We start from the raw sequence: 109,332 nt of genomic DNA on the forward strand, positions 1-109,332 counted from the left end.
TCCAGCGCGTCGACGCCTGCCGCGCGCCCGGCGGGGAGCTGCTGCTGGTCGAGCTGGAGGACCTCAACCCCTACCTGTCCCTGGACGCCCTCGACGAACCGGCCCGCGACGCGTTCGTCACCGCCCTGCGCACGGCCCTGCGCCGCCTGCTCGCCGGCTGAGCCGCCCCACGGCCCGGGCCGGCGGCACCTAGCATGGCGGACATGGACGTGTTCCTGGACCGGCTCGACCCGGACATGTGCGTCGTCACGGCCGCCGCGGACGGAGAACGGGCCGGCTGCCTGGTCGGCTTCTCCTCGCAGTGCTCCATCCGGCCCGTGCGGTACGTCGTGTGGATCTCCGACGTCAACCGGACCTTCCGCGTCGCGCGGTCCGCCGACGTCCTGGCGGTCCACCTGCTGTCCCGTGACCAGCGCGGGACGGCCGAGCTGTTCGGCAGCCTCACCGGTGACGACGTCGACAAGTTCGGCCGGGTCCGCTGGCGGGAGGCGTACGGCGGGGCCGCCGTGCTGGAGGACGCCGAGGCGTGGTTCGTCGGGCGGGTCCTGGAGCGAACGCCGGGGGGCGACCACGTCGGTTTCGTCCTCGAACCGGTCGAGTGGGGTGGGCGCGAGCGGGCCGCCGGACCGCTGCTGCGGCTCGCCGACACGCGCACCGTCCGGCCCGGGCATCCGGTGGACTGACGCGCCCTCACCGTCAGTACCGGCCGTACGGGTGGGGGCCCGTCCGGCGTCCGTTTCAGCGTCCGGCGGCGGCCCGCTCGGCCAGCGCCTCGGTGACGGCCCGCACGCTGCGCGCGATGTGCTGCAGCTGGAGGACCTCCGCCGCGTACAGCTTGATGGTGTGCTCGATGGCCGCCTCGTGCAGGCCGAGTCTGGGCAGGTCCGCCCGGGCGGTCTGCAGCGCGGTGCGGGCCACCCGGATCTCGTGCTGGACCTGGATCTGCGCGTGGCGGGCGAGCAGCACCGGGTGCCGGATCAGGGCCGGATAGCCGGCGTAGCGCGCCGGGACCAGCTCGCGCAGCCACCTGGTGGCCGAGCGTTCCCAGTCGTAGCTGCCGGGGGCCTTGACCTGGCAGGGCCAGTCCGGGCTGATGCGCGTGGTCGTCAGGGGCATGATCATCGCTTCCGGGTGTGCGGCGTCGACGGGGTGGGCGACGGGTGGGGGCGGTCCCGGTCCAGGGGACGACCGGGACCGCCGCGGGCGCTCGCGCAGGCGATGCCCGACCGGAACACCCGGTGCGCCGGAGCGGGTAGGAGTCGGCGGCCCGAGGTGTTCGCGGCAGGTGCGGACGCGCTCCGGGGCGGCCGGGTCGCGATCCGTGAGCAGTATTTATATATGCCAACCGGTTTGCAAGACGTATGAAAACATTCATGCCTGCTTTGACGGGGATGGCCCCGTCTGCGCCGACCAATCGCCGAGGCGGGACCGTCCCGGCTCAGTCCCGCAGGAAGAACTGGTGCTGGTCCGCGACCTGCTCGTACTCCTCCAGCCGAGCCTGCGTCCGCTCCGGATCGGCGTCGGTCATGGCCTGCAGCAGCGCCGCGCACATCACGCCCGGCGCGGCGTAGGAGTCGAAGACCAGGCGGGACCCGGTGCCGGTGGCGAAGGTGACGTCGGCCTCGTCCACGAGGGGGCCGAGCGCCAGGTCGGTGATCAGCGCCACCTTCAGCCCGGCGCCGCGTGCCACGCGGACGGCGCCCAGGGTCTCGTGGGCGTGCCGGGGCATGGAGAAGGCCAGCACCCAGGTGCCGCCCGCCTCCCGGGACTGGAGCAGGGCGTCGTAGGCGACGGTGCCGCCCCGGGTCACCAGGCGCACGTCGGGATGGACCCGGCGGGCGGCGTAGGCGAAGTACTCGGCGAGCGAGACGGAGATGCGCAGCCCGAGGACGGTCAGCGGCGCCGAGGCGGCCAGCTTGCGGCCGACGTCGATCACCCGGTCCGCGTCGGCGAAGTCCCGCCGCAGGTTCTCCAGGTTCTCGATCTCGGCGTCCACGGCCGCCTGCAGTTCGTTGCCCCGGTACTCCTCGGCCGCGGGCCCGCCCCGGCCGCCCAGCGCGATCGCCTGGAGTTGCTCCCGCAACGCCGGGTAACCGCTGAAACCGACCGCCGAGGCGAACCGCGTCACGGACGGCTGGCTCACGCCCACCCGGTCGGCGAGGTCGGTGATGGAGAGGAACGCCGCCTCGGTGAGGTGCTCGATGAGGTACTGCGCGATGCGGCGCTGCCCCGGGGAGAGGCGGGGCCGGTCGAAGAGTGTCCTGAGCCGGGAGGTGGGGGAGACCTCCGACTCGGGGGCCGCGCGTCCCGAGGTGATCGCCGACGCCTGTGCGCGTGCCTGCTGCGGCGATGGCACGGGTGCGCCTCCTTCGTCTCCCATGTCTCCCACGGAGGTCAACATAGCCCACCCCCGCCGCCCGCCGACCGGACCGCCCGGCCCGGTGACGGGACCACGCCGTCGGGGATAGCACCGCGTCGCACGGGAACCCGCCGTCACGGAAGGACCCGCAGACACGGACGAGGAGCCGACGTCATGACCGTCCCGGAAGAGAACCGGCCGAAGACCGACACCACCGACGACGTTCTCGGCCGGCGCCGGCGCGAGCGCGAGGAGGACGGTCCCCGCCCGCCGGGCGGCACCGGCCGTACCCTGCGCGAGGCCCTGGAGGAGGCGCACGTCCGTCCCGACGACTTCGACGAGGAATGACCGGGCTACGGAGGAGTGAGCGGGTTACGCAGAGGCTGAGGGCGCGGGCCCCCGTGCGCCGGGGGGCGGGCCCGGGACCACGCCCTCCGGTACCACCAGGTCGGCCCGGTGCCGGGTGGCCGCGACCAGGTCGGCGTTGCGCTGATCGGGGCCGAGCGCCCACGCGGCCGCCTGTGCGGGGGACTTGCCGAAGCGCTCGTGCCGCGCCACGAGCCGCCTGACCCGCTCCGGCTCCGCCGGCCCGCAGAACCACACCTCGTCGAGCCGGGCCCGCACCCGCGCCCAGGCCCCGGTCTCCAGCAGCAGGTAGTTGCCCTCCGTCACGACCAGCCGGGCGGAGGGCGGCACCGGTACGGCCCCGGCGATCGGCTGCTCCAGCTCCCGCTCGAAGCCCGGCGCGTACACGGTCTCGCCGTCCGGCTCCGCGCGCAGCCGGTCCAGCAGCGCCGCGTACCCGGCCGCGTCGAAGGTGTCCGGCGCCCCCTTGCGGTCCCGGCGGCCCAGCCGGTCCAGTTCGGCGTCGGCGAGGTGGAACCCGTCCATCGGCACCTGCGCCGCCCACGGCTCGCCGCCGCCGTTCAGCTCCCGCACCAGATGCCCGGCGAGCGTCGACTTCCCGGCGCCGGGGCTGCCCGCGACACCCAGGATCGCCCGCCGCCCGTCCCGGGGCAGCCGGCGGGCACGGGCGAGCAGGTCGTCGAAAGTCAGCGGCACACCGCACAGTGTGTCACCTGATCGGACCCGTCCCGGCGGGGAACTGTGGGGGTATGACGACGCAGCTCGGACTTCCCGACGACATCCAGGCCTGCCTCTTCGACCTCGACGGGGTCGTCACCAGGACGGCGGTGGTGCACGCCGCCGCCTGGAAGGCGACCTTCGACGCCTTCCTGCGCGAGCGGGACGGCGCGGACTTCCGGCCGTTCACCGACTCCGACTACGACAGGTACGTCGACGGCCGCCCCCGCGCCGACGGCGTCCGCTCCTTCCTCGCCTCCCGCGGCGTCGAACTGCCCGAGGGCACCCCCGACGACCCCCCGGACGCGGGGACCGTCAACGGCGTCGGCAACCGCAAGAACGAACTCCTCCTGGAGAAGATCCGCACCGACGGCGTGGAACCCTACGAGGGCACGCTGCGCTACATCGACGCCGTCCGCGCCGCGGGCCTCGCCACCGCGATCGTCTCCTCCAGCGCCAACACCCGGGACGTACTGCGCTCCATCGACGCCGAGCGGCTGTTCGACGTGCGGATCGACGGCGTGGTGGCCAGGGAACGGAAACTGCCCGGCAAACCACACCCCGACACCTTCCTCGCCGCCGCCCGCGACCTCGGCGTCCAGGCCTCCCGCGCCGCCGTCTTCGAGGACGCGCTGGCCGGCATGGACGCGGGCCGCTCCGGACACTTCGGCTACGTCGTCGGCGTCGACCGCGTCGGCCAGACGGACGCCCTGTACGCCCACGGCGCCGACCGCGTCGTCAAGGACCTCGCCGAGCTGGGAGGCCACGCGTGATCACCAACCGGACGTACACCGTGGAGCCCTGGCGGGTGCGCGAGACCGCCCTCAACCTCGACCTCCTCGCGCAGAGCGAGTCCGTCTTCGCCCTGTCCAACGGGCACGTCGGCTGGCGCGGCAACCTCGACGAGGGCGAACCCCACGGCCTGCCCGGCAGCTACCTCAACGGCGTCTACGAACTCCACCCGCTGCCCTACGCCGAAGCCGGCTACGGCTACCCCGAGTCGGGCCAGACCGTCATCAACGTCACCAACGGCAAGCTGCTGCGGCTGCTGGTCGACGACGAGCCCTTCGACCTGCGCTACGGACGGCTCGGCAGGCACGAACGCACCCTGGACCTCAGGCGCGGCGTGCTTGAGCGCACCTGCGAGTGGACCTCCCCGGCCGGTACCACCGTCCGGGTCCGCTCCACCCGCCTGGTCTCCCTCACCCAGCGCGCCATCGCCGCCGTGGAGTACGAGGTCGAGCCCGTCGACAGCCGTACCCGGATCGTCATCCAGTCCGAACTGGTCGCCAACGAGAGCCTGCCCTCCTCCGACGGCGACCCGAGGGCGGCCCAGGCGCTGCAGTCCCCGCTGGAACCGGAGGAGGACCTGGCCGTCGGCTCCCGGCTGCGGCTGGTCCACCGCACCCGGCGCAGCGGCCTCAGGGTCGCCGTGGCCGCCGACCACGTCGTCGACGCCCCCGGGGAGATCACCACCAGCAGCGAGAGCAACACGGACGTGTCCCGTCTCACCATCACCTCCGTGCTGGACCCGGGACAGCGGCTGCGGGTGCAGAAGACCGTCGCCCACGGCTGGTCGGGCGCCCGTTCCCGGCCCGCGATGAGCGACCAGGTCGAGGCGGCGCTGGCCGCCGCCGCACACGGCGGCTGGGACGGCCTGGTGGCCGAACAGCGGGACTACCTCGACGACTTCTGGGCCCGCGCGGACGTCGAGGTGCACGGCGACGAGGAGATCCAGCAGGCCGTCCGGTTCGCCCTGTTCCACGTGCTGCAGGCCGGCGCCCGCGCCGAGCAGCGAGCGATTCCGGCCAAGGGACTGACCGGTTCCGGATACGACGGCCACGCCTTCTGGGACACCGAGATGTTCGTGCTGCCCCTCCTCACCTACACCGCGCCCAAGGCCGTCGCCGAGGCACTGCGCTGGCGGCAGGCCACCCTCCCCGCCGCCCGCGACCGCGCCACCCAGCTCGGGCTGCACGGCGCCGCCTTCCCCTGGCGGACCATCGACGGCTCGGAGGGCTCCGCGTACTGGCCGGCCGGCACCGCCGCCTTCCACGTGGCCGCCGACATCGCGCACGCCGCGGTGCGCTACACGGCGGCGACCGGCGACACCGACTTCGAACGCGAGACCGCCCTGGAACTCCTGGTGGAGACGGCCCGGCTGTGGCGCTCGCTGGGCCACCACGACCCGCACGGCGTCTTCCACATCGACGGCATCACGGGACCGGACGAGTACAGCGCCGTCGTCGACGACAACACGTACACCAACCTCATGGCCCGCTCCAACCTGCTCGCCGCGGCCGACGCGGCCGAACGCCACCCGGAGGAGGCGACCCGGCTCGGCGTCGACGAGGAGGAGAGCGCCGCCTGGCGGGACGCCGCCGAGGCCGTGCACATCCCCTACAACGAGGAGATCGGCGTCCACGAGCAGCACGCCGGCTTCACCCGCCACCAGCGCTGGGACTTCGCGAACACCGGCGCCGACCAGTACCCGCTGATGCTGCACTTCCCGTACTTCGACATCTACCGCAAGCAGGTCGTCAAGCAGTCCGACCTGGTGCTCGCCATGTACACCTGCGGCAGCTGGTTCGACGCCCACTGCGACGAGGACCAGATGGCCGCGAACTTCGCCTACTACGAGCCGCTGACCGTGCGGGACTCCTCCCTGTCCGCCTGCTGCCAGGCCGTCGTCGCCGCCCAGACCGGCCACCTGCGCCTCGCCTACGACTACGCCACCGAGGCCGCCCTGATGGACCTCGCGGACCTGGAGCACAACACCCGCGACGGACTGCACATCGCCTCGCTGGCCGGTACGTGGATGGCGCTGGTCGCCGGATTCGGCGGCACCCGCCGGGACGGCGACAGCCTGCGCTTCACACCCCGGCTGCCCGAGAAGTTCAGCCGCCTCGCCTTCCGGCTCCAGTTCCGCGGCCGGTGCCTCCAGGTGGAGATCGAACCCGACCGGGCGTCGTACTCGCTGATGGCCGGACCGCCCCTGACGATCCACCACCACGGGTCCGAGGTGCACGTGGACGGGGCCGAGCCCGTCACCCTCGGCATCTCCGCGCCGAAGTGGCGGCCCACGCCCGAACAGCCCCCGCACCGCCGCCCGGGCGTCACCGAGCGGCCGGTCCCGGGCGACGGATGAGCCCGCGCGACTGGCCGAGTTCTGTCCTGCGTATCGGTGGTCCGCGGGTTAGTTTGACCATGTTTTCCGGGCTTCCGCGCTCCCGCGGGTTCCGGGCTCCAGCCACTGACGGCAGGAGGTGAGCGACGAGCGACCCCGCGACGAGCGGGGGTGAGGGGTGCACCATGGCCGACGGCGCGAACGCAACCCTCACCGGCAGACGCGTACGCGGGGGCCAGGGGGCGGGGACCTCCGGCGCCCCCGGACGGCTGCGCGGCACCGCCCCGGCCGCGGCGGTGGCCGCCGTCTTCACCCTCGCCCAACTGGTCTTCGTCCACCCGACGATGGGCCTCGGCTGGGACGAGATCGTCTACGTCAGCCAGGTCACCACCCACCACCCCGCAGCCTTCTTCAGCGCGCCCCGCTCCCGCGGCGTCTCCCTGCTGGTGGCACCCGTCGCCTCCTGGTCGGCGTCCACCGAACTCCTGCGCGTCTACCTCGCCCTCCTCTCGGGACTGGGTCTGTACCTCGGCCTGCGCGCCTGGAAGGGCCTCTTCCCGGCCCGGGTCCTCGCCACGGCCGGCGCGTTCTTCGCCACCCTGTGGGTGACCCTCTTCTACGGCCCGCAGGCCATGCCCAACTACTGGGTCGCGATCGGCGCCCTGATCACAGTGGGCTGCGCCCTGCGCGCCCTGCGAGCCGGGCGGGGGCGCTCCGGCCGGGGCGCGCTGTGGGGGGTGGCGGCCGGGGCCGTGCTGATGGCGCTGATGCGCCCCACCGACGCGGTCTGGGTGACCCTGCCGCTGCTCGCCCTCGTCCTCGTGCGCCGCCACTGGCCGCTGCTGCTCGCCCTGGCGGGCGGCCTGGCGGCCGGGGGAGTGGAGTGGGTGATCGAGGCCCACGCCTGGTACGGCGGCCTCGGGGAGCGGCTGTCCCGGGCCTCCGAGATCCAGGGCGGCCTCGGCTGGAACATCGCCGTCGACGACCAGATGCGCAGCCTGGGCGGCCGGGGCCTGTGCCGGCCGTGCACCGGGGCGATGCCGCACCCGGTCGTCACCCTGTGGTGGCTGCTGCTCCCGGCCGTGGCCGTCCTCGGCGTGGCCGTCGCGGTCCGGGCCCGCCGCGCCACCGCGACCCTGGTCCCCTTCGCCTGCGCCGTGACGGCCGCGGTGCCGTACCTGTTCATGATCGGCTACGCGGCACCCCGCTTCCTGCAGCCCGCCTACGCCCTGCTCGCCGTACCGGTCGCCGACGCGCTGTGGCACCTGGCCGGGGCCGGGCGCGACCGGTGGCGGCCGGTGGCCGCGACGCTGGTCGCGCTCGTGGTCGCCGGGCACCTGGCGGTCCAGTTCTCGGTGCTCGTGGGCACCGTGGGCCGCAATGTCGAGAGCCGCGAGGACTGGGCCCGCGTCGCCGGCGAACTGCACCGGCTCGGGGTCCGGCCGCCCTGCCTGCTCACCGGGCACGAGTCCATCCCGGTCGGCTACTACACGGGCTGCTCCTCCGGCTCCACCAGCGGCAACAACGAGAACACCACCGCCGCCGAGATCACGGACACCGCCCGGCGGATCCCGGTCGCCGCGATCACCGGACCCGGCGGCACCCCGCCCGGATACGCCCGCGACTGGACCCCGCACCGCATCACCGACCTGGAGATCCGCGTCGCACCCCCGGGTTAGGGAGCGCGTATCGGGAAACGCGAACCGGACAGCGAGAGCACGAGCCGACGCGAGCGCGAGAGGAAGGCAGCGATGGGCACGGACCCCATGGCCGACGACGCCTACCAGCCCACGGGCGGCAACGAGGAGCAGGAGGACGCCGCGCCCCTCGACCTCCAGGACGCCCTCGACGAGCGGACCTACGACGACACGCTCGACGAGGGCTACTCCCCGCCGGAGAAGCCCCTCGGTGTGACCAAGCACGGCACCACGGCCGCCGAGCAGCACGACGGCGAGACCCTCGACGAACGGCTGGCCGAAGAGGTGCCCGACGTGTCCGCGCCCGACGGTGACGGTGTGGGCGACGAGCCCGGCGGGGAGGGCGAACCGGTCGATCCGGAGGCGGGCACCGACCGCGCTGGCCGGCTCGTCGCCCCCGACGAGGGCGTACGCACCGACACCACCAAGGAGACCGTCGCCCAGGACGTCGGCATCGACGGCGGAGCCGCGGGCGCCGAGGAGGCCGCCGTGCACGTGGTGGAGGACGAGACGGAGCTGCCGGAGACCTAGGACGACTAGGGGAGCCCCGGCCGGGACGCACGCGTCCGGCCGGGGCTCCCGGCGGTCACGGCAGCAGTTTGTCGAGGGCCGCGGGGCCCTCGTCGGCCAGCTTGCGCCTGGCCCACTCCAGGTTCTGCGGGGTGACGTCCCGGCCGGCCGCCAGGACCAGGTCCTCCGGGGACACGTCGGTGCCGGTGCGGGCGTGGAGCAGGTCGTCCGGAGTGGCGCGGTCGTCGCCCGCGCGGGCTTCGGAGGGCCGGGAGGCGTCGGGCTGTGACGTCGACATGATCAGTGCTCCTCGAGTCCGGATCGCTGCTTCGGTGCCGTGCTGTTGTCGGTCCCGAATATCCCGATATCACCATTCAATGCGGAACCGGGCGCCGCGCATCCGGAGGGCGGCAGGGCGGACCGGGCCCCGAGGTGCCGTCCGGGGCGTCCCGGCGTGTAATGAGCCCGATCGAGCGTTTCGCCCGGGTAGAAGGATCACGGCCATGGCACGCAGGCGGACCGGCGCCGGGAAACCGGGGAAGACGAGAGCGGGGGGCCTGCGCCGCTGGGGTGCGTGGTGTGCCCGGCACGGCGTGATCGTGATCGTCGGGTGGCTGGTCGCGCTGGTGGCGCTGACCTTGGCCAACCGCTCTTTCGGCGGGGACTACTCGGACGACTTCGCCCTGCCCTCCGCCCAGTCCCAGGAGGGCCTGGACGTCCTGGAACGGCACGATCCGGCGGCCGGCGGCTACACCGGCCAGATCGTCGTGCACGACGCCGACAAGGCGCTGACCTCACTGGACTCGCAGATGGCCACGACGGTGGGCGATCTGCAGAAACTGCCGCACGTCCGGTCCGTCCAGAATCCGCTCACCGCCACCCCGGCGCCGGGTTCGCCGGACCAGCAGAACGAGGGCCCGCTGTCCACGGACGGCCGCACCGCCTACATCACCGTCCGCTTCGACATCCAGCCCGCCCAGCTGGGCGACGGCTACCTGCACGGAGTCGACGACGCCGTCCAGCCGCTGCGCGCGGCGGGTGCCGAGGTCGAGTACGGCGGGCCGCTCGGCGAGCTGGCCCGGCCCGACGCCGACGACCGGGTGAGCGAACTCATCGGCTTCGGCGTCGCCGTCGTGGTCCTGCTGATCGGCTTCGGCAGCGTCCTGGCCGCCGTGGCCCCGCTGGTGACCGCGCTGATCGGGGTGGTCGGCGGCCTGGCCGTCCTGGGCCTGCTCGCCGCGGCGTTCACCTTCGCCACCGTCTCCCCGACGCTGGCCACGATGATCGGCCTGGGCGTCGGCATCGACTACGCCCTGTTCCTGATCACCCGGCACCGGCAGAACCTGATGAACGGCGCCGATCCGGTCCGGGCCGCCGCTCACGCCACCGGGACCAGCGGCCACGCGGTCCTGGTCTCCGGCTGCACGGTGATCGTCGCGCTGCTCGGGCTGTACGCCTCCGGGGTGTCCTTCATCGGCAAGCTCGGCATCGCCGCGGCCGTGACGGTCGTCTCGGCGGTCCTGGGCGCCCTCACCCTGGTGCCCGCCCTGCTGGGTCTCGTGGGCCGGCACATCGACCGCCCGCGGGTCCGCCGGCCCGTCGCCGAGACCGACGCGGAGCCCGGCGCCGAGCCGCACGGCACCTGGCACCGCCACGCCCGGCGCGTGGAACGGCGGCCCTGGTACTTCCTGGCCGGCGGCGTGGCGGCCCTCGCCGTCCTGGCCGTGCCCGTGTTCTCGATCCAGCTCGGCCACATCGGCGACGGCGCCGATCCCACGTCGTTCACCGACCGGCGGGCGTACGACCTCATGTCCGACGCCTTCGGACCGGGGTCCAACGGCCCGCTGACCGTGGTCGTCGACCAGAGCGGCGTCCCCCAGTCGCAGCGCTCGGACCTCGCCTCCCAGGTCACCAAGAGCCTCGACGACGCCCCCGGCACCGCCGCGGTGACACCGCTGACCACGACCCAGGACGGCGACGTCCTGTCCGCCACGGTCTACCCGGCGCACTCCCCGCAGAGCGCCGCCACCACCGACCTCACCAACCGCCTCGTCGACAGCACCCTGCCGCACGCCCTCGCCGGTACCGGCGCCAAGGGCTACGTCACCGGCGCCACCGCCTCCCAGGTCGACTTCCGCGACCTCGTCGCCGACCGGCTGCCGCTGATCATCGCGGTCGTCGTCGCCCTGGCCTTCCTGATCATCCTCGCCGTCTTCCGCGGCCTGCTGGTCGCCGTCAAGGCCGCCGTCCTCAACGTGCTGTCGATCGCCGCCTCCTACGGCGTCGTCGTGGCCGTCTTCCAGTGGGGCTGGGGCGGGCCCGCGCTCGGGGTGTCGGGCACCGTGCCCATCGAGAGCTACGTCCCGATGATGATGTTCGCGATCATCTTCGGACTGAGCATGGACTACGAGATCTTCCTGCTCTCCCGGGTGCACGAGGCCTGGCTGCGCACGGGGGACGCCAAGGGGTCGGTGGCCCACGCCCTGGAGATCACCGCACGGGTCATCACCTGCGCGGCCCTGATCATGGTGAGCGTCTTCGCCGCCTTCGTCGTCAGCGACAACATCGTGGTCAAGATGCTCGGGCTCGGCCTCGCCGTGAGCGTGCTCGTCGACGCCACCGTCGTACGCCTGCTCCTGGTGCCGGCCGTGATGACGCTGCTGGGGCGGCACGCCTGGTGGACGCCGCGGTGGCTCGACCGGATCCTGCCGCACATCGACGCGGAGGGGGCGGGGGAGCGGCGGGTCACTCGCCGGCCGGGGGCGAAGGAGTGAGCACCAGCATCGTCACGTCGTCCTGCACGTCCGGGCAGAAGCGCGCGAGGTCCGCCCAGACCAGGTCGGGGAGGGCGGCGGAATCCTCTCCCGCGAGGCCGCCCAGCCGCTGTGCCAACGGGTAGAAGGCGCCGCTGCCGTCCCTCGCCTCGACCACCCCGTCGGAGGCGAGGAAGAGCCGGTCGCCGGGGCGCAGCGACACCGTGCACGCCTCGATCGCCCCGGCGTCCGCGAGCCCCAGCCCGAGCGGCGTCCACGGCGAGACCTCCAGCTCCGCGGCGTCCGCACCCCGCAGCAGCAGGGGCGGAGGGTTGCCGCACACGACGACCCGCACCTCGAGCGCGTCGGCGGAGAACTCCAGCAGCGCGGCCGTCGCGAACAGCTCGGCGTGCCGTGCGTCCGCCGAGTCCACCAGCAGCCTGCGGTCCAGCCGCCCGGCCACCGACGCCAGGTCCGCCTGGTCGAGCACCGCCTCCCGGAACGCCCCCAGCAGCGAGGCGACCGTCGACACCGCCGACAGGCCGTGCCCCTGCACGTCGCCCATCACCGCCCGTACGCCGAAGGGACCGTCCCGCACGTCGAAGAAGTCGCCCCCGACCAGCGTCCCGCGCTGTGCCGCCCGGTACAGCCCCGCACAGCGCACCGCCCCCACCCGCTCGGGCAGCGGCGGCACGACGGCGTGCTGAGCGGCCTCGGCGACCGTGCGCTCCAGGCCCAGCTGGGCGTCGCGGCGACTGCGCACGAAGGACACGAAGACGCTGAGCACGGCGACGAAGACGATGGTCAGCAGGTCGGCGTCGCCCGGCCGGTCGAGCTGGAGGGCCGGGATGTGCAGCAACGCGATCACCACACCGCCCAGTACGGCGGTCGCCAGCGGGCCGTAGGACAGTACGGCGAGCGGCGGGATGGCGCCCAGCAGGAAACCGATCTCCAGCGGCTCGTCGCTGAGCAGCGTCGCCGCGCAGATCGCCGCGACGAGGGCCGGCGGCAGCACCCGTACCCAGCGGGGCGGCGGCGCCCCGCTCAGCCAGCTCCGCCGGTCCTCGCCCCGGCGCGGCGGGGCGGACACCTTTCGCACACCCCCACGCTCCTACGCCGCCGCGCCGCCCGCACGTGGAGAGGCGTCGGGCGGGCGTGGCCGGAACGTGGTCGGACGGGTCCTAGAAGGCGCCGAGCGTCAGCCGGAGGCCGGTGGGCGCGGTGTCCTGGATGTAGGAGGCGAAGTCGGCCACGTCGTCGAAGGCGAAGCCGTACGCCCGGCCGTCCTCGGTGGCCGCGTGCACCGCCTTCGCGTAGTGGTTGGTCAGCGCGGTCCCGTAGAACGTCGCGGGGTCGGTCGTGGGCTGTTCGGCGGAGGAGACCAGCGTGGAGCGGTTGAAACCGGCGCCGAGGACCGCGGCGACGGGACCGGTCGTACCGTCGTTGGGGGCGGCGAGGTTGCCGTCGCAGAAGAGCACGTCCCGGGTGGACGGCTTGGCGAAGGACACCTGGGCGGGCCCGTCGAAGGTCAGCCGGTCCCCGCGCACCCGGCCGGTGAAGGTCCCGGCGTTGGTGGTGATCCTCAGGTCCTTGCCGGTGTAGGTGCTCCACACCTCGTCGATGTACGGGGCGAGGTAGTCCTTGGGGAACAGACCGGCGTCAAGACCGTGGCCGGGGGCGATCACCCGGGTGTCGTCCACGACCAGCGGCGCGAACTCCTCCACCTTCCGCACCGCCTCGAACACGGCCGCCCGGCCACCCGGACGTACGGTGCCGGTGGTCCGGTCGTCGGCACCGGTCAGCCGGATGGCGAGCGGCACGCTGAACATGTCGACCATGGTGGTGTTGCAGAACATCCCGGCGGCGTTGTGCGTGAACTCCGCGCAGTCGTGCAGCACCGCGTAGTTGGGGTCGGACTCGACCCAGCCCGCCGGGTACTGCAGCGCGGCGTTCCCCGCGCCGTCCGCGACGACCTTGAACTTCAGCTTCTCGCCCAGGGACACGTAGATCCGGCCGGAGAGGCGGGGCAGGTCGAGCCTGGTCTCGCCGCTGCCGGCGAGGCCGATCGCGTAGTCGGTGTAGCCGTCGGCGCCGTTGTCGGAGAGGGACACGGGGGCGACGGTGCCGTCGGGGGTGACCCGCACCTGCCGGCCGTCCACGTTGCCGACGATGTAGACGTGCACGTCGGCGTTGCCGAAGGAGCCGGTGTCGTTGACGATCGTCAGCGGCAGGGTGCCGGCGGCCGCGGGGGCCGAGCCGTCCGAGCCGATGCCCGCGAGGGCGTGCGGGGCGACGGCGGCGGCGACCGGTGCGGCCACGACCGCCCCGCCGAGGGCGACGAGCAGCTTGCGGCGGGCGAGCGGACGCTGGTGACGAGGAGTCATGTGGGGGTCTCCAGTGATCGGGGCCTGGCAGTGCCTGAGAGCGCTCTCACGCGGTGCGGCGATGGTACGCAGCACGGCCGGCCCGGCCAACCGTCCGTACTCTGCTCCAAACCCGTTGTCCCAGCTGGGACTTGGGGTGCGTGACGTGGAGCGGGGAACGCTTAACCGGTGTTTAAGGCGCGCTTAATCGGCCAACCCGCGGCGCGCGGCGCAGGCGGCCGGTCGCCGGTGCCGGATGACATGCTGGCCCCCACGGCCACGGGCGACGCGGGTACGGCGGAGGCGGCATGGGATTCGAGGGCGAGGTCTGGCACGTGCGCCGGACGCCGGACGCGGGCCGGACGGCCGACGCGGAGTCCGGCGACATCGGGGAGATCCGGATCGACGAGGCCGACTTCCCCTGGCTGTCGGGCCGGTTCAGCGCGGGTCCGGCCTACGGCGCCGTCCGCGATCTGTTCGCCCGCGAACTCGCCCTCGCACAAGCGGACGACGCGGAGCACTGGAAGCGGTGGGCGGCGGTCCACGACGAGATCGAACGGCGGGTGCGGCTGGTGTCGCCCGACGGGCCGGTCGCCGAGTTCCTGCTGCACATCAAGGGCGACCGGGCCTGGTTCCGGTGGAGCGACGAACCCCTCGGGCCGGCGCGGACCGAGGGCTGACGGCGCTCATCCCCGGCCGGTCAGCAGGTCCTCGGCCTCGGCGAGGATCTCGGTGACCCGCAGTCCGAACGCGGCGTCGCACGGATGCGGGCGCCCGCCACCGGCGGCGGCGAGCAGCGCGTCCGCGGCCCGCCGCAGGGCCGGCACCGGACCCTCCGTGGTCTCCGGGAGCAGCGTCACCCCGGCCCGGCCGCGCAGCTCCACCGCGGCGCCCGCCGCGGCGGGCGGCGCCGTGAGGCTGAGCGTGAGCGTGCTGGACGCGCCGCCCGTGTGGTCGAGGACCAGATGGACGGTGTCGCCGGGTCCCGGCGCGGCCGCCGCCACCCGCCGGGCGTCACCGAGCACCGGCAGCAGCACGGACAGGGCGTGCGGCCCCACGTCCCACAGGGCACCCTTCTCCCGCCGCCACGGCGAGTCGGCGAACGGACTGTCCCCGCCGCCGAACACGGCGCCCAGCCACTGCGCCCGGGCGGTGAACCAGCCGTCCCCGGCCGCCTGTTCGGTGATCCACGCCTCGGTCTCGGGCTGGAACCGGGTGGTGAAGAAGACCACCGAGGCGACGTCCGCCGCTCGCACCGCCTCCACCACCGCCCGCCCCCGCGCCACCGTCGCCGCGAGCGGCTTGTCGAGCAGCAGATGGCACCCGGCCCGCGCCGCGCGGACCGCGAGGTCGGCCTGTACGGCCGGGGGCAGCGCGACGGCCACGGCCTCCACGTCGGCCAGCAGGGCGTCGACGTCGGCGTAGGCCCGGGTGCCGTGCCGCTCTGCCAGCTCCTCGGCGGCGTCCGGGCGGCGGCCCCACACCCCCGCGAAGTCCAGGGCGTCGTGCCCGGCCAGGGCGGGGGCGTGCGCCATGTCCGCCCAGGGGCCGGTGCCGAGCAGTCCGATGCGCATCCCGTCGCCTCTCCACGGTGCCGCCCCGACGACGGGCCGGCCGACGATCCTCCAGGACGACCGGCGTGCGACAGCCCGGCCGACGCCGAGCGTGTCACACCTTCGGGGCGTGCGGACAGTGCGGAGGGCACCGCGGGCTCGGCCGAGCCGTACCGGGCCCCGTGCCCCGCCGTCCCGGGCCCGGCGTCCGCCCCCTGGGAGGCCGTACCGCCGGCGTCGTACGAGACCGGTGAAATTGCCGATCCCCCGGCCCGTTCCGCCCCTCGACAGTGGCAACGCCAACCCATCGGCGAGGTCCGCCCGGCGGACGGCCCGGACGCGACCCCACGCGTTGCGGGCCGTGTGCGTCGCCGGGCCGGACCGGTCGCCACGACCGAGAGGACACCCCCTCGTGCAGCAGAACCCCCACACCCACGCCGCCCCCGGGGCCGCGCGCCCCGTCCTGCGGGGCATCCGGCGGCGGCTGGCCGGCGTGACGGCGGCCGTGGCCGCGGCCCTCGTGCTCGGCACCCTCACCGGCCCGGGCGCCCAGGCCGCCGACAACCCGTACGAGCGCGGCCCGGCGCCCACCGAGTCCAGCATCGAAGCCCTGCGCGGCCCCTACTCCGTGGCCGACACCAGCGTCTCCTCGCTCGCGGTCACCGGATTCGGCGGCGGCACCATCTACTACCCGACCAGCACCAGCGACGGCACGTTCGGTGCCGTCGCGATCGCACCCGGCTTCACCGCGTACCAGTCCTCCATGGCCTGGCTCGGGCCGCGGCTGGCCTCCCAGGGCTTCGTGGTCTTCACCATCGACACCAACACCACGCTGGACCAGCCCGCCTCCCGCGGGCGGCAACTGCTGGCCGCCCTGGACTACCTGACCGGGCGCAGCTCCGTCCGCGGCCGGATCGACAGCGGCCGACTCGGCGTCATGGGCCACTCCATGGGCGGCGGCGGCACCCTGGAGGCCGCCAAGTCCCGGCCCTCGCTCCAGGCGGCGATCCCCCTCACCCCCTGGAACCTGGACAAGAGCTGGCCGGAGGTGAGCACGCCGACGCTGGTCGTCGGGGCCGACGGCGACACGATCGCCCCCGTGGCCTCGCACGCCGAACCGTTCTACTCCGGCCTGCCCTCGTCGACCGACCGGGCCTATCTGGAGCTGAACAACGCGACCCACTTCTCGCCCAACACGTCCAACACGACGATCGCGAAGTACAGCGTCTCCTGGCTCAAGCGGTTCATCGACGACGACACCCGCTACGAGCAGTTCCTGTGCCCGCTGCCGCGGCCGAGCCTGACGATAGAGGAGTACCGGGGCAACTGCCCGCACGGTTCCTGACCCCCTCCGCTGTGCCGGCGCACGACCGGGACCGGTGCCCGTTGGGCGCCGGCACAGTGCCCGTGCCGCCCACCCGGGCGCACAACCGCAGGTGACAGCGGCGATGCCCGGACGGGCGAGGGCGGATCGACGCCTTCCGCGCCGGGTTACGCGCGCGTAACCTCCCGGGAATGACCGGACAGACGACCGTACCCACGGCCGTGCGGGTCCACGGCCGGAGCGTGCAACGCAGGGCGCTGCGCGCGATGCTGGACGCGCTGCCCACCCACGGCGGCCGGCTCCTCCTGGCCGGCGAACCGGGACTCGGGCGGACCACTCTGCTCCAGTGGGCCGCCCGCTCCTTCCGGGCCGGTCCCGTACTCCACCTCGGTCCCGGCCCCGACGTGCACGCGCACCTCACCGCCGGGCAACTGCTCGACACCCTGCGGGCGGCGGCCGTCGCGGCGCCGGTACTCGTGTGTGTGGACGACGCCCACCGGTGGGATACGCCGGCCCGGACCGCGCTCGCCCGTGCGGCGCGGCGCCTGTCCACCGCCGGCCGGGTCGGCCTGCTGCTCTCCGTCGCCTCGGACCGTGCCGTCGACCCGGAGTTCGCCCGGCTGCCCGTCGTGCACCTGGACCCGCTGGCACCGGCGCGGGCCGCCGCCCTGCTCGACGACCTGACCGACGGCCTCGCCGCACCGGCGGTCCGCGAGCAGCTCCTGGCCGAGGCGGAGGGGAACCCGGCCCTGCTCGTCGCCCTCGTGCGCCGCCTGTCACCCGCCGAGCTGCGCGGGCACCGGCCGCTGCCCAGTCCGCTGGCCGACGCGGCGGCCCTCGCCGAGGCCGCGGGCGGTGTGCCGACCGGACCGTCCGCCCATGCGCGGGACCTGCTGCTGACGGTGGCGGCGGCCGGAGAGGCCTCGGACGGGGCGGACGCCGACGCCGGTCTGGTCCGCGACGCGCTGCGGCGCCTGCGACCGGCCCCGGAGCCCGGTCCCGACGCCGGTGCGGAACCGCTGCCCGAGCAGCTCGTCCCGGCCGGCGACGGGCTCCGCTTCCGCAGCCCGCTGGTCCGCCGAACGGTGCACGCCACCGCCGACGCGGACCGGCGTCGCGCCGTGCACCGCGCGCTGGCCGACGCGCTGGACGGCGGCGGCCACCGGCTCACGGCGCTGTTGCACCGCTCCTGGTCCCTGTGCGGGCCCGCGCCCGCACCCGCGTCGGCGGACCTGCTGGCGGCGACGGCTGCCGACGGCGCGGTGCCCGCCTCGCACCGGCTGCGCGCGACCGCGTACGCCCGTGCCGCCGAGCTGACGGCCGACGGGGCGCGGCGGGCGGAGCGCTACACCGCCGCGGCCGAGCAGGCCCTGCTCGCCGGACGACCCGAACGGGCGCGCCCCCTGCTCGCCGCGGCCCGTGACCGCGCCGCCCCCGCCGCCGTACGGGGACGGGCCGAGCTGTTGCGCGGCGTGACGGAACTGCGGGACGGTCCGGTCGGTGACGCCCACCAGTCTCTGCTGCTGGCCGCGTCCCTGCTCGCCGCGGACGATCCGGCCGAGGCCGCGACGGCCGCACTGGCCGCCGCCGACGCGGCCTGGGCGGCGGGCGACCTGCCGGCGTGCCTGGCCACCCTCGCCCCCCGGTACCAGTCCCAGTCCCAGTCCCCTCTCCGCGCCGAGCACCCGTCCCACGGGTCCCACGGGTCCCACGGGCCCGACGGCCCCGCGGCGGCCCGTGGCCTCGCGGCCCGCACGGCCGCCGTCGTTCGCGACCACCGGGTCGGGATGCGGGCGCTGCTCGAGGGACGGCTCGACCGGGCCGGAGCACCGCTCGGGCAGGTGGTCCGGCGGGGCAGGACCGGGGACCGGCCGGAGACGCTGCTGCGGTCGGCCGCGGCGGCGCTGCTGCTCGGGGACGTGGACGCCGCCCGCAGCGACGGAGCCCGGGCGCTGGCCGCGGCCCGGCAGCTCGGGTCGGACGCGCTGGTCCCGCAGGCACTGGAGTACCTCGCCTACGCCGAACTGCGCGCCGGCCGGCACCCGCAGGCCCGTACCCACGCGGAGGAGGGGCTGCGCACCGCGCTGCGGGCCGGGCAGCGCAACACGGCGGCCCACCACCGGGCGGTGCTGGCGCTCGCCGCGTCGATCGAGGAGGAGCCGGACGCCGTCGCCCGGCACGTCACGGCCGCGCTGGAGACGGCCCGGCGGCACGGCCTCGCCCAGGCGGCCACCCTCGCCCAGTGGGCGGCGGCCCGCGCCGACCTCGGCCGGGGGCGCCCCTTCGACGCGGCCGACCGGCTCGGACTCCTGGTCCTGCCCGGACCGGGGCGGGGCCACTTCGCGGTGTGGCGGCTGGCCGTGCCCTGCTTCGTGGAGGCCGCCGTGCTCGCCGGACGCGACGAGGACGCCCGCGGGGTCCTCCCGGACTTCGCCGACTGGGCGGCGTTCGGCGCCGATCCGCAGGCCGCCGCCCAACTCGCCCGCTGCCACGCCCTCCTCGCCCCCGCGGAGCAGGCCGACGCCCTCTACCGCCGGGCCCTCGACCGGCACGACGAGGCGGGCGGCGACTTCGAGCGGGCCCGCACCGCGCTGCTGTACGGCAAGTGGCTGCGCCGGCGCCGCAGACCCCGTGAGGCCCGCGGCCGCCTCGGCACCGCGCTGGCCGGCTTCGAGCGCTGCGGCGCCGGCGTCTGGGCCGCGCAGGCACGCGACGAACTCCGCGCCCTCGGGGCGGCCCCGCGGGGCCCGGACGCCGGCGCCGGAACACCGGCCCGCCTCGGCCGCCTGACCCCGCAGCAACTGCGCATCGCCCGGCAGGTCGCCGAGGGCGCCACCAATCGCGAGGTCGCGCTGACCCTCGGGGTGAGCACCCGCACCGTCGACTACCACCTCCGCAAGGTCTTCGCCGCCCTCGGCGTACGGTCCCGCCTGGAGCTGGCCCGCATGGTCGGGCAGGCCGAACGGGCGCAGGCGGCGAAGGCGGCCCAGGACGCGCGTCGAGCCGGACACCAGGAAAAGACCGGTGCACAACCCTAGGGACCGACCGGACGGTATGCCATCCTTCGGGGCAGGACGAGTCAGGGGGCAGGCCCGGCGCGGCGGGACGGCCCGTCGCGGGAAGGCGCCTCCGCAAGCCCTGCCCCGGGGAGGACCGCGATGCAGCACGCCGTACGGTCACGAGCAGCGATCCGCACCGGGCTGACGCCCGTTCCACGCCCGCGGACACCCGGAGTCACGTCGTTGATCGACGCCGACGCCCTGCGTGTCCTGCACCGGGCCGCCCGCGCCCTGCTCGACGACCTGCCCGACCTGACCGACCGGCTGACGGCGCTGCTGCGGGAGCAGGAGCCCGCCTACCGGGCCGCCCTCACCAAGGACCCCACCGCCACCTGGCAGGAGGCCCACCGCTCCCTGCGGCACAGCGTCGCCTCGCTGCTCGACCCGCGCGGCGCCCGGGACGCGGCCCGCCGCTGCTCCTGGCGGATCGGCGCCGCCCGCGCGGAGCAGGGACTCCCGCTGGACGCCCTGCTGCACGCCTTCCGCCTGGGCGGCTCGCTGGTGTGGCAGCGGCTGGTCGAGGAGACCTCCAGGGCCGCTCCGGAGGACGTGCGGCTCCTCGTGCACGTGGCCGCGGACGTGTGGAACTTCGTCGACGAGCACTGCACCCTCGTCGCGGACGCCTACCGGCAGACCGAGTGGCAGATCGGCCGGCGCCGCGAGAACCGGGTCCGGCAGCTGGCCGCCGGCCTGCTCGACGGCACCGGCCGCATCGCCGACCTGCCCGAGGCCGCCCGGGCCCTCGGCCTTTCGGAGCACGGCCGGTACGTCGTCGTCGCCGTCTCCGGCGGGCCACCGGCCCGGCCCGACGCCGCCCGCGCCGCCGTACCGCCCGGGAGCCGGGTCCACTGGCACGCCGGGGCGGAGGCCGACTACGGCATCGTCTCGCTCGGCGACCACGACGGGCTCCCGGAACCGCACCAGCCGGAGGCCGCGCAGGGCGTCCCCGTCCCGGGTCTCCGGGTCGGTGTCGGCAGCCCGGTCGACGGACTCGCCGCCGTCGGTGACGCCCGTCGCCTCGCGGACACGGCCCTGGCCATCTGCCCACCGGCCGGGGGCACCGTACGACTGGCCGACCAGCTCCCCGCCGCCCTGGTCGTCTCCAGCGCCGAGCTGGGCCGGGCCCTCGCCGAGAAGGTGCTCGGTCCCCTGCTCCGCCTGGAGTCCGCCGACCGCGAGGTGCTCCTCGACACCCTCACCACCTGGCTCGACTGCGACGGTTCGGCCCAGCGCGCCGGCGAACGCCTCTACTGCCACCGCAACACGGTCCTCAACCGCCTTCGCCGCTGCGAACAGCTCACCGGCCGCTCCCTGGCCCGCCCGGCCGACCTCGTCGAGTTCAGCCTGGCCCTGACGGCGCGACGCGTCCTGCACGACTGAGGCACCGCCGTCCGGACCCGCCCTGCCCCCGTCCGGTGCGCGGCGCTCGGCTTTCCCGGGCCGTTGCTGCGGCAGGTGGTCTCGCGGCGTGCGGGTGGGCGCCGCAGGGGGTCGCCGTTGGGCCCCGTTCGTCACCCCGTCGGTGCGGCGGCCTGGGGGCGGGCTCTCGCACCGCCCTCTCGCACCGCCCCCAGGATCCAGCGCCGCAGCCGGGCGGCGGTGCGTCCGGCCGTTCGGGGCTGCCCTGCCCGTCGGCCGTCCCGGCCGGTGCGCCGCGCAGGACGACCGCGGTGTCCCGTGCGGCGCCGTCGGTGAGGGTGCCGGGGGGCGGGCCCGCGGGCCGTGCTGCTGGGCATCCGCACAGACTCGGCGCCCGTGGACTGGGACCCCGCAGCGACCCTGCCCGACCACCCTGTACGGCCCCCTGGGTCCGTGCTGTCGTGAGCTCCCCCTTCACCCGTCACCGTGCCGTTCCGGCCCGGTCCCAAGGAGCCGCGATGCCCGCAGCACCACCGGACGGCGCGCCCGCGCTGCACGTCGAGAGCCTCGACGTCACGTACGGGCGCGCACTGTCCGCCCTCCGCTCCGTGTCCCTGACCGTCCCGCACGGCGCCGTCGTCGCGCTGCTCGGAGCCAACGGCGCCGGCAAGACGACGCTGCTGCGGGCCGTCTCGGGCACCCTGCGCCTGCACCGCGGCGCGATCACGGCCGGAAGCGTCCGCTACGGCGGCACGGTCCTGGACGGCCGGGACCCGGTCGCCGCCGTACGCGCCGGAGTCGTCCAGGTGCCCGAGGGCAGGCGGGTCTTCGCCGGACTCACCGTCGACGAGAACCTGCGGGCCGGCGGGCTCGGCCTGAACCGTCGCGCCCCCGCCCAGGTCCGCGAGGCCAGGGAGCGCGTCTTCACCCTGTTCCCGAGGCTCGCCGAGCGCACCCGCCAGGCCGCGGGTCTGCTGTCCGGCGGGGAGCAGCAGATGCTCGCCATCGGCCGGGCCCTGATGGCCGCGCCCCGCCTGCTCCTGCTCGACGAGCCCTCGCTCGGGCTCGCCCCGATGATGGTCGACCGCATCGCCGAGGTCGTCCGCGAGATCAACGCCCAGGGCACCGCCGTCCTCCTCGTCGAACAGAACGCCGGCATGGCCCTGTCGCTCGCCGAGCACGCCCACGTCCTGGAGGTCGGCGAGATCCGGCTGTCCGGCGCCGCCGCCGACCTCGCGCGGACGGATGCCGTACGCCGCCTCTACCTGGGCGAGAGCACCGACGGCGCCGACGGGAAGGGGGCCGCGTGACCGCCCCCGCCGCCGCACCGCCCGCCCTCGACGTACGCGGCGTGACCGTGCGCTTCGCCGGTCTCCTCGCCCTCGACGACGTCTCCTTCACCGTCGCCCCCGGCACCGTGCACGCCGTCATCGGCCCCAACGGCGCCGGCAAGTCCACCTGCTTCAACGTCCTGTCGGGCCTGTACCGGCCCACCGCGGGCACCGTACGGCTCGGCGCCGCCGAACTGACCCGGCTCGCCCCGCACCGGATCGCCGCCCTGGGCGTCGCCCGCACCTTCCAGAACATCGTCACCACCCAGGGCACCGTCGCCGACAACCTGATGCTCGGCCGGCACGCCCTGTCCCGCGCCGGTTTCACCGCCAGCGCCCTGCGCCTGCCGCGCGCCCGGCGCGAACAGCGCGCCCACCTCGCCAAGGCCCGCGAGATCGCCCGACTCACCGGCCTCGGCGCCCACTTCGACTCACCCGTCGCGCTGCTGTCGTACGGCGACCGCAAACGCGTGGAACTCGCCCGCGCCCTGTGTCTGGAGCCCCGTGTCCTGCTGCTCGACGAACCCGTGGCCGGCATGAACGCCGCCGAACGCACCCGCATGACCGAGGTCGTCCGGGAGGTCCGCGCCGAACTCGGCCTGTCCGTCGTGCTGGTCGAGCACGACATGGGCCTGGTCATGCGGCTCGCCGACGAGGTCACCGTCCTCGACTTCGGCCGGGCCGTCGCCCATGGCACCCCCGATCAGGTCCGCCGCGATCCCGAGGTGCTCCGCGCCTACCTCGGCACCGCCACCACGGGGGAGGACGCGGCATGACCGGCTTCCTGGACAGTCTGCTGGGCGGTCTCGCCCTGGGCTCCGTCTACGCCCTGATCGCCCTCGGCTTCGTGACCATCTTCAAGGCCTCCGGCGTCCTGAGCTTCACCCACGGCTCCCTGCTGCTGCTCGGCGGGTACCTCGTCGCCGTCCTCCACGACGACCTCGGCTTCGCCGGAGCACTCGCCGTCGCGGTGCTCGTGACGGCGGCCGTGGCCGGGGCCCTGGACCGGCTGGTGCTGCAACGCGTCGGCGGGAGGGACCCGCACGCCGCCCACGTCCAGACCATCGTCACCATCGGCGTCGACATCGTCCTGGTCACCGACCTCGCCCGGCGCATCGGCGGCGACCTGCTGCCGCTCGGCGACCCCTGGGGCTCCGCCGTGACCGACCTCGGTCCGGTGACCGTCGCCGACAGCCGCATCGCCGCGATCCTGGTGTCCGCCGTCGCCATCGCTGGCGCCTTCGCCCTCTTCCGGTACACCCCCTGGGGCCTGTCGCTGCGCGCGGCGGCCGAGGACCGGGAGGCCGCCGCCCTCATGGGCGTACGGCTCACCCGCGTACGCACCGCCGCCTGGTGCCTGGCCGGGGCCCTCGCCGCCCTCGCCGCCGTCTTCCTGGTCGCCTTCCCGGCACCCGGTCTCGAACGCACCACCGGGCAGATCGCGCTGAAGGCCTTCCCGGCCGCCATCCTCGGCGGCATGACCTCGCCGGTCGGCGCCCTGGTCGGCAGCATGCTGATCGGCCTCACCGAGGCGTTCGTCGCCGGTTACCAGTCCGACCTGCACGTCCTCGGCGAGGGCTTCGGCGACGTCGCCCCGTACGCCGTGATGGTGCTGGTCCTGCTGGTGCGTCCCGCCGGACTCTTCGCGGCGAAGGGAGCGGCCCGTGTCTGACCCGCGACCCCTCCTCCTCAGGCGCGGCCCGCTGCTGCTGACCGCACTGCTCCTGTGCGCCCCGCCCTTCTACCTCGACGCCTTCTGGCTGCGCATCGGCCTGTTCTCCATGGCCGCGGCCATCGGCGCCGTCGGACTCGGCCTGCTCAGCGGCACCGCCGGGCAACTCTCCCTCGGACACGCCTTCTTCCTGGCCGTCGGCGCCTACGGCTACGTCTGGCTGGCGGGCGAGCCCGGTCCCGGGCTGCCGCCCGCAGTCGCCGCCGTCCTCGCCGTCCTGCTCGCCGGGGCCGCGGGCGGGCTGTTCAGCCCCGTCGCCGGACGCGTGAAGGGCATCTACCTCGGCGTCGCCACCCTCGCCCTGGTCTTCCTCGGCCACCACGTCCTGCTCACCGCGGACTCCGTCACCGGCGGCTTCAACGGCCGCTCCGTGCCGCCGCTGGAACTGGGCGGCTTCGCCTTCGCCGAGTCCGGCCCCGAACTCACCGTCCTGGGCGTGCCGTTCGGCGCCGAGGAACGGCTCTGGTACCTGGGTCTCGCCCTGTTCGCCGTCACCTGGTTCACCGCGCGCGGACTGCTGCGCGGACGGCCCGGACGCGCCCTGGCGGCAGTGCGCGACAGCGAGACCGCGGCGGCCGTGATGGGCGTGCACGTGGCCCGGTACCGCTCGGCCGCCTTCGTCGTCTCCTCGATGTACGCGGGTCTCGCCGGCGTCCTGCTCGCGCTCTCCTTCCGCCGCGTGGTGCCCGACTACTTCTCCCTCGCCCTCTCCGTCGACTACCTCGCCATGATCGTCATCGGCGGCCTCGGCTCGGTGGCCGGAGCCACCGCGGGAGCCGTCTTCGTCACCGCGCTGCCCCTGCTGATGACCCGCTACGCCGACCAGCTGCCCCTGGTCGCGGCGCCCGGTTCCGGCGGCGGCTCGATCGGCCCGACCGAGGCGTCCCGCTACCTCTACGGCGCGGCCATCGTCGTGATCCTCCTCTACGCCCCCGACGGCCTGCACGGACTGGCCCGCCGCATCCGCGCCCGCCTGCGCCGCCGCCCACCGGTCACCGGCCCACCCGGCACCGGACCCTCGTCCGGACCCGACCGGACCGACCCCGACCCCGACGCCCCTTCCGGCACCACCGGCACTACAGGCACCACCGGCACCGACGACACCTCCGCACGAGCCAAGGAGCACACCCCGTGAACGTCAAGCACCCCAGGCCCCGCACCACCCGGACCGCCGCCCTGGCCGCGGCCCTGGCCGCCGTGCTGCTCGCGGGCACCGCCTGCAGCTCCAAGGCGGACGGCGGGAGCACCGACGACGCCGCCGACGGCGTCAAGTCCGGCCCCGGAGTCAGCGACAAGACCATCAGACTCGGCGCGCTGACCGACCTCACCGGCCCCTACGCCACCCTCGGCAAGAGCATCGTGCAGGCCCAGCAGATGTGGGCCGACGAGACCAACGCCGCGGGCGGCATCTGCGGACGCGAGGTCGAGATCGTCGTCAAGGACCACGGCTACGACGTGCAGAAGGCGGTCACCGCCTACGCCGACATCGCCCCCGACGTCGTCGCCCTGCCCCAGGTCATCGGCTCCCCGGTGGTCGCCGCCCTGCTCGACGACATCGAGCGCGACCACATGCTGACCTTCCCGCAGGCCTGGGCGGCCAGCCTGCTCGGCCGGGACTCCGTCCAGGTCCTCGGCACCACCTACGACCTCGACATGATCGCCGCCGTCGACTTCCTCACCCGTACCAAGAAGCTCACCGAGGGCGACACGATCGGCCACGTCTATTTCGAGGGCGACTACGGCGCCAACGCGCTGGAAGGCTCCGAGTGGGCCGCCGAACAGGCGGGGATGAAGGTCGCGGGGCAGAAGATCAAAGCCACGGACACCGACCTGACCGCGCAGGTGTCCGCGCTGAGCAAGGCCGGGGTGAAGGCGATCCTGATCAGCGCGGGCCCCGCCCAGACCGCCTCCCTGGCCGGCGTGGCCGCCGCCCGCGGTCTGAAGGTGCCGATCGTCAGCAGCGCGCCCGGCTACGCGCCGCAGCTGCTGAAGACGCCCGCGGCGGCGGCGCTGGAAGCCATGGTGCACGTGGTGAGTGCCGCCCCGGCGGTCAGCTCCGACCTGCCGGGCGTCAAGAAGATGGTCGCCTCCTACCAGAAGGCGTACCCGGGCGAGCCGGTCGACTCCGGGGTGCTCTCCGGCTACAACGCCGCCCAGCTGATCGGCGCCGACCTGAAGAAGGCCTGCGAGGGCGGCAGCCTCACCCGGCAGGACGTGGTCAAGGCGCACCGCTCGCAGAAGAACGCCGACACCGGCCTCGGCACCCCGCAGAACTTCACCTACGTCACCGCGCCGGCCAGCCGGTCGACGTACGTGCTGAAGCCCGACGCCAAGGCGCTCGGCGGTCTGGTCGGCGTGGAGGAGGCCCACAAGGCGCCCGGAGTCGACGCCTACCTGGCCGGACGCGGCTGAACCGATCGAGTGGCCGTCAACTGGACTGATTGACAAGCTATTTGACGGCCACTCGATCCGGCCTCTGGTTTGGCTGACCACTAGGTCTTTAAGATGTACTGTCTGTCATGCCAGTCCAGTTGGCGCCCGTACGGAGCTGGGGGAACGATGCAAGCCGACAAGCAGCTGTCCACGGAGATCGACGCCAACGTGCCAACAGCGGCACGTATGTACGACTTCTACCTGGGCGGCAAGGACAACTACGCGGCCGACCGGGCCGCCGTCGGCGAACTCGACAAGGTCGTCCCCAGTACGCGCCGACTGGCGCTGAACAACCGGCGCTTCCTCCAGCGGGTCGTCCGCATCCTCGTCGAGGACTACGGCATCCGCCAGTTCCTCGACCACGGCTCCGGCCTGCCCACGCAGGACAACGTGCACCAGGTCGCCCAGCGCGTCGCCCCCGACTCCCGCGTCGTCTACGTCGACAACGACCCGATGGTGCTGGTCCACGGCCGGGCGCTGCTCGACCAGAACGACCAGACCGCCGTCATCCACGCCGACATGCGGGCGACGGAGGAGATCTTCTCCCACCCGGACACCCAGCGCCTGATCGACTTCTCGCAGCCGGTCGCCGTGCTGTTCAACTCGGTGTTCCACTGCATCCCGGACAGCGACACGGACGGCCCCCGGGCGGTCGTCCGCCGGGTGACCGAGCACCTCGCGCCCGGCAGCTTCGCGGTGATGTGCCAGCTGGTCAGCGAGGACGCCGAGGTACGGAAGTTCGTCACGGACTTCATGGACCAGGCGACGCAGGGCCACTGGGGCCGGGTGCGCGAGCCCAAGGACGTCGAGGCACTCTTCGACGGCATGGACATCCTGGATCCGGGGCTCGTGGAGGTCTCCACCTGGCGCCCGGACACCGAGGTGGCGCCGCGCCAGCTCACCGACGAGTGGATCGAGTTCGGCGGACTGGGCCGTCTGCGCTGACCGCGGACGGACCGGTCACCCCCCCCGCCTTCGTCGTCCGTGCCGTGCTGCCGCTACTTGTCGGAGTAGCGCGCTACCATCGTCTCGCGCAGCCGCTCCAGTGACTCGCGCGGAGTGAGCGCCTCGTCGGCCAGCCGGTCCAGCGCGACCCGGTACTCCTCGGTCTCGTCCTGGTCCTCCAGGAAGTTGGCGCTCCTGATGTGCTCCAGGTAGACCACGTCCGGCAGGCTGCTGCCACCGAAACGCAGATAGGTGACGGGGATCGCGGGCGCCGACGCGTTCGTCACGTCCAGCGGCACGATCTGCAGCGTCACATGGGGCAGCTTCGCCATCGCGGCGAGGTGGGCGAGCTGCTCGCGCATGATCTCGCGGCTGCCCAGCACACGCAGCAGCACGGACTCGTCGATGATCGCCCACAGCTGCGGCGCGTCCCTGCGGTCCAGCAACTGGGTCCGGCGCTTGCGCAGTTCGACCCGGCGTCCGACCTCGTTCCCGGGTGCGTTCGGCAGGCCGCGCCTGACCACGGCATCGGTGTAGGCCTCGGTCTGCAGCAGACCGGGGACGTACTGGATCTCGAAGGTACGGATGGTCGCCGCGGCCTCCTGGAGGCCGACCAGGCGGTCGAACCACTCGGGCATCAGGCGCTTGTCGTACCGCTGCCACCAGCCCGGTTCGCCCGCCCGTTGCAACAGCTTGAGCAGTACCGAGGCCTCGTACGGATCGGTGCCGTACCGCTCCAGCAGCGCCCGGACGTCGGTCTCCGTGGGAGGCCTGCGGCCCTTGCCCGACTCGATGCGCGAGAGCTTCGCGGCGCTGAAGCCGAGCGCGCGTGCGGCCTGGTCCTGGGAGAGGTCGGCATCCTCGCGGAAACCCGCCAGCTGCACGCCGACGAGCATCTTCAGCAGGGTCGGAGCAGGCTCGGCCCGATCCAGATAGGGTTCGAGACGGGAGATGCGATGCGGCGCGGCGGACATCCTGACTCCCAGCAGACCGGCAGACTTGAAGGAAAGACTATCTCATCCCTCCGGGGCCCGCCGCATCCGCCTGCGGAAATCGGGTAGTTGGGCTCCGCTTCCGGGGCCGCCGCGCCGCCCGCGCCCTAGACCAGGTGGTCGAACTCGCCGTCCTTCGCCCCCGCCAGGAACGCCGCCACCTCGGCCGGTGTGTAGACGAGCGCGGGGCCGTCGGGATCCCGGGAGTTGCGCATCGCGATGCCTCCGTCCACGAGGGCGACCTCGACGCAGTTGCCCTCGGCGTTGCTGTGCCGACTCTTCTTCCAGCAGGCGTCCAACAAGCTGGCCTGCACTCCGTTGCGCACTGGTGGCACCGCGGTCTCCTTGCTGTTCGGGGGAGCGGACCGAGTCGTACCGGTCCCCGAGCGCCCCCATCCGACTTTTTTCGCGCAATTTCTCGTGCAATTGCACGCGAGCGCTCTAACCGTGGATAATAGCCGTGGCGTCAACCCCTCGGTCGACGCCTTGTTCTGACGTCGCATCAGGGAGATGCTGTGCCGTCACCTGCGCATCCAACGCTCCGGTCGCCCGGCGAACCCGTGTCGGAGGCAGGCGCGACGACCCGCTCCGGAGGGCTCCCGTACCCGGTGCGAGCCACCGTCGGCCGGGCCGACCCGCCGTCGTCCGCCCCGTACACGAGCCGTCCCGCCCTCGGCGGCCGCCCGACCGCCGCCGTACTGCGCGTCGCGTGCAGCGGGGAGGGGTTCGCCCGGGCCCGGGTCTTCACGCGGGACACCCTGCGCGGGTGGTCGCTCGACCACCTCGGTGACGACGCGGTCCTCGTGATCACCGAACTCGTCTCCAACGCACTGACGCATGCGGTGCCGCCGTCGGCGGCCGACGGGCCGGAGATCAGGCTCGGACTCGCCCTGGGCTCCGGCCGGCTGACGCTGACCGTCTCCGATCCGGGGGACGACGCGCCCCGCTTCGACCCGTCCGACGGCTCCGCACTCCGGGAGCACGGACGCGGCCTGTGCATCGTCGACGCCCTCGCCGAGGAGTGGGGCTGGACCCCGCGCCCTCCGGCCGGCAAGACGGTATGGGCCGCGTTGTCGACCCGCCCCCTCACCTGACCCGACTGCCGCGGAAGGGCCCCACACCATGCGCAGCGCTCCGACACCCGAGCCGAGCATCCGGCGCACCGACCGTCAGACGCCGCCCGGCTCCCCCCGTACCACCACCCTGCTCGCGGGCCTGGACGGCGTGCCCTGGAGCGACATCCAGGACTCCACCGGCTCGGCCGCGGCCATTCCGCGGCTGCTGCGCAAGGTCGCCCGGGGCGACGCCGAAACCGCCCGTGCCGCCCTCGGCGACCTGCGCAGGCGCATCTGCCAGTACGGCTTCGTCGTCGAGCAGGCGACCGCCGCGACCGTGCCCTTCCTGTGGGAGCTGGCGCAGCGGCCCCAGGTGAGCTGCCGGGCGCAGATCATCCAGCTGCTCAAGAACATCGCCGACGCCCGGCAGTGGGAGACCACCGCCACCGCCTACCCCAAGCTGCTCAATCACCGTGAGAACCCGGTGGCCTGGGAGCGCGCGGCGCGGCAGGCCGTCCGCGCCCGGCGGGACGGACTGGAGCGGCTGCTGGCGGAGGACGACACCGAGATCATGCGCGCCACCAGCGAACTCGCCCGCACCCTCGGGGACTGAGACCGGCACCCTGCACGGACCGGGACCCGCGCCCTCCACGGGGGAGAAGGCGCGGGTCCCTCCCAAGGCGCGGAACGGTGTGGCGTGCCCCCGGCCGACAGGGTAGGAAAGCGCGGGAAGCAAGCGCTTGCCCCACTCGGTCACCAGGAGGACCACGCCGATGGCGTCGTCGATGGAAAAGCCGCTCGATCACCGCTACCGGGGCGAACACCCGATACGCACGCTCGTCTACCTGTTCCGCGCCGACCGCCGCCGACTGGCCGGCGCGGTCGCCGTCTTCACCGTCAAGCACAGCCCGATCTGGCTGCTGCCCCTCGTCACCGCCGCCATCGTCGACACCGTGGTCCAGCACGGTCCGATCACCGACCTGTGGGCCGGCACCGGGCTCATCATGTTCATCCTGGTGGTCAACTACCCGCTGCACCTGCTCTACGTCCGCCTGCTGTACGGCAGCGTGCGCCGCATGGGCACCGCCCTGCGGTCCGCGCTGTGCACGCGCATGCAGCAGCTCTCCATCGGCTACCACTCGCGGGTCAGCGCGGGCGTGCTGCAGGCCAAGGTGGTCCGGGACGTGGAGACGGTGGAGCAGATGGTGCAGCAGACCGCCGAGACCGGGCTCGGCGCGTTCACCGTGCTCACCGGCGGCCTCGTCATCATCGGCGTGCGCACCCCGGAGTTCCTGCCCGTCTTCCTCGTCGTGGTCCCCGCGGCCTCCCTCCTCGTGGCCCGCCTCCGCGCCCGGCTGCGCACCCACAACGAACGCTTCCGCCACGAGGTGGAGACCCTGTCCTCGCGGGTCACGGAGATGACCCGGCTCATCCCGGTCACCCGCGCCCACGGCCTGGAGGGCAAGGCGCTGCGCCGCATGGACGGCACCCTGGACCGGCTGCTGACCTCCGGGATGCGCCTGGACCTGGTCAACGGCCGCTTCGGCTCGCTGTCCTGGGTCGTGCTCAACGTGGTCGGCGTCCTGGTGCTCGCGGGCGCCGCGCTGATCTCGTACTACGACGTCTGGGGCGTCACCGCGGGTGACGTCGTCATGCTCAGCGCCTTCCTGACCACTCTCACCAACTCCACGACGACGCTGGCGGGTCTGGCCCCCGTCATCACCAAGGGCCTGGAGTCCGTCCGCTCGGTCGGCGAGGTGCTGCAGGCCCCCGAACTGGAGGACAACGAGGGCAAGAAGGAGCTGACCGCACTGCGCGGAGCCGTCGCCTTCGAGGGCGTCGGGCACCTCTACGACAGCGACGGACGGCCCGCCGTCAGCGACTTCACGCTCTCCGTCGAGCCCGGCGAGACCATCGCGCTGGTCGGCGCGTCCGGCGCCGGCAAGTCCACCGTCCTCAACCTGGTGATCGGCTTCCTGCGGCCGACCTCGGGGCGGCTGCTGCTCGACGGCAACGACATGAACACCCTCGACCTGCGCACGTACCGGCGGTTCGTCTCGGTGGTGCCGCAGGAGTCCATCCTGTTCGACGGCACGATCCGGGAGAACGTCGCCTACGGCATGGACGAGGCCGACGAGGAGACGGTGCGCGGCGCCCTGCGCGACGCCAACGCCCTGGAGTTCGTCGACCGGTTGCCGCGGGGCCTGGACACCCTGGTCGGGGAACACGGGGCCCGGCTGTCCGGCGGGCAGCGCCAGCGGCTGGCCATCGCCCGCGCCCTGATCAGGGACCCCCGGGTGCTGGTCCTCGACGAGGCCACCTCGGCGCTGGACACCCGCTCGGAGGCGCTCGTCCAGCAGGCGCTGGCCCGGCTGCTGCGCGGGCGCACCACCTTCGTCGTGGCGCACCGGCTGTCGACCGTGCGGGGCGCGGACCGGATCGTGGTGATGGGCGAGGGCCGCATCCAGGAGATCGGCACGCACGAGGAACTGCTGGCCGGGGGAGGGGCGTACACCGCACTCCACAGCGGTCAGGTCGCCTGAGCGCGTCCGGGTCCCGCCCCCGGGCCCGTGCGCAGGGGCGGCCGCCGCGCGCCTTTGGGCAGGTGGTGGAAAGGGAGCGGGCCGGGCGGTGAACGCCCGGATCCGGTCAATCGCGGGCGGGAGCGGGCGCGGTGCGATTGTGACGGCCGGGGCCGGGCATACGCAGCGAAAGTCGAGAGAGGGGCGCTTCGTGCTCGAACCGGACCCGAAGGTCGTCAGGGAGTTGCTGACGCGGTACGCAACGCTGCGGATCGCTCAGGCCGAGCGGCCGCGGCCCGCGGTGACGCGGGAACTGACGGACGTCAGTTACACACTGTGCGTGATGCTGGCGACGACCAGTGTCCACGACGCCGTGGCGAAGGCGGACGCACTGCTGCTCGCCAAGGGGCGCGCGACACCGGAGGCGTGCCCGGCGGACGTCGACGGGGAGAGCGGCCTGTCACTGGCCGTGTGACACCCCGAGCGGGACCTCGGAGCCGTCCGGCGACGCGGAGGTCTTCGCCCGGAAGGCGGCGCGATAGGCGTAGGGCGTGGTGCCCACCACCCGGCGGAACCGCTCGCGGAAGGCCGTGGGAGAGCCGAAACCCGCCTGCCGGGCGATCCGTTCGACCGGCTGGTCCCCGTTCTCCAGCAGGTACTGGGCGCGCCGCACCCGGGCCCGCAGCAGCCACTGCAGGGGAGTGGTGCCCGTCTGCTCGCGGAACCGGCGGCTGAAGGTGCGCTCGCTCATGCCCGCACGCGCCGCCATCGCCCCGAGGGTCATCTCCCCGGCCAGATGGTCCTCGATCCACCGGAGCACCGGCTCCAACTCCGAACCCCTGGGCACCGGCGGATGCTCGTGCACGATGAACTGGGCCTGCCCGCCCTCCCGTTCCAGGGGCACGACACACATGCGGGCGGCGTGCGCGGCCACGGCCGACCCCAGGTCCCGGCGGATCATGTGCAGGCACATGTCCAGACCGGCGGCCGCGCCCGCCGAGGTGAGGATCTGCCCGTTGTCCACGTAGAGGACGTCCGGACGTACGTCCACCCGCGGGTGACGGCGGGCCAGTTCCGCGGCCGCCATCCAGTGGGTGGTGGCCCGCAGCCCGTCCAGCAGCCCGGCCTGGGCGAGCACGAAGGCGCCCACGCACACCGACGCGATCCGCGTCCCCGCGCCCGCCGCCCGGCGCAGCGCGTCGAGGACGCGGTCGGACGGCGGGCCGGACTCCTCGGAGCGACCCGGCACGATGATCGTGTCCGCGGTCTCCAGCGCTTCCAGGCCCCGTTCGATCCGGAGGGTGAGTCCCTCGGTGCGCACCTCGGCCGACTCCGCGCACAGGCTCACCCGGTAGGGACTGCGGCCGTCGGGCAGCCGTGTCCAGTCGAAGGTCTGCATGGGCGCCGCCATGTCGAACGGCACCACGTCGTCGAGGACCAGGATCGCGACCGAGTGCATGCGGATCAGCTTAGGCGGGTTCCCGCCGGCCGCAGAAGCCCAGGTGGATCCCGGGTGCTGCTCGCCGCCGCCTGGTGGAGGCACTGGCGAGATCCCGTCGGAAGCTGTCGTTTCGGCCTCTGGGCGAGTGCTCGCCGTCTTCCTACCGTGGTCCTCGATCACCGCATCGCCCGATCCCCCGGAGCCCGTCCCATGACCAAGATCCTGTTGTCCCTGCACGTCCTGGCGGCCATCGTCGCCGTCGGACCGGTCACCGTCGCGGCCAGCATGTTCCCGGCCGCCGCCCGGCGGGTGCCGGTGGCGGCGACCGTCGGGGGAGCGGACGGGACGGCAGCCGGGGACGTGGGGGGCGCCGGGGATGCCGGGGACGTCGGCACCGTCCGGCTGCTGCACCGCATCTGCCGGGTCTACGCCGGTCTGGGCATCGCGGTGCCGGTCCTCGGCTTCGCCACCGCCGCCGCGATGGGCGTGCTGTCGGACGCCTGGCTCGTGGCGTCCATCACCCTCACGGCCGTCGCCGCGGGACTCCTGGCCGCCTTCGTCCTGCCGCGCCAGGAGGAACTGCTGGCGGAACTGGCCGACGGGCGGCCGGTCGAACGGGCCCGCACGGCCCGGCTCGCCATGTTCACCGGCGTGTTCAACCTGCTGTGGGCGACCGTGACCGTCCTCATGATCGTGCGGCCCGGCTCCACGACCGGTGCCTGAGCGGTCGTTCACATCCTGGCGGAATGCGCACCACCGCGTGAACGGGCGCCTAGACTGCTCAGTCGCGCCTCCGTGCGGGGGCGGACGACACGAAAGGCACGTTGACGGGTGTTCCAGGATTCCCCCATCTACGACAGACTCGTCGCCGAACGCGGTGACGTCCCCGAGCAGGTGCGGCGGGACGCCGAGCGTGTGAGCAGGGAACTGGAGGTGGTCATGCGTCCGCTGCGCGCCCCCGGGCACCTGCCCGGCGCCGAGCGCCGGCCGTCCCCCGGCGCCGGCTGGCAGCGCACCGCCCTGCTGCCCGGCCCGCGCCCGCACTGACGGCCGCGCCCCGCCTCACCCGACCGCGGCCGCGTCGGGACCGCCCGGGTCCACCGCGTCCGCGGCGCCGGGCCGGGCCAGCCAGTCGGCGATGGTGCGGGCGATCGGCTGGCCGGTGTCCACCTCGACGAAGCCGAACTGCCCGGACTGGTTGCACTCGAGGAACCACCAGGTGCCGTCGCCGTCCTCGGCGAAGTCGAGGGCGCCGTAGGCCAGTCCGGCCGCCCGGAGGTAGGCGCGGACCGCCTCGGCGACCCGCGGGGGCACCTCGGCCGGCCGCCACGGCTCGCCCGACCCGGCGAAGCGGACGTCCACCTCGTCGGGGTCCAGGCTCGCGAGTGCCGTCTTGCGGGCGGCCAGCAGCTCCTCGCCGACGACGGTCAGCCGGATGTCGGCCCGCTTGGCGACCCGGCGTTGCAGCAGAGTCGGGCCGTGCGCGACGGCGGAGAAGTCGGCCTCGGGCGGAACCCGGCTGGTCGGCACCGCCAGCGGCGGATCCTGCGGGTGGGCGCCCGAGACGGGCTTGACCACCAGATCCGGATAGCGCTCGGCGAACTCGCGCGCCGCCCGCGGAAACGTCGTGATCAGCGTCGCCGGCACGGGCAGCCCGCACCGCTGGGCGAGACGCAGCTGCCAGGGCTTGTACCTGGCCCGGTGCGCGGCGTCCGGCTGGTTCATCCAGCGGGCCCCCGAGCCGCGCAGCATGCCGTACAGCGCCTGACCGGCCTCCTCGGTCAGCCACGCGGACGGCTCGGCGGCCCGGGTGGCCGCGCCCCCCGGCCTGCGCACCCAGACCGACCGCAGCCCCCCGATGCTCACCAGGCGGCCCCCCGAGGACAGATGGCCCCGGAAGGAGCCGTGCACGAACTCGCCGGAGAGCGCGACGGAGTCGGTGAGGTCGGCGGGGTCCAGCCGGACCACCGGTACCCCCGACGCGTTCAGGTGCACCACCACCATGTCGGCGGTGACGTCCTCTTCACTGGTCAGGATCAACACGGTCATTCTCGACGACCCGTGTTCAGTCGTCGAAGTGAGTCTTCGACCCCGCGGTGGAGGTCGTGGTCCCCAGTTCTCTCAGCAGCGCGTGGTCGCAGGCGGCCACCCGCCCGTCGAGGAGCACGTTCAACTGCAGCCCGGAGTCGTAGACGTACGGAGTGGTGGCTTCCAACTCCACTGCCGGCCGTGCGTAGTTGAGCGCGAACGGTTGCATCGTCTCTCCCTAGTCGGTGCTGCGCCGATCAGAAGACGGTCCCTTTGCGCCGTCATCTGGTCCGCCGACTTCCTTCGGCTTCCAGAGACTTATACGAATCGAACGGGTGATTGGTTTCCTTACGCTGCGTAATCACCGGGCGGGCCGGTGGTCCGCCGCCGTTCCGCGGGGCCGTGCCGGCCGCCGGTCGCGCCGCGCGCGGACCGCAGGGCGAGGAGCAGTACGCCGATGTCGTCCAGGTAGACCGGATCGGGCAACAGGTCGGCCGGGAGGACCAAGTAGAGGACCGCCCCCCAGAACACCCAGCGGGGACCCGTCGGAAGCCCCGCCCGCCTGAGGTCCCGTCGGGTGCGGACCAGGCGCACCAGGACGGCGACCGCCGCCGCGAGGACGAGCGTCGCGAGCAGCACCGCCACGACGATCACTGTGGTCGTATCCACGGGCCCCTCCCTGGGCGCGCGGTGCGCGCCTCCCTACCCGGATGCCCGCCGGCGGCGCCCGCAAGACCGCGGGACGGGTTCTCTCATCCCTGTGGCCCACCCGGAGTGGCACGGCGCGGTGGACCTGCCTAGTAATGGCACCACACAGCGCGAGTCGCATGTCGGGGACGCAGGGCGGCCGCACCCCCACCACACGGAGAGATCATGACCACCGGCTCTTCATCACCCCGCTCGCCCGAGTACGCCATATCCGCCCTGGACCTGCCCACCGGGGAGACGACCACGACCACCGGCACGGCGCGACCGCCGGGCGCGGATCCCGGGGCACGGCCCTCTTCCGGCCGGCCCTCGCCCGAGCAGGAGAGCGACATCTGGGACGTCGACTTCGACGACGCCGACCTCCCCGAACTGGAGCCCGACCCCGACCTCCCCGCTCCCGACGGCCCCGGCCCCCGCGCGCTCGATGCCGACGCCGGCCCGGCCCCTGCCGCCGGCGCGGACGCCGACGCCGACGCCGACGCGGCCCACGGGTACGGCGATCCCGTCGGCGACCTCGTGCGCGCCGCCGTGGCCGACCGGCCGCTGGAGGAGGTCGTCGACCTGATCACGACGCTGGAGCGGTCGCCCCAGTACGCACAGGCCACGGTCGACGCGCTCCGCGCGGTCGGCGTGAACCGGTCCGTCGAGGACGTGACCCGGCTGGTCGGCCTGCTGACCCGGCCGCCGCGCCAGTCCGACAGCGCGGACGAGGCGATCCGGGCCGCCGCGGAGTGCCGCTCCGTGGAGGACGTGACCCGGCTGATGGCGCTGCTGCACCGCACGCCCCTGGAACCGCACTGCGGTCAGGCGGCCGTGCGCGCCGCCGCCACCGGCCGGCCCGTGGAGGAACTGGTCGAACTGATCGGCCGGCTCGCCGAGAGCGGCCACCTGCGCCCGGAGCGTCCCGACGCCCGGCGGCTGCGGGCGGACCGGGACGCGGCCGACGAGGACGACGGGGGCGAGCTCGCGCCCCGGTCGGCGGGGCTCGGCGGCACGGCCGCCAAGGCGGACCGCCGCGGCCGTGAACGCCGCAGGCCGCCACGCCCGTTCCGCCGGGGACGCGACCGTGGCGAGACCCGCGCCGCGCGCGACCGCGACCGGGCCCGTACCGCGCGCGACCGCGACCGGGCCCGGGCGGTGCGCGACCGGGACAAGGCCCGGGCGGTGCGCGACCGCGCGGCACGACGGGCCGCCCGCGGTCCGGCCTGGCCGGCCTGGCTCACCGTCGCGGTCCTGGCCGGGTGCGGCGTCGCCTACTTCCCGCTGCACCGCGGCGACGCCTCCGCACCGGCCTACGGGGTGGCGCTCGGCCTGTCGGCGCTCTGCCTGGTGCTCGCCCTGCTGCTGACCGTGCGCCCGGCCGTGCCGATGCTCGCCGCCGCGGTGGTGGGACCGGCGGCGCTGGCCGCGGCCAAGCTCTACGGCAGCGCCACCCCCTCGGCACGGGTGGCCCCGGTCACGGACCTCACGCTGGCACCGGTCTGGGTCGCGGTCGCCGTGGCCGTGGCGGCCTCACTCGTCGCGCTCACGGCGCTGTGCGTGCGGGTGGCCTCGCAGGACTCCGCCCGCCGCCGGCCGGCCCGCCCGGTGCCGGTGTCCAGCCGCACCGCCGCGGACTGACCGCCGCCGCTCGACCCCCGCACCGCGTGGTCCGCGCCGGACGGTGAACCGGCGCGGACCACGCGTGCGTCGTCAGACGCCCAGCATGCCCGCGGGGTGCTCGTGTGCGAGCAGCGCGGTGAGCACCCGGTCAGGAGTGAGCGGCAGCTCCCGGAAGCGGATGCCGGTGGCGTGGTGGACGGCGTTGCCGACGGCCGCCGCCGAGCCCACGATCCCGATCTCGCCGATCCCCTTGCTGCCCATGGGGTTGAGGTGGTCGTCCTCCTCCTCGACCCAGTGCGCCTCCAGGTCGGTGACGTCGGCGTGCGCGGGGACGTGATAGGCCGCCAGGTCACGCTGCACGAAGTCGCCGAACACCGGATCCATCGTGCTGTCCTCGGTCAGCGCCATACCGAGCCCCATCGTCATGCCCCCGATGAACTGGGAACGGGCCGTGCGCGCGTTGAGGATGCGACCCGCGGCGAAGACACCCAGCAGCCGCGTCACCCGAACCTCACCGGAGACGGTGTCCACGCCCACCTCGGCGAAATGGGCGCCGAACGCGTGCCGGGCGAAGGGGCTTTCGGCGTCCGCCGTCCCGGAGGTGTCGGCCTCGGCCGCGATCCCCTCGTCCGGCAGCCGCCCCGAGTGCTCCGCCAGCCGGCCGTTCAGCCGCACGCACGCCTCGTGGACGGCCGACCCCCAGGACGCGGTGCCCGAGGAACCACCGGCCATCGGGGCGAACCCGATGCCGCTGTCGGCGACGTCGACCCGCACCCGGTCCAGCGGGGTGCCGAGGGCGTCGGCCGCGATCTGCGCGAGCACCGTCCGGGCACCCGTGCCGATGTCGGTGGCGTTGACCCGTACCAGGAAACCGCCGTCGGGCAGGGCACGCGCCGAGGCGACGCACGGGGAGACCAGCACCGGATAGGTGGCCGAGGCCACGCCGCTGCCGATCAGCAGGGGCCCCGCCTCGCGGGACCGGGGCCGGGGGTCGCGGCCCTCCCAGCCGAAGCGCCGGGCGCCCTCGCGCAGACACTCCACCAGATGCCTGCTGCTGAAGGGCTTTCCGCTGTCCGGCTCGCTCTCCGGTTCGTTGCGGATCCTCAGCTCCACCGGGTCGACGCCCAGCTCGGCGGCCAGCTCGTCCATGGCGGACTCCAGGGCGTACATGCCGGGGCACTCGCCCGGGGCGCGCATCCACGACGGCGTGGGAACGTCCAGCGCCGCCACCCGGTGGGCCGTGCGCAGGGCGGGCGTGCCGTACATGACGCGGGCGGGGACCGCGGCCTGCTCCACGAACTCCTTCACCCGGGAGGTGTGCGTCGTCACCTCGTGCACCAGCGAGGTGAGCCGGCCGCCGGCGTCCGCGCCCAGCCGCAGCCGGTGCAGGGTCGGCGCCCGGTGTCCGACGACGGCGGGCAGGTAGCGGCGCGGCAGTGCGACGGTGACCGGCCGCCCGGTCTCCCGCGCCGCCATCGCCGCCAGCACCACCTCGGGCCGCGGGGTGCCCTTCGAGCCGAAACCGCCGCCCACGTGCTCCGCGCGCACCGTGATCCGTTCCTCGGGCAGGGCGAACAGGCGCGCCAGCTCCCCCCGCACCGCCGAGGTGCCCTGGCTGGAGGAGTGCACCGTCAGCCGCTCGCCGTCCCAGTGCGCCGTACTGGTGTGCGGCTCCATGGGGTGGTTGTGCAGCGGCGGCACCGTGTACGCGACGTCCACCCGGGTCGCCGAGGCGGCGAAGGCACCGTCCGGGTCGCCGTGCCCGGTGACGGCCGGGAAGCCGCCGTTGGCGGAATCCGGGACGTAGGCCCCGGAGTGCGAGGCGGTGAGTGTCACGTCGTGGGGCTCGGTCTCGTAGGTGATCCGGACGGCGGCGGCACCGGCCCGGGCCGCCTCCAGCGACTCGGCCACCACCAGGCCCACGAACCAGCCCCGGTGCGGGACGTGCGGGCCCTGCAGCACGGCCAGCGTCGGGTCGTCGGGAGCGCCGAGCCGGGGCGCGTTCTCGTGGGTGAGCACGGCGAGTACGCCGGGCAGCGCGAGCGCGGCCGCGGTGTCGACGCCGGTCACCCGGCCCCGTACGACCGTCGCCGGTATCGGCCAGGCCTGGGCGCGGCCCGGCTGCGGGTACTCGGCGGCGTACCGGGCGGTGCCGGTGACCTTCTCCCGCCCCTCCCGGCGCTCGACGGGAGCGCCCAGGACGGCATCGGTGGCGGTCATGGAGTCCTCCTCGTGGACGCCTCGGTCCTCAGGTCGTGGCGGGCGGCGCGAGCCGGCCCAGTACGTCCAGGGCCAGCCGGCGGGCCAGCGGCACCTTGTAGGCGTTGTCCCGCAGCGGTTCCGCCGCGGCCAGCTCCAGGTCGAGGGCGTGCTCGAACGCCGCCGTCGTGGGGGCCGCGCCCAGCAGCGCGTCCTCGGCCCGCCGGGCCCGCCAGGGCCGGTGCGCCAGCGCCCCGAAGGCGATCCCGGCCCGCTCCACCACCCCGTCCGCGAGGTGCAGCACGACGGCGACGGAGGCCAGCGCGAAGGCGTACGACGCCCGGTCGCGTGCCTTGCGGTACGCCGAGGGCAGCCCGGCCGTGCCGGCGGGCAGGACCACGCCGGTGATCAGCTCGCCGGGGTGGATCTCCGTGTCCCGCTCCGGATGCAGCCCGGGCAGCCGGTGGAAGTCGGCGGCGGGCACGCTGCGGGTCCCCTCGGGGCCGTGCAGCTCGACGCGCGCGTCGAGGGCGGCCAGCGCCACCGCCATGTCCGAGGGGTGGGTGGCGATGCACTGGTCGGAGTGACCGAGGACCGCGTGGTCCCGGTGCACGCCCTCCAGCGCGCCGCAGCCGGTGCCGGGCTCCCGCTTGTTGCAGGGTTTCGACACGTCCTGGAAGTAGGGGCAGCGGGTGCGCTGCAGCAGGTTGCCGCCGGTGGTGGCGGCGTTGCGCAACTGCCCGGAGGCGCCGGCCAGCAGCGCCTGGGACAGCGCCGGGTAGCGGTCGCGGACGGCGGGGTGGGCCGCCAGGTCGCTGTTGCGGACCATCGCCCCCGCCCGCACTCCGCCGTCGGGCAGCTCCTCCACGGTGTCCAGCGGCAGCCGGGTGACGTCGACGAGCGCGGCGGGCGTCTCCACCCCGAGCTTCATCAGGTCGACGAGGTTGGTGCCGCCGCCGAGGTAGCGGGCGCCGGGGTGCGCCGCGAAGGCCTCGGTGGCCTCCTCGACGCTGCCCGCACGAACGTAGGCGAAGGGCTTCACGGGATCACGTCCTCGACGGCGTCGGCGATGCGCGGATAGGCACCGCAGCGGCACAGGTTGCCGCTCAGCCGCTCCCGGATCTCCTCCCGGCCCAGCGCGACGGGCTCTCCGGAGGGCACCGCCGGGTCGGTGACGTGCGAAGGGTGCCCGGCCGCGGCCTCGGCGAGCGCGCCGACCGCGGAGCAGATCTGGCCCGGGGTGCAGTAGCCGCACTGGAAGGCGTCGCGGTCCAGAAAGGCCCGCTGGACCGGGTGCAGCTCCTCGCCGTCCCCGGCGAGACCCTCGACGGTGGTGATCTCACAGCCGTCCAGGGCGACCGCGAACAGCAGGCAGCTGTTGACGCGCCGCCCGTCGACCAGGACGGTGCAGGCGCCGCACTGGCCGTGGTCGCAGCCCTTCTTGGCGCCCGCGAGTTCGAGGTCCTCCCGCAGGAGGTCCAGCAGGACGCGTCGGTGATCGACGGTGAGGGTGTGCGGTTTGCCGTTGACCCGGAGCGTGGTCTGGGAACGGGAGGACTCCGGTGGGCGGGAAGCGGGGGCGCTGTCGTGCTGGCTGTCCATGGCGTCGGTGACCTTCCGGGACGGGCCGGTGCTCCTGTGCCGTCCGCGTATCCACCTCCCGCCGGATGACACGTGAGGGTGCCCTCACCCCGGCGGCGGCCCGTCGTGCGCAGCCACGTCAGTCGTCAGTCGTCGGTCGCCGGGCTCCCGGGAGGCTCCGTGGTACCGCGGTCGGCGGCGTCCGGGCGGGGCGTCCGGGCGGAGCCCCTGAACCGCTCCAGCGTGCGGGTCAGACCCCGCAGGGGAGAGGCCGACGGAGCCGGGGACGGCGGTGGTCCGGCCGGTGCCCCCGCGGCGGACTCCCGGTACACGGCGAGGGCCTCGGCCGCGCGTTCCGCCGCCTCCCGGTAGAGGTCACGGGACTGGGTCATGGCCTCGAGCGCCTCGGCGTACATCGCCACCAGCTTGCGCTCCCTCTCCAGCTCCTCCTCCAGGGTCAGCAGCCGCCAGTCCTCCCGCAGCGAGGCGAGGGCCGCCACCGCGTCGTCGGGCAGCGGCCTGGGCAGCGCGGCGAAGGACGTCACCGCCGCGATCAGCGCCGTGGGCTCGGAGCCGTCCAGGAACACGGTGCGCACGGAGAAGTCACCGGCGGCGTAGTCGGCCGGGGCCGGTGTACCGGGCAGCACCACGGCGCCGCCGCGCGGCACCTGGACCCCGAAGTCCTCCAGGGCCCAGTTCACCACCCGCAACTGCTGCGGCGCGGCGCGGTGCTCGACCACCCGGTGCCGCAGACCGGGTGGCAGCCGCTGAGCCAGCGGCACCCGGCCGCGGTGATCCGGGGTCATAGCCTCGTGCACCACCACGTGGATGTTCCACGGGCTGCGCCCCGCCTCCTTGAGCAGCCGGCGCACGGCCTTGTCGTCGTCGGGCAGGGTGTTGATGCCGCGCAGGCGCAGCCCCGTGGCGGCGTCCCGGTCCCAGGTGACGTCCGGGTCGTCCGGCCAGAACACGGTGGCGGGGGAGGGCCAGGCGAGGTCCCAGGCCTCCTCGGCCTCCGCGAGCAGCGTCCACTCCTGCCCGCCCGCCGACGCGGGCTCCAGGATCAGTCTGGCCCGCACGGTGACGGCCCCGGGGGCCTTCCAGCGCGCCTCGAGAACGCGGGGGCCGGGGGTCCCGGCGGCCGAGGGCTCGGCCGCCGGCTCGTCGGGCGGTTCCAGGAAGTCGTCGACGACGTGGTCGTCCTTGAGCCGCTGCAGCCGGTGCCGGACGGTGTCCTCGGCCGCGGAGCCGACATGGCGGCCGCGAGCGGCCCACAGCGTGGGCGGATGCGTGGGGCGGGCGGTGGAAGAGGTCGGCATGGGTCCATCGGGCAGCAGGGGCACGGACGTAGCAAGTATCGTCGCCGCAGGTCAACCGAGAGCACCGGGGGTCCGCCGACCGGGCGTGCCGGGGCGGGCGCGCGGTGCGGCCGACCGGGTCGCGGGTGCGTCGTGGGCGAGGGTGGGCAGGAGCAACCCGACCGACCGTACGGCAGGACAAGGAGCGACCTGATGGACCTCGACCTCGGCGGACGCACCGTGGCGCCGGCCGCCTGGAGGAGAGCGCCGACACGCTGCGGGCCGAGGTCCCGGACGGCACGTTCGTGCCGGTGGCGGCCGACCTCGGTACCGAGGAGGGCGCCGAGCGGGCCCTGGAGACGCTGCCGGACGTGGACATCCTCGTGAACAACCTCGGCGTCTTCGGCGCCGCACCCGCGCTGGAGATCAGCGACGCCGAGTGGCGCCGCTACTTCGAGATCAACGTCCTCGCGGGCGTCAGGCTGACGCGCGCCCATCTCCCCCGGATGAGGGACCGCGGCTGGGGCCGCGGGTGCTGTACATCGCGAGCGACTCGGCCGTCGTGATCCCGGCCGAGATGATCCACTACGGAGTCTCCAAGACGGCCCTGCTCGGCGTCGGCCGCGGCTTCGCCAAGGAGGCCGCGGGCAGCGGTGTCACGGTGAACTGCGTCATCGCGGGCCCCACCCGCACCGAGGGCGTCGAGGACTTCGTGTACCAGCTGGTCGACCGCGACCTGCCCTGGGACGAGGCACAGCGCGTCTTCATGCGCGAACACCGCCCGCAGTCCCTGCTCCAGCGGCTGATCGAGCCGGAGGAGATCGCCAACCTGGTGGTGTACCTCAGCTCCCCGCTCGCCTCCGCCACCACGGGCGCGGCCGTCCGGGTCGACGGCGGATACGTCGACTCGATCCTGCCGTAGCGTTCCCGGCGTCCGTGGCGTCCCTGGCGTCACTCGTCCGAGGCCGCGCGCCGCCGGTCCGCCTCGTCCTACGCCCGGGTGTCGCGCGGTTCGACGTAGGGCTCCTCCTCGGGCGGGCGGCCACCGTCGATGACCCGCTGCCTGGCCGGCTCGGCGTCGAACTCCAGGCCGAGCAGAATGGCCAGGTTCGTCACCCACAGCCACACCAGGAAGATGATGACGCCGGCCAGGGTGCCGTACGCCTTGTTGTAGGAGCCGAAGTTGGCCACGTAGAAGGCGACCAGGCTGCCTGGCGAGACCGTTTGAAGCCCTTGACACGGGCGTTCGGCGCCGCCCGGTACAGGATCGCGCTCATGAAGGTGACGAGCAGGCCCGGTCGGTCAGCTCGTCGTCCTTGAACTCGGCGAACACGCGCCGCAACAGCGCCGACCAGGAACGGCCGGGCACGCTCGTCCGCCGTCCCCCGGAACGGGCCGAACAGCGCAGTATGCCGGTCCGCGCGCACGTTCCTCTGGAAAATGCCAAAGCGCTCACCGGATGCGTGCACTTTCCGTAGTGTCGTCGTCACGTTCGCGGTACAGCCGTGCAGGGAGGGGATCCGGCGTGCCCGGAATCGACGAGAGTCTGCTGGAAGCCATGCGACTGCCCGGCGCGCGCGGAGCGTCCCTGGTCGACTGGATCAGCGGGCTCGCCCTCGGCGCCGTCGGCGAGGCGCCGGGGGGCGACTGGGAGGCGACGGCGGCGGAGACGGCGGAGCTGGGCCGGCACGTCGCGGAGAGCGGCTCCCTGGCGGCGGCCGGTACGGCGGGCGCCGCCGCGGAGTCCGGCAAGGAACCCCCGGTGGAGGACCTGATCGCCACCACCGGCGACGCCTACCATCTGCTCAGGTTCGTCAGCACCCCGTTCGACAGCACCGTCTTCCTCCACCTGTGGCTGGACCGCAACGACGGGAACCTCGCCCTGGCCCGCATCCGGCTGGCCGAGATGGCGGACCGGCTGGTGCTCGGATGACCGGCGTGACGACCACCTGGACCACGCACGAGACGACGTCCGAGGCGCTCGGGGTCCTCGCGGCCGAAGGGGCGACCGGGGCGCTGTCGGGCGAGCGGGGCATCGTCTACCTCTCGGCGGGCCGCGTCGTGCACGTGGAATCGGCCTTCACCCCCGACCTCGGCGCGCTGCTCACCCGCAGCGGCGCGGTACCGCCGGACGGCTGGTGGGACGCGATCGACCGGGGCGGCACCCAGCACCGGGTCGGCCACCGGCTCGTGGACAGCGGCCGGCTCACCGCGGGCGCGCTGGAGGTCTGCCACCTGGGCGCGCTGTTCGACGCCGCGTACTTCGTCCTGGCCCACGACACGCGCGCACAGCGCTTCCGGCCCGGCGCGGTGCACTGGCTCGGCGCGGTCCGCTCCGTCCCGGTGGAGGTCGTGGTCCGCGAGTCCGGGCGCCGGCGCGCCCTGCTGGACCGGATCTGGCCCGACCCCGCCATCGACACCCTCCCCCTGACCCGGGTGCCGGGCACGGACACCGCCGAGCTGCCCGTGCGGCGCGGCCGCACCCTGACCCAGGTGGACGGCGTCCGCACCGCCGCTCAGATCGCGTCGGCGCTCGCCTGCCGCACCTACCACACCCTGGTCGAACTGCGCCGCCTCGCCGCCGACGGACTCGTCAGTGCCGCGCCACCCGCCGCGCCGCCCCTCGTCCCCGGCCCGGAACCTCGCGCGATCGTGTGGGACGACCCCGACACGGCCCTGCTGCGACGGCTTCGAGACGCCTTGGAGGCCCTGTGATCCGCGCGCGCCGCCGTCGCGACGAAAGGAGACTGCTCATGGCCGTCGAGAGCGACGTCCTGGACGAACTGCACCGACTGCGCAACCGCGTGCCCCAGCTGACCGGGTCGCTCGCGGCCACCGTGGACGGGCTCGTCCTGGCCCACGACGCGCCGGGCTCCGAACCCGAGGGCCTCGCCGCGCTCACCGCGGCCGCCCTCGGCGTCGCGCACCGCATGGCCGAGGCCACCGCGCGCGGCGGCTTCCGCGAACTGCTGCTGCGCGGGGCCGACGGCTACGTCGCCACGTACGCCGCCGGTCCGGCCGCCGTGCTCACCCTGCTCGCCGACGGCCGGGTCAACGTGGGCCGCCTCCACCTGGAGGGCCGGCGCAGCGGCGCGCGGATCGGAGAGCTGGTCGCCGCCGGGATCGGGGCGGAACGCGGTCGGGCCCCCGCCGCCGGACCCGGTGCGACGCTCCCCGCCCAGCCGCCCCGTCCCATCGGCACCCTGCCGGTGCGCACCCCGCAACGGCCCGCCCACCAGCCCACCCCCCAGGCCGGCGGCACCAACCGGCCGACCTGACCCACCGATCGCGTACGGATCACCTCCGGAAAGGAAACCACCATGGCCAACCTGGAGACCTCGCTCAAGGAATGCCTCAGCTCCATCGACGGAGCGACCGCCGTCGCGCTGGTCGACTACACCAGCGGGATGGCCCTCGGCACCCTGGGCGGCGGCAAGGACTTCAACCTGGAGGTCGCCGCCGCGGGCAACACCGATGTCGTGCGGTCCAAACTGCGCACGATGGAGCACCTCGGTCTGAAGGACGAGATCGAGGACATCCTGATCACCCTGAACACCCAGTACCACATGATCCGCCTGCTCAAGGGCCGTGGCGGCAACGGTCTGTTCCTCTACCTGGTGCTGGACGCGAGCCGTGCCAACCTGGCCATGTCCCGCCACCAACTGCGCCGGATCGAGACCGAACTGGAGGTCTGATCCCGGCCGCCCGTCACCCGTCGCGGGACCGGCGGACACCCGACCGGCGCCGGCGCCTCCGCGAGGAGGTCACCGGCGCCGGACGTCCTGGCTCAGGCGCCGCTCTCGCGGAGCATGTCCTCGCGCTCGACGTACTTCACGCGCTCACGTCCCTGCGGCTCGCCCTGCGCCTTCTCCGCGGCGTCGAGCTTGTACCAGCCGTCCCAGGTGGTGAAGCGGACGTTCCGCTCGGCGAGGAACGCGTCCACGGCCTCGGGAGCGGGCGCGGACGGCGTCTGCAGCCGGCCGTTCGCGTAGTCGTCCAGCAGGTTGGAGACCGTCTCGTTGGCGTCGCCCTTGGTGTGGCCGATCAGACCGATCGGACCGCGCCGGATCCAGCCGGTGACGTACGTCGACTGCAGGTGCTCGCCGGACTCCTGGACGACCCGGCCGCCCGCGTCCGGGACCGTGCCCGAGCCGAGGTCCCAGGGCAGCTTGGGCAGCTGGTCGGAGAGGTAGCCGACGGCCCGGTAGACCGCTTGGACGTCCCAGTCCTTGAACTCGCCGGTGCCCTTGACGTTGCCCGTGCCGTCCAGCTCCGTGCGCTCGGTGCGCAGGCCGGTCACCCTGCCGTCCTCGCCGAGGATCTCCGAGGGCGACTCGAAGAAGTGCAGGAAGAGCTTGTGCGGCCGGTCGCCGACGTCGCGGATCGCCCAGTTCTCCAGGGTCTTGGCGACCATGTCGGCCTGCTTGTTGCCGCGCCGGGTCGCGATCGAGCCCTCGTCGTAGTCGATGTCCTCGGGGTCGACGATCACCTCGATGTTGGGGGAGTGGTCCAGCTCCCGCAGCTCCATCGGGCTGAACTTCGCCTGCGCCGGGCCGCGGCGGCCGAAGACGTGGACCTCCAGCGCCTTGTTGGCCTTGAGGCCCTCGTAGACGTTCGGCGGGATCTCGGTCGGCAGCAGCTCGTCGGCCGTCTTGGCGAGGACGCGCGCGATGTCCAGGGCGACGTTGCCGACACCGAGGACGGCGACCTTCTCCGCCTCCAGCGGCCAGGTGCGCGGGAAGTCGGGGTGGCCGTCATACCAGGCGACGAAGTCGGCCGCGCCGTACGAGCCGTCGAGGTCGATGCCGGGGACGGACATGACCCGGTCCGCCGTGGCACCGGTGGCGAAGATCACACCGTCGTAGAAGGCGCGCAGATCGTCCAGGCTGACGTCGGTCGGGTAGTTCACGTTGCCGAAGAGGCGGATCTGCGGCTTGTCGAGCACCTGGTGGAGGGCCGTGATGATGCCCTTGATCCGCGGGTGGTCGGGCGCGACGCCGTAGCGGATGAGTCCGAACGGGGCGGGCATGCGCTCGAAGATGTCGATGGAAACACCGGGGTCGGCGGCCACTTCGGACTTGAGCAGGGCGTCGGCGGCGTAGATCCCGGCCGGGCCGGATCCGACGATGGCTACCCGCAGAGGGCGGGGCATGTTCAGGTTCCCTTCGAGCGGTGACAGATCGACTCTCCGGGAAGCCTAAGCTAAGGCAAGCCTAAGTCGGTACGTGGGTCCGGTCTATGAGGTCATAAGGACATCTTATGGGATCTCCTGGCTTGGCTTTGGGCACGGGTTTGAAGGGCCGGTCACGGGTGACGCAGGCGTGGGACGCAATGGCGTCCCGTGCCGTCTCGCGAGGGGAGTCCGTGTGCAGCGTCCGGACGACAGCCTGGACCCCAACCGGTGGCGGGCCCTGTGGGTGACCCTGGTCGCCGGCTTCATGACCCTGCTGGACGTGACGATCGTCGCCGTCGCCCTGCCCTCCATGCAGCAGGGGCTGCACACCTCGCCGGCGTCCGTGCAGTGGGTCGTCTCCGGATACGCGCTCGCGTTCGCCCTGACCCTGGTCACCGCGGGCCGGATCGGCGACGCGTTCGGCAGACGCCGCGTCTTCCTCGCCGCCCTGGCCGCCTTCGTGCTCTGCAGCGCCGCGGCGGGGGCCGCGCCCGGCATCGAACTGCTGGTCGCCGCCCGGCTCGCCCAGGGCGTCGCCGCGGGCAGCATCGCGCCGCAGAACTCGGCGCTGATCCAGCAGCTGTTCCGGGGCGCGGAACGCGGGCGGGCGTTCGGGCTGTTCGGCGCCACCGTCGGGGTGTCGAGCGCCGTGGGACCCGTCGTCGGCGGTCTGATCCTGGCGCTGGCGGGTCCCGAGGGCTGGCGGTGGATCTTCTACGTGAACGTGCCGGTCGGCCTGCTCGCCCTGCTCCTCGGCTTCCGCCTGCTGCCCCGGGTGGCGCCCGGCGGCCGGGGACACCTCGACCCCGTGGGCGTGGCGCTCCTCGGCACGGGCATCCTGGCGCTGATGCTGCCGCTGGTCCTCGCCGAGGGCGGCGGCCTGGCCGAGGTGTGGTGGCTGTTCCCGGCGGGGGCGCTGGTCCTGCTCGCCTTCGCGCGGTGGGAACGCCGGATCGCCCGGCGGGGCGGTCAGCCGCTCCTGGAACCCGGGCTGCTCACCGAGACCCGCGGCTACGCCACCGGCGCGGGCCTGGCCGCGCTGTACTTCGTCGGGTTCAGCGGGGTGTGGCTCGTCTTCGCGCTCTTCTTCCAGAACGGGCTGGGCTACTCACCGCTCATGTCGGGCCTGGCGGTGACCCCGTTCGCCGTCGGGTCGGCCGTCGCCGCCGCCGTGGCGGGCCGGCTGGTGGAGCGGCTGGGCCGGCTGCTGACCGTCTGGGGGCTGGTCGCCGTCATGGCGGGCCTGGGCACGACCGCGCTGCTGCTCTGGCTCGCACCCTCCGACGTGGCCGCCTGGCTCGCCGCCCCGGCCCTGCTGCTCGGCGGACTCGGCAGCGGCTGCGTGATCTCCCCGAACATCACCATGACGCTCCGCGACGTACCGGTGCGGATGGCGGGTGCGGCCGGGGGCGCCCTCCAGACGGGCCAGCGGCTGGGCGGCGCCGTGGGCACCGCCGCGCTGCCGGGGCTCTTCTATCTGACGCTCAACGCCACCCACGACGACTACCACGAGGCCGTGGCCCTGTCGGTCGGCACCGGTGTCGCCGCCATGCTGTGCGCGCTGACCGTCGCGGTCCGCGACTGGCACCGGGACCGCTCCGGCGACGACCCCGGCTGCCCGCCGGAGACGTCCCACAGCCACACCCACGCCGGTCAGAACTGACCTCCCCGCCGGCTTCCGGGGGACGGAGTCGCTCAGCGGCGCTTGCCGAGCCTGCGCAGCATCTCCTGGGCCTGTGCGCGACGGCGCGGGTCCGAAGCGGCCCTGCGCACCTGCTCGGTCGCCCGGCGCCCCTGCGGGCTGCGCGCGAACCGCTTGATCCGGTCCAGTACTCCGGCCATGACGTTCCTCCGAGTCGACGGCGTGATGTTCTGTCCTGCCGTGCTCGTACCCACGGCCCCGCCGGGCACCCCTGCCGGGCGTTCGCACGTTTGGGCGCGCCGCATCGGGCGACCCGCCGGGCAGGACATCGCAAGCGAACGCCGAGAGGTGAACAACTGTGGCCGGCAACGAGAAGTCCAGGGCCAAGATGGAGCAGGCCAAGGGGAAGGCCAAGGAAGCGGTCGGCCGGGCCGTCGGGAACGAGAGGATGACGGCCGAGGGCCGCGCCGCGCAGTCCAAGGGCGACGCCCGGCAGGCCAAGGAGAAGGGCAAGGACGCGTTCCGGCACTGACACGGAACGCGGAACCGGCGGCACACGGGCCGCGGAACCCGGCGTACGGCCGGTTCCGCGGCCCGCGTCCTGCCCGGCCCGCCGGCGGGGGGGCGAAGGCCGGGGTGCGGGTCAGCCGATGTGGTAGGCGTCCCCGTACACGTGCCAGTCCAGCGGCGGTTCGAGGTCCAGGTTGCCCTCGTTCAGGAAGACGCGCTGCGCCGTGTCGACCCGGCTGGTGTCGCTGTGCGCCTCCTCCTGCTTCATGGCCCACACCCGCTCGTCGAGGAAGGCGTGCAGGTAGGCGGCCTCGTCACCGCCCTGGGCCGGCGGGCGGGCCCGGCCGAGGGCCCGCTCGCGGATGCTGGAGAAGCCGAGGTCGCCCCCGTCGCCGTGCATCACCATCGCGTCGTAGTACGCGAACTGCCCCAGCGTCCGCAGCCCGTCCTCCTTGCCGCGCCGTACGGCCGGGTCGAAGTACACGCGGTCCCGCTCGTCGTCCTGGGCCCGGCGGAACTCCGGGTCCTCGTCGGCGGCCCGGCGCCAGTCGTCCGGGAAGCCGGGGTCGAGGCCCTCGTGCGAGTCGGAGCCGTCCACCCGGCGCAGCGCCGGCAGATAGGGCGCGAGGACGTTCCCGGGGCTGCGCTCGCCGTACAGCTCCACCAGGTCGAGCATGTCGCCGGTGCCGGAGCAGAAGCCGATGATGCCCGCGGTGTAGCCGCGGCCGTCACCGATGTCCTCGATGTACCGGTACTGGGCCTTCCAGTCGAGCGAGGAGTTCTCGGCGCTCGACACCAGTCGCATGGCGATCTCCTTCTTCGCCGGGTCGTCGAGTCCCGCCGCGCGCGCGGACGCGGCCGCGGCGCGCGAGGGGGTGAGCAGGGGGACTGTCGCCAGGGACGCGCATGCCATGGCGAGCACGGTACGGCGCGAGGGGCCGGCGGGGCGCGCCGGGTCGCGGAAGGGGTGCCTCACGGAATCTCCAGGGTGTGGGGGAGTGGGGGAAGGGAGTGCCGGGCACTGATAGGAAAGTTTCCTACCAGAAGACGGGCGTGCCGGGCACCCGTCGTGCACGAAACTGGTACGGAGCGGGGGTGACCGGGGCCGCGTCCGTCAGGGCACCGGCTGCTCCGCCCAGATGACCTTGCCGGCCGGCGTGTAGCGGGTGCCCCAGCGCTCGGCGAGCTGCGCGACCAGGAACAGCCCGCGCCCGCCCTCGTCCGTCATCGCCGCGTAGCGCAGGTGCGGGGACGTGCTGCTGCTGTCGAACACCTCGCAGATCAGGCTGCGGTCGCGCACCACCCGGACGTGGACGGTCTCGCCGCCGTACCGGATCGCGTTGGTGACCAGCTCGCTCAGGATCAGCTCGGTGGTGAACGCCAGCTCGTCCAGCCCCCACTCGGCCAGCCGCCGGGTGACCTGGGAACGGACCTCGGCGACCGCCGCCGGATCGTTCGGGACGTCCCACTCGGCCACCTGGTCCGGGCCCAGCACCCGGGTCCGCGCCACCAGCAGGGCGATGTCGTCGCCGGGCCGGTCCGGCAGCCGGGCGTCCAGGACGGTCCGGCAGGTCTCCTCGGGCGTCTCGCCCGCCGTCTCCAGCGCCCGGCGCAGCTGCTCCAGACCGACGTCGATGTCGTGCACGCGGTCCTCGACCAGCCCGTCGGTGTACAGCACCAGCCGGCTGGCCTCGGCCAGCCGCAGTTCCGTCGTCTCGAACGGGAGGCCGCCCAGGCCCAGCGGGGGTCCGGCGGGCACCTCCGGGAACTCCACGGTGCCGTCCGGCCGGATCAGGGCCGGCGGCGGATGACCCGCCCGGGCGATCACGCAGGAGCCGGCGACCGGGTCGTAGATCGCGTAGAGGCAGGTCGCGCCGGTCACCGGGGCGGTGCTGTCGTCGGCCGCCTCGTCCTGGTCGATCCGTCCGACCAGCTCGTCCAGCAGCCCGAGCAGCTCGTCGGGCGGCAGGTCGAGGGCGGTGAAGTTGTGCACCGCCGTCCGCAGCCGGCCCATGGTGGCCGCCGCGTGCAGCCCGTGCCCGACGACGTCGCCGACCACGAGCGCGACCCGGGCCCCGGGCAGTGGCAGCACGTCGAACCAGTCCCCGCCCACCCCGGCCTGCGCGGGCAGGTAGCGGTAGGCGACGTCCAGCGCGTTCTGCTCGGGCAGCCTGCGCGGCAGCAGACTGCGCTGGAGGGTCACCGCCATGCTGTGCTCACGGGTGTAGCGGCGGGCGTTGTCGATGGACACCGCGGCCCGCGCGACCAGTTCCTCGCCGAGCGCCAGCTCGTCCTCGTCGAACGGCTCGGGCTTGACCGAACGCCAGAAACTCACCACCCCGAGCACCAGGGTCCCCGCCCGCAGCGGGACGGTGATGAGCGAGTGGACTCCGTACTCCACCACCTGCGCGGAGCGCTCGAAGTCCTGCGCCTGCCAGCCGGGGGCCTCGTCGAGCCGGGGTTCCAGGACGGCCCGTCCGGTCCCCAGGGTGCGGCCCTGCGGGGACGAGTCCACGTAGCGGATCTGCCGGCCCACCGGATAGAGCGGGACCTCCTCGGTGATCCCGCTGAGCGCGGTGCGGCGCAGCGGCGTCACGCCGCCCGGCTGGCCGCCCGCCAGCACGGTGTCGAACAGGTCGACGGTGGCGTAGTCCGCGAACCGCGGCACGGCCAGCTCGCCCAGCTCCTCGGCGGTGCGGGTGACGTCCAGGCTGGTCCCGATGCCCACACCGGCCGCGTAGAGGATGTCCAGGCGCTCCCGGGCGGTCTCGGCCCGGCCGGACAGGGCCCGCAGCTCGGTGGAGTCGCGCAGCGTCGCGACGCTGCCGGCCGGACCGCCCCGTACGTCCGTGGGGCGCTGGTTGATGGCCAGCAGCCGGTTCTTGACCAGGTGCACCTCGTCGGTGGCGGCCTGGCCCGAGGCCAGCAGCTCCGCCAGGTCGGACGGCAGCCCCAGCGCGCCGACGTGCCGGCCCTCGGCGTCGGGGGGCAGGGCGAGCAGCCGCCGCGCCTCGTCGTTGGCGAGCAGCAGCCGGCCCTCGGCGCCGACGATGAGCACGCCCTCGCGGACGCTGTGCAGGACGGCGTCGTGGTGTTCGTACATCCGGGTCATCTCGTGCGGCCCCAGGCCGTGCGTCTGCCGCAGCAGCCGGCGGCTCACCAGGGCCGTGCCCGCCGTCGCCAGGGCCAGCCCGACGGCCGCCGCGCTCAGCACCAGGGGCAGCTGGCGGTCGGCCACCCCGCCCACGTTCTCGGTCGTGATGCCCGCCGAGACCAGACCCACGACCCTGCCGTCGGGGTCCTCGACGGGCGCGATGGCCTGCACCAGCGGGCCGATCGTGCCCTCGATCTCCTCGGTCACCGTCCTCCCGGCCAGCGCGGGGGCGATGTTCCCGACGAACTTCTTGCCGATGCGGTCCGGCTTGGGATGGGTGTAGCGGATCCCCTCGTCGTTGGTGACCACCACGAAGTCCACGTCCGTCGCCTTGCGCACCGCCTCGGCGCGGGGCTGGAGCACCGCCGTGGGGTCGGGGCCGCGCAGCGCCTGGAGGATGCCGGGGGAGTTGGCGAAGGTCTCGGCCACCGAGACGGAGCGGTTGCGGGCCTCCACGGTGCTGTCGTGCCGCACCTGGAGCACCAGCGCGACGGCCGCGGCCACCACCAGCAGCAGCACGATGACCACGTTCATCACGAAGACCTGGCCGGCCACACTGCGTCCGGACAGCGCCGAGCGCAGTGCCGAGGCAGGCCGCCTCGCGTTCCCTCCCCGCCGTGACCGGTCCGCGTCCTGCCGGTGTCGGGCGTGCGGGCCGCCGGGACGACGGGGTGACCGTTCTCCCGATCGACCCATCAGTCGGACCATGTGCCCATGTCTACACTGCCGGGCCCGCAGAGGCGAGGGGCACTCCCCGTGACGCGGGAGCCCGCCGGACGGGAACCGGGGGCGTCCGGGCCCTCGGTCTCCGGGTCGCGTACGGCCGTCCTCACCGGGGGCTCCCGGGGCGGGCGCGGCGGGTGGCGAGCAGCAGGGCGATGTCGTCGGGACGGTCCGCGGTGTGGCGGGCGGAGACGACGATCCGGTCCGCGACGCCCGCGAGCGAACGGCTCCCCGGCCGCGCTGCGGGCGCCCCGGCCCTGGCCAGCGCCAGGCGCAGCGCGGTGATCCCCTCGTCGATGTCGGTGCCGGGCCGCTCCACGAGGCCGTCCGTGTACAGGGCGAGGACGGCGCCGGGCTCGACGGCGAACTCGGTCAGCGGATAGGGCGCGCCCGGGTCCACCCCGAGCACCACCCCGCCCGGCAGGTCGAGCGTCTCGGTGCGTCCGTCCGGGTGGCGCAGCAACGGCGGCGGGTGCCCCGCGCGGGCCGCGCAGGCCCGTCCGGTGGCCGGGTCGAGCCGGATGTAGCAGCAGCTGGCGAACAGCCCCGGGTCCAGGTCGGCCAGCAGGTGGTCGACGCCGCTCATCACCTCGTCGGGCGGCCGGCCGCCGAGGGCGAAGGCGCGTACGGCGCTGCGCAGTTGCCCCATGGTCGCCGCCGCCTGCACGCCGTGGCCCTGCACGTCCCCGATGACCAGCGCCATGCCGTCGCCCGAGGCCACCACGTCGTACCAGTCCCCGCCCACGTCCAGGCCCTGGGTGCCGGGCAGATAGCGGCCCGCGGTCTCCAGCAGCGGATGCGCGGGCAGCCGCCGGGGCAGCAGCACCTCCTGCAGTCCGCGGGCGAGCGCGGTCTCGGACTCGTAGCGCCGGGCCTTCTCCATGGCGTGCGCGATGAGCCCGGCGAGGGCGGTGAGCACCGTGCGCTCCTCGGTGCTGAAGCCCCGGGAACGTTCGAAGCCGAGGATGCAGGAGCCGACCGGGCGACCGGAGGCGATCAGCGGCAGGAAGGCGCGGGCGCCCTCCGCGGCGTCCAGCGGGATGCCCGGGTACGCGGAGGCCAGCGCCCGCATCGAGTCGAAGAACAGCGGGCGGCCGCTGGTCAGCGTCTCCACCCCGGGCAGCCGGGCGTCCAGCGGCACCCCTTCGAAGGGCGCGAGGAAACCGGGCGGGAACCCCGTCTCCCACGCCAGGTGCAGATGACGGTCCTGGAGCAGGTAGATGGCGAGCCGGCGGCCGCCGAACGCCGACAGCAGCTCCCGCACGACCACCTCGGACACCTGGCGGGCGGTGACCGCCTCGGTCAGGGCCACGGCCAGGACGATGGGGCGGTACTCCGGTGCCGTCGTGGTGACCGGCGGGGCCGGATCACCGGCCTCGGGCCCGGGTGCGTCCTCGGGCGCGCCGTGCTCGGGCGTGAGACCGGCGGACGCCTCGGCCACCCGGTTGGCCGGGCGGAGTGTGACGGTGAGGAAGTCCGGCCCCGGATACACGCTGACGGCGAGCCAGTCGCCCTCGTAGGGCCGGGGCGCCGCGCGGCGGCTCGCGTCGGGCGGGCGCCGGATGTGGAAGCGGACCGGTTCCGGGGAGAGCAGGGCACCGCGCAGGTGGTCCTCGTAGGCGGCCTGGTCCAGCCAGGGGACGGCCTCCCACAGGGAACGGCCGAGGAGCCTCGCCCGTGGCCTGCCCAGCAGCCGGACGGCGCGGGGGTTGGCGTAGACGACGGTGCCCAGGCGGTCCACGCAGCAGACGCCCTCCGGCAGCAGGTCGGCCGCGGCATCGGCCACGGTGCCGGCGAAGGGATCGCGCACGGTGCCGCGCACCGGCCCGCCGCCGGGCGGTGCGGACCGCGGCCGCCACAGCTCCACCAGGCGCAGTGAACCCTCCGCCGTGCGCACGTACAGGGGCAGCCGGGGCGGCCGGCCCGCGGCCGTGTCCCGCAGCGCCGCGGTGATCCGGTGGCCGTCGTCCGGGGCCAGTAACCCGGTGATCGTCCCGAGGGCCGCCGGGGTCCCGGCCGCACTCGACGGGAGGCCGAGCAGGACGCAGAGGGGCTCGTCGAGGGTGACGGCGCCGGTGTCCGGGTCCCAGCCGAAACTTCCGGCGTGCTGCGGGTGCCGTCCCGAGGCGGGCGGCCGTACGCACAGCGGCTCGCCCTCCCAGGTGACCGGCGGGGTGTCACGGTCGGCGTCCAGCCGCTCCAGGGCCGCGCCCAGGTCCTGGGCCAGTCCGGCCACGAGGTCCGCGGCCTCCAGCACGTCGGCGGCGTCCTGGGCGGGCGGACGCAGGACGGTCAGCACGCCGTAGGTCCGGCTCGCTCCGGCGACGGGCACGTACAGGGACCCGAAGGGGAAGGGGAGACCGGCGGCGAACTGCGGGTAGCGGCGCATCGTCTCCGCGGCGTTGGGCAGCACCACGCGCACGCCCAGCCGGTAGGCGTCGGCGACCGGGAACGGACTGTCGGCGTGCAGGCGCCACCAGGGGCGGAAGAGCGGCCCGGGCAGTCCGGCGAGGACGGCCAGCCGCAGCAGGCCGGGCGTGGGAGAGCGCAGGTACACACCGCCCACCCGGCCGCCGGCCGCGCCGATCGCCCGGGTGGACGCGTCGATCAGCAGCGCGGTCAGCCGTCCCGGCATCCGGCCGGTGTTCTCGGTGTTCTCGGCGCCCGTACTCATCGGCCCCACCTCGTCCGTGCGCCGCCGCGCGGGCGACACAGCAAGAATGCGCCCCGGCCGAGCGTCGCGCACGCGGTCGGGCCGCACGGGTGACCGTGACCCGCCGGTGACGGGGCGTTGACCCGGCGGACCGGAGTCCGTAATCTCCTCCGCGACATTCGGAAATCGCTCCGAAACTTTCGACCCCTCCGGGTGAAGTTCGGCGGCTTCCGCCCTTCCGAACGGCCTCCGCACACCGATTCAGGGAACGGGATGACATGAGCATGATCGTCAGACGTCTGTCGAGAGCGGCCACCGCCGGTCTCGTGGCCGCCGCCGCGCTGACCGCCGCGGCCCACTCCGCCGAAGCCGCCGACACGCTCGGGTCCGCGGCCGCCGGACAGGGCCGCTACTTCGGCACCGCCGTCGCGGCGAGCCACCTCGGCGAGAGCGACTACGCCGCCACGCTGGACCGGGAGTTCGGCTCGGTGACGCCCGAGAACGAGATGAAGTGGGACGCCACCGAGCCCAGCCGCGGCAGCTTCACCTTCACCTCCGCCGACCGGATCGTCGACCACGCGCAGAGCCGGGGCATGGACGTGCGCGGCCACACCCTGGTCTGGCACTCCCAACTGCCCTCCTGGGTGAGCCCGCTGGGCGCCTCCGACCTGCGCACCGCGATGAACGCCCACATCAACGGCCTGATGGGCCACTACAAGGGGGAGATCCACAGCTGGGACGTCGTCAACGAGGCGTTCCAGGACGGCGGCAGCGGCGCCCGGCGCAGCTCGCCCTTCCAGGACAAGCTGGGCGACGGCTTCATCGAGGAGGCGTTCCGCACCGCCCGCGCCGCCGACCCGGCCGCCAAGCTCTGCTACAACGACTACAACACCGACGGCGTCAACGCGAAGAGCAACGCCGTCTACAACATGGTCAAGGACTTCAAGTCCCGCGGCGTGCCCATCGACTGCGTCGGCTTCCAGTCCCACTTCAACAGCAACTCGCCGGTCCCGTCCGACTACCGGCAGAACCTCCAGCGCTTCGCCGACCTCGGCGTGGACGTGCAGATCACCGAGCTGGACATCGAGGGCTCCGGCTCCGCCCAGGCCGCCAACTACACCAAGGTGGTGGAGGCCTGCCTCGCGGTCAGCCGCTGCACCGGCATGACGGTCTGGGGCGTCACCGACAAGTACTCGTGGCGCAGCGGCGGCACCCCGCTGCTGTTCGACGGCGACTACAACGAGAAGCCGGCCTACGGCGCCGTCCTGTCCGCCCTCGGCGGCTCGGGCGATCCCGGAGACCCCGGAGACCCCGGAGACCCTGGTGACGGCGCGAGCTGCACGGCCACGTACACCAGGACCGCGGACTGGAGCAGCGGCTACAACGGCCAGGTCACCATCACCGCGGGCGCCGAGCCGATCGGCTCCTGGACCGCGACTCTCACGCTGCCGGCCCAGCAGTCCGTCTCCTCGCTCTGGAACGGCACGCCCACCTGGAGCGGCAACGTGATGACGGTGCGGCCGAGTTGGAACGGCACCCTGGCGGCCGGCGCGTCGACCAGTTTCGGGTTCACCGCGGCGAAGAACGGCAGCGACGCCGCGCCCACGGTCGGCGCCTGTACCGCTTCCTGACCCGGGCGTCCGTCCGACCTCGCGCCCGACCTTCCGCCGGACATGGGCGCGGTCGGCCGGATCCGTGCAAAAAGCGGCGCGTCCGGCGGAAGTTGGGGCAAAGGGATCGTGGGCAGTGTCCCGGTGCGTATCGTGAGTGCCGGGGCCCCCGCTCCCGCCACTCGGCCCCGGACCGGACGGTGAGGCTCGGTATGACTCCGGCGCACGGACCCGACACCGCGGACACCTCCGTCGTGTCCGCGGTGGTGGAGTTCAGGGGCGGATCGGCGATGATCCCCGCCTCCAGGGACGTCGTGCACGGCTTCGTCACGCGACTCTCCGAGCGGGGCCTGGACCTGACGGACGCCTTCCTGGACGCCGCCCGTCTGGTCGCGAGCGAGCTGGTGACGAACGCGCTGCGGCACGCCCCCGGCCCCTGCCGGCTGGAGCTGACCCTGGTTGACGACCGGGTGGAGATCGCGGTGTCGGACACGGCGGAGGCCTTCCCCACCTTCCTGCCCCGTGACCCCGTGCGGGTCGGCCGGCACGGGCTGGAGATAGTGACGCGGCTGTGCGGCGAGGTCATCACCAAGCCGCACGCGACCGGGAAGACGGTGTACGCGCGCCTGCCGCTGGTCTGACCCGCGCCTCAGGCGGTCAGGGCCTGTTCCACACTCGGGTAGCAGGGGATGAGCGCGTCGACGCCCACCAGCCGCAGCACGCGTTCGACGGCGTCGCGCGGTGCGGCCAGCCGGAAGAAGACGCCGCGGGACTCGGCGGCCCGGTGCGCGGAGATGAGGACGTTGATGCCGCTGGAGTCCAGGAACCCCACCTCGCCGAAGTCCACCACCGTGCCCGGCGCGGACTCCACCGACGACAGCAGGACGTCGCGCAGCTGGCCGCTGCCGTCGAGATCGACCTCTCCGGCGAGGATCACGAGGCAGACGCCGTCGCCCGTGGTGGTACGGGTGATCAGCAGCCGCTCCGGTACCGCCGCTCCCTCGATCTCCGCCACACTGCCCTCACTTCTCGCGTGTGCCGCATGTGCCCGGCCGTCGTCGGGTGGCTTGATGTTAAGGCCCTTCGCGGTCCGCGTGGCCCACTCGTGCGGATCGGAACGCACCGGCCGGACCCGGCCCGCCGGGCTCGGCGCGCGCGACGGCGTTCCGCTGACTACGGTCGGAGGTGTGGTGGCACACACATTCGAGGAGCTCGTGCACAAGCGCCGCGCGGCGGACCTGGCACAGCACCGGGTCGAGGAGCTGCGCGACTCGTACGGGCCTCCCACGCAGCATCAGTGGACCCCGAGGCAGTCGGACACCTACGAGACCGCCGTACGGGCCTGGCGCGACCTGGACCGGGACGCGCGGACCGCGATGGCGGAGTACGTCAAGGAGGGAGGCCAGTCCCGGCACAAGATCGAGGCGAAGCTTCGCAAGGCCGTCCAGGACGGCGACCGCAAGACCTGACCGGCCGGGCCGCAGCCCTTCCGGTCACCGGCGGCGCCGCCCGGCCGGACCCGGCCCGGGCTCGGACGATTTCGCCCGGTCCGGGCGGGTCCTGTTCGGTGTCCGCTGCGGTCGCCCGTGGCCCGGCCGGCGCTGCTCGGCCGACGGCCCGCGTGTGGTGCGTATCGGGCCGTCGCCCCAGGCCGCTGCCGTGCGGACGGTCCCACCGTCCTTGTTCCGGACCTCGCCGCCGTCAGCGCAGGTCCGCCGTGACCTCGCCGACGAGATCACGTACGGCGTCCAGGGCCGCCGCGCGGTCCTCGGGGACCAGCCCGATACGGGTGCGCCGGTCGAGCAGGTCGGCCTCGTCGAGGGCGCCCTCGTGGCGCAGGGCCCACACCAGTTCCGCGCCGGTGACGGGGTGGCCCGGCAGTACGCGCTCGGCGAGCCGGGGCTCCCGGGAGGCGAGGGCCTGGACCGCCGGGGCCTCGGTGCCGTAGTGCCGCACCAGGCGGCGCGGCGCCCGGACCCCGGCCAGGGCGTGCGGGGCGGCGGCGCCGACCAGGGGCAGCGCGGCGGTGGGGGACGGCCCCGCGGCGAGGCCCCGGGCGGCGACGGCGGCGTCCACGGCGTCCTCGGCCATCCGCCGGTACGTGGTGAGCTTGCCGCCGACCACGGTGATCACACCCTCGGACGAGGTCAGCACGGCGTGCCGGCGCGAGACGTCCGCCGTCCGGGGCGCGGTGCCGGGCCGGTTCGACGGGGCGGTGTCGAGCAGGGGGCGCAGGCCCGCGAAGGCGCCCACCACGTCCTCGCGGTGGACCGGCACGTCGAGCACCGAACCGAGCACGTCGAGCAGGAAGCCGACGTCGGTCTCCGGGACCTCCGGCACGTCCGGGACGTCCCCGTCCACCGGCTCGTCGGTGAGGCCGACGTAGACGCGGCCGTCGTCCTGGGGCAGGACGAGGACGAAGCGGTTGCTCTCGCCGGGGATCGGCACGTGCAGGCCGGCCGGGAGCGGGCCGAGGCGGTCGGAGCGCAGGACGAGATGCGTGCCGCGGGAGGGGCGGATCCGGATGCCGTCCACGAGGTCGCCGGCCCACACGCCAGAGGCGTTGACCACCGCGCGGGCGCGGATCACCCCCTCCTCGCCGGTCGTCTCGTCGCGGACCCGGGCGCCGGACCCGGTCAGCTCCAGTGCCCTGACCCGGGTCAGGATCCGCGCCCCGCGGGCCGCCGCGGTCCGGGCGAGCGCGGTGACCAGCCGGGCGTCGTCGGTGAGCCTGCCGTCCCAGGAGAGCAGTCCGCCGCGCAGCCGGTCGGAGCGCAGCGCCGGTGCGAGGTGACGGGTCTCCACCGCGGACAGCCGGCGCGGCGCGGGCAGGGTGGCCCGCGCGGTGCGCGCCGCGAGACGCAGGGTGTCCCCGGCCCGGAAACCGGCCCACGCCAGCGCGCCCTGGCCGCGGGAGACCAGCGGGGTGAGCGGCAGGACGAACGGCTGGGCGCGCACCAGGTGGGGCGCCGTGCGCTCCATCAGCACCCCGCGTTCCACCGCGCTCTCGTGCGCGACGTCGAGCTGGCCGGAGGCGAGGTAGCGCAGTCCGCCGTGGATGAGCTTGGAGCTCCAGCGGGAGGTGCCGAAGGCCAGGTCGTGGGCGTCCACGGCGACGACGCTCAGTCCCCGGGCGGCGGCGTCCAGCGCGGCACCGGCACCGGTCGCGCCGAGACCGACGACCAGGACGTCCACCACGGGGCCGCCGACCGTGTCGGCCACCTCGCGCGAGCGCCGTGCGGCGGACAGGGAGGCCCCGGTGGCGGGGCGGCTGGTGGGGCTCATGGTGCGAGGGTCCTCTCCAGGATGGTGCGCAGCTCCGCGAGCAGGGCGGCGGGGGTCAGCTCGGCGTCGTCCTCGTCGGCCATGGTCCGCAGCGACAGGGCGAAGGACTGCACCACCAGCAGCACCGACCGTGCCTGCCGTCCGGTGTGCGACCGGCGGACCGACCCGTCGGCGTGGCCCTCCTCCAGTGAGTCGGCCAGCAGTTCCAGCAGGGCCTCCTGGCTCGCCCCGCGCCGGTCGAGGACGTAGGGCAGGAGCAGCTCCGGATCGACGTCGACGATCTTGCGGAAGAGGGGATGGGCGCGGAACGCCTCCACCCCCGCCACCAGGCCCTCCACCATCCGCGCGCGGATGCCGGTGTCCTGCCCGGGTTCGGGGATGGCGCCGGTGGCCACCGCGATCCACTCGCGGGTCATCAGGTCGCCGACCAGGGACCGCACGTCCGGCCAGCGCCGGTACAGCGTCATCCGGGAGACGCCGGCCCGGCGGGCGACGTCGGTCATCGTCGTGCGCCGCACCCCGACGGCCAGCACGCAGTCGCGCACGGCGTCCAGCACCGTGTCGCTGTCGGAGGGGGTCTGCCTGGTCGCATGGTTGTGACGGTTGGGCGTCATGTGTAACAGTGTAACGCCCAGCGGGGCGGTGCGGACGGCATCCCCCGAAGCGACCGTGAGGACGACAGGCAATGGACATGCTGTGGAACGGCTGGGGCGACCCGGCCAGGGCGACGCCGCTGCCCGACACGGTGACCGGGCTGCTGCGCGAGCTGCTCGGCGTCACCCCCCGCGCCGCCGCCCCCCTCCCGCTGAAGGAGATCGACGTACCCGAGTCGCCGCTGGACGCGGACGCCCGCCGCGCGCTGGAGGCCGCCGTCGGACAGCGCGCGCGGGACGTGCGCACGGACGCGGAGAGCCGCATCCGGCACACCCGCGGCAAGTCCACCCCCGACCTGCTGCGGATGCGCGCCGGCGACGTCACCGACACCCCGGCCGCCGTCGTCCTCCCGGCCGGCCACGACGAGGTGCTCGCCGTGCTGGCCGCCTGCGCGGAACACGGCCTGGCCCTCGTCCCCTTCGGCGGCGGCACCTCCGTCGTCGGCGGCCTCGCCCCCGGCCGCGAGGGCGCGTTCGTCGCCCTCGACCTCGCCCGCATGAACCGCCTGCTCGACCTCGACGAGGTCTCCCGCACCGCGACCCTCCAGCCCGGCCTGCGCGCCCCCGAGGCCGAGGCGCTGCTGGCCGAGCACGGGTACACCCTCGGCCACTTCCCCCAGTCCTACGAGTGGGCCACCGTCGGCGGCTTCGCCGCGACCCGCTCCAGCGGACAGGCCTCCGCAGGCTACGGCCGCTTCGACGAGATGGTCCTCGGCCTCACCCTCGCCACCCCCCGAGGGACGCTCGACACCGGCCGCGCCCCGCGCTCGGCCGCCGGACCCGACCTGCGCCAGCTCGTCCTGGGCTCGGAGGGCGCCTTCGGCGTCATCACCTCCGTCACCGTGCGCGTGCGGCCCGTGCCGGAGGCCCGCCGCTACGAGGGCTGGCGCTTCGCCACCTTCGACGAGGGCGCCGCCGCCCTGCGCCGCCTCGCCCAGGACGGCCCGCGCCCCACGGTGCTGCGGCTGTCCGACGAGACCGAGACCCTCATCGGCCTCGCCCAGCCCGACGCCATCGGCGCCTCCCTGGAGCGCCGGGACGCCGGATGCCTGGCGGTCGTCGGCTTCGAGGGCACCGAGGAGGACACCGCGCACCGCCGCGAGGGCGCCGCCGGCGTCCTGCGCGAGAGCGGCGGCACCTTCGCGGGGGAGGAGCCGGGGGAGCGCTGGGCCCACGGCCGCTACTCGGCGCCGTACCTGCGCGACTCCCTGCTCGACGCCGGGGCGCTCGCCGAGACCCTGGAGACGGCGGCCCTCTGGTCCCGCCTCCCCGCCCTGTACGCCGCCGTCCGCGAGGCGCTCACCGCCACCCTCACCGAGTCCGGCACCCCGCCCCTGGTCATGTGCCACATCTCGCACGTCTACGAGAACGGCGCCTCGCTGTACTTCACGGTCGTCTCCGCGCAGGGCGAGGACGCCGTGGCGCACTGGACCCGGGCCAAGCACGCCGCCAACGACGCCATCCTCGCCGCGGGCGGCACCATCACCCACCACCACGCGGTGGGCACCGACCACCGCGACTGGTACGTCCGGGAGGCGGGCCCCCTCGGCGTCGAGGCCCTGCGCGCCGTCAAGCGGAGCCTGGACCCCGCCGGACTGCTCAGCCCGGGCGTCCTGCTGCCGGCCGACTGACCCCGCCCAACGGCACGCTCCCACCCCGTGAGACAACAGTCCGGCACCACCCGTCAGCCCGGAGGCACATCGATGCGACAGTTCACCGCCGTCGTCAACCCCACCGCGGGCGGCGCCACCTCGGCCGCCGCGCTCCTCGGGGTGGCCCGCCTGCTGCGGGAGGCGGGGGCCGGGCTGGAGACCGAGTACAGCCACAGCCTCGCCCACGCCCGCGAACTCGCCCGGCGGGCCGGGGAGTCGGGCCGGGTGGTGCTCGCCGTCGGCGGTGACGGCATGGCGGGCGGCATCGGCGGCGCCCTCAGCGGCACCGGCACCGTGCTCGGGCTGGTCCCGGCCGGGCGCGGCAACGACTTCGCCCGTGCCCTGGAGCTGCCCACGGAACCGGCCGGACTGGCCGAGGTGCTGCTGCACGGCGAACCCCGCCCCGTCGACACCGTCGAGGTCACCTCCGCCGTCCACGACCGCACCGTCGTCCTCGGCAGCGTGTACGCCGGTGTCGACGCGCTCGCCAACCGGCACGCCAACCACGCGCGGCTGCTGCGCGGCGCCGCCTCCTACTACGCGGGAGCGGTGCGGGCCGTGGCGGGCTGGCGTGCGGCGGGCTACCGGGTCACGGTCGACGGCGAGGAGCACGCCTTCAGCGGCTACACGGTGGTGGCCGCCAACTCCGGCTACTACGGCTTCAACCGCCTCGTCGCCCCCTCCGCCCGGGTGGACGACGGCCTGCTGGACGTGGTGATGATCCACGACGCCCCGCGGCGGCTGTTCTTCGCCCTGATGAACGAACTCTCCACGGGCGCCCACGTCCACCGGCCCCAAGTACGCGTCCTGCGCGGCCGGGAGGTCCGCATCGAGGCGGACCGGGCGATACCCTACGGCGCCGACGGCGAGGTCGAGGCCGTCGTACCCGTCACCGCGAAGGTGCTGCCCGGAGCGCTGCGCGTGCTGTGCTGAACCCACCGCGGGGCCGGACGCCCGCACCGGCGCCCGGCCCCACGGCCCGTCGGTTCAGCCCCGCGGGGTGGTGAAGCGTTCCCACACCCGGTGCGAGCCCATCAGCTCCGTCACCTGTTCCAGGGCGGCGGTGCCGGAGTCGGCGACGATCACACCCGGAGCGTCGGCGGGCACCCCCGACGCCTCCAGCGCCGGCGTGCCACCGGCCCAGACGCCGATCGCCTTGCCGTGCCGGAACGCCTCCGACAGCAGCAGGCTGACCCGCGGGTCGACCGTCCCCGGCCCCGCGGGCGCCGGGCCCGCCTTGTAGTCCCGCGGGGTGTAGGCGTCCCCGCCCATGTCGGGCGTCCCCGCGACCAGTACGGCGTCGAACTCGACCGACCGGGCGGTGACGTAGCTGCGCTGCACGGTCAGCGCGGCGTCGCCCGAGCCGAGGGTGCCGCCGGTCGGCGCCACGATCAGCGGCACCATCCCGGCGTTCAGCACGGCCTCCCGCACCGCGCCCACACCCTCCAGGTCCGCTCCGCCGGTCACGATGCCGACGACCCTGCCGTCCAGCGGCCAGGTACCGCCCACCTGGGACAGCGCCGGGCTGGGCTCGACCTCGGCCAGCGGCACCGTCGGTCCCGGGGCGGGCAGGCCGAGACCCTCCGCGACACCCGCGCACAGCTCGGGGTCGATGTTGGCCAGGACCTGGAGCGTGCGCTCCCGGATCGCCTGCTCGTAGCACTTGCCCAGCTCGAAGGTGTAGGCGCCGACGATGTGCTCGCGCTCCACCGGGCTCATGCTCAGCCAGAAGCGGCGCGGCTGACTGAAGTGGTCCGCGAACGACTCGGGTGCCTCGCGGACCTTGTTCCCCTCCGGCACCCGCACCGGCGCCTCGACGAACGCGCCGGTGTCCGCACCCGCGGTGAACGGGCAGCCGCCGTCCAGGGAGTTGGGCCGGTAGGGGGCCACGCCCCGGTGCACGGCGCTCTGGTGCATGCCGTCGCGCAGCATGTCGTTGACCGGCGCCTGCGGCCGGTTGATCGGCATCTGCGGGAAGTTGGGGCCGCCCAGACGCGTGATCTGCGTGTCCAGGTACGAGAACAGCCGTCCCGCGAGCAGCGGGTCGTCGGTGACGTCGATACCGGGCACCAGGTGACCGACGTGGAAGGCGACCTGCTCGGTCTCGGCGAAGAAGTTCGACGGGTTGCGGTTCAGGGTCAGCAGCCCGACCGGCTGCACCGGCGCCAGCTCCTCCGGCACCAGGTTGGTCGGGTCCAGCAGGTCGATGCCCTCGAAGGTCTGCTCCGGATGGTCGGGGAAGGTCTGGATGCCCAGCTCCCACTGCGGGTACGCGCCCGCCTCGATGGCGTCGGCGAGGTCCCGGCGGTGGAAGTCCGGGTCGACGCCGTTGACGATCTGCGCCTCGTCCCAGACCAGCGAGTGCACGCCCAGCCTGGGCTTCCAGTGGAACTTCACCAGCGTCGTGGCGCCCTCGGCGTTCACCAGCCGGAAGGTGTGGACGCCGAAGCCCTCCATCATCCGGAAGGAGCGCGGGATCCCCCGGTCGCCCATGAAGAAGATGGTGTGGTGGGTCGCCTCGGTGTGCAGCGAGACGAAGTCCCAGAAGGTGTCGTGGGCGCTCTGCGCCTGCGGGATCTCCCGGTCGGGGTGCGGCTTCGCGGCGTGCACGACGTCCGGGAACTTGATGGCGTCCTGGATGAAGAAGACCGGGATGTTGTTGCCGACCAGGTCGAAGACGCCCTCACTGGTGTAGAACTTCGTCGCGAACCCGCGGGTGTCCCGCACCGTGTCCGACGAACCGCGCGAGCCGACCACCGTGGAGAACCGGGTGAACACCGGCGTCTCCACGTCCGCGGCCAGGAACCCGGCCTTGGTCACCGAGGCCGCCGTGCCGTAGCTCTGGAACACCCCGTGCGCGCCCGCGCCCCGCGCGTGGACCACGCGCTCCGGGATGCGCTCGTGGTCGAAGTGCATGACCTTCTCGCGCAGGTGATGGTCCTGGAGCAGCACCGGGCCGCGCGGCCCGGCCTTCAGCGAGTGGTCGGTGTCGTACAGCCGGGTCCCCTGAGCGTTCGTCAGGTAGCTGCCGGACTGCGCCACCCGGGCCTGGTCGGCGCCCGTGGGCTGACCGGTCGGGGACACGGTGTCCGGGCCGGTCTGGTCCGGCTTCGGGGGCAGCGGCTCGCGGGGCTCGGTGGGCTCGGCGACGGAGGGCGACTCGGGGCCGGGCCTGCCGGGGATCCCGTCCGGCGGCCCGCCGGCCTCGCCGTGCAGGCCCTCGGTCACCTTGCGGGCTACTCGCTTGAGGGGATTGGCCTCGCTCATCGGCCTTTCTCCGTTTCTGGGCGGGCCGCTGCACGCGCCCGGTCGTGTTCGAGTACCGACTGCCGTGGTGGGCCGTGACCGCGTACCCAGCCGTCGGGACTCAAGGCATGGGCGCGGGAAACGGAGGGGGTTGGCTCAGGTGATGGTCTGTCCGTCGTGGGTGCCGCCCCGGCAGACCGCCGTCAGAGAGCCGGTCCCGGTCCCGTCGGCGGTGATGACGATCCCTCCGCCGCCCTGGAGGCACTCGGTCGCCGTCACGTCGCTCGCCACGCTCGGGGCGCGCGGCACCGAGGCCTGCGCTCCGGCGGCGCCCAGGACCGACAGGGCCAGGGCCGCGACGACGGTGCACGACGACTTGCGCATGGGGACGGCTCCTTCTCACCGGTGCCGTCCCAGCGTCACCGGCCCGGCCGCGGCACGCCACCGGGGGCGCGCGCAGGGGGGAACACGCACGGGGAGCGCGCACGACGGAGGGCCCCGGCCGCGACTGCGGACCGGGGCCCTCGAAGCACACCGGACAGGCCCTAACCCTCCGTGTGTGTCACCGTCACCGGCTCGAACGACACCCTGGTGCGGGTGCCGTCGGCCGTCCAGACGACCTCCACGCGGTCCTCACCGGGCACCACCTCGGCGACGGCCCCATCGGCCGGGACGCTCGCCGGTGCACCGGTCAGCGCGGCCAGGGCGACGTGCACGGAGGTGCCGCCCGCCGGACCGGACAGCCGGGGCAGCTCCGCCCACGGCACGTACGCCGTGCCCTGCGGGGCGCGCACGGTCTCCGCCTCGGGCTCCCAGCCGTGCAGCCCGCGAAGCGTGGAGGTCAGCGGCTCCTCGGGACCGGTGGCCCACCCGGTGTGGGTGACCCGGGCCCCGGGCGGTGCTCCGACCACCCGGTGCACCCGCAGTTCGTACGGCCCCCGGGCCATGGTGACGCTCTCCACCCGCAGCCCCGGCACCATCGGCGGTCCGGCCACGAACACCGGCCGGTGCCAGGATGCCGCCCAGCCCCAGCCGTCGCCGCCTCCCGCCCCCAGCGGATGGAGGCGGCGCCGCACGCTCGGCCGGCCGTCCACCTCGACCGACAGGTGGTTGTCCGCGACGTTCTCCCGCGCCGTGGGACCCGTCCGGGTCGAGTAGGCCTGCCGGCCGTAGTGCGGGTCGTCCTCGGCCGCCGACTCGCCCTCGTGCGGGCGGACGTGGTCGCTGCCGTGGTTGTGCAGCCGTACGATCCCGTCGGCGCGGGTCGCCTGCACCAGCACCCCCGGCGCGGGCAGCGCCAGGACCCGGTCGGCCTCCTCCACCGGCGCGGGTTCCTCCGGCGCCGTCCACAGCGGGTGGTCCGCGGGAGCGAGCAGCGAGACGAACGCCTTCGACGCCCAGTACGGGGAGGCCGGACCCGAGTACGACTGCAGGGTCGCCTCGTGCGGGCCGTACCAGCCGAGGCTCAGCAACCCCTCGTCGGTCAGCGCCCCGCGGTCCACGAAGTACCGCAGGCTGCCGCTGACCAGCCGCCGCGAGGCACCCGGCGTCAGCGGGGTGTGCCCGGTCAGCGCGCCCAGGCCGACGGCCGCCGACGCGGCGAAACGGTAGGTGAGCGAGCGCCCGAAGTGCAGCGGCGCCCCGTCGGAGCCGAACATCAGCGCGAAGCCGTCCAGGTGGGCGCGCAACCGGTCCCCGTAGCGGGCGAGGACGTCGGTGTCGCCGCCGAGGCGGGCGTCGAGCACCGGGTAGAGGTGCAGCGCCCAGCCGTTGTAGTGGTCGAAGGCGCGTCCGTCGCCGTCGGCGTACCAGCCCCCGCCCCGGTACCAGCCCTCCATCAGCTCCAGCGCCCGGTGCCGCGCCGCGGCCGTCTCGGCGTCGCCGCGGCCGACCGACTCCAGGAACCCGGCGACCGTGTACGGGAACAGGTACCAGTTGTTGGGCGCCGGGACGTGCCGCAGCGCCCCGCGCAGCCACTCCTCCACCCGGTCCTGGACGCCGGAGTCGAGGTGCTTCCACAGCCAGGGCGCGGTCAGCCGCAGCCCGAGTGCCACCGAGGCGGACTCGACCATGGGCTGGCCCTGCACGTCGTGGTCGAGGATCAGCGGCCACGACTCGGTGTCGTCGCGCCCGGGAGTGCGGGTGCCCGAGGCGAGGCCCTCGGCGTAGCGGTCCAGCCAGCCGTGCGGGTCCGCGCCGTCCGCCCCCGCGACGCGGAAGCCCGCCGCGAGGAAGGTCCGCGCGAAACCCTCCAGACCGTCGGAGCGCACCCCCGAGCGCGAGGGCCGCCCCGGCAGGTCGAGCAGGGCGCGGCCCGGGGTGCCCCAGCGCCACGCGGCCCACAGCAGCCCGTCCGCGACGGCCTCCCAGTGGGCCCGGGTGTAACCGGTGTACGGGCTCGACGCACGGTCCTCGGTGGGCAGTTCGAACGGGATGCTCATGCCAGGAACGCCAGCCTTTCGCGTCGTACGGGATGGAGGAAGCCGGTGCCGGACGCCCAGCGGGTCGTCTCGGCGAGGGCGAGATCGGCGAGACGGCGCCACTCGTTGCCCTCCGAACCGGCGAGGTGCGGGGTGATCAGGGCGTGCTCGCAGTCCCACAGCGGGTGCTCCGGCGGCAGCGCCTCGGGGTCGGTGACGTCCAGGACGGCCCGGATGCGGCCCGCCAGCACGGCGTCGGTGAGCGCGTCCTGGTCGATCACCGCGCCCCGCGAGGTGTTGATCAGCACCGCGTCGGCCGGCATCGCCTCGATCAGCGGACGGCTCACCAGAGCGCGGGTGGTGGGCAGCAGCGGGGTGTGCACGCTGACGGTGTCGCAGCGCGCGAACAGCTCCCGCAGCCCCACGTTGCCGACGCCCAGCTCGGCGGCCTCCGCGTCGCTCACGTACGGGTCGTGCAGCAGGACCTCGACGTCGTGCGGCCGCAGCAGCTCCACGACCCGGCGCCCGATCAGCGAGGCGGACAGGATGCCCACCGTGCGCCGGTAGTTGCCGACGCCGCGCGAGGTGCGCAGCCAGTTCCCGCGCACCCGGGAGGCCCGGTAGTCGCGGGCCCGCTCCAGGACCCGCTTGCCGCTCAGCAGGATCATGCCGAGGGTGTACTCGGCCACCGGCAGCGCGTTGGCCGCGGCGGCCGAGGAGACCTCGACGCCCCGCTCCCAGCAGGCGTCCGTCACGTGGCCGCGGACACTGCCCGCCGTGTGCACCACGGCCCGCAGCCGGGGCGCCGACCGCAGCACCTCCGCGTCCAGCGGCGGACAGCCCCACCCGGTGATCAGCAGCTCCACGTCCGCCAGTACGGATCTCGCCCGCGCCGTCGTCAGGTCGTCCAGCACCGGGAACGGCGCGAGGTCGCAGACCCGGCGGAAGGCGGCGAGGGACTGGGGGTCGAGGACGGCCGAGGCGGCGTCCGGGGACATGGCCACGGCGGCACGGGGCCGGTGGCCGGGTCCGGGGGCGTGCACGGTCACTTGACGGCTCCGGCGGTCAGGCCGCTGCGCCAGAATCGCTGGAGCAGCACGAAGGCGAGGATGAGCGGCAGTACGGCGAGCAGCGAGCCCATGATCACCACGGGGTAGTACTCGGGCGACACGGACGCCGAGCTGTTCCACTGGTACAGGCCGAGACTGACGGGATACAGGTCCTGGTCGGACAGCATCACCATGGGCAGGAAGAAGTTGTTCCAGATGGCGGTGAGCTGGAAGAGGAAGACGGTGATCAGCCCGGGTCCGAGCATCCTGAGCGCCACCCGGGCGTAGGTGGTCAGCTCTCCGGCCCCGTCCACGCGCGCGGCCTCCAGGACCTCGTCGGGCACGTAGCCCCGGGCGAAGATCCGGCCGAGGTAGACGCCGAACGGATTGAACAGCACCGGGATGAACACCGCCCAGAAGGTGTTGACCAGGCCGGCCTCGGAGGCCATCAGGTACAGCGGCAGCGCGAGCACCGTCTGCGGCACCATGACCGCCGCGAGGACCAGGCCGAACAGCTTCTCCTTGTGCCGGAAGCGGTACTTGTCGAAGGCGTAGCCGCAGGCCACGCTCACCAGCGCGCCGACGGCGGCGCCGATCACCGCGTACAGCAGGCTGTTGACGTACCAGCGGCCGTACAGTCCGCCGTCCATGGCGAACAGGTCCTTCAGGTTCTGCAGGAAGGAGAAGTCGCTCAGGGAGAGCAGGTCGCTGCTGAACAGGGCGTCGCGGTTCTTGGCCGAGGCCAGCACCAGCCACAGCACCGGCAGCAGCGTGTAGAGGACGGAGACGGCGACGACCACGTTGACGGTGGCACGGCCCAGGAGCCTCGGGCGGAGCAGGGTGCTGTCGGTGGCGCTCATCGGGCCTCCTCGGAGTCGGCGCGGCTGGTGAAGCGGGTCACGCCGTACGACAGGGCGATGGTGCACACCAGCAGGACCACCGAGGCGGCCGCCGCGAGGCTGTAGTTGTTGCGGGTGAAGGCCGCGTCGTAGATGTACATGCTGGGCGAGAACCGCGAGTTGATCATCGGGGAGGACTGGCTGAGCAGCATCGGCTCGGTGAACAGCTGGAGCGCCCAGATCAGGGTGAAGATGGCGACCATGACGATCGAGGCGCGCACCAGCGGCGTCTTGACCTGGAGGGCCGTGCGCACCGGGCCGGCGCCGTCGACGACGGACGCCTCGATGACCTCGCGGGGCACGGCCTGGAGGGCGGCGTAGAAGACCACCATGTTGTAGCCGAGGTTGCTCCACAGGGCGATGTTCACGATGGACGGGATCACGGTGTGTACGCCGAGGAAGTCGATCGTGATGTCGCCCTTCGCGAACAGCTCGATGACCGGGCTGATGCCGGGCGTGTACAGGTACAGCCAGATCAGGGCCGCGATGATGCCGGGCACCGCGTGCGGCAGGAACAGGCCGAGTTGGGCGAGGCCGCGCAGCCGGACCACGCCCGAGTCGAGGAGCAGGGCGAGGGCGAGCGCGCCCAGGACCATCAGGGGGATGTAGATCAGGCAGTACAGGGCTACCGTGCCGAGCCCGCCGAGGAAGGTGGGGTCGGTGAGCACGGACGCGTAGGAGCGCAGCCCGACGAAGACCTGGCGCTCCGGGCCGAAGCCGAGGCCGGGCTGGTCGTCGCTGAAGAAGCTGAGGTAGACGGCGGTGCCGACGGGGATCAGGAAGACGGTGACCAGCAGGGCGAAGAACGGCGTCATGAGGACGCCGGCGGCGGTCAGCTGGCGGCGCTTGGCCGCTCTGCGGGCGCGCAGGCCGGAGGCCGGGGGCGCCGGGGAGGCGGCGCGGGCCGTGCCGGCCGGCACCCGTGGGTGGGTGGTCGTGGTCATGGGTGTGTCACCTGCCTTTCGTCGGCTCAGGTGCTGTGCTGGGTGGTGGACAGGCCGAGGGCCTTGAGGTCGGGCATGGTGCCCTCCTGCGCGGTGCGCAGCGACTCGACGAGGCTGCCCTGGCCGCCGCCGACGCGGGCGAAGGAGTCCTGCATGACCTTCTGGGTGGCGCTCATCCGCGGGCCCCACAGCCACTGGTCGCCGATCTTCTCGGCCTCCTGCTCGAACAGGCGGTAGATGTCCTGCCCGCCGTAGTACGAGCGGTCGAAGGCCTCGCGGCCCACCGCGACCAGGCCGGGGGCGGCCGGGTACTGGCTGCTGGTGCCGCTGGAGAGCCGGGCCCGCAGGGCGTCCGGGTGGGAGACCTGCCAGTCGATGAACTCCATGGCGGCCTCCGGGTGCCTGCTGCCCGCGGTGACCGCGAAGGTCGAGCCGCCGTGCGTGCCGGCCGACGGGCTGCCGGTGTCCCACTGCGGCAGCGGCGCGATCCGCCACTGGCCCTTCTGCCCGGGCCGCGCGTTCATCTGGGCGCCCGCGTCCCAGGCGCCGGTGAGGCGGGTGAGGACCAGTCCGTTGCCGATCTGCGCGTCGGACTGCCGGCTCTCGACGGCGTTCACGAAGACGTCGCCCCGGTCGATCAGCCCCTGCCAGTACTCGGCGACCCGCCGCGAGGGAGCGTCGGCGAGGGAGACGTTCCAGGCGCCCTTCGAGGTGTCGAACCACTGGGCGCCCGCCTGCCACGCGTAGCACGCGAACTGCGTCATCCCGTCGGTCGGGAAGAGCACCAGCCGGCGGTCCGGCGCCTTGCGGCGCACCGCCGCGGCCTGCTCGGCGAACTCGTCCCAGGTGCGGGCGGCTTCGAGCCCGTAGTGGTCGAACAGGTCGGCGCGGTAGTGCATCACCATGGGTTCGACGTCCAGCGGCACGGCGAACACCCGGCGTTCGAAGGTGGTCAGGCCGAGCGCCTGCGGCAGCAGCTTGCGGCGCAGGCCGTCGCTCATCAGATCGGTGATGTCGCGGGCGACGCCGTCGATGGCGAACCCCGGGACCTGCGGATACTCCAGGGTGGCGACATCGGGCGCGTTCCCGGCCCGGGCGGCGTTGCTGAGCTTGGCGTAGCCGCCCTGCCCGCCGGAGGGGATCTGCTGGAACTCCACCTGGACGGTGCGGTGGGTGCGGTTGAACGCGTCGACCACCTCCTGGCTGCCGCGCAGGGCGGACCAGAAGGTGATGCGGGTGGTGGTGCCCGTGCGGGCCGACGATGCGCCGCTCCCCCCGCTGCAGGCGCTCGCGGCTCCTGCAAGGGGTAGGGCGGTCATCGCGGCGAGCACGGAGCGACGGCTGGGTCGTCCGGGCATGGCGCCTCCGCGGCTCCTGCGGGTCCGCGTGGATGCGGACACGACTCTTCGAGACACCGGAATCCTGAACGCCCTGCGCCAAACGGTCAATAGATCGATCAGAAGAAAATGAAACGCTCAAACGCTCATTCGTCGAGCGGTTCGGCCGACCGGTCGGTCGAACCCCGCACCATCAGCCGCGGCAGCAGCTCGACCCGACGGCCCGGCCGCCGGCCGCCGGGCGCCTCGGCCAGCCGCTGGAGCAGCAGTTCCGCCGCCGCGTGACCGACCTCGGCCTTGGGCGGCGACACGGCCGTCAGCGGGGGCGCGGCAAGACCGGCCACGACGTCGTCGTAGGCGACCACCGAGCAGTCCTCCGGCACCCGCACCCCCTCCGCCGCGAGCCGCTGGACGACCATCAGCGCGTCCACGTCGCCGTGCAGCACCATCGCGGTCGCACCCACCTTGCGCATCAGCGCCGGCGGTTCGGCCGTCTCGTCCGCCGAGTACGGTCCGTCGGCCCCGGCCTCCGGCGCGACCAGCGTCCACGCCCACCGCTCCACCAGGGGATGCGCCCCGGCGATCTCCGTGAAGGCGGCACGCAGCGAACGGGCGGTGGGGCTGTCGTGCCGGGTGGCGACCACGATCCGCCGGTGCCCGAGTCCCACCAGGTGCTCCACCGCCAGGTGCGCGCCGTACCAGTGGTCCGAGCAGACCGAGTCCAGGGCGTGCAGCGCGCTGCCGCGCCACGGGCGGCGCTCCATCAGCACCGTCGGCACCCCGGTCCCGGCCAGCCACTCGTGGTCGGCCTCCTCGTCGGCCCGGCCGCGCCAGCGCGGTGCGATCAGCAGCCCGTCCGCTCCGTCCGCCAGCGCCCGCTCCACCAGCGGGCGCTCGGCACCGGACGCCTGCGGCGCGAGGTGCAGGGCCATGCGCACCCCCGCCCGCTCCAGGACCGTCCGGGCCCCGTGCAGGGTCTCGGTCAGGTACGAGTGCCGCACGGGCACCACCACGGCCACCCGGTCCCCGGCCGCCGGGACCGCCTCGGGGGCGCTCTCCCGGGCCGGCAGCGTCGACCGCACGACACCGTGCCCGCGGCTCAGCCTGCCCTCGCGCGTCAGCTCCTCGACGTCCCGGCGCACGGTGACCACCGAGACCTGCAACTCGTCGGCGAGGTCACGCACCCGCGCGGTACCGCGCGCCTGGACCGCCGCCAGTATCCGCTGGCGCCTGAGATCGACCGGCTCCCGCATCAGGTCTCCCCACCCGAGAATGTTCGTTTGAGCGATTCCGCGCCATCATAACGATCGCTCGCATCGGGTGCCGGTGTCCCTACGGTTCCGGGTCGGCGAGGAGGGGGCCCAGCGGGCCCAGGTCGAGGTTCAGGTCGGAGCGGCTCAGGCCGTGCTGGGCGCACAGGTCGTCCATGCGCTCGTCGAGCAGCATGAGCGCCGTGCCGAGCCGGTCCTCCTGCTCCGCGCTCAGCGTCCCCGCGTCGAAGCGGCGCACGGCCTGGCGTTCCATGAGCTGGCGCAGCAGTTCCACCACGGTCATGACCAGCGCGGCCAGGTCGTTCGTCACCCGCTCGGGATCCAGGTCGAGGGCATGGGCGGCACGGCCCCGGGGCGCGGTCACAGCGGCCCGCTGTCCGGCCAGGGAGCGGGCACCCGCTCGTTCACCGACGACAGCAGCGCGTGCAGGGAGATCCGCACCAGGGGCACGTCCGCGACGGCCAGGACCAGATCGCCGCTGACCACGACCCCGGTCGCCAGCACCCGGTCCAGCAGGTCGACCAGGGGCACACCGACCGGTGCGCAGGCCTCCGGTCCGCCCCAGGGCACGGGAGCGGGGCCCGGCGTACGGGCGTCCGGGACGGTCATGAAGGGGCCTCCTGGTCCGGGGCGACCCGCGGGTCCGGACCGGTCTGCGGGTCCTCGTCCCAGCGGGCGAAGGAGTACGGGATCCACGGGCCCGAGGCCTCCACCCGCACGGCCGGGTGCGGCCGGTCGGCGGTGAACCGCGCCAGGGCGGCGGTGAAGTCGGCGCGCCGCGCGTCCTCCACCAGATAGGCGACGTTGAGCAGTTGCGGGGCGCGGCGGCCCGTCAGCCGCTCGCTCTGCGGGCGGTGCCGCGTCGCGGCGACCGCGTGGGACCGCAGCGCCGCGTCGACGGCCTCCGCCTCGGTCAGCGCCCTGCCGCGGGTATCCTGCCGCTCCCGCCGCCGTGCGCTGGCCCGGCTGAGGTAGGCACGGCCGCCGCTGCCCGGCCCGGCGGGGGCGCCGGTGTCCGCGGGGGCCTCGGGCGCGGCCTCGGCGGCGTGCACCTTCACCGCCCACTCCGTACGGTCCCGCAGACGCTCCAGCAGCGTGTCCAGCACCGGCCGCCGGGCGGCCACCGCCCGCTGCGCGGTCCGGTCGCCGCGGTACAGGGTCGCCATCGGCAGCGGCACGACCGGGCCCCGCCCGGCCGCGGCCTCGACACCCCGGTGATGGGCGCGGGCGCAGCGCTCCAGGTCCTCGGGCCGGTTGAGACGCTCGGTCAGCGCCTCCTCGCCGAACAGGGCGGCGGGGACGTCCTGCACGACCAGGCACAGGTCGCCGGCGCGCAGCACGCGCAGCGCGCCGCCCTCCTCGTGCCCCCTGGCCGCCGCCAGCCCGGCGGGGTCCGGCGGGGTCCGGGTGACGGCGAACGCGCACACCAGTCCCGGGGCCGCCGGTCCGGCGGCGGACGCGCTCATCGCACCGCTCCCGTCGGCTCCCCGGCCGCCCCCTCCAGGACGTCCAGACGCTCCCGCAGCCGCGCGTTCTCCTCGGCGAGCGCGTCCCGCGCGGCCCGGGACGACAGCGCGGGGTCGGTCTCCCACCAGTCGATGCCCGCCTTCTTCGCGGTGTCCACGGAGGCGATGAACAACCGCAGCCTGATCGTCAGCAGTTCGATGTCGAGCAGGTCGATCTTGATGTCGCCGGCGATGACGATGCCTTTGTCGAGGACGCGTTCGAGGAGGTCGGCGAGGCTGCCGGAGGGCGGCCCGTAGGGCTCGGTCCCCTGGCCCGGATACCGGTGGTCGAGGTCGGTCACCGCGTACTCCCCGCGGCGGCGTCGTCAGCGACGCGGGCGGGCACGTTCCTCGTCCTCGTCCTCGTCCTCATACTCGTCGTCGTTCTCGTCGTCGTCCTCGTCCGCATACGGCTCCTCCTCGTCCGGTTCCTCCCCGTCGTACTCACCTTCCTCGTCGTCCTCGTACCCGTCCGCCGCGTCCTCGTCCTCCTCCAGCGCCTCCTCGTGGCTCTTGACGACCTCGCCGTCGCGGATCTCGCCGCGCCAGCCCTCGATCTCCTCGTCGTCCGTCATGGTCACGTGCCGCGCGAAGTGCTTCAGGTCCAGCCGCAGCCGCCGGCCCTGGGCGCGCCAGAGGTTGCCGGTCTTCTCGAAGAAGCCCGCCGGGTAGTACTCGACGACCACGACGACGCGGGTCAGCCGGGGCGCCAGCTCGTGGAAGGTGACGACTCCGTTGGTACTGCCCTTGGCGCCCTCGGAGGTCCAGACGATCCGCTGGTCGGGGATCTGCTCCTGGACGGTCGCCTTCCAACTGCGGGTCGAGAAGGCGATCTTGGCGGTCCAGTCCGAGGTCACCTCGTCGTGGGGGCTGACGCTCTGCACGCCCTTGGTGAAGTCGCTGAAGTCCTGGAGCTGCGTCCACTGGTCGTAGACGGTGCGCAGCGGGACGCCGATGTCGACGGTCTCCATGACGTGCGTCGCCTTGACGCTGCCGCCGCCCTTGGAACCACCGGATCCGCTCTTGGAACCGTCGGACCCGCTCCGGGAATCACCGGTCCCGGCCTTGGAACCACCGGTCCCGGCCTTGGAACCACCGGTCCCGGCTTTGGAACCACCGGTCCCGCCCTTGGAACCACCGCCGTCGGCCGACTCGGTCAGGCGGTCGGTCAGTGAGCCGAGCCGGTCCCCCGCCCTGCCGACGAGTCCATGCCCCGCGGCGGACAGGTAGCCGCCCAGGGCGTCCTTGAGGTCTCCGAGGGGGGACGGCCCGCCGTCGCCCTTCCGGTCGGGGGTCATGCGCGCCCACCCCCGCGCCGGACGCCCGGACCGGCCGTCCGCTTCCCGGGCGCCGCCTTCTTTGCGGCCGTCTTCTTCGCGGCCTTCTTCGCGGGAGGCGCCGCCTTGCGCGCAGCGGCCTTCTTGGCCGTCTTCCGGGGCGGTGCCGGCGCGGGCCGCCGGTCTTCCGCCCGGTCCTCCTCGTCGAAGTAGGCGTCCTCGTCCCAGGTGCCGTCGTCGCCGTCGTCGCCGTCGTCCCGTCGGCCCTCGCCGGTGAGCGCTTCGGTACGGTCGCGGAGCGTGTCCGCGAAGGTGGTGAGCCGCCGGTTCGCCGCGGCGCTGACGGCCGCGCGTCCGGCGGTCAGCAGCTCGCCCCGGACCTGGTCGGTCAGCTCCTGTACCTGCGGCGCTCGTTGCAGGCTTCCCAGCCCCTGGCCGAGCACCTGGCCGGGGGAGAGGCCGACACGTCGGCCCACCAGGTAGGAGCCGACCGCGAAGGCGAGCTTGGCCTTCTTCGTGCGCCCCAGGAGATAGCCGCCCGCCACGGCAGCCGCCATGGCCGTCCTGCTGTCGTTCATAGGTGTCGTCTCCGCGCTTGATTCGTAGGGGTCGTGGGCCCGGTGGACCTGGCGGGGCGTTCGAGGAGGGTGAGGAGGCGCTCCTCCTCCCGTTCGAAGGCCGCCTCGTCGATGGCGCCCTCGTCCAGGGCCCGGTTGAGCGCCGCCAGCCGCGCCTGTACGACGCGTGGGTCGTGGGCCTGGCGCCTGGCCTCCTGGAGCAGGTGGTCGGCGATCCACGCCGTGCCGCGCACCGGCGCGAGGGGCAGCAGGAGGAGACCGCTCACGATGCCCACCCCGTCACCGGCCGGCCGGTGACGCGGGGCGCGGGTCGACGAAGCTGTAACAGGGCAGCGGACCGGTCACGCTGAGGGCCAGCCGGTCGCCGCGGTCCCGGGCCTGGGCCGCCACCGCCTCCCTGAACCGCGGTTCGTCGGCCGAGCGCAGCAGGAACGACGCGCTGAGCACCTGCTCGTCGTCGGTCGCGCCCTGGACCGTACGGACGGCGAGCGGGGCCAGCCGGTCGACGACCTCCCGGGCCGCGCGCCGCGCCTCGCGGCGCACACCGAGGGCGATCGCCTCGCCCAGCCGGACGTTGGCCTCGTAGTCCGGCCGGCGCCGGGTCCGCAGGGCCAGGGTCCGCAGCTTGTCGTCCCGGCGCACCAGATCGGCGAAGTGGCCGGGAACCACCGTCCCCTTGACGTTGAGTTCCACGCACCCCCGTACCCCGTCGAGCTGTGCCGTCAGGTGGGCCGCGTCGGAGCGCAGTTGAGAGAGCAGGGCGTCGGTGCGCGGACTGAGGACCGCGAACCGCATGGGCAGCACCGGTCCCTGCGCCGCCAGTTCGTCCAGGACGGACTGGTGGGCCATCAGGTCACGGCGCCGGGGCCGCAGCCGCGGGGGCGCGGCCGACACCGCCGCGCACAGCCCGGACTCCGTCAGCAGCCGTACCGGGGCGCCGTCGACGCCCGCGGAGCGCGGGGTGCGGACTCCGGCCGGGGTGATGCCGTAGACGTACAGGGCCTGCGGTACCGGGGCCGCCTCGGGAGCGGAGCCGGGGGCCGTGGTGGTGGCGGGCGCGGTCATCGGTCCTCCTCCTCGGTGCGCCGGCGGGGGCGGGAACGGGGACGGTCGTCCTCGTCGCGGGAGCGTGCGGCGGGCCGGCTGCGGGGCCGCTGCGTGCTCCTGCCGCGCTCGGCGCCCGCACGGGGACGGTCTTCCGCCTCCTCCGGCTCCTCCTCGTGTTCGTGCTCGGGCGTGAGGACGTCACGCACCTTGTCGGTCAGGGAACGTGCCGTCCGCCTGGCACCGGCCCTGCCCACGGACTTGGCCACCGGGCTGCCGAACATCTCGGGCACGGTCTTGGAGCGCACGTCGTGCTCCAGGTCCAGCCGATTGCAGGCCTCGGCGAACCGGAGGTAGGTGTCGACGCTCGCGACCACGATGCGTGCGTCCACCTTGAGGATCTCGATACCGACGAGGGAGACGCGCACGAAGACGTCGATCACCATGCCGCGGTCGAGGATGAGTTCGAGGACGTCGTAGAGGGTTCCGGCGCGGGGCGCGCAGACGACCTCGTCGTCGTAGGTGATCATGCGGTGGTCCTTCCGGGTGCGGGCCTCACGGTCCGCTCACTGGTCCTGGGCCCCGCGCCGGTAGCGCGCGATCCTGCGGTACTGGAGCAGGTCGCCCGCCGGGTCCAGCTCGACCTCGTAGGTGGCGAGCAGACTGGTGGTGTCGGGGATGCGCGCCACCTCCAGCACGTCCACGTTGACGATCCAGCCGCCGTCCTCGCCCCGGCACACCGCGGAGACCCCTTCGAGGTGGTGCCGGATCAGCTCGGACAGCGCGTCGGCGGCGCGCCGGGCGGCGTCCCGGGCGTCGCGCACGCCACGCTCGCGCGTGGCGGTGGAAGTGGTGCGGCGCCGTCGCTCGCCAGGTTCTGTCATGTGCCCACTGTGACCGTGGGAGCCCGCTCCTGGCGTGCTCGGTTACCCCATCCGGGGCTGCCCCGGTCGCCGGCAGTGCAGGAAGAGGTGCGGCTCCGGCCGCGCGTCGGGGTGGGCCGGGGTGAACATCGACGCCTCCTGCGCCAGCACCTCCAGCCCGGTTTCCTCGGCCAGGGCGATCAGCTCCTGTGCCGGGAAGCTGGTCACGCGCACCGGCTGACCCATGAAGGTGGCGTCGACGCCCTCCACGTCCAGCGGCACGGTGGCCAGGACCAGATGCCCCCCGGGCCTCAGCAGCCGCACCAGTCGCCGGACGAGGTCCTTCTGTTCCGCCCGGTCGAGTTGGAGCAGCGAGAAGTACACGCAGACGGCGTCGAACGACTCCTCCGCCAGCGGTACGTCACGGATGTCGGCGCACCGGAACGTGGCGGCGGGCACCTGCCGTGCGGCCAGCTCCACCATGACGGGGGAGATGTCGACGCCCAGCACCTCGTGCCCGGCGCCCGCGAGGGTCTCGGCGGTGGGCCGCCCCGTGCCGCTGCCCACGTCCAGCACCCGGCTGCCCGGCGCGAGCCGTGCCAGCAGCCACTCCAGCGACCGTCGGTGCGTCTTCGACGCGGCGAACGCCTTCTCGTACTCGACGCCCAGCGCGTCGAACGCGGCGGCCGCCCGGGGGTGTTCCTGGTCGTCGGTCACGACGGTCGGTCCCTTCGGTGCGGTGAGCCGGTGCCCCGGCATCGTTCCACCGGGAGCGGGCCGCCGACAAGGGGCCCTTCGGGCGACGCGCCCCCCGCCGGATACCCGCTAGCCGCACCCGTCCCGCGCCGTTCCCGGCTCGGCCGTCCGGCGGTGTACGGCGGCCTTGACGCGGTCGGGCAGCACCTTGGCCGCCACCGACCTGCGCCGGGTCGTCCTTGGGCATGGTGGCGACCTTGGTGTCCAACATGCCGGCCCGCCGGAAGAAGTCGGTCTCGGTCGGCCCCGGCATGAAGGAGGTGACCGTGACACCGGTGTCCGCGACCTTACGGGCCCTGGCCGCGGGCGCCGGCCTGGCCCTGGACTCCGCCGACCCCAAGCTGCGGCAGACGGTCCGTGCGGCGACGGGCGGCGCGGGGCTCGCCGCCGCCTTCGACTTCGCGGGCGTGCCGCCGGTGCGGGAGCAGGCGGTCTCCGTCCTCGCGCCCAAGGGGCGACTGGTCCTGGCCGGTCTGACCGACAAGCCGCTCACCGTCACGGACGGGACCCGGTTCAGCTACCTTCAGCAGCGCATCCTCGGCCACTACGGCTCCGACATGCCGGTGGCCCTGCCGCTCGCCGAGGCCGCTGCGGCGGTCGCCCGGCTGGAGAAGAAGGAGGGCGACCCGATCCGGCTGGTGCTGCGCCCGTGAGGTGAGGGAAAGCTGAGAATTCCAGCGGCGTTTGAACGCTCCGGCCCCCGGTTCCGTATGGAGCCGGGGGCATTTCATGTCCGAGTCCGTCACGACACAGGAGCACGCCTTGGGACACAACAGGCGCAGACGCCCGACCGGGGCGCGGCGCGCGACCTTCGGAGCGGTCGCGCTGATACTTGGGGGCAGCGGACTGGTGGCCGTGAACGTCTTCGCCTCCGCGACCGAGTCCGGCAACGCCGCCGTTCCGCTGGGCGGTTCCGGGGTCGCGGCCACCGTCGACTGCCCCGACCTGGCCGAGCGGCTCACGGCCGTTCCGGAGCGGGCCAGGCCGCAGGTGGACACCGAACTCGCCCAGCTCGACGAGCAGATCGCCGCCGCCTACCGCGGGCTTCAGGAAGCCGCCCGCACCGCGGACGACGGCACGCTCGACGAGGGCGCGATCCTCGACCCGCTCAAGAAGGAACGCGCGGCGACGATCGAGCGCATCGCCGCCGCCATCGACGAGGCGGGCCACCGTCCCGAGGGCCTGGACGCCCTGGCCGAGTGCACCCTGCGCCGCACCGAGATCGCGTCGGCGGACGCGGGGAGCGGCAGCCCGGCCCAACAGGGGCAGGACCAAGGACAGGGCCAGGAGCAGGAAGAGGGGCAGGGGCAGGAGCAGGGGCAGCAGGACGGCAAGGGTGAGGCGCCCGGTGACGGGCAGCAGCAGCCCGGCAACGGCGGACAGGCCGGCAACGGCCCCGTGGCGGCGGACTATGTCGACATAGAGTCCGTCCAGCCCAACGCCGTGCGAGCGCCCCGGCAGCGGAAGGCCTCGACCGGCTCCTTCGCCACCAGTTGCGGAGTCAACGCCGAGGGCCTGTTCAACTCGGACAACCTGATCGCCGCCCCCGGCGTCGGCAACGGCGCCCACCACTTCCACGACTACGTCGGCAACCAGGCCAACGACGCCTTCGCCAGCGACGAGGACTTGGCCGCCGGTGACACGAGCTGCGCCGACCAGGGCGACAAGTCCTCGTACTACTGGCCCGTGCTGCGGCTCCAGAACGGCACCGACGAACAGGACGCCCAGTCGCCGGGCGGCGGCATCGAGGGCAACGCGGGCGAGATCGTCACGCCGGCCGAGGTCACCCTGACGTTCCAGGGCAACGAGCGCGGCAAGGTCACCGGGATGCCGCGACTGCTGCGCATCATCACCGGCGACGCCAAGGCGTTCGTCAACGGCAACACCAACGCGAACGCCTCCTGGAGCTGCACCGGCTTCGAGGACAGGCAGCTGAAGGACAAGTACCCGCTGTGCCCCTCGGGCAGCGACGTGGTGCGCACCTTCACCTTCCAGAGCTGCTGGGACGGCCGCAACATCGACAGCGCCAACCACCGCACCCACATGGCCTTCGCCGCCGCCGACGGCACGTGCCCGGAGGGGTTCCGGGCCGTTCCGCGACTGGTGCAGCGGGTCGTCTACGACGTGGCCGCGCCCAGCCTGGAGGACGGCGGCCGGACCGTTCCGCTGTTCGCCGTCGACTCCTTCCCCGAGCAGCTGCACAAGCCGGTCACCGATCACAGCGACTTCATCAACGTCTTCGACGAGGACCTGATGCGCGAGATGGTCGAGTGCATCAACTCCGGCCGTGAGTGCGGTCCGGACACACCTCCGGGGTCCGAGCCGGGCCAGGGCGGGGAACAGCCCGGCGGGAACGACGGGGGGCAGCCCGGTGGCGACGACGACGGGCAGACCGCCGAGCCCCCGGCCGAGCAGACCGCCACGGCCTCGGCCCCTGCGGACACCGGCCAGGACGGCCAGGACGGCCAGACAGGTGGGAAGGACGCCGGGAAGGCCCCGGACCAGAAGGCGGAGCAGGACGAGCAGCGGAACGAAGGGCAGAACGAGGGACGGAACGAGCAGCAGAACGACGGCCGGACCGACGGGCGGACCGGCGGGGACGAGCCCGAGCCCCCGGCCGAGGGCCAGGACGCCGGCGCATCCGCGAGCGCCGAGCCCAGGGCCGCGACGACACCCGCCGACGCCCCCAACGACGTGAGCGGCACCGGGGCCGCACCCGCACCCGCACCGCAGGCGCAGGGCGGGCTCGCCGAGACGGGTTCCGGACTCGGGCTCTGGCCCGCGGCGGTCGGCGGCGTGCTCTTCGCCGGGGGTTGCGTGCTGTTGCTCCGTTCCAGGCGGCGCGCGCCGTAACGGGTGTCGGAGCCGCACGAGCGCGGGTGGGCGGGACCGTTCCCCGCCCACCCGCCGTTTGGCTCGTTCGAGATGTTGCCAATTCCCGCACCGGGGCGCAGCCTGGTCTTCGAACAGACCTTGGGAGCGCTCCCACTTGCACTCGCGAGTCCCTGTTCCTCGCTGTCCCCCCACGCGGAAGAAGGATGCCTCATGACTTGTCATGATCGCGCCAATACCCGACTCGCCGGAAGGACCCGACGGGCGACGACCCTCGCCCTCAGCACTCTGGCCGCGGTCCTGCTCACCCTGATCCCCTGGAGCGGCACCGCCGTCGCCCACGGCTCGGTCGTCGACCCCGCCTCCCGCAACTACGGCTGCTGGGAGCGCTGGGGCGACGACTTCCAGAACCCGGCCATGGCCGACGAGGACCCCATGTGCTGGCAGGCGTGGCAGGACAACCCCAACGCCATGTGGAACTGGAACGGCCTCTACCGCAACGGCTCGGCCGGCAACTTCGAGGCGGTCGTCCCCGACGGCCAGCTCTGCAGCGGCGGCCGGACCGAGAGCGGACGCTACAACTCCCTCGACGCCGTGGGCCCGTGGCAGACCACGGACGTCACCGACGACTTCACCGTCAAGCTCTACGACCAGGCCAGCCACGGCGCCGACTACTTCCTGGTCTATGTCACCAAGCAGGGCTTCGACCCCGCCACCCAGGCCCTGACCTGGGGAGACCTCCAACAGGTCGCGCGCACGGGCAGCTACGGGCCCAGCCGGAACTACGAGATCCCGGTGAGCACCTCGGGACTGAGCGGCCGGCACGTCGTCTACACGATCTGGCAGGCCTCGCACATGGACCAGACGTACTTCCTCTGCAGCGACGTCGACTTCGGCTGACCCGCGCCACTCCCGTCCCCCCACCCCCGCCGGGCGCGCCGCGTCCGGCGGGGACACCGGTCGTGCGACCGCCCGCCGAAGCGCTCCGCGACCGTCCCCGGTGCGGTATACGTCCCCTCATGGACTACTACGACCTGGGCGGCCACGGGCGCCCGGTGACGACCTCGTCGCCCGAGGCCCAGCGGTGGTTCGACCGCGGGCTGGTGTGGACGTACGCCTTCCACCACGAGGAGGCCGTCGCCTGCTTCGAGGCCGCCGTCGCGGCGGACCCGGACTGCGCCATGGCCCACTGGGGCATCGCCCACGCACTCGGCCCCAACTACAACAAGCCGTGGGAGGCCTTCGACACCGAGGAGCTGACCCGGACCGTCGACCGCACCCACGCCGCCGTCGAACGCGCCCACGACCTGGCCGGACGGGTCACGCCGGTGGAGCGGGCCCTGATCGGCGCCCTGCGCGCCCGCTACCCGCAGGCGAGCGCCGTCGAGGACTGCTCGGTGTGGAACGCGCCGTACGCCGACGGCATGCGCGCCGTGTACGAACTGGCCCCCGACGACCTCGACGTGGCGACCCTCTACGCGGACGCCCTGATGAACCTGACACCCTGGCAGCTGTGGGACCTGCGCACCGGGCTGCCCGCGGCGGGTGCGCGCACCCTGGCGGCGAAGGAGGTGCTGGACCGTGCCCTGGCCGCGGAGGGTGGCCGCGACCACCCCGGTGTCGTGCACCTCTACATCCACCTGATGGAGATGTCGCCCACCCCCGAGGCGGCCCTCGCGGTCGCCGACCGGCTGCGCGGCCTGGTCCCGGACGCGGGGCACCTGCTGCACATGCCCTCACACCTCGAAGTGCTGTGCGGCGACTACCGCCGGGTGGTGTCGGACAACGACGCCGCGATCGCCGCCGACGAGAAGTGCCTCGCGCGGTCGGGGGCGATGAACTTCTACACCCTTTACCGCGCGCACAACCACCACTTCAAGATCTACGGCGCGATGTTCCTGGGCCAGTACGAGGTCGCCCTCGACGCCGCGGCCCGTCTGGAGGCGTCCGTGCCCGAGGCGCTGCTGCGGGTGGAGAGCCCTCCCATGGCCGACTGGCTCGAGGCATTCCCGGCCATGCGGGTGCACGTCCTGATCCGGTTCGGCCGCTGGGCGGACATCCTCGCGCTGCCGCTGCCGGAGGACCCGCGTCTGTACCGCGTGACGACCGCGATGCTGCACTACGCCCGCGGCGTCGCCCTCTCGGCCACCGGCCGGGTCGCGGAGGCGGAGACCGAACGCGATCTGTTCCGGGCGGCGGTCGACCGGGTGCCCGAGTCCCGCACGCTGTTCAACAACACCTGCGCCGACATCCTGGCCATCGCCTCCGCCATGCTCGACGGCGAGCTGGAGTACCGCAGGGGCGACCACGCCGCCGCCTTCGCCGCCCTGGAGCGCTCCATCGAGCTGGACGACAACCTGCCCTACGACGAACCCTGGGGCTGGATGCAGCCCACCCGGCACGCGTACGGCGCCCTGCTCCTGGAACAGGGCCGGACCGCCGAGGCCGAGGCGGTCTACCGGGCCGACCTGGGCCTGGACGACACCCTGCCCCGCCCGCTCCAGCACCCGAACAACGTCTGGGCCCTGCACGGACTCCACGAGTGCCTCGTACGGCTCGGCAGGGCGGGGGAGGCGCGGATCGTGGCACAGCAGCTGCGGTTCGCCGCCGCCCTGGCGGACGTGCCGGTCGAGGCGTCCTGCTTCTGCCGCCTCGACACCGCCCCGGCCGCCGGTGGCGACGCGGGCTGCTGTGCCACCGACCACTGACGCCGTCCGGCCTCTCCCGGGCCCAGGCCCAGGCCCAGGCCCAGGGACGGGGCGGAGGCAGGGACGGGACGGAGGCAGGGACGGGGCGGAGACGGATCAGACGTTGACGCCGAAGTCCGCGGCGATCCCGGCGAGACCCGAGGCGTACCCCTGCCCGACCGCGCGGAACTTCCACTCGGCGCCGTGCCGGTACAGCTCGCCGAAGACCATCGCGGTCTCGGTCGAGGCGTCCTCGGACAGGTCGTAGCGGGCGAGTTCCTGGTTGTTCGCCTGGTTGACGACCCGGATGAACGCGTTGCGGACCTGGCCGAAGCTCTGGCCGCGGTTCTCCGCGTCGTGGATCGAGACGGGGAAGACGATCCGGTCCACCTCGCCCGGGACCGCGACGAGGTTCACCTTGACCGCCTCGTCGTCGCCCTCGCCCTCACCGGTGAGGTTGTCGCCGGTGTGCTCGACCGAGCCGTCCGGGCTGGTGAGGTTGTTGTAGAAGACGAAGTGCCCGTCCGAGAGCACCTTGCCCGACGCGTCGAGGAGCAGCGCCGAGGCGTCCAGGTCGTAGTCGGTGCCGGTCGTGGTGCGCACGTCCCAGCCCAGACCCACCAGCACGTCGGTCAGGCCGGGCGCCTCCTTGCTGAGCGAGACGTTGCCGCCCTTGGCCAGGGAAACTCCCACTGCGTTCTCCTTCGTCGCGTCCGTCGTGCTTCCGTGTGTGCGTGCCTGCCGCCAATCTACAACACTGTAGAAGAAAGCTTTCTATACGATGTCGCTCCGGAAGACGATCGGCGGCGGAAGGAGGCGGGCCGTGACGGATGACCGGCGTCCGCGGCGACGGGGGCAGGGTGAGCTGGAGGCGCTGGTGCTGTCCGCGCTGCGCGAGGCGGACGGGCCCGCGACGGCCGGCTGGGTGCAGGAGCGCCTCGGCGGCGACCTCGCCTACACCACGGTGATCACGATCCTGACCCGGCTCCTGGAGAAGGGTGCCGTGAGCCGGGAGCGGGTGGGCCGGTCCTTCGCCTGGACGCCCGCCGCCGACCAGGCGGGACTGGCCGCCCGGAAGATGCGCAAGGTCCTGGACGCCGAGAGCGACCGGGAAGCCGTGCTGGCCAGCTTCGTCACCGGTCTGGACCCCGACGACGAACGGCTGCTGCGCGAAGTGCTGGGGCACGCGCGTGCCCCGGAGGACGGCTGACGCCGCATGGGAGTCTTCGTCTTCCTGCCCCTGGTCCTGCCGCTGACGGCGTGGCCGGTCGCCAGGCTGGCCGAGCAGCACCTGCACCCGCGCACCGCGACCAGGCTGCTCACCGCCGTCGCCGTCGTGATGGCCCTGTGCAGCACGCTGTGCCTGGCCCTGGTGATGGTGGTCGGCACCGCGCAACTGCCGGGCAACCCGCTCCCCGACGGCTGGTCGGACCCGGAGGTGCGGGCGGCGGTGCCCTACGACGAGGTCGTCGGCAAGGCGGCGATCCCCGCGCTGTGCGCCGTGGTCGCGGCATCGGCGCGGGCCCTGTGGCGGCACCGCAGGGTGCGCCGTGCCGCCCACCGCCCGCTGGCCGGGCTGCCGGGCACCGGGGTGGCCGTACTGCCGGACGACGTGCCCTACGCGTACGCGCTGCCCGGCGGACACCGCGACCGCGTGGTGGTGAGCACCGCCCTGCTCGACTGCCTCGAACCGGGGGAGCGGCGTGCGCTGTTCGCCCACGAGCGCGCCCATCTCGCCGACCGGCACCACCGCTTCCTGCTCGCCGTACGGCTGGCCGCGCTGGCCAACCCGTTCCTGCGCCCGCTCAGGACCGCCGTGTCCTACACGGCGGAGCGGTGGGCGGACGAGACCGCCGCACGGACGGTCGGCGACCGGCGGACGGTCGCGACCGCGATCGGCAAGGCGGCCCTGGTCTCGCGCGGCACCCCCGTCGCCACCCTCGCCGGTCTCGCGGCGCCAGGCCCGGTGCCGCGCCGGGTGGCGGCCCTGCTCGGCCCCGCCCCCGCGGCCCGCACCTGGCCCCCGGTCTTCACGTCGGTGGGCCTGGCGGCGTGGGCGGCGGCCGCCGGAACCGCCGTCTCGGCGATGTCGTCCGCGAATGCCGCCGTCACGATGTTCCTCATCCTGCGAGCCGCGACGCCGTTCTGACCGGCCCTCGGCCCTCGGCCCTCGGCCCTTGGCCGGCCCTCGGCCCTTGACGGGTGAGGAGGGGCAAAGTCACAGGTCACAGCAGTGTCGCCGGATCTTCTTCACTCGATCGGGTGAGCGACCAATCCGGGCCGGGGCCCGCTCCGGATTCCCCGTGTGAGGGAAGAACCGAGACCGTGCCGACAGCGAACCGGCGGCTGACCCCCGAACCGGGTCGGCCGGCCACCACGTAACGGCACCGCGTACTCGGCGGCCCGCCGCACACCACTTCAGCTCCGCATCACGACTTCGCACCAACGCAGCCTGTGCGCTGCCCGTTTTCAGGGAGATTCTCCATGAACGCCCGTATTCGTCGCTCCGTCGTCGCCGTCGTCGCGGCCGCCGTCCTGCCCCTGTCCCTGGCCGCCTGTTCCGACGACGGCGACAGCGGTTCCTCGGACTCCGCGCAGGCGGCGTCGTCCGCGCCCGCGGCGACCGACGACCAGTCGGCCGACACCTCCGGCGGCATGGCGGGCTCCGACGAGCCGTTCGGCCCGGCCTGCTCCACGGTGCCGAAGGAGGGCGCCGGTTCCTTCGACGGCATGGCCAAGGACCCGGTCGCCACGGCCGCCTCGAACAACCCGGCCCTGTCCACGCTGGTGTCGGCGGTGAAGAAGGCCGGTCTGGTCGACACGCTCAACAACGCCGAGAACATCACCGTGTTCGCGCCCACCAACGACGCCTTCGCCAAGATCCCGAAGGCGGACCTGGACAAGGTCCTCAACGACAAGGAGATGCTCACCAACATCCTGACCTACCACGTCGTGGGCCAGAAGCTCGCGCCCAAGGACCTGGAGAACGGCTCCTTCGACACCCTGCAGAAGTCGAAGCTCACCACCTCGGGCTCGGACGAGGCCTACCAGGTCAACGACTCCGCCAAGGTCGTCTGCGGCAACGTGAAGACCGCCAACGCCAACGTCTACATCATCGACACCGTCCTCATGCCGAAGAGCTGAGGCGCGAGCGGGCGTGGCGGCCCGAGGGCCGGGGGAGCGGGTCGGGCCATGGCCCGCCCCCCGGCGGGGCGGGGGGGGACGGGCGGAACACACGGGCTCCTGGGTAAGCAGCCCGCCCGAGCGGCCGCCCAGGGCGTGCTCAGTCGTCCATCAGACCGGCGGCGAGCGTGGCCCCCAGCTCCCAGCAGGCCTCCAGGTCGGCCTTGCCGGGCTCCCCGGTCGCGTTCACCGCGGGCGCCGCACGCTGCCAGCCGAGCCCGGTCGTGACCGCCTCGATGCCCCGCACCGCGCCCGTGGTGTCGCTGCCCCCGTGCACGTAGTAGCCGAAGGGACGGCCGCGCGTCTCGTCCAGGCACGGGTAGTAGACCTGGTCGAAGAAGTGCTTGAGCGCACCGGACATGTACCCGAGGTTGGCCGGGGTGCCCAGCAGGTACCCGTCGGCCTCCAGCACGTCCACGGCCGTGGCCGCCAGCGCCGCCCGCCGGACCACCCGCACCCCTTCGATCTCGGGCGCGGTCGCCCCGGACACGACGGATTCCAGCATCGCCCGGCAGTTCGGCGACGGCGTGTGATGCACGATCAGCAAAGTGGCCACACCGGCAGCCTGCCGCCCGGCACCCCCCGACCGCAAACGGACACCATGGCGCCCGGGAGGCCTGCCGCCGACGGCGACCTACTCCTGCGGCGCCCCCGTCTCCGTCAGCTCTCCGCCGGTCAGCCGCAGCCAGCGGTCGACGCCGATCTCGCGCAGGAAGCGCCGGTCGTGACTGACGACCACGAACGCACCCCGGTAGGAGTTCAGGGCGCTCTCCAACTGGGCCACGCCGACCAGGTCGAGGTTGTTCGTCGGCTCGTCCAGGAGCAGCAGGTGCGGCGCCGACTGCGCGCACAGCACACAGGCCAGCGTGGCCCGCAGCCGCTCACCGCCGGAGAGCAGGCCGACGGGCAGATGGGCGCGGGCGCCCCGGAAGAGGAAGCGGGCGAGGAGGTTCATCCGCTCGGCCTCCGGCCGGTGCGGGGCCCGGGCGGCGAAGTTCTCGGCGACCGTGCGCTCCTCGTCCAGCAGGTCCAGCCGCTGGGAGAGGTAGGCGACCCGCCCGTCGGCGCGCCGGATGTCGCCGCCCTCCGGATCCAGGTCGCCGTCGACCAGGCGCAGCAGCGTGCTCTTGCCCGTGCCGTTGGCCCCGGTCAGCGCGATCCGCTCGGGGCCGCGGACCGTCAGGTCGACGCCCCGGTCCCCGAAGACGTCCCGGTCGCCGAGCCGGATCCGCAGCCGCTCACCGAGGAAGAGGGTGCGTCCGGCCGGCACCCGGGTCTCGGGCAGGTCCAGCGTGATGCGCTGCTCCTCGCGCAGCGACCGCTCCGCCTCGTCCAGCCGTGCCTTCGCCTCACCGACCCGGTTGGCGTGGGTCTGCCCCGCCCGCCCCGCGGACTCCTGCGCCCCGCGCTTCATGTTGCCCGCGAAGATCCGGGGCAGCCCGGCGTTCTTGAGGTTGCGGGCGGCGTTGCTCGCCCGGCGGTCGGCGCGCTCGCGGGCCTGCTGCAACTCCCGCTTCTCCCGCTTCAGCTCCTGCTCGGCGTTGCGGACGTTCTTCTCGGCGACGTCCTGCTCGGCACGGACGGCCTCCTCGTACGCGGTGAAGTCGCCGCCGTGGAAGCGCAGCTCACCGCGGTCGAGTTCGGCGATGCGCTCCATGCGGTCGAGCAGCTCCCGGTCGTGGCTGACCAGCAGCAGGCAGCCGCTGTAGTCCATCAGCACCTCCTGGAGCCTGCCGCGGGCCGCCGCGTCGAGGTTGTTCGTGGGCTCGTCGAGGAGGAGCACGTCGGGCCGCTTCAGCAGTTGGGCGGCGAGTCCGAGGGAGACGATCTGGCCACCGCTCAGCGTGCTCAGCCGCCGGTCCGGGGCGAGAGCGCCGAGACCGAGACGGTCGAGCTGGGCGCGGGTGCGCTCCTCGATGTCCCAGTCGTCACCGATGGTGGCGAAGTGCTCCTCGGCCACGTCACCGGACTCCACGGCGTCGATGGCCCGGATCACGGCGTCGACGCCGAGGACCTCGGCCACGGTGAGGCCACCCGTCAGGGGCAGGGCCTGCGGCAGGTGGCCGAGGACGCCGGTGACCGTGACGGAGCCGGCGGTGGGCCGCAGCTCACCGGCGATCAGCTTGAGCAGGGTGGACTTCCCGGCACCGTTGGGGGCCACCAGGCCGGTGCGGCCCACGCCCACGGTGAACGACAGATTCTGGAAGACGGGGGTGTCGTCGGGCCAGGAGAAGGACAGGCCGGAGCAGCGGACAGCGGCGTCGGACATGAAGACGACCTCGTGGCGGTGAGGGGCAGCGAACAGAGCTCTGCCCGGAAAGGCGAAACGGGAAAAGGGAACGACGAAGGGGCCACTGCGACGGCGCTCGAAACACGCCCGCTGCGGCCTACCGGAACCGGGTCTCACCCGGAGATGTCGTCGTCACCCACCATGTCCGCGACTCCCTCGCTGCACGATCAACGTGCCCACCAGCCTAGCAGCCGGGCTCCCGCACCGGTCCCGGTGCCGACTCGGACGAGGCGGGCGGCACCGACCGCGGAACCGGTGGCCCGGCCGCCGAGAGGGCCCGGGTGAACAGCTCGGAGGGCGCCGCTTGCGGTGCGAGCAGATGGGCCACCGCCGCGGTCGCGGTGCGGTGCCAGCGGGCGTGGTGACGCAGCATGGCGTGATCGCCGTGCTCCATCAGCAGCATGCCCGCCCGGGCCCCGGCAGCCCGGGCCCGGGCGACGTACGCGGCCGACTCGCCGGGATCGGTGACGCGGTCCCGGCTGCCGTGCAGCACGAGAAGGGACCGGTCCCGGAGCTGGGCGACGGGCTCACCCGGCGGGCACCAGGGCGCGAGCGCCACCACACCGCGTACCGGGTCGGCGTCCGCCGCGCGCAGGGCCGCCCGGCCGCCCATGGAGTGACCGAGCAGCACCACCGGTACGTCGCCGACGAGGCCGTGCAACTCCGCGAGGGCCCGCCGGGCGTCCCGCAGCGGGTCCTCGGCGGCGCCGTTCCAGCCGCGGTTGCGGTAGCGGACCTGGCCGAGGAGGACGTCGTCGCGGCCGGTGGCCGCCTCCAGCGCGCGCAGGAACGGCCGCATCCGCAGGGCCGCGAGCTGCCAGGGGCGCGCCGCGCTGCGGCTCTCCTCCCGGCCGCCGTGCAGCACCAGCACGGCCGCGCGCGTCCGGGGCGGCCGGCGCCGTACCCGCAGCGCCCTGTCCCTCGACGGATCGTCCTGAGCGCCCATGCCGGCCCCTTTCCCTTCCGCTTCCTTCTTCTCCCCGCAACGGATGATCCGTTGCCGCGCCGCCCACGGACTGGTGGTCGCCGAAACGGTCCGCGACGCCCCCCAATCCGCCCGCCCCACGGCTCCGGATTACCCAGGCAAGTGTTGATCACAGTGGGGTGGAGGTACAGCGGAAATGCCGCGAGCGTCAGGGGAGAGGGCACGCCGCACCGCCGTCGTCGGCAGCGGAGTGGCGGGGCTGACCGCCGCACACATACTGGGCCGGGCCCACCGCGTCACCCTGTACGAGGCCGACGACCGCCTCGGCGGGCACGCCCACACCCACGACCTGACGTCGTCCGACGGCCGCGGCCACCGGGTCGACTCGGGATTCATCGTGCACAACCGCCGCACCTACCCGCACCTGCTGCGCCTCTTCGACGAACTCGGTGTCGCCACCCAGCAGTCGGAGATGAGCATGTCGGTGCGGTGCGAGGGCTGCGGCCTGGAGTACGCCGGTGCCCGCGGCCCCGCCGGACTGCTCGCCCGCCCACGCAACGCCCTGCACGGTCCCTACCTGCGCATGCTCGCCCAGGTGCCGCGTTTCCACCGCGCCGCCCGCAGGCTGCTCACCGAGGACGCCGACCAGGCCCTCACGCTCGGCGGGTTCCTGGAGCGCGAGGGCTTCTCGCCGTACTTCCGCGCCCACTTCATGACACCCGTCGTCTCCGCCGTCTGGTCCTGCGACGCCGCCACGGCCCTGCGCTACCCGGCCGCCTACCTGTTCCGCTTCCTGCACCACCACGGCCTGCTCGCCGTCGGCGGCTCCCCGGTCTGGCGCACGGTCACCGGCGGCTCCCGCTCCTACGTCGACCGGATCGCCGAGCGGCTGCCCGATGTGCGCACCGCCACCCCGGTCCGCACGGTGACCCGGCACGCGGACGGAGTGGACGTCACCGCCGCCGACGGCACCACCGACACCTACGACCACCTGGTGATCGCCGTCCACCCCGACCAGGCACTGGAGCTGCTCGCCGATCCGACGCCCGGTGAGAAGGAGGTCCTCGGCGCCTTCCGGTACTCCCGCAGCGCCACCCTCCTGCACACCGACACCGCCCTGCTGCCGCGCTCGCGCGGAGCCCGGTCCTCCTGGAACTACCTCATGCCGTCCTGCGACGCGGGCGCCGACCGGGTCCGCGTCAGCTACGACATGAACCGGCTCCAGCGCCTGGACGCCGCCGACACCTACGTCGTCACGCTCGGCGGCGAGGACCGCGTCGACCCCGCCCGGGTGCTGGCCCGCATGACCTACGAACACCCCGTCTACACGCCCGAGTCGGTGGCCGCCCAGCGCCGCCTGCCCGAACTGCGCACCCCGGTCACGGCCTACGCCGGCGCCTACCACGGCTGGGGCTTCCACGAGGACGGCTGCCGTTCGGGGGTGGAGGCCGCCGCGGCCCTCGGCGTGGCCCGGTGACGCCCGACCCGACGGCACGCCCCGGCCTCTACCCGTGCGAGATCGGGCACATACGCCTCGACCCGATCCGGTACACGCTGCGCCACCGGACCTACATGTGGCTCGTCGACCTCGACCACCTCCCCGAACTCCCCCGTCCGCTGAGCCCGTTGGCCGGCTTCCGGGCCCGTGACCACTTCACCGGCGACGCCCCCTCCCTGCGCGCGGGCCTGGAGCGGTTCCTCGCCTCCCGCGGCGTCGACCTGGAGGGCGGCCGGGTCCTGATGCTCACGCACGCCCGCGTCCTCGGACACGTCTTCAATCCGCTGACCCTGTACTGGTGCCACGGCCCCGCCGGCACCCCGCGCTGCGTGGTCGCCGAGGTCCACAACACCTACGGCGAACGCCACGCCTACCTGCTCGACCCCGACGAGGCGGGCGTCGCGCACGTCGACAAGGAGTTCTACGTCTCGCCGTTCAACCCCGTCGACGGCGCCTACCGCATGCGCCTGCCGCCGCCCGCGGGCCGCCTCGACCTGACGGTGCGCCTGGACCGCCCCGGCGCCCGCCCGTTCACCGCGACCGTACGGGGCACCCGGCGCGAGGCGACCCCCGCCGCCCTCCTGCGGCTCGTGCTGCGGCACCCCTGGTCGACCCTCGCGGTGTCGGCCGGCATCCGCAGGCACGGCATCCGCCTCTACCTGCGCGGCCTGCCCGTCCGGCCGCGCCCGAGTCACCGCACCACGGAGAAGGCATCATGACCGCAACCCATCCCCGCCCCGCAGCCGCCACCCCCGTCCCAGGAGGCCGCGGCACCCCGGTGGACCCGCGCCGCTGGCCCGACGTCGCCGCCCCGCCCCGGGCCCCGTGGGCCCGCCGGGCCACCGCCGCCGCCGTCGTGCGCCGCGCCCTGCACCGGCTGCCGCTGCGGGTCAGGTTCGCCGACGGCGAGACCGTCGGGCTCGGCGGTCCGCTGGTGGAGGTCCACGACCCCGACGCCTTCCACGGGCGGATCGGCGCCCAGGGCCTCATCGGCCTCGGCGAGTCCTACATGGCCGGTGAGTGGGACGCCCCCGACCTGGTGGGCGCCCTCACCGTGCTCGCCGCCCACGTGGCCGACCTGGTCCCCGCCCCGCTCCAGCGGCTGCGCGGCCTGTGGCACCAGCGCCGGCCCGCCGCCCGCCGCAACACCCCTGAGGGCGCCCGGGACAACATCAGCAGCCACTACGACCTGTCCAACGATCTGTTCGCCCTCTTCCTCGACGACACCCTCAGCTACTCCTCGGCCGTCTTCCCCGCCTTCCCGGCCCGCCGCGAGTCCCTCGCGGCCGCCCAGCAGCGCAAGATCGATCGGTTGCTGGACCTGGCCGAGGCCGGCGACGGCACCCGCCTCCTGGAGATCGGCACCGGCTGGGGCGAACTCGCCCTGCGCGCCGCCGCCCGCGGCGCCCACGTCACCTCCCTCACCCTCTCCCGCGAACAGCGCGACCGCGCCCTCGAACGCGCCCGCGAGGCGGGCCTCGCCGACCGGATCCGCGTCGAACTGCGCGACTACCGCGAGGAGCGGGGCACCTACGACGCCGTCGTCAGCGTCGAGATGATAGAGGCCGTCGGCGCCGAGTTCTGGCCGGTCTACTTCCGCACCCTCGACGAGCGCCTCGCCCCCGGCGGCCGGGCCGCCCTCCAGGCCATCACCATGCCGCACGAGCGCATGCTCGCCGCCCGCCACACCCACACCTGGATCCAGAAGTACGTCTTCCCCGGCGGTCTGATCCCCTCCACCGAGGCCATCGAGGCGACGGTCCGCGACCACACCGGCCTGTGCGTCGCCCGCCGCGACGACTACGGCGCCCACTACGCCGAGACGCTGCGGCTGTGGCGCGAGCGGTTCACCGAGCGCGCCGACGAGGTCGAGGCCCTCGGCTTCGACGAGACCTTCCGCCGCCTGTGGACCTTCTACCTCGCCTACTCCGAGGCGGGCTTCCGCGCCGCCTACCTCGACGTCCAGCAGTACCTGTTCACCAAGGAGCACCCCGCCCGATGAGTACCGTCCGCACCACCAGGACCGGCGCCGCGCACCGGCTCGCCGCGCTCGTCGAGGACGCGCTCGGCGGCCCCCTTCCCGTCCGGCTGCGCGCCTGGGACGGCACCGAGACCGGCCCCGCCGAGGGCCCCGTGGTCGTCGTCCGCTCCCGGCGCGCCCTGCGCCGCCTGCTGTGGCAACCCGGCGAACTGGGCCTGGCGCAGGCCTACGTCACCCGCGAACTGGACGTCGACGGCGACCTGGCCGACGGCCTGCGCCGGATGTGGGCGGCCACCCGCGAACGCCGGCCGCACCCGCCCCGCCTCTCCCTCGCCGACCGGGCCCGCGCGGCGGGCACCGCCGTCCGCCTCGGCGCCGTCGGCCCGCGCCCCGCGACGCCGGACTCGCAGGCCCGGCTGCGCGGCGGCCTGCACACCAAGTCCCGCGACCGTGCCGCCATCAGCCACCACTACGACCTGTCCAACGACTTCTACCGCCGCCTCCTCGACGAGACCATGGCCTACTCGTGCGGAGTGTGGGCGGACGAGTACACCGACGCGAACGCCGCCGACGCCCAGCACGCCAAGCTGGAGCTGATCTGCCGCAAACTCGGCCTCACCGCCGGCTCCCGCCTGCTCGACATCGGCTGCGGCTGGGGCTCACTCACCCTCTACGCGGCCGAACGGCACAAGGCGAAGGTCACCGCCGTCACCCTCGCCAAGGAACAGGCGGCACACGTCCGCGAACAGGTGCGGGAGCGCGGCCTGGAGGACCGGGTGGAGGTCATCTGCCAGGACTACCGCGACATCACGGGCGGCGACTACGACGCCGTCTCCTCCGTCGAGATGGGCGAGCACGTCGGGGACGCCGAGTACCCGGCCTTCGCCGCCGCGCTGCACCGCAGGGTCCGCCCCGGGGGACGCGTCCTCGTGCAGCAGATGTCCCGGGGCCGCAACGCTCCCGGCGGAGGCGCCTTCATCGAGGCGTACATCGCCCCCGACATGCACATGCGGCCGCTCGGCGAGACGGTACGGCTCCTGGAGGACGCCGGTCTCGAAGTGCGCCACGTGGAGTCCCTGCGCGAGCACTACGTCCGCACGGTCATGGCCTGGGAGCGCACCCTGGAGGAGCGCTGGGACGAGTTCGTCGCGCTGGTCGGCGAGGAGAGGGCCCGGGTGTGGCGGCTCTACCTGGTGGGCGGCGCGCTCGCCTTCGAGCAGCGTCGCATGGGCGTCGACCAGATCCTGAGCGTCCGGCCCACCGCCGAGGGCGTCAGCGGCATGCCCGCCACGCCGGGGGAGTGGTACGAGCGGCTGGACCGCCCGTGAACGGCTTCCCGTGGGGCGCGTTCGCCGTCGGACTCGGCTGGGCCGCGGCGGCCGCCTTCGCCGTCATGCTGGCCACCTTCGCCGTCGCCGTACGCAAGGGCGTCCACCGGGTGGTGGACGTGGCCTGGGGGCTCGGCTTCGCCGCCGTCGCCGTCGTGACCTGCGCGGTCGCGGCGACGTCCGGGCAGGGCGACGCGGGGCGCCGGACGCTGGTGGCGGCCCTGACCGTCGTATGGTGCCTGCGGCTGGCCGCGCACATCGCCCGGCGCGGCCGGGGCCACGGCGAGGACCCGCGCTACGAGGCGATGCTCGCCAAGGCCCGCGGCAACCGGAACCTCTACGCCCTGCGCATGGTCTACCTGCTCCAGGGCGCCCTGGTGTGGCTGGTGTCGCTGCCGGTGCAGGCCGCGTCGTACGGGTCCGGGGCGCTGTCGGCCCTGGCCTGGGCCGGAGCGGTCGTGTGGGCGGTCGGGCTGGTCTTCGAGGCCGTGGGGGACGCCCAGTTGGCCCGGTTCAAGGCCGACCCAGCCCACCGCGGCCGCATCATGGACCGCGGACTGTGGAGCTGGACCCGGCACCCCAACTACTTCGGCGACTTCTGCGTCTGGTGGGGCCTGTTCCTGATCGCCTGCGACGCGGGCCCCGCGGCCGCCGCGGTGTCCGTCGTCTCCCCGCTGGTGATGACCTGCCTGCTGATCGGCGGCAGCGGGAAGCGGCTGCTGGAGCGGCACATGGCGGACCGGCCGGGTTGGGCCGAGTACGCGGCGCGCACCAGCGGCTTCTTCCCACGTCCGCCGCGCCGGTCCCGGTCCGCGTAGGACTCGGCCCGCGGGGGTGGGGGCCGCGGCCCCCACCCCGTCACGCCGGCATGCTCAGCAGCGCGATCGGGTCGGAGGTCGGCTGCTTCGAACCGCCGGCCGGCTCGACCGTGATGCCCACACCCGCCGCCCCGTCGACGGCGCCGTCCATCAGCACCGCCTGACTGGTGCTGCCGGGATCCATCAGGCCCGCCGAGCGCATCGTGCCGTGGTCGTCGAACCAGAGCTGGTACACCCTGCCCCGCGGCGGCTCGGCCATGCCGGAGGCCAGGAAGACCGCCCGGTCCTGGCGTTCGGAGACGACCAGCGTCCCGCTCGCCCCGTCCGCCAGTCGCGCCGTGCGGGACTCGGCGTCCGGTGCGGCGAGCACCCCGGCGAGGGTCTCGGCCCGCCGCTCGGCCTGCGCGGCGCGCTGCCCGGCGTCCTGGGCCCGCTCGTACTGCCACACCGCCGTGCCGCCGAGCCCCGCCGCGGCTGCCACGCAGGCCGCCAGCGCCCACCGGGCCAGGCCGCGCCCCCGGGGCACGACGCGGCGCGTCCTCTCCGCCGTGCCACCGCCCGGCGGGACCTGGCGCACCGTGGTGACGCGGTGCAGCACCCGGTCCTTGAGCGCGGCGGCGGGAGTGACCGTCGCGGCCAGCCCCAGCCGGGCCGTCGCGGCGGCGAACTCCCGGGCCTCCTGCTCGCAGGTGGCGCAGCCCGCCAGATGGCGCTCGAAGGCCTCCCGCTCGTCGTCGGGCAGCGCGTGCAGGGCGTAGGCGCCCGTCAGGCTGTGCAGGTCCTCGGTGCGCATCACGCGCTCACCCCCAGGCAGTCACGGAGCCGGATGAGACCGTCGCGCAGCCGCGTCTTGACCGTGCCGAGCGGCAGCGCGAGCGCCTCGGCCACCTGCCGGTAGGTCAGGCCGCGGTAGTAGGCGAGGGTCACGGACTGGCGCTGGATGTCGGTCAGGGTGCGCAGACAGCGCCGCACCTGCTCCCGCTCCAGGCGGGTCTCCACCTGCTCGGTCACCTCGTCGTACTCGGGAGTCCGGTCGAGCAGCGCCGCCTTGTGGTCGCGGGCCGCGGCGGCCTCCACCGACCGCACCCGGTCCACGGCCCGCCGGTGGGCCAGGGTCAGGACCCAGTTGATCACCGTGCCGCGCTCCGGACGGTAGCGGGGCGCCGTGCGCCACACCTCCACCAGCACCTCCTGCGCGACCTCCTCCGACTGCGCCTGGTCGCGCAGCACCGCCCGGACGACCCCGAGCACGGACCCCGCCACCGCGTCGTACACGGCGGCGAAGGAGTCCTGATCGCCCAGGGCCACCTCCCGGATCAGCTGCTGCAGATCGGGCTGGGACGATGGATTTCTGCCGATGTGTACGGCTTCCTTCACGACGGTTGCTCCAAAAGAATGCGCGACGGGCGGGGATGTCCCCGCGTAATCCGGGGCCGCGCGGCCCGCGGATTGGTCGCGGGCCACGCGAAGCCGCGGTGACCTCGTCCGACGCACACCCTCCCACGGGCGACACGGGTACACTGACCACGTTCGCGTTCGATCGGGCTCCTGAGGAGCGGGAAGACAGGGAGGTGAGGTTGATGACCGTGCTCGACGCCGTCCTTCGCGATGCCCGGATGTCCCTCGCGGTCTCCCACGCGTCCCGACCGGCGGCCTGACCCCGCCTCCCACGAACGCAACCCCAGAAACGGATTCTCATCCCGCCATGTCCTCTTCCCGTTCTTCCTGGAACACCCGCGCCGAGACCGGCGCCGACGTCCCCGTCATCCGTGACATCGTCCGGGCCGCCTTCCCCACGCCGGAGGAAGCCGCCCTCGTCGACGCGCTGCGCGCCGATGCCGGGGCGTGGATCGAGGGTCTGTCCCTCGTCGCGGTGGACGACACCGACCGGCCCGTGGGGCACGCCCTGCTGACCCGTTGCCACATCGGGGACGGTCCGGCTCTGTGCCTGGCGCCCGTCGCGGTCCGGCCCGAGCACCAGAACAGCGGCGCCGGTGCGGCCGCGGTCCGGGCCGCGCTCGTCGCTGCCGAGCGTCTCGGCGAGCACCACGTCGTCGTCCTCGGGCACCCGGAGTACTACCCCCGCTTCGGCTTCGGCAGGGCCTCCGCCCACGGCATCGGGCTGAGCATCGACGTCCCGGACGAGGCCCTGATGGCCCTCACCCTGGACGCCGCCCACCCGCTGCCCGCCGGAACCGTCCGGTACGCCGCGCCGTTCGGCATCTGAACCGACACTCCGCGTGGCGGTGGGAGCTTCTCCCGCCGCCACGCGGCCTTTTCTCGGCGCAACCCCTTGACCCGACGCCCGCGGTCCTTCACATTGCTTGTTAATGCGCATTAGGTAATGCGCATTAACAAGCTTTGAGCGACGGAGCGACGGAGAGGAGCGGTGGTGGCGAAGGAAGCCGCAGGGCGGGCGAGGCCGGGGAGGGCCCCCGCGCCGGCCGGCCGGCGGGCCCGGCCGAGGCAGGCGGAGGTGGCCAGGCTCGCCGGCGTCTCGCAGGCGACGGTGTCCCTGGTGCTGTCCGGGCGCGACCTCGCGACCGGCCGGCCGATCTCGGCGGAGACCCGCGCCAAGGTCCTGGACGCCGCCCACAGCCTCGGCTACGTCCCCGACCCGGCGGCCAGCCGGCTCGCCGCCGCGCGCAACAACCTGCTCGGCGTCTTCAGCTTCACCGCGACGTTCCCGACCGACGTCCGGCACTCGTACTACCCGTTCCTCGTCGGCGTGGAGCAGGAAGCCGCGGCGCAGGGCTACGACCTGGTCCTGTTCACCGGGTCGAGCACCGGGGGAGCGGGCGCCGGCGGTGCGGGCGCCCTCAACCGCGTACGGCTGGCGGACGGCTGCCTCTTCCTGGGCCGCCACGCCCCCGCGGACGAACTGCGCCGGCTGGTCGCCGACGACTTCCCCGTCGTCCACGTCGGCCGCCGCGACGAGCCGGAGGGCCTCGCCTGGGTGGGCGCGGACTACGTCAGCGCCAGCCGCGAGGTCGTCACCGCGCTCGCCGGGCTCGGTCACCGGCGCGTCCTCCTCGTCCGCGAGGACGACGACGCGCCCGCCTCCACCGACCGTGAACGCGGCTTCCTGGACGGGCTCGCGGCGAGCGGCCTGCCCGCCGGACCCGACGCCGTCTTCCGCTCCGGCGACCCGCGCGGAGACCTCACCGCCGACCGGGTCCGCGCCTGGGTGGCCGACGGCGTCACCGCCTTCGTCGCCGAGGAGACCGACACCGGCGCCGCCTGGCGGGCGCTGCGCGCCGCCGTCGACGCGGCGGGCCTCGACTGCCCCGGCCAGGTGTCCCTCGCGCTGCTCGGCAGCCCGCCCGCCGACCTCGCCGACGGACCGGCGCCGATGGGCTTCGACATCCCGCGCCCGGCGCTCGGCGCGGAGGCCGTACGGCTGCTCGCCACCCGTATCGCGGGCGGTCCGGCCGAGGGCACCCTCGTCGCCTGCGCCTTCAGAGCGGGCGCGACCGCCGGCCCCCCGGCCGTCCCCTGAACCCACCCCACCCACAGAACCGACCGCACCACCCAAGGAGCAGCAGCGTGATACCGGAACCCGACATCCTCGTCGTCGGCGGCGGCCTCGGCGGCGTCGCCGCGGCCCTCGCAGCCTGCCGGGCCGGCCGCAGTGTCGTCCTGACCGAGGAGACGGACTGGATCGGCGGCCAGCTCACCAGCCAGGCCGTGCCGCCCGACGAACACCCGTGGGTCGAACAGTTCGGCACCACCGCCACCTACCGGCGCCTGCGCGAGGGCATCCGGCAGTACTACCGCCAGTGGTACCCCCTGCGCGCCGAGGCCGCCGCCCTCACCGACCTCAACCCCGGCGCGGGCCGGGTCAGCAAGCTCTGCCACGAGCCGCGCGTCGCGCTCGCCGTACTGGAGGGCATGCTCGCCCCGCACCGGGCGGCCGGACGCCTCACCGTCCTCACCGAGCACCGGCCGGTGGCCGCCGAGGCCGACAACGATGTCGTACGCGCCGTCACCCTGGAGAACCTCCGCGACGGCACCCGACGCACCGTCCCCGCCCGCTACGTCCTGGACGCCACCGAGACCGGCGAACTGCTCCACCTCGCCGGCGTCGAGCACGTCAACGGCGCCGAGTCCCGGGCCGAGTTCGACGAACCGCACGCCCCCGACCAGGCCCAGCCGGGCAACCAGCAGGGCATCACGGTCTGCTTCGCCCTCTCCCACCACGAGGGCGAGGACCACACGGTCGACCGCCCCGCCGACTACGACTTCTGGCGTGACTACAAGCCCGACTTCTGGCCGGGACCGCTGCTCGGCTTCGAGGCCCCCGACCCGCGCACCCTGGAACCGGTGCCGCGCACCTTCGAACCCAACCCCGACCTCGACCCGCTGGCCGTCAGCGCCGACCAGAGCGCGGACGCGGGCGACAAGGAACTGTGGGGCTTCCGCCGCATCCTCGCCCGCAAGCTGCACACCGACGGCGCCTTCGACTCCGACATCACCCTCGTCAACTGGCCGCTCAACGACTACTGGCTCAAGCCCTACATCGGCCAGGAGGCCGAAGCCCTGCGCGAGGCACGGCAGTTGTCCCTGTCGGTGCTCTACTGGCTGCAGACCGAGGCGCCCCGCACCGACGGGGGCACCGGCTTCCCCGGACTGCGCCCGCGCCCCGACGTGACCGGCACCGCCGACGGCCTCGCCAAGGCGGCCTACGTCCGCGAGTCCCGCCGGATCAAGGCCGTCACCACCGTCACCGAGCACGACGTCTCCATCGACCTGCTCGGCCCCTACGGCCGCACCCGCCACCGCGACTCCGTGGGCGTCGGCAACTACCGCATCGACCTGCACCCCTCCACCGGCGGCGACGGCTACGTCGACATCGGCTCCGTCCCCTTCGAGATCCCGCTCGGCGCGCTCGTCCCGCGCCGGGTGCGCAACCTGCTGCCGGCCGGCAAGAACCTGGGCACCACCCACATCACCAACGGCTGCTACCGCCTGCACCCGGTGGAGTGGAACGTCGGCGAGGTCGCCGGAGCCCTCGCCGCCCACTGCCTCGCCGAGGACGTCGAGCCGCACCAGGTGCAGGCCGAGGACAAGAGGTTCGAGGAGTTCGCCAGGGTGCTCGACCACGACGGCGTACAGCGTCACTGGCCCGACGTCAGGGGCTACTGAACGACCCCGCGCGGGACGGGAGTCGGGCGGGGCAGCACCACCTGCCCCGCCCGGTGACCGCCCGCGCGTGGACCGACCCAGCACAAGGAGGTGCCCGGACATGACCACCCACCGCATCCGCGTCGGCATCGACGTGGGCGGAACCTTCACCGACGCCGTGGCGGTCGACGCCACGACGCTCCGGCTCGTGGGCCAGGTGAAGGTCCCCACGAGCCACCATCACGAGGACGGTGTCGCGCACGGCATCGTCGAGGCGCTCGACCGGCTGCTGACGCAGACCGGACACGCACCCGCCGACGTGGCCTTCCTGGCACACGGCACGACCCAGGCTACCAACGCCCTGCTGGAGGGCGACGTCGCCACCGTCGGCCTGCTCGGCATCGGCACCGGCGCCGGGACGTACTTCACCCGCAGGCTCGCCACCCTCGCCAAGCTCGAACTCACCCCCGGCAAGCGGCTGCCGCTGCACTACGCGCACGTGCCCGACCCCGAGAACGCCCCCGCCGTACAAGCCGCCGTCGAACAGCTCACCGCCGCCGGAGCCCAGGCGCTGGTCGCCAGCGAACCCTTCGGCGTCGACCGGCCCGAGGGCGAGGAGGCGGTCGCGCAGGCGGCCCGCGCCACCGGCCTGCCCACCACCGCCGCGCACGAGATCACCTCCCTGTACGGGCTGCGCAAACGCACCCGCACCGCCGTCGTCAACGCGGCGATCCTGCCGCGCATGCTGGCCACCGCCGACCTCGTCGACGCCTCCATCACCAAGGCGGGCGTCACCGCCCCGCTGATGGTGATGCGCTGCGACGGCGGAGTGATGTCCCTGGACGAGATGCGCCGCAGGCCCCTGCTGACCGTGCTGTCCGGTCCGGCCGCCGGGGTCGCCGGCGCGCTCATGCAGGAACGCGTCAGCGAGGGCGTGTTCCTGGAGACCGGCGGCACCTCCACCGACATCAGCGTCGTCAAGCGCGGCAAGGTCGCGGTACGGCACGCCGTGCTGCTCGGGCAGACCTCCTACCTCAACGCCCTCGACGTCCGCACCGTCGGCGTCGGCGGCGGCTCCATGGTCCGCGTCTCCGGCGGCCGGGTCACCGGCACCGGACCGCGCAGCGCGCACATCGCCGGGCTGCCGTACGCCTGTTACGCCGACCCGGCCGACCTGCGGGACGCCAAGCTGACCACCATCAGCCCGCTGCCCGGAGACCCCGCCGACTACGCCGTCCTCGACGCGGCCGGCGGCCGGTTCGCCCTCACCATGACCTGCGCCGCCAACGCGCTCGGCCGGGTCCCCGAGGGCGACTTCGCCCACGCCGACCCGGACACCGCCCGCGCCGCGCTGGCCCCGCTCGCCGCCGCCCTCGGCACCGACGTGGACACCGCGGCCGCCCGGCTCCTGGACGCGGGCACCGACCAGGTGAAGTCCGTCGTGGACGACCTGGTACGCGAGTACCGCCTCGACACCGACACCGCCGTCCTGGTCGGCGGGGGCGGCGGCGCCGCCTCGGTCACCCCGCACCTGGCCGCCCGCACCGACATGACCGGCCGCATCGCACAGCACAACGAGGTCATCAGCCCCATCGGCGTCGCCCTCGCCCTGGTCCGCGAACAGGTCGAGCGGATCGTGCCGGGCGCCACCCAGGAGCAGATCCTCGCCGTCCGCGCCGAGGCCGAGCGCGCCGTGGTCGAACAGGGCGCCGCCGCCGACGGCGTCGAGGTCGAGGTCACCGTCGACCCGCAGACCAACGTCGTACGCGCCATCGCCACCGGCGCCACCGAACTGCGCACCCAGGACCGGTCCCACCGCGCCGACGACGCCGAGCGCCTGCGACTGGCCGCCACCAGCCTCAAGACCGACCCGTCGAAGGTGCACGTCCTCGCGGGCACCCCCGCCCACACCGTGTACGGCACCGAGGTCCACCGCCGCTTCCGGCCCGTCCGCCATCCGGTGCGGGTCGTCGACGCCGACGGGGTCGTCCGCCACCACGCGCCGGACGCCCGGGTCGAGGCGACCACCGTCGCCGCCGCCCCCGAGGTGCTCGCCAAGCTGGTCACCGAGAACACCTCCTACGGCGACGGAGGCGTCCGCGCCCCCGCCGTACGGCTGCTGCTCGGCTCCCGCATCGCCGACCTCTCCGGCGTCCTGGACCCGCAGCCACTGCTGGCCCTCGCCCGCAGCGAACTGCGCTCCCGCGCCGCCGACGAACCGGTGGTCGCCGTACTGGAGGTGCGCGAATGAGCGTGTCACAGGCCCTGGTGACGGACGGCCTCGCCGCCACCGACGACATCGGGTGGGCGGTGCGGCTGCTGGCCGCCACCCCGACCCACGAGCACCGCGACCCGGAGCTGCTGCGCCGGTGGGCGCGGGCGGCCGACGCCTTCGGCGCCGCCCTCGCGCCCGTCGCGTGCCGGGCGCGGATCGTGGAGCGCGACGGCGGCCTGGAACTCGGGCTGCTGGCCCGGTACACCTCCAGACCGCCCACCGTCGAGCTGTACACGGACACCATCGACCTCGCCGAACGGGTCGTCGACGCCCGCGGCTGGCGCGCCTGGTACCCGCCCGGGTCCGTGCGGGCGGCCGCCCTCGCCCACGAGGCGGTGCACGTCCACCTCCACCACGGGCCCGCGAAGGCCGCCCTGAAGCGCGCCCTCGGCCACAGCGCCCTGCGCCTGGGCCGGCTGCGCGTCCCCGGCCACGTCGCCGGGGCCGAGGAGGTGGCCGCGCACGCCTACGCCCGCACCGTCTGCGGACTCGGCCGCAGCCCCCTGCTGCTGACCGCCGCCCTGGCCGCCGAGACCGAGGCCGGGACCCAGTCCGGCTCCGCGAACGGGAGCAACCCACCACCCGCACGTGACGCAAGAAGAGAGAACTGACCCATGGGTGTCGTCATCCTCCTCGTCATGGCGGCCGGCGTCGCCGCGATGCTCACCCGCAAGCTGCCCACCGCCTTCGCGCTGGTGCTGCTGGCCGTGGTCATCGCCTTCCTCTCCGGTGCGCCCCTGACGGGCAAGAACAGCGTCCTGGACACGGTGCTCCAGGAGGGCGCCCCGGCGCTCGCGGCGACGATGGTCGCCATCATCCTCGGCTCCTGGCTCGGCAAGCTGCTCGACGAGACCGGCATCGCCGGCACCCTCGTCCGCAAGATCGTCGAGTTCGGCGGCGACCGGCCCACCGTCGTCGCCCTCGGCGTCCTCGCCGTCTCGGCGCTCGTCGGCACCGTCACCGGCTCCGCGCCGGCCGCGATGCTGGCCGGGATCATCGGCATCCCCGCGATGGTCGCGGTCGGCGTGCCCAAGGTGACCGCCGCGGGCACGGTGCTGATGGGCATCGCGGTCGGTGTCCCCTTCGAGCTGCCCGTCTGGCAGTTCTTCTCCACCGCGCTCGACCTGCCGGTCGACACCGTCCGCGGCTTCATGGTGAAGCTGTTCCCGTTCGCCCTGGTCGCCGCCGTCGCCTACGTCGTCATCGAGAACCGGCGGCGCGGCACCGAGCACGCCTGGTCCCTCAAGTCGGTCTCCGCCCGCCCGTCCTCGCGCCGCGAACGCCTCGGCGACGCACCCTGGTACGCGCTGCTCGCCCCGGTGATCCCGCTGGTCCTGGCCCTCGGCCTGGAAGTGGCCATCATCCCCTCGATGCTGGCCGGCGTGCTCTACGCGCTGGTCACCACCACCCGGCCCGGTGAGATGAACAAGCGGCTGCTGCGCACCCTGTACGGCGGCTTCGAGGTGGCCGCGCCGCCGCTCGCCCTGTTCGTGGCGATCGGCATCCTGCTCGCCGCCGTCAAACTCCCCGGCGCGGTGGACGCGCTGGAGCCGCTGATGAAGGCGGTCAGCCCGCAGAACCCGGTGCTGTTCGTCGTCGTCTTCACCGTGTTGGTGCCGCTGTGCCTGTACCGCGGCCCGCTCAACGTGTTCGGGCTCGGCGCGGGCATCGCGGGCGTCCTCATCGCCACCGGCATCTACCCGGCCGTCGCCGTCCTCGGCATGGCCACCTCGTACAACCAGGTCTTCGGCGTCGCCGACCCCACCAGCACGCAGACCGTGTGGGCCGCGCAGTACGCGGGCGTCAGCCCGCAGCAGGTCATGGTCCGCACCCTGCCCTACGTGTGGCTGGTCGCCCTCGGCGGCATGTGCGTCACCGCCGCCCTGTACCTGTGACACATCCGTACGTGTGACATCCCCCCTCACCCAGGAGACGACATGCACGAGCCGCACCTCGACCGCCGTCTGTTCCTGAAGGGCACGGCCGCCACCGGCGCCGCCCTCGCGCTGGGCGCCACCGCCGTGCCCACCGCCTCCGCCGCACCCGGCGGATTTCCCGACTACACCTACGTCCGCACCCTGCTCACCCCGTCCCAGCTCGCCTACAACCCCACCGGCGAGATCATCTTCCCGACCGTCCGCGGCGTCTACGACCGGCTGCCCGCGAAGGGCCGGCTGGGCCGCTACCACCTCTACTACGCCCCGCACGACGCCCCCGGCGGCATCTGCCTGGCCTACGGAGACTCCCTGGAAGGACCCTTCACGGAGTACCCGCACAACCCGATCGTCTCCAACAGGTGGTCGCCGCACTACTCCGTCAGCCACGTCTCCTCGCCGCACGTGATGTGGCACGCCGGGCGGAAGGAGATGTGGCTGTACTTCCACGGCGAGAACACCACGACCAGGCTCGCCCGCTCCACCGACGGCATCCACTTCACCTACGACAAGGTCGTGCTGAACACCTCGATGCTGCCGTCCGGCACCACCGAGACCTCCTACGCCCGGGTCTTCCCCCACGAACTGCCCTCGCGCGGCGCGCACTACGTCATGGTCTTCATGGTCAACAACACCACCAACCACCGTGACATCGGCTGGGGCTGGTCCGCCGACGGCCGCACCTGGACGTTCGCCCAGGAACCCCTGGTGCGCCACGGCGACGTCGGCGCGGTCAACGTCGGCGGCCCGCACCTGCTGCACCGGGACAACAGCACGTACGTCGTCTACAACAAGGACAAGGAGAGCGGCGGCGACCTGATGATCACCGAGGTCGGCAACGATTTCTCGCTCCGCAGGCACCTCGGCGTCTTCTACAACTCCCGCTCCTCGGCGCCGGAGAACGGACGCGCGGCATCCCCGTCCTTCGGCACCGACCGCGGGGTCCCGTACATGATCTACGAGGCGGGGGAGCGGCTGGCGGGTTCGATCGCCATGGCCCGCGGCTGACCCCGGCACACCGCCGCACACGGCAGCGGGGCCGCCCGTCCGGATCGGACGGGCGGCCCCCCCGGGGGGGACGCGGGGGGCCCCCGGGGCCCGCCCCGGGGGCGGTGCGGGGGGGGCCGGGGGGGGCCCCCCCCCCCCCGGGCCCCCCCCC

104 protein-coding genes and 4 pseudogenes (1 of these 108 only partly in view) are annotated in these 109,332 nt (G+C 74.0%); 56 read left to right on the top strand and 52 right to left on the bottom strand.

The features are described 5' to 3' along the window. Window positions 1-161, top strand: the 3' end of a protein-coding gene (locus ACFV9J_RS22085; protein ID WP_385356519.1) for a hypothetical protein. It extends 673 nt beyond the left edge of the window; 161 of the gene's 834 nt are visible here — the last part of the coding sequence; the start codon falls outside the window, past its left edge; it ends in the stop codon at window positions 159-161. Between the two features lie 33 nt (window positions 162-194). Continuing rightward, entirely contained in the window at window positions 195-683 is a 489-nt protein-coding gene (locus ACFV9J_RS22090) for a flavin reductase family protein (RefSeq protein ID WP_385356520.1), read from the top strand. 55 nt (window positions 684-738) lie between these two features. On the opposite strand, the gene ACFV9J_RS22095 is transcribed toward ACFV9J_RS22090, so the two are convergent. Both ACFV9J_RS22095 and ACFV9J_RS22100 read right to left on the bottom strand, forming a co-directional pair. Next, the gene (locus tag ACFV9J_RS22095) at window positions 739-1,122 is read right to left on the bottom strand and encodes a hypothetical protein (protein ID WP_385356522.1); all 384 of its coding nucleotides are present in this window, start codon (window positions 1,120-1,122) and stop codon (window positions 739-741) included. A 316-nt stretch (window positions 1,123-1,438) separates the two neighbouring features. Beyond that, a complete protein-coding gene (locus tag ACFV9J_RS22100; RefSeq protein WP_385356523.1) occupies window positions 1,439-2,380 on the bottom strand; it encodes a MurR/RpiR family transcriptional regulator in 942 nt (313 codons plus the stop codon). 153 nt (window positions 2,381-2,533) lie between these two features. On the opposite strand from ACFV9J_RS22100, the gene ACFV9J_RS22105 reads away from it, so the two are divergent. Next, the gene (locus tag ACFV9J_RS22105; protein ID WP_166680897.1) at window positions 2,534-2,707 is read left to right on the top strand and encodes a hypothetical protein; all 174 of its coding nucleotides are present in this window, start codon (window positions 2,534-2,536) and stop codon (window positions 2,705-2,707) included. A 24-nt stretch (window positions 2,708-2,731) separates the two neighbouring features. On the opposite strand, the gene ACFV9J_RS22110 is transcribed toward ACFV9J_RS22105, so the two are convergent. Continuing rightward, window positions 2,732-3,421 (bottom strand): nucleoside/nucleotide kinase family protein, encoded by a 690-nt coding sequence (locus ACFV9J_RS22110; RefSeq protein WP_385356525.1) that lies wholly within the window; start codon window positions 3,419-3,421, stop codon window positions 2,732-2,734. 53 nt (window positions 3,422-3,474) lie between these two features. Here ACFV9J_RS22110 and ACFV9J_RS22115 point away from each other — a divergent pair, with 53 nt between their 5' ends. The 4 genes from ACFV9J_RS22115 (at window position 3,475) to ACFV9J_RS22130 (ending at window position 8,797) form a co-directional block, all read left to right on the top strand. Beyond that, window positions 3,475-4,215 carry a beta-phosphoglucomutase family hydrolase gene (locus ACFV9J_RS22115; protein WP_385356526.1) on the top strand — a complete coding sequence of 247 codons (741 nt, stop codon included), beginning with the start codon at window positions 3,475-3,477 and terminating at the stop codon, window positions 4,213-4,215. Next, complete coding sequence (locus ACFV9J_RS22120; protein WP_385356527.1) at window positions 4,212-6,590, top strand: glycoside hydrolase family 65 protein; 2,379 nt, start codon at window positions 4,212-4,214, stop codon at window positions 6,588-6,590. Before ACFV9J_RS22115 ends, ACFV9J_RS22120 begins: the two co-directional genes overlap by 4 nt. A 164-nt stretch (window positions 6,591-6,754) precedes the next feature. Further along, a complete protein-coding gene (locus ACFV9J_RS22125; RefSeq protein WP_385356528.1) occupies window positions 6,755-8,248 on the top strand; it encodes a hypothetical protein in 1,494 nt (497 codons plus the stop codon). Between the two features lie 72 nt (window positions 8,249-8,320). Beyond that, window positions 8,321-8,797, top strand: coding sequence for a DUF5709 domain-containing protein (locus tag ACFV9J_RS22130; RefSeq protein WP_385356530.1), 477 nt, complete (start codon window positions 8,321-8,323; stop codon window positions 8,795-8,797). A gap of 55 nt (window positions 8,798-8,852) precedes the next feature. Here ACFV9J_RS22130 and ACFV9J_RS22135 read toward each other — a convergent pair whose 3' ends face one another. Next, window positions 8,853-9,074 (bottom strand): hypothetical protein, encoded by a 222-nt coding sequence (locus tag ACFV9J_RS22135; protein WP_121712621.1) that lies wholly within the window; start codon window positions 9,072-9,074, stop codon window positions 8,853-8,855. Between the two features lie 205 nt (window positions 9,075-9,279). On the opposite strand from ACFV9J_RS22135, the gene ACFV9J_RS22140 reads away from it, so the two are divergent. Then, window positions 9,280-11,550: an MMPL family transporter gene (locus tag ACFV9J_RS22140; protein ID WP_385356531.1), complete on the top strand. Its 2,271-nt coding sequence runs from the start codon at window positions 9,280-9,282 to the stop codon at window positions 11,548-11,550. On the opposite strand, the gene ACFV9J_RS22145 is transcribed toward ACFV9J_RS22140, so the two are convergent. Next, window positions 11,522-12,628 carry a PP2C family protein-serine/threonine phosphatase gene (locus tag ACFV9J_RS22145; protein ID WP_385356533.1) on the bottom strand — a complete coding sequence of 369 codons (1,107 nt, stop codon included), beginning with the start codon at window positions 12,626-12,628 and terminating at the stop codon, window positions 11,522-11,524. The genes ACFV9J_RS22140 and ACFV9J_RS22145 overlap by 29 nt on opposite strands. Window positions 12,629-12,710: 82 nt before the next feature. Continuing rightward, entirely contained in the window at window positions 12,711-13,913 is a 1,203-nt protein-coding gene (locus tag ACFV9J_RS22150) for a glycoside hydrolase family 64 protein (protein WP_385356534.1), read from the bottom strand. Between the two features lie 287 nt (window positions 13,914-14,200). On the opposite strand from ACFV9J_RS22150, the gene ACFV9J_RS22155 reads away from it, so the two are divergent. After that, the gene (locus ACFV9J_RS22155) at window positions 14,201-14,572 is read left to right on the top strand and encodes a hypothetical protein (RefSeq protein ID WP_385356535.1); all 372 of its coding nucleotides are present in this window, start codon (window positions 14,201-14,203) and stop codon (window positions 14,570-14,572) included. A 6-nt stretch (window positions 14,573-14,578) separates the two neighbouring features. Here the strand turns inward: ACFV9J_RS22155 and ACFV9J_RS22160 are convergent, their stop codons facing one another. Beyond that, the gene (locus ACFV9J_RS22160; protein WP_385356537.1) at window positions 14,579-15,466 is read right to left on the bottom strand and encodes a Gfo/Idh/MocA family protein; all 888 of its coding nucleotides are present in this window, start codon (window positions 15,464-15,466) and stop codon (window positions 14,579-14,581) included. A gap of 391 nt (window positions 15,467-15,857) precedes the next feature. Here ACFV9J_RS22160 and ACFV9J_RS22165 point away from each other — a divergent pair, with 391 nt between their 5' ends. From ACFV9J_RS22165 to ACFV9J_RS22205, 9 genes are all read left to right on the top strand, one after another. Then, window positions 15,858-16,790, top strand: a complete 933-nt coding sequence (locus tag ACFV9J_RS22165) for an alpha/beta hydrolase family protein (RefSeq protein WP_385356538.1) — start codon at window positions 15,858-15,860, stop codon at window positions 16,788-16,790. 170 nt (window positions 16,791-16,960) lie between these two features. Next, the gene (locus tag ACFV9J_RS22170; RefSeq protein WP_385356539.1) at window positions 16,961-19,807 is read left to right on the top strand and encodes a LuxR C-terminal-related transcriptional regulator; all 2,847 of its coding nucleotides are present in this window, start codon (window positions 16,961-16,963) and stop codon (window positions 19,805-19,807) included. A gap of 120 nt (window positions 19,808-19,927) precedes the next feature. Further along, a complete protein-coding gene (locus ACFV9J_RS22175) occupies window positions 19,928-21,208 on the top strand; it encodes a PucR family transcriptional regulator (RefSeq protein WP_385356541.1) in 1,281 nt (426 codons plus the stop codon). Window positions 21,209-21,705: 497 nt separating this feature from the next. Further along, entirely contained in the window at window positions 21,706-22,497 is a 792-nt protein-coding gene (locus ACFV9J_RS22180) for an ABC transporter ATP-binding protein (RefSeq protein WP_385356542.1), read from the top strand. Further along, on the top strand, window positions 22,494-23,294 hold the full coding sequence (locus ACFV9J_RS22185) for an ABC transporter ATP-binding protein (RefSeq protein ID WP_385356543.1): 801 nt from the start codon (window positions 22,494-22,496) through the stop codon (window positions 23,292-23,294). Before ACFV9J_RS22180 ends, ACFV9J_RS22185 begins: the two co-directional genes overlap by 4 nt. Continuing rightward, on the top strand, window positions 23,291-24,190 hold the full coding sequence (locus ACFV9J_RS22190; protein WP_385356544.1) for a branched-chain amino acid ABC transporter permease: 900 nt from the start codon (window positions 23,291-23,293) through the stop codon (window positions 24,188-24,190). Before ACFV9J_RS22185 ends, ACFV9J_RS22190 begins: the two co-directional genes overlap by 4 nt. Then, window positions 24,183-25,385 carry a branched-chain amino acid ABC transporter permease gene (locus ACFV9J_RS22195; RefSeq protein ID WP_385356546.1) on the top strand — a complete coding sequence of 401 codons (1,203 nt, stop codon included), beginning with the start codon at window positions 24,183-24,185 and terminating at the stop codon, window positions 25,383-25,385. The genes ACFV9J_RS22190 and ACFV9J_RS22195 overlap by 8 nt, the downstream gene beginning before the upstream one ends. Next, entirely contained in the window at window positions 25,382-26,662 is a 1,281-nt protein-coding gene (locus ACFV9J_RS22200; protein ID WP_385356547.1) for an ABC transporter substrate-binding protein, read from the top strand. The genes ACFV9J_RS22195 and ACFV9J_RS22200 overlap by 4 nt, the downstream gene beginning before the upstream one ends. A 147-nt stretch (window positions 26,663-26,809) precedes the next feature. Beyond that, window positions 26,810-27,628, top strand: a complete 819-nt coding sequence (locus tag ACFV9J_RS22205; RefSeq protein WP_385356548.1) for an SAM-dependent methyltransferase — start codon at window positions 26,810-26,812, stop codon at window positions 27,626-27,628. Window positions 27,629-27,681: 53 nt separating this feature from the next. On the opposite strand, the gene ACFV9J_RS22210 is transcribed toward ACFV9J_RS22205, so the two are convergent. Both ACFV9J_RS22210 and ACFV9J_RS22215 read right to left on the bottom strand, forming a co-directional pair. After that, on the bottom strand, window positions 27,682-28,602 hold the full coding sequence (locus ACFV9J_RS22210; RefSeq protein ID WP_385356549.1) for a helix-turn-helix domain-containing protein: 921 nt from the start codon (window positions 28,600-28,602) through the stop codon (window positions 27,682-27,684). A gap of 125 nt (window positions 28,603-28,727) precedes the next feature. Further along, on the bottom strand, window positions 28,728-28,955 hold the full coding sequence (locus ACFV9J_RS22215; RefSeq protein WP_003978159.1) for a DUF397 domain-containing protein: 228 nt from the start codon (window positions 28,953-28,955) through the stop codon (window positions 28,728-28,730). A 180-nt stretch (window positions 28,956-29,135) separates the two neighbouring features. Between ACFV9J_RS22215 and ACFV9J_RS22220 the strand changes: the two genes are divergently transcribed. The 4 genes from ACFV9J_RS22220 to ACFV9J_RS22235 all read left to right on the top strand — a co-directional run bounded on the left by ACFV9J_RS22220 (window position 29,136) and on the right by ACFV9J_RS22235 (window position 32,672). After that, on the top strand, window positions 29,136-29,714 hold the full coding sequence (locus ACFV9J_RS22220; protein ID WP_385356551.1) for an ATP-binding protein: 579 nt from the start codon (window positions 29,136-29,138) through the stop codon (window positions 29,712-29,714). Between the two features lie 28 nt (window positions 29,715-29,742). Beyond that, window positions 29,743-30,288, top strand: a complete 546-nt coding sequence (locus ACFV9J_RS22225; protein WP_385356553.1) for a hypothetical protein — start codon at window positions 29,743-29,745, stop codon at window positions 30,286-30,288. A gap of 160 nt (window positions 30,289-30,448) precedes the next feature. After that, window positions 30,449-32,218 (top strand): ABC transporter ATP-binding protein, encoded by a 1,770-nt coding sequence (locus ACFV9J_RS22230; RefSeq protein ID WP_385356554.1) that lies wholly within the window; start codon window positions 30,449-30,451, stop codon window positions 32,216-32,218. A 190-nt stretch (window positions 32,219-32,408) separates the two neighbouring features. Beyond that, window positions 32,409-32,672 (top strand): DUF5133 domain-containing protein, encoded by a 264-nt coding sequence (locus tag ACFV9J_RS22235; protein ID WP_356855999.1) that lies wholly within the window; start codon window positions 32,409-32,411, stop codon window positions 32,670-32,672. On the opposite strand, the gene ACFV9J_RS22240 is transcribed toward ACFV9J_RS22235, so the two are convergent. Next, a complete protein-coding gene (locus tag ACFV9J_RS22240; RefSeq protein WP_385356556.1) occupies window positions 32,658-33,656 on the bottom strand; it encodes a GlxA family transcriptional regulator in 999 nt (332 codons plus the stop codon). The two genes, ACFV9J_RS22235 and ACFV9J_RS22240, sit on opposite strands and share 15 nt — an antisense overlap. A 192-nt stretch (window positions 33,657-33,848) precedes the next feature. Between ACFV9J_RS22240 and ACFV9J_RS22245 the strand changes: the two genes are divergently transcribed. Continuing rightward, on the top strand, window positions 33,849-34,361 hold the full coding sequence (locus ACFV9J_RS22245; RefSeq protein WP_385356558.1) for a hypothetical protein: 513 nt from the start codon (window positions 33,849-33,851) through the stop codon (window positions 34,359-34,361). Window positions 34,362-34,469: 108 nt separating this feature from the next. After that, the gene (locus ACFV9J_RS22250) at window positions 34,470-34,685 is read left to right on the top strand and encodes a hypothetical protein (RefSeq protein WP_052841157.1); all 216 of its coding nucleotides are present in this window, start codon (window positions 34,470-34,472) and stop codon (window positions 34,683-34,685) included. A gap of 15 nt (window positions 34,686-34,700) precedes the next feature. Here ACFV9J_RS22250 and tgmB read toward each other — a convergent pair whose 3' ends face one another. The 3 genes from tgmB to ACFV9J_RS22265 form a co-directional block, all read right to left on the bottom strand. Next, window positions 34,701-35,687, bottom strand: coding sequence for an ATP-grasp ribosomal peptide maturase (gene tgmB, locus ACFV9J_RS22255; protein ID WP_385356559.1), 987 nt, complete (start codon window positions 35,685-35,687; stop codon window positions 34,701-34,703). A gap of 16 nt (window positions 35,688-35,703) precedes the next feature. Beyond that, a complete protein-coding gene (gene tgmA, locus ACFV9J_RS22260) occupies window positions 35,704-35,895 on the bottom strand; it encodes a putative ATP-grasp-modified RiPP (RefSeq protein ID WP_003978169.1) in 192 nt (63 codons plus the stop codon). Window positions 35,896-36,014: 119 nt separating this feature from the next. Next, a complete protein-coding gene (locus ACFV9J_RS22265) occupies window positions 36,015-36,335 on the bottom strand; it encodes a YkvA family protein (protein WP_385356561.1) in 321 nt (106 codons plus the stop codon). 204 nt (window positions 36,336-36,539) lie between these two features. Between ACFV9J_RS22265 and ACFV9J_RS22270 the strand changes: the two genes are divergently transcribed. Next, window positions 36,540-37,994: a hypothetical protein gene (locus ACFV9J_RS22270; protein ID WP_385356563.1), complete on the top strand. Its 1,455-nt coding sequence runs from the start codon at window positions 36,540-36,542 to the stop codon at window positions 37,992-37,994. A gap of 72 nt (window positions 37,995-38,066) precedes the next feature. On the opposite strand, the gene ACFV9J_RS22275 is transcribed toward ACFV9J_RS22270, so the two are convergent. The 4 genes from ACFV9J_RS22275 to ACFV9J_RS22290 form a co-directional block, all read right to left on the bottom strand. Further along, window positions 38,067-40,196: a xanthine dehydrogenase family protein molybdopterin-binding subunit gene (locus ACFV9J_RS22275; RefSeq protein WP_385356564.1), complete on the bottom strand. Its 2,130-nt coding sequence runs from the start codon at window positions 40,194-40,196 to the stop codon at window positions 38,067-38,069. Window positions 40,197-40,224: 28 nt separating this feature from the next. Next, window positions 40,225-41,217: a xanthine dehydrogenase family protein subunit M gene (locus ACFV9J_RS22280; protein WP_361002477.1), complete on the bottom strand. Its 993-nt coding sequence runs from the start codon at window positions 41,215-41,217 to the stop codon at window positions 40,225-40,227. Further along, on the bottom strand, window positions 41,214-41,777 hold the full coding sequence (locus ACFV9J_RS22285; protein WP_385356565.1) for a 2Fe-2S iron-sulfur cluster-binding protein: 564 nt from the start codon (window positions 41,775-41,777) through the stop codon (window positions 41,214-41,216). The genes ACFV9J_RS22280 and ACFV9J_RS22285 overlap by 4 nt, the downstream gene beginning before the upstream one ends. Window positions 41,778-41,902: 125 nt before the next feature. Next, on the bottom strand, window positions 41,903-43,075 hold the full coding sequence (locus ACFV9J_RS22290) for a hypothetical protein (RefSeq protein ID WP_385356566.1): 1,173 nt from the start codon (window positions 43,073-43,075) through the stop codon (window positions 41,903-41,905). A gap of 104 nt (window positions 43,076-43,179) precedes the next feature. Here ACFV9J_RS22290 and ACFV9J_RS22295 point away from each other — a divergent pair. Beyond that, window positions 43,180-43,976, top strand: a pseudogene (locus ACFV9J_RS22295) (SDR family NAD(P)-dependent oxidoreductase). 68 nt (window positions 43,977-44,044) lie between these two features. Here ACFV9J_RS22295 and ACFV9J_RS22300 read toward each other — a convergent pair. Then, window positions 44,045-44,346: pseudogene (locus ACFV9J_RS22300) on the bottom strand (YihY/virulence factor BrkB family protein); the annotation flags it as partial. Between the two features lie 233 nt (window positions 44,347-44,579). On the opposite strand from ACFV9J_RS22300, the gene ACFV9J_RS22305 reads away from it, so the two are divergent. From ACFV9J_RS22305 to ACFV9J_RS22320, 4 genes are read left to right on the top strand one after another with little or no spacing between them, the layout of a single operon-like run. After that, a complete protein-coding gene (locus ACFV9J_RS22305; RefSeq protein ID WP_385356567.1) occupies window positions 44,580-44,987 on the top strand; it encodes a hypothetical protein in 408 nt (135 codons plus the stop codon). Next, window positions 44,984-45,769, top strand: coding sequence for a hypothetical protein (locus tag ACFV9J_RS22310; protein ID WP_385356568.1), 786 nt, complete (start codon window positions 44,984-44,986; stop codon window positions 45,767-45,769). Before ACFV9J_RS22305 ends, ACFV9J_RS22310 begins: the two co-directional genes overlap by 4 nt. Window positions 45,770-45,807: 38 nt before the next feature. Continuing rightward, complete coding sequence (locus ACFV9J_RS22315) at window positions 45,808-46,332, top strand: roadblock/LC7 domain-containing protein (RefSeq protein ID WP_385356569.1); 525 nt, start codon at window positions 45,808-45,810, stop codon at window positions 46,330-46,332. Window positions 46,333-46,374: 42 nt separating this feature from the next. Continuing rightward, window positions 46,375-46,749, top strand: coding sequence for a hypothetical protein (locus ACFV9J_RS22320; protein ID WP_385356571.1), 375 nt, complete (start codon window positions 46,375-46,377; stop codon window positions 46,747-46,749). A 92-nt stretch (window positions 46,750-46,841) separates the two neighbouring features. Here the strand turns inward: ACFV9J_RS22320 and ACFV9J_RS22325 are convergent, their stop codons facing one another. Beyond that, window positions 46,842-48,206 (bottom strand): FAD-dependent oxidoreductase, encoded by a 1,365-nt coding sequence (locus tag ACFV9J_RS22325; RefSeq protein WP_385356572.1) that lies wholly within the window; start codon window positions 48,204-48,206, stop codon window positions 46,842-46,844. Window positions 48,207-48,420: 214 nt separating this feature from the next. Between ACFV9J_RS22325 and ACFV9J_RS22330 the strand changes: the two genes are divergently transcribed. Beyond that, window positions 48,421-49,890, top strand: coding sequence for an MFS transporter (locus tag ACFV9J_RS22330; protein WP_385356574.1), 1,470 nt, complete (start codon window positions 48,421-48,423; stop codon window positions 49,888-49,890). A 32-nt stretch (window positions 49,891-49,922) separates the two neighbouring features. On the opposite strand, the gene ACFV9J_RS22335 is transcribed toward ACFV9J_RS22330, so the two are convergent. After that, window positions 49,923-50,069, bottom strand: coding sequence for a hypothetical protein (locus ACFV9J_RS22335; protein ID WP_385356576.1), 147 nt, complete (start codon window positions 50,067-50,069; stop codon window positions 49,923-49,925). Between the two features lie 158 nt (window positions 50,070-50,227). Here ACFV9J_RS22335 and ACFV9J_RS22340 point away from each other — a divergent pair, with 158 nt between their 5' ends. Then, entirely contained in the window at window positions 50,228-50,401 is a 174-nt protein-coding gene (locus ACFV9J_RS22340) for a CsbD family protein (protein WP_385356577.1), read from the top strand. 111 nt (window positions 50,402-50,512) lie between these two features. Here the strand turns inward: ACFV9J_RS22340 and csnA are convergent, their stop codons facing one another. The 3 genes from csnA to ACFV9J_RS22355 all read right to left on the bottom strand — a co-directional run bounded on the left by csnA (window position 50,513) and on the right by ACFV9J_RS22355 (window position 56,930). After that, on the bottom strand, window positions 50,513-51,355 hold the full coding sequence (csnA, locus tag ACFV9J_RS22345; RefSeq protein ID WP_385356579.1) for a chitosanase CsnA: 843 nt from the start codon (window positions 51,353-51,355) through the stop codon (window positions 50,513-50,515). Window positions 51,356-51,493: 138 nt separating this feature from the next. Further along, window positions 51,494-54,241, bottom strand: a complete 2,748-nt coding sequence (locus ACFV9J_RS22350; RefSeq protein WP_385356580.1) for a SpoIIE family protein phosphatase — start codon at window positions 54,239-54,241, stop codon at window positions 51,494-51,496. Between the two features lie 121 nt (window positions 54,242-54,362). Continuing rightward, window positions 54,363-56,930 carry a SpoIIE family protein phosphatase gene (locus ACFV9J_RS22355; protein WP_385356581.1) on the bottom strand — a complete coding sequence of 856 codons (2,568 nt, stop codon included), beginning with the start codon at window positions 56,928-56,930 and terminating at the stop codon, window positions 54,363-54,365. Between the two features lie 257 nt (window positions 56,931-57,187). Between ACFV9J_RS22355 and ACFV9J_RS22360 the strand changes: the two genes are divergently transcribed. Both ACFV9J_RS22360 and ACFV9J_RS22365 read left to right on the top strand, forming a co-directional pair. Beyond that, window positions 57,188-58,540 (top strand): endo-1,4-beta-xylanase, encoded by a 1,353-nt coding sequence (locus tag ACFV9J_RS22360; RefSeq protein ID WP_385356582.1) that lies wholly within the window; start codon window positions 57,188-57,190, stop codon window positions 58,538-58,540. 191 nt (window positions 58,541-58,731) lie between these two features. Then, window positions 58,732-59,160, top strand: a complete 429-nt coding sequence (locus ACFV9J_RS22365; protein ID WP_016325209.1) for an ATP-binding protein — start codon at window positions 58,732-58,734, stop codon at window positions 59,158-59,160. A gap of 8 nt (window positions 59,161-59,168) precedes the next feature. On the opposite strand, the gene ACFV9J_RS22370 is transcribed toward ACFV9J_RS22365, so the two are convergent. Continuing rightward, complete coding sequence (locus ACFV9J_RS22370; RefSeq protein ID WP_385356583.1) at window positions 59,169-59,534, bottom strand: STAS domain-containing protein; 366 nt, start codon at window positions 59,532-59,534, stop codon at window positions 59,169-59,171. Between the two features lie 175 nt (window positions 59,535-59,709). Here ACFV9J_RS22370 and ACFV9J_RS22375 point away from each other — a divergent pair, with 175 nt between their 5' ends. Further along, entirely contained in the window at window positions 59,710-59,988 is a 279-nt protein-coding gene (locus ACFV9J_RS22375) for a hypothetical protein (protein WP_385356642.1), read from the top strand. Window positions 59,989-60,220: 232 nt separating this feature from the next. On the opposite strand, the gene ACFV9J_RS22380 is transcribed toward ACFV9J_RS22375, so the two are convergent. Both ACFV9J_RS22380 and ACFV9J_RS22385 read right to left on the bottom strand, forming a co-directional pair. Further along, the gene (locus ACFV9J_RS22380; RefSeq protein WP_385356584.1) at window positions 60,221-61,804 is read right to left on the bottom strand and encodes a glycerol-3-phosphate dehydrogenase/oxidase; all 1,584 of its coding nucleotides are present in this window, start codon (window positions 61,802-61,804) and stop codon (window positions 60,221-60,223) included. Next, window positions 61,801-62,418, bottom strand: a complete 618-nt coding sequence (locus ACFV9J_RS22385) for a TetR/AcrR family transcriptional regulator (protein WP_385356586.1) — start codon at window positions 62,416-62,418, stop codon at window positions 61,801-61,803. Before ACFV9J_RS22385 ends, ACFV9J_RS22380 begins: the two co-directional genes overlap by 4 nt. A 71-nt stretch (window positions 62,419-62,489) precedes the next feature. On the opposite strand from ACFV9J_RS22385, the gene ACFV9J_RS22390 reads away from it, so the two are divergent. Next, window positions 62,490-64,088: an FAD-binding oxidoreductase gene (locus ACFV9J_RS22390; protein WP_385356588.1), complete on the top strand. Its 1,599-nt coding sequence runs from the start codon at window positions 62,490-62,492 to the stop codon at window positions 64,086-64,088. Window positions 64,089-64,160: 72 nt separating this feature from the next. Beyond that, window positions 64,161-65,042, top strand: a complete 882-nt coding sequence (locus ACFV9J_RS22395; RefSeq protein WP_385356589.1) for a diacylglycerol kinase family protein — start codon at window positions 64,161-64,163, stop codon at window positions 65,040-65,042. Between the two features lie 54 nt (window positions 65,043-65,096). Here ACFV9J_RS22395 and catB read toward each other — a convergent pair whose 3' ends face one another. The 20 genes and pseudogenes from catB to ACFV9J_RS22495 form a co-directional block, all read right to left on the bottom strand. After that, complete coding sequence (catB, locus tag ACFV9J_RS22400; RefSeq protein WP_385356590.1) at window positions 65,097-67,376, bottom strand: catalase CatB; 2,280 nt, start codon at window positions 67,374-67,376, stop codon at window positions 65,097-65,099. A gap of 135 nt (window positions 67,377-67,511) precedes the next feature. Continuing rightward, the gene (locus ACFV9J_RS22405) at window positions 67,512-67,739 is read right to left on the bottom strand and encodes a hypothetical protein (protein ID WP_385356591.1); all 228 of its coding nucleotides are present in this window, start codon (window positions 67,737-67,739) and stop codon (window positions 67,512-67,514) included. Window positions 67,740-67,900: 161 nt separating this feature from the next. Beyond that, a complete protein-coding gene (locus ACFV9J_RS22410; RefSeq protein WP_385356593.1) occupies window positions 67,901-69,796 on the bottom strand; it encodes a DUF2264 domain-containing protein in 1,896 nt (631 codons plus the stop codon). Beyond that, window positions 69,793-70,824 carry a hydroxyacid dehydrogenase gene (locus ACFV9J_RS22415; protein WP_385356594.1) on the bottom strand — a complete coding sequence of 344 codons (1,032 nt, stop codon included), beginning with the start codon at window positions 70,822-70,824 and terminating at the stop codon, window positions 69,793-69,795. Before ACFV9J_RS22415 ends, ACFV9J_RS22410 begins: the two co-directional genes overlap by 4 nt. Then, entirely contained in the window at window positions 70,821-71,684 is an 864-nt protein-coding gene (locus ACFV9J_RS22420; protein ID WP_385356595.1) for a carbohydrate ABC transporter permease, read from the bottom strand. Before ACFV9J_RS22420 ends, ACFV9J_RS22415 begins: the two co-directional genes overlap by 4 nt. Next, the gene (locus ACFV9J_RS22425) at window positions 71,681-72,667 is read right to left on the bottom strand and encodes a carbohydrate ABC transporter permease (protein ID WP_385356596.1); all 987 of its coding nucleotides are present in this window, start codon (window positions 72,665-72,667) and stop codon (window positions 71,681-71,683) included. Before ACFV9J_RS22425 ends, ACFV9J_RS22420 begins: the two co-directional genes overlap by 4 nt. A 26-nt stretch (window positions 72,668-72,693) precedes the next feature. Further along, window positions 72,694-74,025 carry an extracellular solute-binding protein gene (locus tag ACFV9J_RS22430; RefSeq protein ID WP_385356598.1) on the bottom strand — a complete coding sequence of 444 codons (1,332 nt, stop codon included), beginning with the start codon at window positions 74,023-74,025 and terminating at the stop codon, window positions 72,694-72,696. 125 nt (window positions 74,026-74,150) lie between these two features. Next, window positions 74,151-75,257: a substrate-binding domain-containing protein gene (locus ACFV9J_RS22435; protein ID WP_385356600.1), complete on the bottom strand. Its 1,107-nt coding sequence runs from the start codon at window positions 75,255-75,257 to the stop codon at window positions 74,151-74,153. 79 nt (window positions 75,258-75,336) lie between these two features. Further along, window positions 75,337-75,639, bottom strand: coding sequence for a gas vesicle protein K (locus tag ACFV9J_RS22440; RefSeq protein WP_385356601.1), 303 nt, complete (start codon window positions 75,637-75,639; stop codon window positions 75,337-75,339). Beyond that, the gene (locus tag ACFV9J_RS22445; protein ID WP_385356602.1) at window positions 75,636-75,884 is read right to left on the bottom strand and encodes a gas vesicle protein; all 249 of its coding nucleotides are present in this window, start codon (window positions 75,882-75,884) and stop codon (window positions 75,636-75,638) included. The genes ACFV9J_RS22440 and ACFV9J_RS22445 overlap by 4 nt, the downstream gene beginning before the upstream one ends. Further along, window positions 75,881-76,741: a GvpL/GvpF family gas vesicle protein gene (locus ACFV9J_RS22450; protein ID WP_385356603.1), complete on the bottom strand. Its 861-nt coding sequence runs from the start codon at window positions 76,739-76,741 to the stop codon at window positions 75,881-75,883. Before ACFV9J_RS22450 ends, ACFV9J_RS22445 begins: the two co-directional genes overlap by 4 nt. Then, entirely contained in the window at window positions 76,738-77,082 is a 345-nt protein-coding gene (locus ACFV9J_RS22455) for a gas vesicle protein (RefSeq protein WP_385356604.1), read from the bottom strand. The genes ACFV9J_RS22450 and ACFV9J_RS22455 overlap by 4 nt, the downstream gene beginning before the upstream one ends. Before the next feature lie 24 nt (window positions 77,083-77,106). Beyond that, window positions 77,107-78,078 carry an SRPBCC family protein gene (locus ACFV9J_RS22460; protein ID WP_385356605.1) on the bottom strand — a complete coding sequence of 324 codons (972 nt, stop codon included), beginning with the start codon at window positions 78,076-78,078 and terminating at the stop codon, window positions 77,107-77,109. After that, entirely contained in the window at window positions 78,075-78,635 is a 561-nt protein-coding gene (locus tag ACFV9J_RS22465; RefSeq protein WP_385356607.1) for a hypothetical protein, read from the bottom strand. Before ACFV9J_RS22465 ends, ACFV9J_RS22460 begins: the two co-directional genes overlap by 4 nt. Then, a complete protein-coding gene (locus ACFV9J_RS22470) occupies window positions 78,632-78,910 on the bottom strand; it encodes a gas vesicle protein GvpG (protein WP_385356608.1) in 279 nt (92 codons plus the stop codon). The genes ACFV9J_RS22465 and ACFV9J_RS22470 overlap by 4 nt, the downstream gene beginning before the upstream one ends. Before the next feature lie 4 nt (window positions 78,911-78,914). Next, the gene (locus ACFV9J_RS22475) at window positions 78,915-79,700 is read right to left on the bottom strand and encodes a GvpL/GvpF family gas vesicle protein (protein WP_385356610.1); all 786 of its coding nucleotides are present in this window, start codon (window positions 79,698-79,700) and stop codon (window positions 78,915-78,917) included. Then, window positions 79,697-80,209: a gas vesicle structural protein GvpA gene (locus ACFV9J_RS22480; RefSeq protein WP_385356611.1), complete on the bottom strand. Its 513-nt coding sequence runs from the start codon at window positions 80,207-80,209 to the stop codon at window positions 79,697-79,699. Before ACFV9J_RS22480 ends, ACFV9J_RS22475 begins: the two co-directional genes overlap by 4 nt. Before the next feature lie 36 nt (window positions 80,210-80,245). Continuing rightward, window positions 80,246-80,563 carry a gas vesicle protein gene (locus ACFV9J_RS22485; protein WP_003978213.1) on the bottom strand — a complete coding sequence of 106 codons (318 nt, stop codon included), beginning with the start codon at window positions 80,561-80,563 and terminating at the stop codon, window positions 80,246-80,248. A gap of 42 nt (window positions 80,564-80,605) precedes the next feature. After that, window positions 80,606-81,301, bottom strand: a complete 696-nt coding sequence (locus ACFV9J_RS22490) for a class I SAM-dependent methyltransferase (RefSeq protein WP_385356613.1) — start codon at window positions 81,299-81,301, stop codon at window positions 80,606-80,608. Between the two features lie 66 nt (window positions 81,302-81,367). After that, a pseudogene (locus ACFV9J_RS22495) lies at window positions 81,368-81,599 on the bottom strand (oxidoreductase); the annotation flags it as partial. Here ACFV9J_RS22495 and ACFV9J_RS22500 point away from each other — a divergent pair. The 4 genes and pseudogenes from ACFV9J_RS22500 to ACFV9J_RS22515 form a co-directional block, all read left to right on the top strand. After that, window positions 81,589-81,951: pseudogene (locus ACFV9J_RS22500) on the top strand (zinc-binding dehydrogenase); the annotation flags it as partial. The pseudogenes ACFV9J_RS22495 and ACFV9J_RS22500 sit on opposite strands and share 11 nt — an antisense overlap. A gap of 196 nt (window positions 81,952-82,147) precedes the next feature. Then, complete coding sequence (locus ACFV9J_RS22505) at window positions 82,148-84,151, top strand: DUF1996 domain-containing protein (protein ID WP_385356643.1); 2,004 nt, start codon at window positions 82,148-82,150, stop codon at window positions 84,149-84,151. A 192-nt stretch (window positions 84,152-84,343) separates the two neighbouring features. Beyond that, the gene (locus ACFV9J_RS22510; RefSeq protein WP_385356614.1) at window positions 84,344-85,030 is read left to right on the top strand and encodes a lytic polysaccharide monooxygenase; all 687 of its coding nucleotides are present in this window, start codon (window positions 84,344-84,346) and stop codon (window positions 85,028-85,030) included. A 119-nt stretch (window positions 85,031-85,149) separates the two neighbouring features. Next, entirely contained in the window at window positions 85,150-86,838 is a 1,689-nt protein-coding gene (locus tag ACFV9J_RS22515; protein ID WP_385356616.1) for a hypothetical protein, read from the top strand. 96 nt (window positions 86,839-86,934) lie between these two features. Here the strand turns inward: ACFV9J_RS22515 and ACFV9J_RS22520 are convergent, their stop codons facing one another. Continuing rightward, window positions 86,935-87,510 carry a TerD family protein gene (locus tag ACFV9J_RS22520; RefSeq protein WP_385356618.1) on the bottom strand — a complete coding sequence of 192 codons (576 nt, stop codon included), beginning with the start codon at window positions 87,508-87,510 and terminating at the stop codon, window positions 86,935-86,937. Between the two features lie 88 nt (window positions 87,511-87,598). Between ACFV9J_RS22520 and ACFV9J_RS22525 the strand changes: the two genes are divergently transcribed. From ACFV9J_RS22525 to ACFV9J_RS22535, 3 genes are all read left to right on the top strand, one after another. Next, window positions 87,599-88,027: a BlaI/MecI/CopY family transcriptional regulator gene (locus tag ACFV9J_RS22525; RefSeq protein WP_385356619.1), complete on the top strand. Its 429-nt coding sequence runs from the start codon at window positions 87,599-87,601 to the stop codon at window positions 88,025-88,027. A gap of 6 nt (window positions 88,028-88,033) precedes the next feature. Further along, window positions 88,034-88,966: a M56 family metallopeptidase gene (locus ACFV9J_RS22530; protein WP_385356620.1), complete on the top strand. Its 933-nt coding sequence runs from the start codon at window positions 88,034-88,036 to the stop codon at window positions 88,964-88,966. Between the two features lie 335 nt (window positions 88,967-89,301). Next, window positions 89,302-89,961: a fasciclin domain-containing protein gene (locus tag ACFV9J_RS22535; protein ID WP_385356621.1), complete on the top strand. Its 660-nt coding sequence runs from the start codon at window positions 89,302-89,304 to the stop codon at window positions 89,959-89,961. Between the two features lie 139 nt (window positions 89,962-90,100). Here the strand turns inward: ACFV9J_RS22535 and ACFV9J_RS22540 are convergent, their stop codons facing one another. The 3 genes from ACFV9J_RS22540 to ACFV9J_RS22550 all read right to left on the bottom strand — a co-directional run bounded on the left by ACFV9J_RS22540 (window position 90,101) and on the right by ACFV9J_RS22550 (window position 93,236). After that, window positions 90,101-90,556, bottom strand: coding sequence for a flavodoxin family protein (locus ACFV9J_RS22540; protein WP_385356622.1), 456 nt, complete (start codon window positions 90,554-90,556; stop codon window positions 90,101-90,103). A 78-nt stretch (window positions 90,557-90,634) separates the two neighbouring features. Continuing rightward, complete coding sequence (locus ACFV9J_RS22545) at window positions 90,635-92,269, bottom strand: ABC-F family ATP-binding cassette domain-containing protein (RefSeq protein ID WP_385356623.1); 1,635 nt, start codon at window positions 92,267-92,269, stop codon at window positions 90,635-90,637. A gap of 205 nt (window positions 92,270-92,474) precedes the next feature. Then, the gene (locus ACFV9J_RS22550) at window positions 92,475-93,236 is read right to left on the bottom strand and encodes an alpha/beta fold hydrolase (RefSeq protein ID WP_385356624.1); all 762 of its coding nucleotides are present in this window, start codon (window positions 93,234-93,236) and stop codon (window positions 92,475-92,477) included. A gap of 175 nt (window positions 93,237-93,411) precedes the next feature. On the opposite strand from ACFV9J_RS22550, the gene ACFV9J_RS22555 reads away from it, so the two are divergent. The 5 genes from ACFV9J_RS22555 to ACFV9J_RS22575 are packed head-to-tail and all read left to right on the top strand — an operon-like array spanning window position 93,412 to window position 98,840. Further along, entirely contained in the window at window positions 93,412-94,692 is a 1,281-nt protein-coding gene (locus ACFV9J_RS22555) for an NAD(P)/FAD-dependent oxidoreductase (protein ID WP_385356625.1), read from the top strand. Next, window positions 94,689-95,432: a DUF1365 domain-containing protein gene (locus ACFV9J_RS22560; RefSeq protein ID WP_385356626.1), complete on the top strand. Its 744-nt coding sequence runs from the start codon at window positions 94,689-94,691 to the stop codon at window positions 95,430-95,432. Before ACFV9J_RS22555 ends, ACFV9J_RS22560 begins: the two co-directional genes overlap by 4 nt. Continuing rightward, the gene (locus ACFV9J_RS22565) at window positions 95,429-96,715 is read left to right on the top strand and encodes a class I SAM-dependent methyltransferase (protein ID WP_385356627.1); all 1,287 of its coding nucleotides are present in this window, start codon (window positions 95,429-95,431) and stop codon (window positions 96,713-96,715) included. The genes ACFV9J_RS22560 and ACFV9J_RS22565 overlap by 4 nt, the downstream gene beginning before the upstream one ends. Next, on the top strand, window positions 96,712-98,022 hold the full coding sequence (locus ACFV9J_RS22570) for a class I SAM-dependent methyltransferase (protein ID WP_385356628.1): 1,311 nt from the start codon (window positions 96,712-96,714) through the stop codon (window positions 98,020-98,022). The genes ACFV9J_RS22565 and ACFV9J_RS22570 overlap by 4 nt, the downstream gene beginning before the upstream one ends. Continuing rightward, the gene (locus ACFV9J_RS22575; protein ID WP_385356629.1) at window positions 98,019-98,840 is read left to right on the top strand and encodes a DUF1295 domain-containing protein; all 822 of its coding nucleotides are present in this window, start codon (window positions 98,019-98,021) and stop codon (window positions 98,838-98,840) included. The genes ACFV9J_RS22570 and ACFV9J_RS22575 overlap by 4 nt, the downstream gene beginning before the upstream one ends. Before the next feature lie 40 nt (window positions 98,841-98,880). Here ACFV9J_RS22575 and ACFV9J_RS22580 read toward each other — a convergent pair whose 3' ends face one another. Beyond that, the gene (locus ACFV9J_RS22580; protein ID WP_385356630.1) at window positions 98,881-99,633 is read right to left on the bottom strand and encodes an anti-sigma factor domain-containing protein; all 753 of its coding nucleotides are present in this window, start codon (window positions 99,631-99,633) and stop codon (window positions 98,881-98,883) included. After that, window positions 99,633-100,217, bottom strand: coding sequence for a sigma-70 family RNA polymerase sigma factor (locus ACFV9J_RS22585; RefSeq protein ID WP_361002269.1), 585 nt, complete (start codon window positions 100,215-100,217; stop codon window positions 99,633-99,635). The genes ACFV9J_RS22580 and ACFV9J_RS22585 overlap by 1 nt, the downstream gene beginning before the upstream one ends. 328 nt (window positions 100,218-100,545) lie before the next feature. Here ACFV9J_RS22585 and ACFV9J_RS22590 point away from each other — a divergent pair, with 328 nt between their 5' ends. The 7 genes from ACFV9J_RS22590 (at window position 100,546) to ACFV9J_RS22620 (ending at window position 109,181) form a co-directional block, all read left to right on the top strand. Beyond that, complete coding sequence (locus tag ACFV9J_RS22590; RefSeq protein WP_385356631.1) at window positions 100,546-101,067, top strand: GNAT family N-acetyltransferase; 522 nt, start codon at window positions 100,546-100,548, stop codon at window positions 101,065-101,067. A 249-nt stretch (window positions 101,068-101,316) separates the two neighbouring features. Continuing rightward, complete coding sequence (locus tag ACFV9J_RS22595; protein ID WP_385356632.1) at window positions 101,317-102,339, top strand: LacI family DNA-binding transcriptional regulator; 1,023 nt, start codon at window positions 101,317-101,319, stop codon at window positions 102,337-102,339. Window positions 102,340-102,386: 47 nt separating this feature from the next. Next, window positions 102,387-103,985, top strand: a complete 1,599-nt coding sequence (locus tag ACFV9J_RS22600; RefSeq protein ID WP_385356633.1) for an FAD-dependent oxidoreductase — start codon at window positions 102,387-102,389, stop codon at window positions 103,983-103,985. Between the two features lie 100 nt (window positions 103,986-104,085). Further along, window positions 104,086-106,215 (top strand): hydantoinase/oxoprolinase family protein, encoded by a 2,130-nt coding sequence (locus ACFV9J_RS22605; protein WP_385356635.1) that lies wholly within the window; start codon window positions 104,086-104,088, stop codon window positions 106,213-106,215. Further along, window positions 106,212-106,850, top strand: a complete 639-nt coding sequence (locus ACFV9J_RS22610) for a hypothetical protein (RefSeq protein WP_385356636.1) — start codon at window positions 106,212-106,214, stop codon at window positions 106,848-106,850. The genes ACFV9J_RS22605 and ACFV9J_RS22610 overlap by 4 nt, the downstream gene beginning before the upstream one ends. 3 nt (window positions 106,851-106,853) lie before the next feature. Next, window positions 106,854-108,134 (top strand): TRAP transporter large permease subunit, encoded by a 1,281-nt coding sequence (locus tag ACFV9J_RS22615; protein WP_361002252.1) that lies wholly within the window; start codon window positions 106,854-106,856, stop codon window positions 108,132-108,134. 42 nt (window positions 108,135-108,176) lie between these two features. Further along, complete coding sequence (locus tag ACFV9J_RS22620; RefSeq protein WP_385356637.1) at window positions 108,177-109,181, top strand: twin-arginine translocation signal domain-containing protein; 1,005 nt, start codon at window positions 108,177-108,179, stop codon at window positions 109,179-109,181. Window positions 109,182-109,332: the final 151 nt, after the last annotated feature.

Source organism: Streptomyces sp. NPDC059906, from assembly GCF_042730645.1.
Taxonomy (GTDB): Bacteria; Actinomycetota; Actinomycetes; order Streptomycetales; family Streptomycetaceae; genus Streptomyces; species Streptomyces rubrogriseus.

What these genes read in the sequence shown, in the direction of transcription:
- ACFV9J_RS22090 (WP_385356520.1), top strand. Translation starts at nt 195, where the DNA reads ATGGCGGACATGGACGTGTTCCTGGACCGGCTCGACCCGGACATGTGC.
- ACFV9J_RS22095 (WP_385356522.1), bottom strand. Translation starts at nt 1,122, where the DNA reads ATGATCATGCCCCTGACGACCACGCGCATCAGCCCGGACTGGCCCTGC.
- ACFV9J_RS22100 (WP_385356523.1), bottom strand. Translation starts at nt 2,380, where the DNA reads ATGGGAGACGAAGGAGGCGCACCCGTGCCATCGCCGCAGCAGGCACGC.
- ACFV9J_RS22105 (WP_166680897.1), top strand. Translation starts at nt 2,534, where the DNA reads ATGACCGTCCCGGAAGAGAACCGGCCGAAGACCGACACCACCGACGAC.
- ACFV9J_RS22115 (WP_385356526.1), top strand. Translation starts at nt 3,475, where the DNA reads ATGACGACGCAGCTCGGACTTCCCGACGACATCCAGGCCTGCCTCTTC.
- ACFV9J_RS22125 (WP_385356528.1), top strand. Translation starts at nt 6,755, where the DNA reads ATGGCCGACGGCGCGAACGCAACCCTCACCGGCAGACGCGTACGCGGG.
- ACFV9J_RS22130 (WP_385356530.1), top strand. Translation starts at nt 8,321, where the DNA reads ATGGGCACGGACCCCATGGCCGACGACGCCTACCAGCCCACGGGCGGC.
- ACFV9J_RS22135 (WP_121712621.1), bottom strand. Translation starts at nt 9,074, where the DNA reads ATGTCGACGTCACAGCCCGACGCCTCCCGGCCCTCCGAAGCCCGCGCG.
- ACFV9J_RS22140 (WP_385356531.1), top strand. Translation starts at nt 9,280, where the DNA reads ATGGCACGCAGGCGGACCGGCGCCGGGAAACCGGGGAAGACGAGAGCG.
- ACFV9J_RS22150 (WP_385356534.1), bottom strand. Translation starts at nt 13,913, where the DNA reads ATGACTCCTCGTCACCAGCGTCCGCTCGCCCGCCGCAAGCTGCTCGTC.
- ACFV9J_RS22155 (WP_385356535.1), top strand. Translation starts at nt 14,201, where the DNA reads ATGGGATTCGAGGGCGAGGTCTGGCACGTGCGCCGGACGCCGGACGCG.
- ACFV9J_RS22160 (WP_385356537.1), bottom strand. Translation starts at nt 15,466, where the DNA reads ATGCGCATCGGACTGCTCGGCACCGGCCCCTGGGCGGACATGGCGCAC.
- ACFV9J_RS22170 (WP_385356539.1), top strand. Translation starts at nt 16,961, where the DNA reads ATGACCGGACAGACGACCGTACCCACGGCCGTGCGGGTCCACGGCCGG.
- ACFV9J_RS22175 (WP_385356541.1), top strand. Translation starts at nt 19,928, where the DNA reads ATGCAGCACGCCGTACGGTCACGAGCAGCGATCCGCACCGGGCTGACG.
- ACFV9J_RS22180 (WP_385356542.1), top strand. Translation starts at nt 21,706, where the DNA reads ATGCCCGCAGCACCACCGGACGGCGCGCCCGCGCTGCACGTCGAGAGC.
- ACFV9J_RS22190 (WP_385356544.1), top strand. Translation starts at nt 23,291, where the DNA reads ATGACCGGCTTCCTGGACAGTCTGCTGGGCGGTCTCGCCCTGGGCTCC.
- ACFV9J_RS22205 (WP_385356548.1), top strand. Translation starts at nt 26,810, where the DNA reads ATGCAAGCCGACAAGCAGCTGTCCACGGAGATCGACGCCAACGTGCCA.
- ACFV9J_RS22210 (WP_385356549.1), bottom strand. Translation starts at nt 28,602, where the DNA reads ATGTCCGCCGCGCCGCATCGCATCTCCCGTCTCGAACCCTATCTGGAT.
- ACFV9J_RS22225 (WP_385356553.1), top strand. Translation starts at nt 29,743, where the DNA reads ATGCGCAGCGCTCCGACACCCGAGCCGAGCATCCGGCGCACCGACCGT.
- ACFV9J_RS22230 (WP_385356554.1), top strand. Translation starts at nt 30,449, where the DNA reads ATGGCGTCGTCGATGGAAAAGCCGCTCGATCACCGCTACCGGGGCGAA.
- ACFV9J_RS22240 (WP_385356556.1), bottom strand. Translation starts at nt 33,656, where the DNA reads ATGCACTCGGTCGCGATCCTGGTCCTCGACGACGTGGTGCCGTTCGAC.
- ACFV9J_RS22245 (WP_385356558.1), top strand. Translation starts at nt 33,849, where the DNA reads ATGACCAAGATCCTGTTGTCCCTGCACGTCCTGGCGGCCATCGTCGCC.
- tgmB (WP_385356559.1), bottom strand. Translation starts at nt 35,687, where the DNA reads ATGACCGTGTTGATCCTGACCAGTGAAGAGGACGTCACCGCCGACATG.
- tgmA (WP_003978169.1), bottom strand. Translation starts at nt 35,895, where the DNA reads ATGCAACCGTTCGCGCTCAACTACGCACGGCCGGCAGTGGAGTTGGAA.
- ACFV9J_RS22270 (WP_385356563.1), top strand. Translation starts at nt 36,540, where the DNA reads ATGACCACCGGCTCTTCATCACCCCGCTCGCCCGAGTACGCCATATCC.
- ACFV9J_RS22275 (WP_385356564.1), bottom strand. Translation starts at nt 40,196, where the DNA reads ATGACCGCCACCGATGCCGTCCTGGGCGCTCCCGTCGAGCGCCGGGAG.
- ACFV9J_RS22285 (WP_385356565.1), bottom strand. Translation starts at nt 41,777, where the DNA reads ATGGACAGCCAGCACGACAGCGCCCCCGCTTCCCGCCCACCGGAGTCC.
- ACFV9J_RS22290 (WP_385356566.1), bottom strand. Translation starts at nt 43,075, where the DNA reads ATGCCGACCTCTTCCACCGCCCGCCCCACGCATCCGCCCACGCTGTGG.
- ACFV9J_RS22310 (WP_385356568.1), top strand. Translation starts at nt 44,984, where the DNA reads ATGACCGGCGTGACGACCACCTGGACCACGCACGAGACGACGTCCGAG.
- ACFV9J_RS22315 (WP_385356569.1), top strand. Translation starts at nt 45,808, where the DNA reads ATGGCCGTCGAGAGCGACGTCCTGGACGAACTGCACCGACTGCGCAAC.
- ACFV9J_RS22320 (WP_385356571.1), top strand. Translation starts at nt 46,375, where the DNA reads ATGGCCAACCTGGAGACCTCGCTCAAGGAATGCCTCAGCTCCATCGAC.
- ACFV9J_RS22325 (WP_385356572.1), bottom strand. Translation starts at nt 48,206, where the DNA reads ATGCCCCGCCCTCTGCGGGTAGCCATCGTCGGATCCGGCCCGGCCGGG.
- ACFV9J_RS22335 (WP_385356576.1), bottom strand. Translation starts at nt 50,069, where the DNA reads ATGGCCGGAGTACTGGACCGGATCAAGCGGTTCGCGCGCAGCCCGCAG.
- ACFV9J_RS22350 (WP_385356580.1), bottom strand. Translation starts at nt 54,241, where the DNA reads ATGGTCCGACTGATGGGTCGATCGGGAGAACGGTCACCCCGTCGTCCC.
- ACFV9J_RS22355 (WP_385356581.1), bottom strand. Translation starts at nt 56,930, where the DNA reads ATGAGTACGGGCGCCGAGAACACCGAGAACACCGGCCGGATGCCGGGA.
- ACFV9J_RS22360 (WP_385356582.1), top strand. Translation starts at nt 57,188, where the DNA reads ATGAGCATGATCGTCAGACGTCTGTCGAGAGCGGCCACCGCCGGTCTC.
- ACFV9J_RS22365 (WP_016325209.1), top strand. Translation starts at nt 58,732, where the DNA reads ATGACTCCGGCGCACGGACCCGACACCGCGGACACCTCCGTCGTGTCC.
- ACFV9J_RS22380 (WP_385356584.1), bottom strand. Translation starts at nt 61,804, where the DNA reads ATGAGCCCCACCAGCCGCCCCGCCACCGGGGCCTCCCTGTCCGCCGCA.
- ACFV9J_RS22385 (WP_385356586.1), bottom strand. Translation starts at nt 62,418, where the DNA reads ATGACGCCCAACCGTCACAACCATGCGACCAGGCAGACCCCCTCCGAC.
- ACFV9J_RS22390 (WP_385356588.1), top strand. Translation starts at nt 62,490, where the DNA reads ATGGACATGCTGTGGAACGGCTGGGGCGACCCGGCCAGGGCGACGCCG.
- ACFV9J_RS22395 (WP_385356589.1), top strand. Translation starts at nt 64,161, where the DNA reads ATGCGACAGTTCACCGCCGTCGTCAACCCCACCGCGGGCGGCGCCACC.
- catB (WP_385356590.1), bottom strand. Translation starts at nt 67,376, where the DNA reads ATGAGCGAGGCCAATCCCCTCAAGCGAGTAGCCCGCAAGGTGACCGAG.
- ACFV9J_RS22405 (WP_385356591.1), bottom strand. Translation starts at nt 67,739, where the DNA reads ATGCGCAAGTCGTCGTGCACCGTCGTCGCGGCCCTGGCCCTGTCGGTC.
- ACFV9J_RS22410 (WP_385356593.1), bottom strand. Translation starts at nt 69,796, where the DNA reads ATGAGCATCCCGTTCGAACTGCCCACCGAGGACCGTGCGTCGAGCCCG.
- ACFV9J_RS22420 (WP_385356595.1), bottom strand. Translation starts at nt 71,684, where the DNA reads ATGAGCGCCACCGACAGCACCCTGCTCCGCCCGAGGCTCCTGGGCCGT.
- ACFV9J_RS22425 (WP_385356596.1), bottom strand. Translation starts at nt 72,667, where the DNA reads ATGACCACGACCACCCACCCACGGGTGCCGGCCGGCACGGCCCGCGCC.
- ACFV9J_RS22430 (WP_385356598.1), bottom strand. Translation starts at nt 74,025, where the DNA reads ATGCCCGGACGACCCAGCCGTCGCTCCGTGCTCGCCGCGATGACCGCC.
- ACFV9J_RS22435 (WP_385356600.1), bottom strand. Translation starts at nt 75,257, where the DNA reads ATGCGGGAGCCGGTCGATCTCAGGCGCCAGCGGATACTGGCGGCGGTC.
- ACFV9J_RS22445 (WP_385356602.1), bottom strand. Translation starts at nt 75,884, where the DNA reads ATGACCGTCCCGGACGCCCGTACGCCGGGCCCCGCTCCCGTGCCCTGG.
- ACFV9J_RS22450 (WP_385356603.1), bottom strand. Translation starts at nt 76,741, where the DNA reads ATGAGCGCGTCCGCCGCCGGACCGGCGGCCCCGGGACTGGTGTGCGCG.
- ACFV9J_RS22460 (WP_385356605.1), bottom strand. Translation starts at nt 78,078, where the DNA reads ATGACCCCCGACCGGAAGGGCGACGGCGGGCCGTCCCCCCTCGGAGAC.
- ACFV9J_RS22465 (WP_385356607.1), bottom strand. Translation starts at nt 78,635, where the DNA reads ATGAACGACAGCAGGACGGCCATGGCGGCTGCCGTGGCGGGCGGCTAT.
- ACFV9J_RS22475 (WP_385356610.1), bottom strand. Translation starts at nt 79,700, where the DNA reads ATGACCGCGCCCGCCACCACCACGGCCCCCGGCTCCGCTCCCGAGGCG.
- ACFV9J_RS22480 (WP_385356611.1), bottom strand. Translation starts at nt 80,209, where the DNA reads ATGATCACCTACGACGACGAGGTCGTCTGCGCGCCCCGCGCCGGAACC.
- ACFV9J_RS22485 (WP_003978213.1), bottom strand. Translation starts at nt 80,563, where the DNA reads ATGACAGAACCTGGCGAGCGACGGCGCCGCACCACTTCCACCGCCACG.
- ACFV9J_RS22490 (WP_385356613.1), bottom strand. Translation starts at nt 81,301, where the DNA reads ATGCCGGGGCACCGGCTCACCGCACCGAAGGGACCGACCGTCGTGACC.
- ACFV9J_RS22510 (WP_385356614.1), top strand. Translation starts at nt 84,344, where the DNA reads ATGACTTGTCATGATCGCGCCAATACCCGACTCGCCGGAAGGACCCGA.
- ACFV9J_RS22515 (WP_385356616.1), top strand. Translation starts at nt 85,150, where the DNA reads ATGGACTACTACGACCTGGGCGGCCACGGGCGCCCGGTGACGACCTCG.
- ACFV9J_RS22525 (WP_385356619.1), top strand. Translation starts at nt 87,599, where the DNA reads ATGTCGCTCCGGAAGACGATCGGCGGCGGAAGGAGGCGGGCCGTGACG.
- ACFV9J_RS22530 (WP_385356620.1), top strand. Translation starts at nt 88,034, where the DNA reads ATGGGAGTCTTCGTCTTCCTGCCCCTGGTCCTGCCGCTGACGGCGTGG.
- ACFV9J_RS22535 (WP_385356621.1), top strand. Translation starts at nt 89,302, where the DNA reads ATGAACGCCCGTATTCGTCGCTCCGTCGTCGCCGTCGTCGCGGCCGCC.
- ACFV9J_RS22545 (WP_385356623.1), bottom strand. Translation starts at nt 92,269, where the DNA reads ATGTCCGACGCCGCTGTCCGCTGCTCCGGCCTGTCCTTCTCCTGGCCC.
- ACFV9J_RS22550 (WP_385356624.1), bottom strand. Translation starts at nt 93,236, where the DNA reads ATGGGCGCTCAGGACGATCCGTCGAGGGACAGGGCGCTGCGGGTACGG.
- ACFV9J_RS22555 (WP_385356625.1), top strand. Translation starts at nt 93,412, where the DNA reads ATGCCGCGAGCGTCAGGGGAGAGGGCACGCCGCACCGCCGTCGTCGGC.
- ACFV9J_RS22565 (WP_385356627.1), top strand. Translation starts at nt 95,429, where the DNA reads ATGACCGCAACCCATCCCCGCCCCGCAGCCGCCACCCCCGTCCCAGGA.
- ACFV9J_RS22570 (WP_385356628.1), top strand. Translation starts at nt 96,712, where the DNA reads ATGAGTACCGTCCGCACCACCAGGACCGGCGCCGCGCACCGGCTCGCC.
- ACFV9J_RS22580 (WP_385356630.1), bottom strand. Translation starts at nt 99,633, where the DNA reads ATGCGCACCGAGGACCTGCACAGCCTGACGGGCGCCTACGCCCTGCAC.
- ACFV9J_RS22590 (WP_385356631.1), top strand. Translation starts at nt 100,546, where the DNA reads ATGTCCTCTTCCCGTTCTTCCTGGAACACCCGCGCCGAGACCGGCGCC.
- ACFV9J_RS22605 (WP_385356635.1), top strand. Translation starts at nt 104,086, where the DNA reads ATGACCACCCACCGCATCCGCGTCGGCATCGACGTGGGCGGAACCTTC.
- ACFV9J_RS22610 (WP_385356636.1), top strand. Translation starts at nt 106,212, where the DNA reads ATGAGCGTGTCACAGGCCCTGGTGACGGACGGCCTCGCCGCCACCGAC.
- ACFV9J_RS22615 (WP_361002252.1), top strand. Translation starts at nt 106,854, where the DNA reads ATGGGTGTCGTCATCCTCCTCGTCATGGCGGCCGGCGTCGCCGCGATG.
- ACFV9J_RS22620 (WP_385356637.1), top strand. Translation starts at nt 108,177, where the DNA reads ATGCACGAGCCGCACCTCGACCGCCGTCTGTTCCTGAAGGGCACGGCC.